Raw genomic sequence first — 95768 nt, 5'->3', positions numbered from 1 at the left:
GAGGCGTTGATGTTGAGCGCCTTATTCTGAGGCCCGCCCCCTCACCCTTTCGGCTTGCCAAATCCGGTGGATTTGGAGCCTCAAGCCCTCTCCCCCTCTCGGGGGCGAGGGGACTTTTTCTACCGTCCACTTCTCTTCAACCGTCATCCTCCGGCTTGACCGGAGGACCCAGGGATCGTGGGGCGCAAAGATTTCAACTGGGTCCTCCGATCTCCGCTGCGCTCCGTCGGAGGATGACGGTCTTTTTTGCCTTTCTCTCATTCAGCTCCCGGAAATGGCGCAGCCATTATCCGGGATCCAGCTTGCAACGGGGCCGCTATCTCTGGACCCCGGATAATCACTTCGCGATTTCCGGGGACTCGTTGGGGGAAGCGCCTCCGCCTCCACGGCCCGCTGGCCGCAGAGGTTGGAAAAGAGAAACACGAGGGTGGTGCGGCGCGTCTGTCGGGACGCCGGTTACCGTGTGTTTGTATGTTTCGCGTCTCGGAAAGACGCGCCGCGCGGTTCTTTTGCGGAGGGCGGGAGTCGCCTCGACCGGCCTCTCCATCCGCTGCCGCCAGAGTCTTAATAGCCAGGGCATTTCAGCCTCAGACTGGCGCCTGGCGGTGCGCCGGGACGCGCACGGACTCGGTCGAGCCATGCCGTATCCTAAGGAACCGCGTTCAACTCCGTCCCTCGGGCGACCGGATCCGAAGCCCCTCGCATGACGGCGAACAGGGACGAGCTTACGCCGTCCCGGAGGCCGGTCTGATATTTTCAAATTCATCCCCTTATTTTGTCATCCCGCACAAGGCAAAGCCGCGATGCGGGGTCTCGGCGAACGTGAGCGCAAGCTTTGCCGAGATCCCGGATCAAGTCCGGGATGACAATGGGGGTGATAGAGAGGGCGCTTTGCCTTCTGTGACGGCCCTTCGAGACGCCGCGCCCTGGGCGCGGCTCCTCAGGGATGGGGTGATGGGACGGGGGAATTGGAACAACGCTTTCGCCTCATCACCCTTAGCCTGAGGAGCCCGGGAGGGCGTCTCGAAGGCGGACTTCAGAGAGCGCAAACTTCCGCTGCAAACTCCGGCGCTTTTCCCTACACGCTCTTGTTCAGGGTGATGGCGGAGGAGTTGTAGTTGGGGGCGTCGGGGCGCGGGGTCTGGCCGGGGGCGTAGCTGGCGGGTGCGGCGCGGGTGCGGGCGACCTCGTCGGCGACGGCGCGGACGATGCCTTCGGTGACCTGGCGCATGGCGAGGCCGGCGATGCGGTTGCGCTCCAGCGATTCATGGAAGGTCTCAGTGGCCTGGGCGAGGGCGGCGCGGCGCTCCTGCGGCGCGGAAGAAACCAGGGACTTGTCCTGCGCGATGCGCGCGGTTTCCTTGCGGTAGATATTGGCGAGCTGCTGTTTTTCCGCCTGCAGGAGCCTTGTGTCCTGCGGGCGGTGGGTTTCAAAGAGGTCCGTCTCCTGATCCAGAAGCTCGGTCAGGCGGCGCGTCATCTTCAGAAGAAGCTCGACGCGTTCGGACGGGTCACGGGCGGCCAGTTCAGCCATTGTTTCCTCCGTCTTCGGCCTGCATGCGCAGGATTTCGGCTTTCAGACTGTCGGCCAGGCCCACGCCGCCGGAGCGGGCGATGACCTTGCCGAATTCTTCCTGAAGCATGCCTTGCCAGGCTTTCTCGCCCGCGCCGCCGCCAAACGGTTCGGGCGCTTCCACGCCGGCGAACATGGCCTGCACCATCTGGCCCATGAAGAAGGACTCGAACTCCTCCGCGATGCGGGCGGCGTCCTCCGGCGAATCCGCCTTGAGGCTGGGGCCGTTGTTCTTCGAGCCCTGAAGGGAGGCGAGGAGGGCGGCGTCGGGACCGGGCGCGTTCATTACATCACCTCGATCTCGGCCTGCAGGGCCCCGGCGGCCTTGATGGCCTGAAGAATGTCGATCATGTCGCGCGGCGTGACGCCCAGCGCGTTGAGGCCGTCCACCAGCTCCTGCAGGGAGACGCCCTCGACCAGCGCCAGATTGGTGCCGCCCTCTTCCTCCACCGTGACATCGGTGCGCGGGACGACAACCGTCTCGCCGGTTTCGGAGAACGGGGCGGGCTGGCTGACCTGCGGGGCCTCGGAGACGGAGATCGTCAGGTTGCCCTGCGCGATGGCGACGGTGGAGACGCGGACATTTTCGCCCATCACGATAACGCCGGAGACCTCGTCCACGATGACCTTGGCGGGCACGTCCGGGGTGACGCGAAGCTGTTCGATTTCGGTGATCAGGGAGACCATGTCGCCGCGATAACCGGCCGGGCGCTGCAGCACGACATAGGAGGGGTTGGCCGCCTTGGCCGCGCCCTGTCCCAGATAGGAATTGATCGCCTTGGCCATGCGCTCGGCGGTGGTGAAGTCCGGATTGCGCAGGGACAGGCGGGTGATGTTCTGACCGGCGAGGTCGTAGCTGACTTCGCGCTCCACCACCGCGCCATTGGCGATGCGGCCGGAGGTGGGGACGCCCTGGCTGACCGCCGCGGCGTCGCCGCCGGCGTCGAAGCCGCCAATGGCGACCGAGCCCTGGCTGACGGCGTAGGCCTCGCCATCGGCGCCCAGAAGCGGGGTGACCAGCAGCGTGCCGCCCTGCAGGCTTTCGGCATCGCCCATGGCCGAAACGGAGACATCGATGCGCGTGCCCTGCGCGGCGAAGGCCGGCAGATTGGCGGTGACCATGACCGCGGCGACATTATCGGTATTGAGCTGCGCGTCGCGCGTATTGACGCCCAGACGCTCCAGCATCGATTCCAGCGATTGCCGGGTGAAGGGGGCGTTGCGCAGGGAATCGCCCGAACCGTCGAGGCCGACCACCAGGCCGTAACCGACCAGCAGGTTGTCGCGGACGCCTTCGACTTCGGCGATATCCTTGATGCGCGAGCCCGCGTGCGCGGGCGCGGCGGCGATGATGGCGATGAGCAGGAGGCTGAGGAAGCGTCGCATCGTTCTGATAGGCCTCGTCGTTAAAGCGTTCAGTGGCGGGAGGCGCCTTTTACGCCCGCCCGCGCGAGACCCCTGCAATCGGCTTGCCAGAGCGTTTACCAAGAATATTCAAGGAATATCAAAGGCTTGACTTTAGGTCTGAGCGGCAAGCCGCGCTGCCCGGCAGGGCTGGCCCGGCAAGAACTGCCGCCTTAAACCCCCATTAACCGTAAGGCTGCGATTCTGTAATCCGCAAATCGGCCCAAGGACCCCGGCCCATGAAAATTGACGGCACCCGCCCGCTGGCGCCCGCAAGCCGCCGCGAGCGCGCAAAATCCGACAAGACAAGTTCGTTCGAGACATCGGGCGAAGCCGGGAAGGCGCGTTCGAGCGGCGGCATGAGCCAGGCTTCGGGCGTGACGTCCGTCGATGCGCTGCTGGCCCTTCAGGGCGACTGGCAGGATGAAAATCCGAAACAGCAGGCGGCGGGGCGCGCGTTCAATCTTCTGGACATACTGGACGAAATAAAGATCGGCCTGCTGGAAGGCGGTATTCCGACCGCCAAGTTGAACCAGTTGATTCGCGCGCTGGGCGAGTCCCGCGAGGCCACAGGCGACGAAAAGCTGGAAGGCCTGCTGGACGAGGTCGAGACCCGCGCCCGCGTCGAGCTGGCCAAGCACGAATCCGCGCTTAGCTAGACCCCTTGAAATTACTGGCTTTGCTGCACATTTGTGCAGTGGCGAAGTTTTTGTGACGCGCGGTACACGCGCGTTGACGCAACCCCTTTCGCGAATATACTCCGCGCCGCCTTTGGGAGGGACGACAATTCAAGAGCAGGGGAGTCCAGGAGTGACCCTCGCAGAAGACCTTTCTGTGAAAGTACCAGAAGATTACCGCCCGTCTGAAGACGAACCGTTCATGAATGAGCGGATGCAGGAGTATTTCCGCCAGAAGCTGCTTTCGTGGCGCGGCGAAATACTTGCTGAAAGTCAGGGCACGATCGCCAATCTGAGAGAAGAAAACATCCCGCTTCCGGACATCGCGGACCGGGCTTCTTCGGAAAGCGACCGGTCTCTGGAGCTTCGCGCCCGGGATCGCCAGCGCAAGCTGGTTTCCAAGATCGACGCGGCGCTGCGCCGTATCGAAATCGGCGAATACGGCTATTGCGAAGACACCGGCGAGCCGATCAGCCTGGGCCGCCTCGAAGCGCGCCCGATCGCCACGCTGTCGCTGGAGGCGCAGGAGCGCCACGAGCGCAGCGAACGCACGCGCCGCGACGAGCGCAACTAGGTTTTCGGGCTGGCGGGAGACGCTGCGAAATAACGCGGCGTCTCCACGCAACTTAACCCAGAGCAATGCAGACTGGACGGCGGCATGGTCTGTGCCTTCAATGGCCGCCCGACAAATGCACCGATTCCGCGCCCATATCCGCGACGTCACGCGCGACGCGCATGAACGTCTGGACAGCCGCATGAGCGCGCTGAACCTTGGCGCGCGCGCGGGCTATGAAACCTTTCTGAGAACCACGGCCGCGGCGCTGTTCCCGCTTGAGCGGGAAATCGGCGCGGGCGCGCCGCTGACCGACTGGCCCCGCCGCCGGCGGTCCGGCTGCCTGGCAAGGGATCTTTCCCGCCTTGGCCTTGCCGCGCCGCCGCCGCTGGATCCGCCGCCGCTGGACGGGAACGCACAGCGGCTGGGCGCGCTCTATGTCATAGAGGGATCCCGGCTGGGCGGAAAAATGATCCTGAAGACGGTTCTGGATAGCGGCGATGACGATATGATCGCCGCCACGAAGTATTTGCGCCATGGGGAGACGGACAGACTCTTCCATAGCTTTCTTGACGCCGCCTCGGAACATTTGACCGGGACGGCGGATATTGAAGACGCCGCGGCTGCGGCCACGGCGGTCTTCGCGCTTTTCGAAGAGTCACTGAACCGGGCGTCGACCGCGGCGCCGGTTTCCCCAATACAGACGGCATTATGAGTTCTGACAAAATAGATTTTATTTCCCCGTCCGAGCCGGTCGACCTGACCAATTGCGACCGGGAGCCGATCCATCTGCTGGGCCGCATCCAGCCCTTCGGCTTCCTGCTGGGCGTCACCTCCGACTGGGTGATCGAGCACGCCTCGGAGAGCGCGGCGCAATTCCTTGGCCAGCCGCTGGACGCGCTGTTCGGCGCGCCGCTGAAGCAGGTCTTCGCCGAAGACGCCATCCACGCCATTCGCGGGCGGCTGCAGCTGCTGGGGACGCGGGACGCGACGGAGCGGATATTCGGGCGTCAGCTTCAGGCGGGCGGCGCGGAATTCGACCTGGCCCTGCATATGTCCGGCGGGCGGGTCATTATCGAGGCGGAGCCCAGCGAAAAGGGCGAGCATGACCCGGCGGCGACGGTCAGCACCATGGTCTCCCGCCTGTCCAGCGCGAAGGACGCCGAAACGCTGGCCCGGATGGGCGCGCGGCATCTGAGGGCGCTGACCGGGTTTGACCGGGTGATGGTCTATCGCTTCTCGCCCGACGGGTCGGGCGAGGTTCTGGCCGAGGCCGCGCGGGGCGATCTGGAATCCTATCTGGGGCTGCATTATCCCGCCTCCGATATCCCGAAACAGGCGCGCGAGCTGTACAAGCGCAACCTGTTGCGCCTGATCGCCGACGTGGACGCGGAGACGTCCCCGTTGCGCAGCGCAAAGGGCGAAGACGAGCCGCTGGACCTGTCATTGAGCGTGCTTCGCAGCGTTTCGCCGATCCATATCGAGTATCTGAAGAATATCGGGGTCGGGGCCTCGATGTCCGTTTCCATCCTGCGGCGGGGCAAGCTGTGGGGGCTGTTCGCCTGTCATCACATGTCGCCCAAGCGGGTGCCGTTCGACGTGCGCACGGCGGCCGAACTGTTCGGTCAGGCTTTCGCCCTGCTGCTGGATGGCCGCGAGCGGGACGAAGCGGAGGCGCATGAGCGCCGCGCCCGCAAGGCGCACGACCGCCTGATGGCGGCCGCGGCCTCCGGCCGCTCATCCGCGGAGAATATCGCCTCGCTGATGGAGGAGGTGGAGGGGATCGTCGATTGCGACGGCATCGCCCTTGAAATCCAGGGACGGCGCCAGACCAGCGGACTGGTCCCCGAGGACAAGCACCTGGAAGGCCTGATTGCCCTTCTTAAACGGGAATCCGACGTCCAGATCATGGCGACAGACCGTGTCTCGGACCTGTATCCGCCGGCGGAGGGGTTTTCGGAGAAGGCGGCGGGCATGCTGGCCATTCCGATTTCGCGCGCGCCACGCGACTTCATCCTGTTTTTCCGGCGCGAAGTCGTGCAGACGGTGAGCTGGGGCGGCGATCCCAACAAGCCTGTGGAATCCGGCCCGCTGGGCGACCGCCTGACGCCGCGCCAGAGTTTCGAGGAATGGAAACAGGTGGTGCGCGGCAAGGGCCAGCCCTGGACCGAGCGAGATATCCGTATTGCCGAATCCCTGCGCGTGTCGCTGCTGGAGGTGATCCTGCGGCTGACCGAGGCGGCGGAGACCGAACGCAAGGAAGCCAACCAGCGGCAGGAAATGCTGATCGCCGAGTTGAACCACCGCGTGCGCAATATCCTCAGCCTGATCCGCGGGCTGATCGCGCAGAGCCGCGCCGGGGCCAAGAGCATGGATGAGCTGGTCGCGGTGATCGGCGGGCGCATCCAGGCGCTGGCCCGCGCGCATGACCAGCTGACACAGGACAACTGGTCGCCGCGCCCGCTCTCCACCCTCATCAAGTCAGAAGCGGAAGCCTATCTCGGCGACAAGGAAGAACGGGTCCGCATCGAAGGGCCGCAAGTGGCCGTCGAGCCGGCCGCGTTCTCGACGCTGGCGCTGGTTGTTCATGAGTTGATGACCAATTCCGCGAAATACGGGGCGTTAAGCGACTCCACGGGCGCGGTGGACGTCAACTGGGAAGTGGACGGCGAAGGCAATCTGGTGATCGGCTGGAAGGAATCCGGCGGCCCGCCCGTCCAGGCGCCCAGCCGCAAAGGGTTTGGCACCACCATTATTGAACGCTCCGTTCCCTTCGACCTGAAGGGCGAGGCGGAAGTGAACTTCGAGCTGACCGGGCTGGAGGCGAAATTCCGCGTTCCCAAATCCCATATCACCAAGGCGAAAGACGGGGAGCTGGAGACCCGCGCGGAGAAGAAGGCCGCGCAAGGCGGCAAGAATGACGGGAAAGGCGAAACCCTGCTGTCCGGAACCGTGCTGTTGCTGGAGGACAATATGGTGATTGCCCTCGACGCGGAGGACATGCTGACCCGGATGGGGGCGCAGAAGGTGGAGGTGGCGGCCTCGGCCAGCGAGGCGCTTCGCCTGATCGAGGCGAACACGCCGGACGCGGCGGTGCTGGACGTCAATCTGGGGGATGAGAACAGCTTCCCCGTGGCCGACAGGCTGAAAGAGCTGGGCGTGCCTTATATCTTCGCCACTGGATATGGCGAGGAATCCCCCGCCCCGGACTTGCACCTCGACCGTCCCTTCGTCCGGAAACCCTATTCCGAGGAAGGCGTGAGAGAGGCGCTGAGCAAGGTCAGCGGAGGGTAGGGTCAGGCCTTGTGCGAGAGCACGTTCAGGGTCTGGCCGAACGGGTCGCGGACATAGAAGCGGCGCACGCCCCAGGGCTCGTCCACGATGTCATAGACGATCTGGTGGCCGGCTTTCTTCGCGCGGGCATGGACGGCGTCCACGTCATCGACCTCGATTGAAAGCGCCGGGACTTCGGTGTCCGAGCCGCCCTGGCTGGCGAAGCTGACTTGCGTCTTCATGGTCTCTCCGGAGGCGAGGGTGATGAGCCAGCCATGGTCCATCACCACGTCCAGTCCGAACAGATCCTCATAAAACGCCTTCGCGTCCTGCGGATTGGCCACTTCAACATTGGCGACGATGCGTTTGACGGTCATTCGCAGTCTCCACAGGTCAGAGAATCAGAACGGGAACAGGACTTCGTAGAGTTCCTGGCCGTAGCGGGGTTTCTGGACTTCGCTCAGGTGACCGCGGCCGCCGTATGAGATGCGGGCCTCGGCAATCTGGGTGTGCTTGATCGTGTTGTCGGAGGTGATGTCTTCGGGCCGCGCGATGCCGGAGACCAGAAGCTCGCGAACCTCGTAATTGATGCGCACTTCCTGACGGCCGGCGATGACCAGATTGCCGTTGGGCAGGATCTGGGTGACGACGGCGGCCACCGTCAGCTCCACCGCCTCGCTGCGGTCGATGTCTCCCGATCCGCCATTGGAGGAGACGGAATTGGTGGAGGCGAGGGTCGAGGGATCGACGCCGTCGGGCAGGAAATCGTCCAGCAAGGTCTCCAGGCCGAAGAAGTTCGGCGCGCCAGCGGTGTTGCTTGAGGTGCGCTGACGGTCGGTGGAGTTCGAGACGCGGGCGGAGTCGGTGATGTTGATGTTCACCGTCAGGATGTCGCCGATCTCGTCTGCGCGCTGATCGTTGAAGAAGGTGCGGGAGCCGGCCTGCCAGAGCGAGTTGGGGGCGTAGGCGGCTTCGCGCTCCTGCGGCATCGGCATGACGACCGGGCGCGGGCCGGCGACCTTTGACGGATTATCGATGGGCGACATGTCCGGGTACTGGCCGATCTGGGAGATGCGGTCGGTGGTGCCGCACGCGGCGAGGGCCAGCGTGGACGCGGCGAGAAGAACGATATTGCGAGTCATGGCCTTAAAAAGCCCCCTGTTCCAGAGACGCGGTGAGATAGGTGTTGTCGCGAACCACCGCCTTGCCGGGACCGGCGGCGACGGCCTCGATCGTGCGGTTCGAGGAAAGATTGACGATGCGGACGACCTCGCCCTTCGCGCCTTCTTCCAGGGCGCGGCCGCGGGCGGTCAGGGTCAGGCCCGGCTTCTGGTAGAAGACGGTGACCAGCGAGCCTTTTTCGACCGCCGCGGGGCGCTTGATATCGTATTCACGCAGCGGTTCGCCCGGGCGCAGGGACCGCTTGGCCTGCATGCCGATCAGGCCCGACGCGTCCAGCACCGCGTCCTGACGCAGGCGGTCGGCGCGGGTGGCGGTCCAGATGATGTCGGATTCGGTGATGATCTGGCCGGAGGACACGGCGCGGGAAAGCGCGGGGACTTCCAGCGACGCAAAAGCCCGGCCGGAGACGCGCTGTACCGGCGCACCGGCATAGGGCTCGATCTCCGCGGCGAAGGCGTTGGTCTGGCCGTTATAGTCAAACCGCAGGATGCGCGTGCCGCCGCGCGCGCCATTGGGCGCGTAGAAGGCGATGTCGCGCTGGGCGAAGGTGATCTCGTAAGTGTCGGCGCCGCCGGCCAGCGAAAGTTCGTCGGCGATCATGGCGCTGATCTCGTCGGCGGTGATCTGGCGGGATTCGCGCTTGACCGCGATGCGCTGCAGTCCGCCGGCATTGGCCCAGTCCAGATCGTGACCGGCGGCGAAGGCCTGCAGCCAGCCAGCTTCCAGATAGATGGTCTCTCCCGGCGCCGGCGCGCGCGCGACGGCGGCCATGGAGACTTCTCCATCGATGCCGAACAGGTCGCCCAGCGTGACGGTGTCCCCGGCGGCGGAGACGTCGCCGGCCAGCGTCACCGGCTGCGCGGCGAGGGCCGGGGCCGAAACGGCGAGGGCGGTTGCGATGAGGGCTGCGCGGATCATGGCGTGTTCCTAATCAGCGGAGATTGGAGGAGGTGGCGAGCATCTCGTCCGAGGCGGTGATCACGCGGGCGTTCATCTCATAGGCGCGCTGCGCCTGGATGAGCGAGGTGATCTCCTGCACCGGGTTCACGTTCGCGGCCTCGATGAAGCCCTGGCGGAGGATGCCCACGCCGTCCTGTCCCGGCGTGCCGATGGTGGCGGCGCCGGACGCGGCGGTTTCCAGGTAGTAGTTGTCGCCCACGGCCTCGAGCCCGGCCTCGTTGAAGAAGGTGACGAGTTCCAGCTGGCCCAGCTGCTGCGGGTCCGGTTCGCCTTCCAGGAAAGCCTGAACCTGACCGACATCATTGATGGCGACGTCGCGCGCCTCGCGCGGGACGGTGATGGCGGGCTGCACGATATAGCCGTCGGCGGTGACCAGCTGGCCCTCCCCGTTCACGGAGAAATTGCCGGCGCGTGTATAGGCGTCGCCGCCATTGGGCAGCTGGATGCGGAAGAAGCCCTTGCCGTTGATGGCGACGTCATAGGGATTGGAGGTCTGGGTCAGATTGCCCTGTTCGGTGATGCGGTAGACCGAGCCGGTCTTCACGCCCAGACCCACCTGAACGCCCGTCGGCACCACCGTGCCGGCGTCCGAGGAATTGGTCCCGGCGCGTTCGATGTTCTGATAGAGCAGATCCTGGAATTCGGCGCGCTGGCGCTTGAACCCGGTCGTGTTCATGTTCGCCAGGTTGTGGGAGATGATCTCCACGTTCAGCTGTTGGGCCTGCATGCCCGTGGCGGCGATACCGAGAGATTTCATGGCCTTGCGAAGCCTCCTTTAAGCGTTCACGTCGCCCAGGCGGCGGATCGCCTGGCGGTGGAGTTCGGACGCGTCCTCGATCATTTTCGAGACGGACTGGTAGGACCGGCTGATCTCCATCAGATTGGTCATTTCAAGAATGGAATTGACGTTGGAGGCTTCGGTGAAGCCCTGACGGACCGAGGGGATCTCCGCCTGTTGGGGGAGGATGCCGTCCGGCGCGCGGAAGCGGCCCTCGCCGGTTTTTTCCAGAACCGAGAGATCCTCGAACCGGGCGACGCCGAGACGGGCGATTTCCACGCCGTCCACCGTCACCGCGCCCTGACGGGTCACGACCGGTTCGGAGCCATAGACGTCCAGGAAGATCGGCGCGCCGCCCTCGTCCAGCACCGCCTTGCCGTCGGCGGTGGAAAGCTGGCCCTGCGCGTCGGTGGTGAAGCGGCCGTCGCGGGTATAGAGCAGGCCGTCTTCATTCTCGACGGTGAAGAAGCCTTCGCCTTCAATCGCGAAATCCAGCGGGCGTTCGGTGCGCTCAAGCGCGCCGTCGCGGAAATCCCGCATCACGCCCCAGTCCTGCACATAGGAAATATCGTCGGCGCCGTCCGTGGTCTCGGCGGCGCGCGGGGCGGTGTCTTCAAGCAGGGGTTGCTCGACCTTGAAGCCGGTCGTGTTGGCGTTGGCGATGTTATTGGCCGCGATGTCCATCGAACGCCGCAGCGTCATCTGCCTCGACAGGCCGATCATCATTGAACTGTCCATGGCCGCCTCCGTCCTTTCTGGAGCCCGCCCCATCACGCTTTTGCGCTTGGGCGCGGCGGAATACCTGCACATCCCTAGCAGGCGGCGTGCCAACTGAATTGTTCAATGAAATCAATGGTAAGGCTGGTTAACGGGGCGGCGGCCCTGCGCAATTCATGCCGATGACCCGGCAAGTTTTGCCTTATGGTTATTATCCATTAACCCCGATCCGATTCAAATGGCGCAAATCACTCGAACCGGGTGAGAGTTTGCAGGGGGCAACCGCCATGAGCGACGACGTCACGGACGGCGAATCCGGCGCTGAAAATGAAGAGGAGGCGCCCAAGAAGGGCGGCCTGAAGAAGAAGCTTCTGCTGTTCGGCCTTCCGGTGGTGATCCTGCTGCTGGGCGGGGCCGGGGCCATGATGCTGCTGGGCGGCGGAGGCGATGAGGGCGAGTCCCACGCCAGCGCCGCGGGCGAGCATGGCGAGGCCGCCGATGACGGCCATGGCGGCGGCGATGCGTCGCACGGCGTGGCGACCGCCGGCGGCGAATATGTCTTCTACGAGCTTCCCGAACTGCTGGTGAATATCAACAGCGAGGACGGGGAGACGAAATATCTCAAGCTGAAACTGGTACTGGAGCTGGAGGACGAGGCGCTGATCGAGACGCTGGATGCGCGCCTGCCGCGCGTGGTCGATCAGTACCAGACCTTCCTGCGCGAATTGCGGGTGGAGGATCTGTCCGGCTCGGCCGGCATGTACCGCCTGCGCCATGAGCTGCTGCGCCGGGTGAACCTGGCCGTGGCGCCGGCGCAGGTGAATAACGTCCTCGTCGACGAAATCCTGTTCCGCTAGCCGATGACTGACGAAACCACCGATCAGGCCGAAGACCAGGCCGCCGAGACGCCGGACGCTGACGCCGGCGCGGAGGGCGGCGATGCGGCCGAGGCGCATTCCGCCGACCAGCTGAACCAGGAACGCATCCTCAATCAGGACGAGATCGACAGCCTGCTGGGCTTTGATCTGGGCGACGAGGACGAGGCAGACCGGTCCGGCATCCGCGCCATCATCAATTCGGCGCTGGTCTCCTATGAACGCCTGCCGATGCTGGAGATCATCTTCGACCGGCTGGTCCGGCTGATGACGACCTCCCTGCGCAATTTCACCTCCGACAATGTCGAGGTGAGCCTGGACAATATATCGTCCGTGCGGTTCGGCGATTATCTGAACTCCATCCCGCTGCCGGCCATTCTGGCGGTGTTCCGGGCCGAGGAGCTGGATAATTACGGCCTGCTGACGGTCGATTCGAATCTCATCTATTCCATCGTCGACGTGCTTCTGGGCGGGCGGCGCGGGTCTTCCGCCATGCGGGTGGAGGGGCGGCCCTACACCACGATCGAGCGCACGCTGGTGCAGCGCATGATCGAGGTCGTGCTGAACGATGCGCGGCAGGCGTTCGAGCCGCTGACCAAGGTGTCATTCAATCTGGACCGGGTGGAGACCAATCCGCGCTTCGCCGCCATCGCGCGGCCGGCCAATGCGGCGATCCTGGTGAAGCTGCGGATCGACATGGAGGACCGCGGCGGGCGTCTGGAGCTGATGCTGCCCTACGCCACGCTGGAGCCGATCCGTAAAATGCTGATCCAGCAGTTCATGGGCGAGAAATTCGGCCGCGATAATATCTGGGAAACCCACCTGGCCAGCGAGCTGTGGAACACCGAGATGGAGGTCGCCGCTGTGCTGGACGAGCAGGAAATCTCGCTTGAGCGGGTGATGAATCTGCAGGTCGGCGAGACGCTGATGCTGAACGCGGGGCCCGACAGCCCGGTGAAGCTGCGCTGCGGGCCGATCGGCCTGACCACGGGCCGCATGGGCCGGATGGGCGGCAATATCGCCATCCGCGCCGAAGCCCCCCTTCAACCCAAGGCCAAGGCGGCGATCCTGTGGAATCAGTAAGCCTGACATTTCTCATCTTTCAGGGCGCGACGGTAATCATCGCGCTGGTCGCCGCCGCGTTCGCGTGGCGGCTGGACCGGCGGCTGACCGCCATGCGCAGCGGTCAGGACGGCATGACGAAGCTGGTTGCCGAGCTGGCCGAGACCACTGTGCGGGCCGAAGGCGCGGTGCGCGAACTCAAACAGGCCGGCGGCGAGGCGGGGGCGGAGCTGGAGGCGCAAATTGCGCGCGCTAAGGAAGCCGCCGAAGAATTGCGCCTGCTGTCGCCGGAGGACCGCCGCCGGACGCAGCGCCGGGAGCCGCGCGCCGAACCCCGTCCCGCCGAAAGCCGCGCACAGGGCTTCGCCGATCTTCTGAAATCCACACGGTAAAATCATGTCAGGTCGCTTTTTCGCCATTGCCGCTCTCAGCCTCACCGGGCTTGCCGCGCTGAACGCGCTGTCCGCGGGAGACGCGCTCTATTCCGTTCTGGCCGCCCCGGCCGAGGCGGCGGAAAGCGCGGAGGACCCGGAAGAGGAGACCGTCGCCGAGGCGGACGTCACCGAAGCCACGGACGGCGAGCCGGACATGGCCGAGGCGGAAGAGGGCGAGGTCATGGAGGCCGCCGCGGGCGCCGCCGCATCCTGCCCGCGCCCCAGCTTTGCCGAAGAGATCGGGGCCAGCCCGGAAGAGTTCCGCGTGCTGTCCTCCCTGCAGGCGCGCCGCCGCGAGATCGACCAGATGGAGTCGGAGGCGGAAACCCGCATCCAGCTTGCCGCCGCCGCCGAACAGCGCGTGGACGAGCGCATCGCCGAGCTGAAAACCGTGCAGGCCGAAGTGCAGGGCCTTCTGGGCCAGTTGGACGAGGCCGAGGAAGAGCGCATGGCCGGGTTGGTGACGATGTATGAGAAGATGAAGTCCAAGGACGCCGCGCGCATCCTGTCCGCGCTGGAGCCGGAGACCGCGCTTCTGGTCGTGGCGCGGATGAAGGATTCCACGCTGGCCAGCGTTCTGGGCGACATGGAAACCGCTGACGCCAAGCGGCTGACCGAGATGATCGCCGAAAACGTCCGGATCAAGCCCTCCGCCACCGCCGCGCTGAACGATACCGCGGGCGAAGGTTAACGCGCGGTCAACCATAACGGCTTTAGTTTCGGCCCTTGCAGGGGCGGCCCCCATCTCCGGGCGGCCGCGCACAGGGGCTCTTGGGAAAACCGCGTGACGGCCAGATCGATCATCTTTGCGCTGACCGCGATCGCGCTGCTGTCCGCGGGCGCGGCGCGCGCCGCCGACCCGGTGTCTTTCGAAACCGTCCGCAGTGACGGCTATGTCCGTATCAAGATGGTGTTCCCCGACAGCCTGGCCGAACAGCCCATCGCCGCCGAGGCGGCGGTGGATAACGAGGTTCTGGTGGCGCGGTTCAACCGCGCGGTGTCCGGCGACCCGGCCCCGATCCTGTCCAATCTGGGGGCCGAGGCGGCGATGGCGCGGCTGGACCCTGACGGCCGGGTGCTGCGCGTGGCGTTGCGCATGCCGGCGCGCGCCCATGTTTCCCGCTCCTACAATGTCATCGCGATCGACCTGCTGCCGCCGGAGGCGGAGGACCCGCCCGATATCGTTTCCCCCCGCGAACAATCCGAGATTGAAGCGGCGGCGCGCGCCGCCGCTGCGCCGCCCCCGCCGCCGCCCGAACCCGACCCGCCGCTGGAGGTGGAGGTCGGCCGCGCCTCCAGCGCGGCGTTCGAGCGCGTGACGCTGCGCTGGCCGGAGCCTGTCTCTTTCCAGACCGAACGGCGGGAGCCGCGCGTGCGCATCGCGTTCGAGCGTGACGCCATCCTGGACCTGGCGCCGATCCGCGCGGACCTGCCCCGCCATCTGGAGGGGCTGACCGAATCCCACGTCAACGGGAAGCTGATCCTGAGCTTTGACCTGGCCGAAGGGGCGGATCTCAGCGTGCGGCAGGACGGCGCGATGGTGACCATCGATCTGACGGGCGGCGATTCAGACCTGAACGCCATCGCGGCGCTGGAAGAAGCGGCGCGGCGCATGAACGCCGAGGACCCGGAAGAGGCGCGGCAGGAACAATATGAGGCGGACCGTCTGGTGCTGGCCGCCGAACCGCGCGAGCCGACCCTGTTCAAGGAAACCGAGGCGGTGGTTCACGCCGCGCCGGAGCGCAACCCGGTTCCGGCCAGCGGCGTGGTGCCGATCCGCGGCGTGGCGCTGGGCGGCGACCTGCTGATGCGGTTCGACTGGGCGGCGCCCGTTCCGGCCGCCGCGTTCCGCCGGGGCGAGGCGATCTGGATCGTGTTCGCGGCGGAGGCGGATCTGGATGCCGGGGAGCTGCTGCGCGGCCATCGCCGGCATATCCTGGATATCGACCAGTTCACGGGCGAGGGCTACACGGCGCTGCGCATCACCGCGCCGCCATCGACCCTGATCGAGGCGCGGACGGAAGAGGGGCGGCAGGGCTGGACCTTTGCCCTGTCCAACCGCATCGAGACGCCGCCGCTGGCGGTGACGCTGCTGCGCGAGGCGACGGGGCGGGGGCCGGGGCGTCTTCTGGCCGCGCTGCCGGACGCCGGGCCGGTGTTCAATATTCCGGACCCGGATGCGGGCGACGAGATCGCCGTGGTGACCGCGCTGCAGCCGCCGCGCGGCCTGATCGCGGGACAGGATTTTCTGGAGCTGACGGCGCTGCCCACCGCGCACGGCCTGGCCTTCGTGCTGCTGGCCGATGACGTGGTGATAACGCCGGAGGCCGAGCGCGTGGCGCTGGAGCGGCCGCGCGGGCTGGCGCTGTCGCCGACCAGCGCGGGGCGCGCCGCGGTGCAGACCGCCACACGGCGGGGAACCGCCGCGCCGGTGTCGCCGGCCTATATCGATTTCGACGGCTGGAAGGCGGACCAGCCCTTTATCGAGGCGGAATCGGCGCTGGAGCGCCGGATCGCGACCGACCCGAATGATGATTCCTACATGGCGATGGCGCGCTTTCTTCTGGCCTATGAGCTGCCGCAGGAGGCGCTGGGGGCGCTGGACCTGGCGCTGTCGCACCGGCCGCAGCTGGAGATCGACTCGCATTTCCTGGCGATGCGCGGCGCGGCGAATTACATGGCCGGGCGCTATGACGAAGCCGGGCGAGACCTGACCGCGCCGGTGCTGGACCGGGATTCGGCGGCGCAGCTCTGGCGCGGCATGCTGGCGCTGGAAGGCGAGGACTGGGACGGCGCGCGGGAATATTTCGAGCGGGGGCGGGAGGCGTTCTATCTGTTCTCCCCCGAATGGCGGGCGCGGTTCCGCGCCGGCTATGCCCGCGCGGCGCTGAAGCTGAACGATCTGGCGACCGCCAAGTCTCAACTGGAGCTGGCCGAGGCGGAAGCCCCGCGCGGACCGCTGGAAAAACATATCGAACTGGCGCGTGCGGGACTGGCCGAGTCGCTGGGCCGGCACGGCGAGGCCGCCGCGACCTATGACCGGCTTTCCATGTCCGGCGACGAAGCGGTGGAGGCGCGCGCGATTCTGGCGCGGGCGCAGATGGATCTGGAAACCGGCAGCGCCAGCCCGGACGAGGCGATCGACCGGCTGGAAGCGTTGCGTTTCCGCTGGCGCGGCGATGACGTGGAGCTGGAAACCAGCCGCACGCTGGGCAAGCTCTATGTCGAAAAGGGCGATTACCAGCGCGGCCTGAGCGTGATGCACGCGGCCATGACCCGGTTCCCGGAAAGCCCGGTGGCGCGGCGCATTTCCGGGGACATGTCGACCATATTCCGCAATCTGTTCCTGGAAGGCGAGGCGGAGCGTCTGGACCCGGTCGAGGCGCTGGCGCTGTACTACGAATTCTCCGAGTTGACCCCGATCGGGGCTGACGGCGACCGCATGATCCGGCGCCTCGCCGAGCGGCTGGTCGCGTTCGACCTGCTGGCGAAGGCCGCCGAACTGCTGCAGCATCAGGTGGATAACCGCCTGCGGGAGCCGGTGGCCCGGGCGCAGGTGGCGGCCGATCTGGCGCTGATCTACCTGATGGACCGGCGGCCGGAGAGCGCGCTGCGCACGCTGCGCTCCACCCGCGTTTCACGCCTGCCGGACGCCCTGACGCAGGAACGCCGGGTAATCGAGGCGCGGGCGCTGGCCGAGCTGGGCGCGGCGGAAAACGCGCTGGAGCTGCTGGAGGGCGACCGCTCGCTGGAGGCCGCGCGCCTGCGGGCCGATATCGCCTGGCAGTCCCGCAACTGGGAAAACGCCGGGAAACGGCTTGAAGAATTCCTCGGCGACGGCCTGGATGACGGATCAACCGTGCCGACCGCGGAACAGGAATCGTCGATCCTGCGCGCCGCCGTCGCCTATTCGCTGGCCGGCGATCAGACCGCGTTGACGCGCCTGTCCGGCCAGTACCGCGACGCGATGGACAAGACCGGATCGGCCAGCGCCTTCCGCGCGGTCACCGGGCGGGTCGAGACGGAAGGACTCGCCCTGGCCGAGATCGCCCAGCGCGTTTCCGACACGTCTGATCTTGAAGCCTTCCTCGACAGCCGCCGCGGCCGCCTGGAAGGCGACGAACCCCGGATGGACTACGCCCCGCCCGCAAACGAACAGGCCGTCGCCGACGCCGGCGGGGCCAGCGGCGGCTAGGACGCCGGTCTGATCGGTTTATAGCCGTAAGCTTCCCTGTAATCGCGCGGGCTGAGCCCATGATAACGATGGAAGGCGCGTGTGAATGCGGAGAAATCCGCATATCCACTGGCAAGGGCGATATCACCGACCTCCCGATTGCTGCATCGCAAGTGTTCTGCAGCCCGTGTCAGACGCATTATCCGCAGTTCTTCAGCCACGCTCATATCCAGCTCTCGAAACGCCCGGTAGAGGTGAGCGCGTGAACATCCAAGTGTGCGCGAGAGGTCGGTAACCGTCAGAGAGGGGTCATGCAGCCTGTCGCTCATGCACTGGCGGGCAGCGGCAACCAGATCCTTGTGGTCGAGTTTCTGCACCTTATCGCGGCGTGCGGGCGCCATCCCCCTGAGTAGCGTAGCCGCCATGGACTTGGCGGCCAGTATCGCAGCATCCGCATCTTCCTGACCCAAGTCGTTGAATTGACGGGAAATTGCCAGAAGGTGATCGTGCAAGATTTGGCCAAGGGACGTCCGAGGCAGTTGCCGAAAACCGCAACGCGGAGTCGGATCGCCACCGAGCAGTCCGGTTGCGTAGGAGCGCGGCAGGGTCAGGTACAGATTAGACAATTGTTCAGCCTGAAATTCTGGGGCGCGGCCTGCGTCAAGAATGTACAGCGTGCCGGTCGATTGAAGTTCCTTCATGTGACCACGCTCGTCCCGAAGACCAAGCCGTCCGGAGTCGAATATTCCCAGCAGCACGTCCTCACCGCCCAAGGCGTTAAACCGCGCCTTGTTTGATGAGCTGATTGTTCGACTTAGGGCGACGCCGGCGGAGACCGACTGAATGCCAATGAGTTCGCCATGGAATTGGCCGGTTACCCGAGCTTCGCCACTAGGTGTCATATCCACGCCGGGAAACATTTCGCGCCAATAGTCGAATTGTTCAGATTGGGGCGCTGAAGACGTGCTGGCCCGGATTAGCGTGACCGGAGGTGGATGAGGCTGCCCCTGCGGCATCGATATTCCATGCGTGTTGAGCTTTTCATCATCACTATCAACACGCCAGCAACGTGGCCACGCCTCTCCCTCCGAAAACTTGGAACATTCTGCACAGAGTTTGAAACAATGCGCCTAACGGCGGCCGTGCCCGACATGCGACCCATCGACCAGTCCAAGACTCCAGATCACTGGAACGCCTTATGAGGTCGCAAATGCTAAATCTATTCAACGCCAGTTTTGAGCAATTTCCAGTCCTTCGGGGATGGCAGGACCGAATAAATAAGCGTCGGGATGACGGCGGACTGGACGCGAAAGATGATGCGGTTGCAGTAGATGAAAACGCCATACTGAACAGTGATCTTTTTGCAGATAATGGCTCTGGCGCGGATCGTGAAAATACATTTGGGGAGCTGGAAATCGCTTCCGTCAACGGCTCATTCGCCGATGTCGGAGAGGTGATTGCGCTCGATTCGGGCGCGCTTTTGACAGTGAACGAGGATGGTACCTTCCATTACGATCCGAACGGGGCGTTCGACGATCTTCTGGAAGGGGAGACAGCGACCGAGACTTTCACTTATCAGGCGCGCAGCACGTCTTCCCCCCTCGCGCTGGACGAGGCAACGGTGACCGTCACCATAAACGGGGTGAACGAGCCGCCGGTGATCACGTCAGGCGCAAGCGCGAGCCTGGCTGAAAATGGAACGGATACCGGCTACACCGCGACCGCTGTCGACGATGCGGGCGGAGTGATTTCTTTTTCCATTACCGGCGGCGCCGATGCGGCGCTGTTCTCCATCGACGCGGCGACTGGCGAATTGATATTCAAAGCCGCCCCGGACTTCGAGAATCCCGGCGATGCGGATGGCGACAACGCTTACGAGTTGGAAGTATCCGCCACCGATGATGGGGGGCTTTCGGATAGCCAGAGCGTAACGGTGAGCGTGACCGGCGTCGATGAGCCTGTGAATTTTACTCCGCCGGCCAATATCGACGCCCCGGAAAATCAGGTCTTCACTATTTTCAAGTTCAACGCCGCAGACCCGGAAGGCGAGGCGATGACCTATTCACTGAGCGGGGCAGACGCGGCGCTGTTCGATCTGGACAGCAATACCGGCACACTCATGTTCAAGGATCGCCAGAATTTCGAGGATCCGGACGACGCCAATAATGATGGCGATTACGAGATTACAATCACCGCGACAGGGGCGGGCGAAACTCTGGACCGCGACATCACGGTCTCGCTGACGGACGAAAACGACTTGCCCTATCTGCCAGATGATCAGGAATTGCCTGCTGCGCCGGTAGAAAATCAGGCCGATTTTGAGCTGGTCACATATGTCGCTATCGATGAAGATGGCGATGATGTCACCTTCTCGCTGGAAGGTGAGGACGCAGAATTTTTCACGATAGATCCCGTGACCGGACGGCTTGCAACGGCTGTCGCCTTCGATCACGAGAATCCGCAGGATGCCGATGGCGACGGATGGTACGACTATCAGGTGATTGCCACGGACTCCCAGGGTGGGGAGATTACTCTAAGCTCCATTACAACCCTTGTGGTGGACGTGAACGAGGCGCCCGCAATCACCTCTGACGCTTTGGCGAGTGTCGCCGAAAACCGGACCGATACCGGCTATGCGGCGACAGTGGCGGATGAGGATGAGGGCGACAGTATCAGCTTCTCCATCACGGGCGGCGCCGATGGCGGATTGTTCAGTATCGACAGCGATACGGGCGAACTGACCTTCGATTCCGCCCCGGATTTCGAGCATCCGGGCGATTCTGACGGCGATAACAGTTACGAGGTCGAGATTACGGCCACAGACAAAGAGGGCCTGACCGATGCCCAGACGGTGACTGTGGAAGTCGTCAATTCAAACGAGGCGCCTGAACTTTCATGGTTCACTGTAACCGACGGCATGCCGGAAGCATTCACGGCAAAAGGCTATGACCTTGTCGATGTGAGGACAGCCGATCCGGATGCCGGCGATACGACAATATTTTCCTTGTCGGGCGACGACGCGAACGCGTTCGAGGTCGATGAATCAACTGGCGAAGTCACGCTGGCCGGGGCGCTGGATTTTGAAAACCCGACGGATGCAGATGGCGATAATGTATACGAATACACAGTTGTCGGGACAGATGAGGGCGGTCTCTCGGATTCCCTGAGTTTTACCCTTACAATTACTGACTCCAATGACGCCCCGTCCGAGGCGCAGGCGCCTGATGTAATTCCATTCGCGCGGAATCAGGCCGATGCCGATTGCGCGCAATTCTATGCGCAGGACGATGACGGGGATTCCTTCACCTATGCGCTGACCGGGCCGGACGCCGCCCTGTTCAATATCGACCCGAACACGGGGGAGGTTACGACGGCGGTCGCGCTGGCGGGCAACCCGGACGATAACGGCGACAACATCTACAGCATCGAATGCGTGGTCACGGACGAACACGGCGCCAGCCGGAATATTGGCGGGGTCAGCCTTGTGCCCGGCCCGGACGCATCGGGCGAACCGGCGGGCGCGTCCACCGCGGGGGCGGACGAGATCGCCGGGCTTCTGGCGGCGGAAGAGGCCGGGCGGCCGGGCGAAGACGCGCTGTACGGAGCCGCGGCGAATGTATCGGCCGGGCTGGCTGAAGGGCTTGATGCGCTTGTATCGGATATTCACGGCGTGTCTGACGGGGCGGACCTTTTATTGATGTGACCGGCCCGCGGGCTGCGGCCGCCATGTTATGTTGGGCGGATGTGGCGTGTTTTGAAATCCAGGCTGAAGCCAGGTCCGACGTCTGCGGCAAGAATAAGCGGTCTGACCGTTCTCTGGATTGCGGCGCTATTCCTTGCCGCCTGCGTATCGCAGGGCGCGCCGCGGGCCTCGGCCGGGGATTGCGTGACGGCGACCGTGTGGTCGAACGGGTGGCACACCAATATCGCGCTGCCGGCGGACGCGATGGAGGCGGATCATCCGCTTCGGTTGCTGTTCCCCGAGGCGGAGCATTTCCTGATCGGCTGGGGCGAGCGTGACTTCTATCTGGACGAGGATCCGGGCTTGTGGACAGGGCTGGACGCGATCATCCCGCCCAGCCCGTCAGTCATGCAGGTCATCGCCGCGGACGAGCCGGTGGAAAACCGGATATGGCGGGGCGAAGAGACCGTGCGCGTGGCATTGTCCCGCGCCGGGCGGGCGCGGCTGGCGCGGGAAATCGGCGAGACGCTGGCGCTGGACGAGACGGGCGCGCCGGTGATCGTTCAGGGCGGGCGCGTGGAGGGGACAAGCCTGTTCCTGGAGGCGCGGCCGGACTTCCATCTTTTCCATATGTGCAACCACTGGACGGCGGCGCGGCTGGCCGGGGCCGGCGTGAAGCTGCGCCCGTCGCTGGCGTTCCACGCGCCCTGGCTGACGGGCGCGCTGAGGCGCAACGCGCCGCAGTCCTGCCCGACTAGCTGAAACTCTGCACCAGGCTGCCGGCGACCAGCCGCCAGCCGTCCACCAGGACGAAGAAGATCAGCTTGAAGGGCAAGGATATGATGATGGGCGGCAGCATCATCATGCCCATCGACATGAGGATGGACGCCACCACCAGGTCGATCACAAGGAACGGGATGAACAGCAGGAAGCCGATCTCGAAGGCGCGGCGCAGCTCCGAAATCATGAAAGCCGGGGCGGCGATCCAGAGCGGCACGGCTTCCGGGCTTTCCGGGTCCGGCTGGTCGGACAGGCTGTAGAAAAGCTGCAGATCGTCGTCGCGCGTCTGTTCCAGCATGAAGGTCTTGATGGGGCCGGAGGCGGCGGTGAAGCCCTCGTTCAGCTCCACCTCCCCGTTCATCAGCGGCTCCACGCCGCGGTCCCAGCTCTGCTGGAAGACCGGCCACATCACGAAAGCGGTGAGGAACAGCGACAGTGAGATGATGACCGCGTTCGGCGGGCTCTGTTGCAGGCCCAGCGCGGTGCGCAGCAGCGACAGCACGACGATGATGCGCACGAAACTGGTGGTCATCACCAGAATGGACGGAGCCAGCGACAGGATGGTCAGCAGGGCGACAAGCTGAATCACCCGGCCGGTGAGGGCGTCGCCTTCGCCAAGGTCGAGGCTGAATTCCTGCGCCTGCGCCGGGGAGACGAGCGCGAAAACCGCCAGCGCCGCGCCCGCGAGGATCAGCAGATTCCTGATGAGACGCGATGCGGTCATGGCGCGGTACCGCCGCTGATGGCGGGCGTGGCGGCCGAGGCGGGGTCAGGCTCCGGCGGGGCGTCGCGGCTTTCGATCAGGGTTTCCCCGGTGGAGCCGAGCAGGATCAGGTGCTCCCGCCCGTCGACGCGAATCAGGGCGGCGCGGCGGCGGGCGTCGATCATCAGGGTTTCGACCAGCCGCATCCGGCCGCCTTTGGCGCCGCCGGCAAGCTGCATGAAATTGAAGCGCCGCGCGGCATAGGCCAGCGCCGCGATCAGGCCCAGCGTGACCAGCAGCCCGCCCGCATAGCGTCCGAAATCCACCAGATCCATGAGATATGTCCCGCCCGAAAAGCCAGCCGTGAATCAGCTGCGGGCCACCTTGCGGGGCGCGCCGTTAATGCGTCGTAAACCATGGGGTTTAAGCTGTGCTTAACCATACAAAGGCAATGTCTGCCCACTGACCCGGAATTTTTTGCTCTCAAGGGAGAGGCGATATGGGCATCGATAATTCGCCGGTTCTCGACCTGCTGAAATCGACTATGGGCTATCTGACTAAGCGTCAGGAGACGCTGGCGGAGAATGTCGCCAACGCCAACACGCCCGGCTACACGCCGCGCGATATCAGCCGTTCCGCCTTCGAAAAGGCGATAGAAAGCGAGTCGCGCCGCGCCGGCCTTATGACCACGGCGTCGGACCGTCATTACGGCGCCCCGTCACAACAGAAGAGTTTCAATCCCGATGTCCTGAGGGCGACCAGCGCGCCGGATTCGGCGACCACGATCAACGGCAATTCCGTGGTGTTGGAAGACCAGATGACCAAGGTGGCCGAGACGCGCATGGAATATGAGGCGGTGGTCGGGCTGTACAACAAGAGCCTGGCGCTGATCCGCTCCGCCGCGCGCTCGCCAGGCCGCGGCTAGCAGAGGGGGACTTAAGCCATGAAAGATATCGCCAACATCATGTCCATCGCCGCGTCCGGCATGAAGGCGCAATCCTCGCGGATGCGCATCATCGCCGAGAACGTGGCCAATGCGGACTCCACCGGCCGCACGCCGGACGACGACCCCTATCGCCGCCAGATGCCGACCTTCGAGTCGGAGCTGGACCGCGCCAGGGGCGTGCGCACCGTGCGGATGAGCGAGATCACGCCGGACATGAGCGATTTCGACATGCGTTACGAGCCGGGTCACCCGGCCGCGGACGCGGACGGCTACGTCAAGACGCCGAACGTCAACACGCTGATCGAGCTGATGGACATGCGCGAGGCGCAGCGCAGCTTCGAGGCGAACATGAATGTCATGGAATCCTCGCGCGCCATGCTGATGCGCACGATCGACCTGCTGCGCCGTTAAGGGAGACTGATCAATGGCCGCCAATCCGCTTGCCGCGATGAACGCCTATGCCGCCGCCGCCGGGGTGCAGCCCATGCAGGGCGCCTCTCAGGCCGCCAGCGCCGCCAAGGCCGGGCCGTCGCAATTCACCGCCCTGATCGAGAACGCGGTGCAGGACGCCACCGACCAGATGGCGAACGCCGAACAATTGAGCATGCAGGCCGCCACCGGACAGGCGGAAATGATCGACGTGGTGACGGCGGTATCCGCCGCGGAAACCACGATGGAAACCATGCTGGCGGTGCGCGACGAGGTGATCCGCGCCTACCAGGAAATCCTGCGGATGCCGATTTAAGACTTGTGGCGAAATCGCCGCATCTTCGCGTTATAGTCGCTCGTGAACAAAAATTCCGTGGAGGCTGACGCGCATGTTCAAGAGTTCTTCCATCCTCGCCCTTGCCGCCGTGCTGCTGGCCGCCTGCGCCAGCGAGCCGGAACCCGCGCCCGCGCCGCCGCCGCCCCCGGAAGAACCCGGACCGGACTCCGGGACGATGGGCGGTATGTGCGGGGGAATCGCCGCGATTTCCTGTCAGGACGAGACCGCCTATTGCGCCTATGGCCCGCAGGATTTCCAGATCGCGGACGCCTCCGGGATCTGCAAGGAGCAGCCCGATATCTGCACGGCCGAGTACAAGCCGGTCTGCGGCTTCGACGGCAAGACTTACGGCAATGCCTGCAACGCCGCGATGGAGGGCGTTTCGGTTCGCAGACAGGGCGTCTGTGAAGGCGACGAGGGCACGACGGCCCGCTAGACGCCGCCTCTAGAGGCCAAGGGTTTCGGCGAGCATCCGCCGCTCTTCCGGCGGCATGGCGTCGAAATCCTTCAACGCGTCCTCGACCATGAATTCCGGCATGCCCTGACCCAGCAGGAAGTTTCTGTAGGCTTCCCGCAGGGCCGGGTCCGCGGGCGCGGCGCCGCCGTCCCCGGAGAGGTCCGGATCGACGCCCCCGGCCGAGCCGCCGCCGGATGCGGCGGGAATTTCCATTGCTTCCAAATAGGCGCGGGCTGCTTCCATCATCGGCGCCATGGCGGGATTGGAATCGATCAGGTCGTCGATCACGGCCTGTTTCACGCCGCCCGTATGTATCTGGAGATCTTCCTCGCCGAGCCACGGGGAAGCCACGGTGAACGCGCCGGAAATCTCGTCCACCACGGGCAGAGAGGCGTTGCCGGGCGCCGGATCGGGCAGGCGGCTCTCGTCGGTCATCACGCCGCTGAAACGGCCGCGCAGGGCCGAGGTGGAATATTCGGTGATCGTGACCTTTCCGTTCAGGCGGTATTTGCGTTGGCTGGACGGGTCTGTATCGGCCGGGCCGCGGGACCGATACCAGCCGCCATCGCCGTCCGAGACCTCGATCATCGCCTTGTCGAGGGTTCCGGTGAATCCGTAATCGATCAACGGCGTTATGAGGGTGACCATTGCGCCTTCCGTCCGGGCGATGGTGGTGAAATTATCAATCACGCCGCTCATGTACCGGTCATAGCCGGCGGCCTCCATGCCGGCGGTCATGCCCATCATCTGACCCGTGATCCCGCCGCGGCCCATCGCGCTCAGCGGCGCGGCGCCATAGCTGCCGGGCGCAAGGTTCAGCTCGATTGTCAGGGTCGGGCCGCATACCTGGTAAACGAAGGGCTCCTCACAGGACTGCGGATCGGCGTCCTTGAATACGCGCATGCCGATCGTGCTGTGCGCGGACATCGCCTGCACGCCGGTTTCAATGTCTTTCCGCGCGGCGAGGGCGATGGGGTCCTCCTCCCGGGCGCCGGGCGTTGGGGAGGGCGATGGAGCCGCGGCGCTGCGCGACCTGGCGTTGCTCTTTCCGGCGGTCTTCACGGGCGCGGGTTTTTCCGGCTTCGGCGTGGTCATGGAGCTTTGCCAGCCCGACATGGTGAGCTTCAGCGTGACAGTCTGCTTCGGCGTCTTCGCGGGGTCTTCATTGATGTTGGAGACCGCGAAATACTGGATTTCGTCCGTCGGCACGCGGAACTGCCAGTGCGCCAGATAGCCGCCATTGGGGCTGGATGCGATAATGGGCTGGGCCACGCGCGCGCCGCCCGCCTGCGCCAGGACCAGCGATTCCAGGTTTTCCAGATTGCTCGACTCCGCCTGGAAAGTGACATCCACGACTTCAGACAGGCTGAAGCCGACGCTTACGCACGCCGCCGTGACCGGCGGCAGGGAGAGCGTGACCTTCGCTGTTGGGCTGGGGTCGCTCAGTTGCGCCTTGTGACATGCGCCCAGCAGGATTTCCGTCCAGCGTTTCCGGGCCTCGGACGCCGGAGTCCGGGTCAAATTCATGCGCCCGGGCGCATAGTCGATCAGGGTGGAAACCGCCGCCGGATAGACGCGGTCCAGTCCGATTTTGAATTCATTTTCCAGATTCTTGTCGAGCCATGCGGTCTCGGCGGCCACGCCGGCTTTCCGGACGTTCCGCTGGAAGAAGGGATGAAGATAGGAATAGTCGCCGGGGCGCTCTTTCGCCGAGGCGCGGCTTCCGGCGCTGCGCGCGGCCTTTTCCTCGGCCAGATACCGCCAGAGGGATGCGGTCAGATAACCCAGATCGTCATCAACGCCCTTGCCCTTTTTCACGCGGTCGGCGAGCGGCCGGGCGTAGGAGCGGCCGCCCCAGCGGCTGACAGGCTGGTTCCGGCTGCCCTCCTTGCCGCGCAGTCGGAACGCCATTTCCTCGCCAATGGCCTGCGCCGTGCCCTCCACGATCCAGTCACCCAGCGTCCAGTTTTCCGAAAACAGCGGATAGGCATTCTGCACGCAGTGAAACAGCTCATGGCCCAGGTGCTCGAAAAGACGCTCGTCGAAGCGGCCATTGCGAATGGCGCGGGAGCTATCGATCCGCATGCGGCATTGCCCTTGCGAATATCCCGCGCGGGCCGGGGGCAGGGCGTCGTCATAATCGAACAGGGCGACGATATAGCCCTGATCGTCATACTGCATGGGGGGCGCGTCGAAGCCCATATCGTCCAGCTTGACGGCGGCCTCGTTCAGATAGGTCTCCATACGGGCGATATGGGGCGCGAACGCATCGGCCTCGGCCCCGCGCGCGAAGGCCAGATCCTCAAGCCAGTTGGAAACCGTGCCGGGCTCGCCCGGCGTCAACTCCACCCTGAAATCATGGGTGGGCCAGTCTTTCGCCGCCGCGCCAAGCGGCATGGCCGCCGCGGTCAGCGCAAGCGTCAGCGTGCGCAACATGATCGTTCCTCCCCCGGATACTCGACCCTACAGGCAAAGAAACGAAATGCGGGCCGGAACTCGGCCACGGAAAATCCGCGGCCGGGCCGAACCCGCATCAGGTCCTATTCCTGCAGATCGGAGGGCAGGACGGGGGTGGCGATGGCGTGGATGAAGGCGTCCCAGCGGGCCGTCTCGTCATCGCCGCCAACGCGGTCGACATACTGGCCGGCCATGACTTCGCCGACGCCGTAATTCACGATATAGCCGCGATAGGTCTCGGTGAAGTCCAGGCTCTGGGCCGCGCGCTCGGGCGAGGTCAGCGTGTAGCGCTGGATGCGGTCCTTGTAGGTTTCCGCGTCGATATCGCCATCGAGATAATCGCGGGCCGTGTCCGCGCGCATCAGGCGCAGGGCCTGCATGTCTTCGCGCAGGGCCGCGTTGGTCTCGGCCAGCGCCGGGTCGATGCCCGCCAGCGGGTAGAGCACGTCGCGCTCGAACGCTTCGCGCTCTTCCGGCGTGAACGCCATGTCGATTCCGTAATTGGCCGTGCCTTCCGCGATCAGGGCGGTGGGCGCGTAGAGCGGGAACATGGTGAACTCGATCCAGCCGCGATCCTCGACCATGCGGGCCTCACGCAGGGAGTTCAGCGTGTGATGGCCCGGATAGCCCTCGTGACAGCCCAGATCGACGGCGCGGTCGATACGCACGGGCAGGTCGGTATTGATCTCGATCAGGCTCTCATGGCCGCCCTGATACCAGTTATAGCCGGACCAGGGCTGGTCGGTGACCAGCTCCATATGGAAGAACTCGTCCTCCGGCAGGGCGACATGGTCCATCGTCCGTGCGCGGCATTCCTCGATGGCCGCGTCCATGACCACCTGCAGGTTCTCGTCCGGGATTTCCAGCCGTTTCTTGAAGTCGTCGACGCGCTTCCACAGCGGATCCTCGCCGGGCAGCAGGTCGCCGATCGCGGCCAGCGCCGCCTCGACCTCTTCCATGTCCGGTTCCGGCGCGACGACGCCGTAGAGGGACTGTGTTTCCTCGTCGAAGGGCACGGTTTCGCCGCGCGCCATGCGGACGCGGGTCTGCATGGCTTCCAGGTGCGCGATCAGGAACGCCTTGCGGTCGTCCGACAATTCGTCTTCGGCGTCCGGCTCGGCCTGCGCGGCGCGCGCCAGCAGGGCGTCGATGTGGTCGGAGACGGCGTCGAGGCCGGCGGCTTCGGCCTCCGCCGCCGTCCGCCATTCCTCCGGGCCGTAATAGGCGTCCACGAAGCCCGGATCATGGGCCTCCAGCGCCAGGCTGACCTTCACATAATCCTCGGCGACCGCGTCCAGCGTAACCGCCTGGGCTTCAGGGGCCTCGCCGGGTGCGGCGGGGTCCGCCGCCTGCTCCGCGCAGGCCCCCAGAAGGGCCAGCGCGGAAAGGGCTGCGTAGCGGATCATTCTTCACCCGCCTGTTTGGCGGCGATCCATTCATCGACCTGCTCTTCCAGAATGGCCAGCGGCAGGGAGCCATTGGCCAGCACGGTCTCGTGATACTCGCGAATGTCGAAGTCATCGCCGAGAGCTTCCTGAGAGCGCTCGCGCAGCTCCTGGAACTTCAACATGCCGATCTTGTAGGCCGTGGCCTGTCCCGGCATCACGATGTAACGCTCGATCGCCTTGACGATGTCGCCTTCCGGGTTCGGCGTGTTTTCCTTCAGCCAGTCGATGGCCTCCTCGCGGGTCCATTCCTTCTCGTGCAGGCCGGTATCGACCACCAGCCGGCCGGCGCGCCACAGCTCCATCGCCAGGCGGCCGAAGTCGGAATAGGGATCCTCATAGAGGCCCATGGTCTTGGGGAACCACTCGCTGTACAGGCCCCAGCCCTCCGTATAGGCGGTCTGGCCGCCATATTTGCGGAACTTGGGAATGCCCTGAAGCTCCTGCGCAATGGCGATCTGCATGTGATGGCCGGGGATGCCCTCGTGATAGGCCAGCGCCTCCATCTGGTAGGTCGGCATATCGCGCGTGTCATAGAGGTTCGCGTAATAGGTGCCGGGGCGGGAGCCGTCCGGCGCGGGGCGTGAATAGAACGCCTTGCCCGCCGACTGCTCACGGAATTCCTCGACCGCTTTCACGATCAGGTCGGCTTCCGGCTTGCGCAGGAACTGCTCGTCCAGACGGCCCCGCATATTGTCGATCAGGGCGCGCGCCTCGGCCAGATAGGCTTCGCGGCCCTCATCGGTGTTGGGGTAGTAGAACTGGTCGTCCGTGCGCATGAATTCGAAGAATTCCTGCAGCGTGCCGTCGAACTCCACTTCCTCCATGATGGCGCGCATTTCGGAATGGATGCGCTCGACCTCGTCCAGACCCAGCTCGTGGATCTCGGACGCGGACATGTCCGTCGTGGTCATCTGTTTCAGGCGATAGTCGTAATAGGCCGCGCCGTCAGGCAGCTTCCATGCGCCGTCCTGCTCGGTCGCCATCTCCTGCTGGCGCTCCAGCTCGGCGATCAGGTTTTCATAGGCCGGTTTGACGGAGTCCAGCATCGCCGCGCGGGCGTCGTCCTTCAGCGCCTGTTTCTCCTCTTCCGGGATGTCCAGCGCGTCGACTTTCTTGGTGAAGTCGGCCCAGAGGGCGGAGGGTTCGCCGTCATCGAACGGCGCGCCGGAAATGACGTTCTTCGCGTCCCGCAGAACGTGCGCATAGACGAATTTCGGCGGCATGATCTCCAGATCCGCGCGGCGCGTGGCGTTATCCACGGCCTGGCTGAGATAGCCGTTCACGCCTTCGAGGCGGGAGACATAGGCCTCCGCATGCGCCTTCTCGGACACGCGGTGCTGGTTGATCAGGAAGGCCGGGATGCCCGACTGCGCGCCATACATCTGGTTGAAGGTGTAGACGTGCTCGCGATACGGCCAGCCGGCCTTCTCGCGGGTCTTGTCATATTCGAACAGCCGCCAGGACAGCTTCGTTTGATCGTCCAGCGCGTCGAAATCGAAGCTGGACTTCATCTCCGCAAGCTGGGCCTGGGAGAGTTCATAGGTTTCTTCCTGGTATTCCGGCGTCAGATTGTCCCACTTGCCGTAATCCTCATCCATGACGCCCAGATAGGTCTTGGCCATGGGCGAGCGTTCGAGGCTCTCATTATAGGTTTCCTCGAACCACGCGTTCAGCTGCTCGGACTCGGTCTCGGCGGCCTGTTCGGCCGTATCGGCCGGGGCCTGCGTCTCCGCGGCGGCTTCGGCCGGAACGGCGGCGTCATTGGCGGCGCTGTCCTGGGCGGCCTGCGGTTCGCCGCAGGCGGCGGCCAGCACAATGGCGGCGGACACGCCCGTCAGAAGTCTCAGTTTCATAAAATCCGTCTCCTGTAAGAATTATCGCGGCCCTCGCGCGCTCATGGCGCGGGACCGTCTCCCCGAATGTGACGCGCACCCTAGCATTTTGAGCGCAGACAAAAATGAACTCGCTGTAATGTGGGCCGGCGGGCGGAGGACTGTCAGTCCGCGCTGAAGCTTAAGCCCGAATTAACCATGACCCGGCAAAACGTGCCTATTGGCCCAGCCGCGCGAGACGCCTTGTCATGGAACCGATTGAAACGCTGGATTTTGCCCGTGACGGGGTGTGGCTGATGCTGTCGATGGCCGCGCCGGTGATGATCGTCGGCCTGGCCGTCGGCCTGACCATCGCGCTGTTCCAGGCGCTGACCCAGATTCAGGAAATGACGCTGGTCTTCGTGCCCAAGATCATCGCCATCTTCATTTCGCTGATCATCTTCCTGCCGCTGATGGGCGCGCTGATGAGCGGCTACATGACCCGTATCTTCGAACGCATCGCGTTGATGTGAGGGGGTAGGGCGTGCTCGCCGAAGCCCTTGTCCAGGTCAGTTTCGCCGCGCTGCTGATCTTCGCGCGGACCGGCGCGATCATCATGCTGATGCCCGGCATTGGCGAAGGGTTCGTGCCGGCGCGCATCCGCCTGGCTTTTGCCTTTCTGTTCGCCATCGCCATGGCCCCGATCCTGTCACGCGTCATGCCAGCCGCCCCGGAAATGGTCGGTCCGCTGGCCATGCTGGTGGGAACGGAAATCATCATCGGGCTGATCATCGGCATCATCACCCGCTTCTTCATGATGGCGCTGGCCGTGGCCGGACAGGTGATCGGCATGCAGACGGGCCTGGCCTTCGCGCAGGCTGTGGACCCGACGCTGGGCCAGCAGGGCGCAATCGCCGGCGCCTTCCTGAACATCACGGCGCTGACCCTGATCTTCGTGACCAATCTCCACCACGTCCTGCTGGCCGCCATCCGCAACAGCTATGAGGTGTTTCCCGCCGGCGCGCTGCCCGCTGCGGGCGATGCGTCGCAATGGGCGCTGAGCACGTTCGCGGAGGTGTTCACGCTGGGCATCCAGATGGCCTCGCCGCTGCTGGTGTTCGGACTGGTCTTCTATCTGGCGCTGGGCGTGCTTTCGCGTCTGATGCCGCAGGCGCAGATTTTCTTCATCGCCCTGCCCAGCAATATCCTGGTCGGGTTCTCGATCTTCGCGCTGGTCATGGGGGCCGCGCTGCTGGCCTGGCTGGACCGGTTCGAGGCCTTCATCATGCAGATGGGGGGCTAGAGCGCCGCCATGGCCGACGATCAGGACAAGAGTCAGAAGACAGAACAGCCCTCGCAACGAAAACTCGACGAGGCGCAGAAGAAAGGCGACTCGCCGCGCAGCCAGGAAATTCCCGGCTGGTTCGTTCTGGCCTCCGGCCTGTTCGTGATCGCGGTGATGTCGCAGACGACGATGGGGGCGGTCAGCGACTGGCTGCGCATGTTCCTGGCGCGGCCGCACGATATTGCGGTCGACGCCGCGGCGCTGCCGGGCCTCGCCGCCGCCGTGGGAGTGCGCATCGCACTGAGCCTTGGCGCGCTGTTCGGGGTGATCATCCTGGCCGCCATCGCCGGCAACATGGTGCAGACCAAGCCGGTCTGGACGTTCGAGAAAGTGAAGCCGAAGCTTTCCAAGCTGTCGCCGGTCGAGGGCGCAAAGCGCCTGTTCGGGCCGCAGGCGCTGGTCAATTTCCTGAAGGGCGTCGCCAAGATGTCGATGGTGGCGGTGGCGGTTTCCATCGCGCTGTGGCCGCGCCGCGACCAGCTTCTGGTCATGCCGCAACTGGATATCGTCGCGGCGCCGGTGATTATCCGCAACGCCGCGATCGCCCTGATGATCGCCGCGCTGATCGTTTATTCGGTGATCGCGGCGGCCGACTATGTCTGGCAGCGCCACTCCTTCATGCAGAAGCAGAAAATGTCCCGGCGGGAGCTGAAGGAGGAGATGAAGAACACCGAGGGCGACCCGCACGTGAAGGCCAAGCTGCGCCAGATAAGGCAGGAGCGCGGCCGCCGCCGGATGCTGGCCGAGGTGCCGGACTCCACCGTCGTGATCGCCAACCCGACCCACTACGCCGTGGCGCTGAAATATGAGCGCGGGGAAACCCCGGCGCCGATCTGCGTGGCCAAGGGCGTCGACGCGCTGGCCCTGCGCATCCGGGAAGTGGCCGAGGAATCGGGGGTGAGCGTGATCGAGGATCCGCCGCTCGCCCGCGCCCTGCACGCCACGGCCGAGCTGGACGAGCCGATCCCCGAGGAACATTTCCAGGCCGTCGCCCAGATCATCGGACAGATCATGGCGCTGGCGAAGAAGCGCGGACGCCGCGCGAACTAGACGAACGTAGTAGAGTAACCGCGAACAGGAATTGATTCGCGCCATGACCGATATCGCCAACGACTCTCCGCCCGCCCGCGCCGACCTTTTCGACCGGCTGTGGGTGCGGCTCGCCTTCTGGGGCTGCGCCGCCATTGCGTTCCTGGCCGCCGCGGTCGCGGTGTTCGCCGCGCCCGCCGCGGGCTGGCACGGCTTCCTTCTGCTGGCCGGGGTCACGGCGGCGGGATTTGCGCTGCTCTATGTCCTGCTGGCGGGCGAGGCCGCGGTGAAGGGGATGGAGCGCGGGACCAATGCGCCGCCGCCCGCCTTCGCCATGGCGGCGTTCGAATCCGCCCGCGATGCGCTGGTGGTCACCGACAAGCGGGGTACGCCGGTGGCGGCGAACCCGGCCTATATCGCGCTGACCCGGGTTTTCCACGCCGATGGAGAGGATGACCGCCCCGCCGGGCTGGACCGGCTGCTGGGCGGCGATCCGGACGCGTCATCGGCGCTGTTCCGCCTGGCCCGCGCCGCGCAGACCGGCCAGCCGGGCGCGGCGGACCTGCCCCCGCTTTCCGGCGCCGGGCGGCCCGTGACGCTGACCTCGCGGCCGCTGGGGCATGGCGAGACGCTGTGGCGGCTGAGCGAGACGCCGGCCCCCGAAAGCGATGAGACGGTCATCGCGCCGTCGGCCCCTTCGGGCGCGGGCGCTTTCGCGGACGCGGTTCCCGCGGGGCTGTTTTCCGCCGCCGCCGACGGGCGTCTGGTCTTCTGCAACGCGGTGCTGAAGGACTGGATCGGCGTTTCCGGCGAGGCGGACGAGCTGAAACTGACCGATTTTCTCAGCGGCGAGGACGCGCGGCAGGTCTTGCAGCGGCGCAAGGGCGCGACGCGGACAGAAGCGGTGATCCGCTCCCGCGGCGGGGTGGAGAGCCCGGCGGTGATCGTGACGGTCTGGCCGGAGGATGGCGGGCCGTCGCGCTCTGTCGTCTATGGCGAGTCGTGGACCGGCGTGCCAACCGCGCCGGCGCCGTCCGAAGCGGTGAGCGAGGCGGGCGAGAGCCAGTCCTTCGACGACATGTTCGCCAGCGCCCCGTTCGGTGTGGTGCGCCTGGACCGGGACGACCCGGCCGCGGCGGTGATCGAGGACGCCAACCCCGCCATTGTCCAGATGACGGGCGGGCAGGCGCAGCCGGGCGAGACGTTCGGGAAGCTGTTCGGGGCGGGGGTGTTCGACACCCTGGCCGCCGAGCGCAACGGCGAGCCGGTGGAGGCGCGCCTGACCGAGACCGAGCGCGACGCCCATGTCTATTTCGCGCAGGACGGGCTGGGCCGCTGGGTGGCCTATATCGTGGACGTGTCTGGCTGGAAGGATCTGGAACGCCAGCTGGTGCAGTCCCAGAAAATGCAGGCCATCGGCCAGCTGGCCGGCGGCGTGGCGCATGATTTCAACAATCTTCTGACCGCCATCCGGGGCAATTGCGACCTGCTGCTGGAGCGTCACCCGGTGGGTGATCCGGCCTATCCGGAGCTGCAGAACATCAACCAGACGGTCAGCCGCGCGGCGGGCCTGGTGCGCAAGCTGCTGGCCTTCTCCCGCAAGCAGACCTTCCGCGCCGAACTGCTGGACATGACGGACCTGCTTTCGGACCTCTCCGTGCTGTTGCGGCAGGTTCTGGAGGAAACGGTCAAGACCGACATCGTGCATGGCCGCGACCTGCCCAAGGTGCGCGCCGACAAGGGACAGATCGAAACCGCGCTGATGAATCTCGCCACAAACGCCCGCGACGCCATGCGCGATCAGGGCGGCGGCACGCTGACCATTCGCACCCAGGCCGCCGAACAGGCCGATATTCCGGACCGGGAGACCGGAACGAAACCTGGCGATTATCTGCTGATCGAGGTCTCGGACACCGGCAGCGGCATGGACGCCGAGACGCGCGAGAAGATTTTCGAGCCCTTCTTTACAACCAAGGAGCCCGGCAAGGGCACGGGTCTGGGCCTGGCCACCGTCTATGGCATCGTGAAGCAGTCCGGCGGCTATCTTTTCGTCGACTCCCGCGAAGGCGAGGGGACGACGTTCCGCATCTTCCTGCCGGCCGCGGAGGCCGAGGTTGAGGAAGTGCAGGCGATGGAGGAACAGGTCGCCCGCACCCGCGCGCCCAAGGCGCCGGCTGATCTGGCCGGCCGCGGCCGCATCCTGCTGGTCGAGGACGAAAACGCGGTGCGCCAGATCGCCGCCAAGACCCTGACCAAGCGCGGTTATGAGGTGATCGAGGCCGAAGACGGTGAGGAGGCGCTGGAGCTGGCCGAACAGTATTCCGGCCAGATCGACCTGATGGTCTCCGATGTCGTGATGCCGGGTCTGGACGGGCCGGGCCTGCTGGAAGCCGCGCGCGAGCATCTGGGCGATGCCCGCGTCATCTTCATCTCGGGATATGCGGAGGAGGAATTCTCCGACGTGCTCTCGCGCGAGCAGGACGTACGCTTCCTGCCCAAACCCTTCACCCTGCCGCAACTGGCGGAAATGGTGAAAACGGTGATGGCGGGGGGCTAGTTGCCCTTATTCCATGCGTCGTAAAATAGCGGTTTATTGCCGAACCGAACCCAATTTGCGCGGCCGTATACATCCTGAGCGGCGCGCGCAATGTATCCCCGATTTGAAACTTAGCTACTGGTGAAAGTTTTCCTTGCCCGGGCGTAGGTCTCGGATATACTTTCCCATATGGCTAAGTTTAGTGACGAACTCGACAGGACGTTTTCGGCCCTTGGCGATCCCACAAGACGCGCGATCGTCAGCCGACTGTGCGAGGGGCCGGCATCTGTTGGCGAATTGTCGGAGCCTTTCGATATCGCACTGCCTACGCTGCTGAAGCATGTGCGCGTTCTTGAAAGGAGCGGCCTCATCAGTTCCGAGAAAGTCGGACGGATCAGGACATGCAGGATCGAGAAGGGCGCATTACACGCCAGCGACGAATGGCTCCGCCAACATATCTCGCTTTGGGAAAAGCGTCTGGACCGTATGGAAGGTCACATAAAACGCATGAAAGAAGGAAATTGAACCTATGGCTGGCGCACTCAACAGTTCAGAGTCGGCCTGGTCTGATTGGCCTCTTGATCGAGAGATTGTTCTGGCGCGGGTGATCGATGCCCCTCGCGACATCGTTTACTCCGCCTGGACAGATCCGGATCAGATACAGGCCTGGTTCGGGCCCGACGGTTTCAGCATCGAGACCAAAGAGATCGACCTCAAACCCGGCGGGGTCTGGCGGTTTGACATGGTGGCTCCGGATGGGACCCGTTACACAAACAAAATGGTCTTTATTCGCATGGAAACTCCAACACTGTTGGAGGTGGAGCATGGTTCGGATCAGGACGACGATCACGGTAAGTTCCGTATGCTTGTAACCTTTGATGAGCAAAGCGATGGCAAGACCGTCATCACGCTCCGTCAAATGCATCCGTCCCGGGAACAACGGCAAAACAAGATCGGCTTCGGCGCCGTCGAATATGGCGGGCAAACTCTTGAAAAGCTTGCGCGCCACATTGCGGCGGTCCCGCGGGGATGAAGGCATGGATTTGGGCCGGGAAACCTAGTTTCCGGCCGGATTATCCTCGACCGGATCGCCGTTCCCGTCGACCAGAATCCGCTCCGGCTCGCCCTTTACGTGGACGCGGAACACCACCGCGCGCATGCCCTCGTCCATCGTGACCGGCGCGTGAATGGCCTCGGGCGGGATGTGATAGGAATCGCCGGCTTCCAGCAGGATGTCCTCCTGCCCGTCCTGCCGGTGCGTCGCCGATCCCTCCAGCACGTAGATGAATTCCTCGCCCGGGTGGTAATGGCGCGGCAGGGTGGCGCCGGGGCCCATCTGGATGTCGGTTATGATCACTTCCAGACCGTCATCGATCACGAGGGGTTCGCGCATGACATTGGTCAGGCCCGGCGGGGTGAGGGCGGTGTTGGCGTTCGCGCCATCCGGATCATGGGCGAAAGCGGCGGCGGGCGTGAAACCCAGCGCGGCGGCGAGCACGATTCGCATCGGAATGTTCCTTTCAGGCCGGTCGAGACCCGCCGATTTTAGCGCACCCGCCCCGCAACGCCACGAAAATCAGGGCTTTGCGTCATGGTAAAATGTTCCCCTTGCGTTCTAAGAACAAAACAGGTACGACTACGGCCATGGAGATTGATTGCCCCGACTCGGGGGCTGTGATCTAAGGGGCGGAACCAATGGCGCAACCAGCATTAAAAGTCGTGAGCGAAAAGAAACAGAACAGCGACAAGGAGCGGGCGCTCGAATCCGCTCTCAGTCAGATCGACCGGCAATTCGGCAAGGGCTCGATGATGAAGCTCGGCCAGCGGGAATCGCTGGATATCGAGGCGATCTCGACCGGCTCTATCGGGCTGGATATCGCGCTAGGCGTCGGCGGTCTGCCGCGCGGACGCATTATCGAGATTTACGGCCCTGAATCCTCGGGCAAGACGACGCTGGCCCTGCACTGCGTAGCCGAGGCTCAGAAAGACGGCGGCGTCGCCGCCTTCGTTGACGCTGAGCACGCGCTGGACCCGGTCTATGCCGCGAAGCTGGGCGTGGACGTGAACGAGCTTCTGGTCGCCCAGCCGGATGCGGGCGAGCAGGCGCTGGAAATCACCGATACGCTGGTGCGCTCGGGCGCGCTGGACGTGCTGGTCATCGACTCGGTGGCCGCCCTGGTGCCGCGCGCCGAGCTGGAAGGCGAGATGGGCGACTCCCTGCCGGGCCTGCAGGCGCGGCTGATGAGTCAGGCGCTGCGCAAGCTGACGGCCTCCATCTCCAAATCCAGGACGACCGTCATCTTCATCAACCAGATCCGCCACAAGATCGGCGTGATGTTCGGCTCGCCCGAAACCACGACCGGCGGCAACGCGCTGAAATTCTATTGCAGCGTGCGTCTGGATATCCGCCGCATCGGCGCGATCAAGAACCGCGACGAGGTGATCGGCAACCAGACCAAGGTGAAGGTGGTCAAGAACAAGGTGGCTCCGCCCTTCCGGGAGGTCGAATTCGACATCCTGTACGGCGAGGGCATCTCCAAGATGGGCGAGCTGATCGATCTGGGCGTCAAGGCCGAGGTCGTGGAGAAATCCGGCTCCTGGTATTCCTACGGGTCCGAGCGCATCGGACAGGGCCGGGAGAACGCCCGTCAGTTCCTTCTGGATAATCCGGACATCGCCGCGCAGATCGATGCGGCGGTCCGCAAGAACGCTGGTCTTATCGTCGACGACATGCTCCTTCCCCCGGAGAGCGACGATGAGGCGGCCGAGGCCGGCTGACGCTCCGCCCCTTCCATGCGTCCCGGCGATTAGAGAGGGCGCTCCGCAGGTCGATCAGCGGAGCGCCCTTTTCTTATGGGCGGAGGGCCTTTATCTCCAAGGGGAAAGCGTAAATCATTGGAGAGTCTTTCGTGACGCCGCTCAAGGATATCCGGTCGGGTTTTCTCGACTTCTTCGGTGACCGGGATCACCGCATCGTTCCGTCCGCGCCTCTGGTGCCGGCCGACGACCCGACCCTGCTGTTCACGAACGCCGGCATGGTGCCGTTCAAGAATTACTTCACCGGCGCCGAGAAGCCGCCGCATCCGCGCGCGACCTCCACGCAGAAATGCGTGCGCGCCGGCGGCAAGCACAATGATCTCGACAATGTCGGCTATACCGCCCGGCACCACACCTTCTTCGAGATGATGGGCAATTTCTCCTTCGGCGATTATTTCAAGGAAGAAGCGATCGAGCTGGCCTGGACGCTGGTTCACAAGGAATTCGGCCTGGAAAAGGACAAGCTGACCGTCACCGTCTTTTCCGAGGACGATGAAGCGGCGGCGCTGTGGAAGAAGATCGCGGGCATTCCTGAGTCCCGGATTATCCCGATTTCGACTTCCGACAATTTCTGGATGATGGGCGATACCGGCCCGTGCGGCCCTTGCTCGGAAATCTTTTACGATCACGGCCCCGATATTCCGGGCGGCCCGCCGGGCACGCCGGAAGAGGACGGCGACCGCTTCATCGAGATCTGGAACCTCGTCTTCATGCAGTACGAGCAACAGGGTCCGGACAAGCGCATCGAATTGCCCAAGCCCTCCATCGACACCGGCATGGGGCTGGAGCGCATGGCCGCGGTGCTGCAGGGCGTCCACGACAATTACGATGTGGACCTGTTCCGCCACCTTATCGGCGCGTCCGAGGACCTGTTCGGCGTGAAGGCCGAAGGCGAGCGACAGGCGAGCCACCGCGTCATCGCCGACCATATGCGCTCGACCAGTTTCCTGATCGCGGACGGCGTTACCCCGTCCAATGAAGGCCGGGGCTATGTGCTGCGCCGGATCATGCGCCGCGCCATGCGTCACGCCCATCATCTGGGCGCGAAGGAGCCGGTGCTATGGAAGCTGACGCAGAATCTGGTCGATGAGATGGGCGAGGCGTTCTCCCAGCTGGAGCGCGCGCAGCCGCTGATCGAGGAAACGCTGCGCAGTGAGGAAGAACGCTTCCAGCGCACGCTGGGCCGCGGCATGTCGATTCTCGAGGATGCGCTGGACGAGCTGCCCGAGGGTGAAAAGCTGCCCGGCGAAACCGCCTTCAAGCTCTATGACACCTACGGTTTCCCGCTCGACCTGACGCAGGACGCGCTGCGTCCGCTGGGCCGCGAGGTCGATACGCAGGGCTTTGAGACGGCGATGGAAAAGCAGAAGGAAACGGCCCGGCAGAGCTGGTCCGGCTCCGGCGACGCCGCGCCCGAGGCCGTCTGGTACGGCGTGCGCGAGGAAGCGGGCGCGACCGAGTTCCTCGGCTACGGGAGCTGTGACGATACCGGCGCGCTGAAAGCGATTGTCGCCGGCGGAGAGCGGGTGAAGAACGCGGCGGCGGGCGACGAGGCCTCGCTGGTGTTCGACCGCACCCCCTTCTATGGCGAGTCCGGCGGCCAGATCGGCGATGCGGGTGAAATCCTGTTCGATAATGGCGCCCGCGCTGAAGTCTATGACACGATCAAGCGCGCGGAAGACCTGCACGTCCATCTGGTCAGGATCGTGGAAGGCGAGGTCGGCGAGGGCGACGCCGCGCGCCTTGTCGTCGATCAGGACCGCCGCAATCGCACCGTCGCGAACCACTCCGCGACCCATCTGGTGCACGCCGCGTTGCGCGACGTGCTGGGCCCGCATGTGACGCAGAAGGGCTCCTATGTCGGCCCCGACCGGCTGCGGTTCGACTTCTCGCACCCGCGCGCTCTGGCCGATGAGGAAATCGACCGGATCGAGGCGCAGGTAAATCAGGTCATTCGCCAGAATGATGCGTCCGAAACCGCGGAAATGGAGCCGGATGCGGCCATCGAGGCCGGCGCGCTGGCCCTGTTCGGCGAGAAATACGGCGACCGGGTGCGCGTCCTGACCATGGGCCGCAATCTGGACGCTGCGGATGCGCCCTATTCGGTGGAGCTGTGCGGCGGCACGCATGTCGCCCGCACCGGCGACATCCAGCTGTTCAAAATCGTCTCCGAAGGCGCGGTCGCCGCGGGCGTGCGCCGGATCGAGGCGTTCACCGGCGAGGCGGCGCGGCAATATATGCTGGAACAGGCGCGCCTGCTGCGGCGCAGCGCCGATGCGCTGAAGATCGCTCCGGCGGACCTGCCCGATCGCGTGACCGCGCTGTCCGACGAGAAGAAAAAGCTGGAGCGCCAGCTCTCCGAAGCGAAGAAGCAACTGGCGCTGGGCGGCGGCGGATCGGCCGCGCCGGGCCCCGAAGACGTGGCCGGCGTGAAGCTGATCGCGCGCGTGGCCGAGGGCGTGGGCGGCAAGGATCTGCGCGGCATGGTGGATGAGGCCAAGTCGCAGTTGGGATCCGGGATTGCTGTGCTGATCGGCGTCAATGAAGGCAAGGCGGCGGTGGCCGTGGGCGTCACCAAAGACCTCACGGACCGCTTCAGCGCCGTTGATCTGGTGAAGGTCGCGGCCGAGGCGGTCGGCGGCAAGGGCGGCGGCGGCCGTCCCGACATGGCGCAGGCCGGCGGGCCGGACGGCGCCAAGGCTGAAGCCGCGCTGGACGCGGTGCGCGGGGCCCTGAAGGAGAAAGAGGCGGCCTAGCGCGCCTCCGCCGCGCCGGAAATTGCCCGGCGCGGCATAGTGCGGCGAAAGGGAGGGACATGGATCACGCACACTGGCTGAAGGACGCGATCGTGTTCCTGGTGGCCGCCGGCGTGATCGTCCCGCTATTCGCACGTTTTCGCGTCAGCGCTGTTCTGGGCTTCCTGATCGCGGGACTGATCATCGGTCCCTTCGGCGCCGGCCGCTTTGTCGAAGCCGCGCCCTGGCTTTCATATTTCACGATCAGCGATCCCGAAGCCGTTGAGCCGCTGGCCGAAATCGGCGTGATTTTCCTGCTCTTTCTGCTTGGGCTTGAGCTTTCTTTCGAAAAACTCTGGGCGATGCGCCGCATGGTTCTGGGCGCGGGCGGATTCCAGACGGCGCTTTCAGCCCTGATCGTGGCCCTAGCGCTGTCGCTGTTCCTGCCCACCGTTGCGGCCATCTCCATCGCGCTGGCCCTGTGCCTGTCATCCACCGCAGTCGTCATGCAGATCCTCGCTGAACAAAGGCGGGCGGGCAGCGAAACCGGGCAGGCCAGCCTGTCCATCCTGCTGTTTCAGGACCTTCTGGTCGCGCCGATCCTCATCGCCGTCGCCGCAATGGCGCGGCCTGAAACCAATATCGCATGGTCGCTCGGGCAGGCCTTGATCGCGGCCGCTATCGTGATCGGCGTGATCGTCGTCGCCGGGCGGTTTGTCTTGCGGCCCCTGCTGCGCGTGCCGGCGCAGGCGGGGCGGCGGGAATTCATGCTGGCGCTGACCTTCGCCATCGCGCTGTTGGCCGCCCTGGCGACGGAGGCGGCGGGTCTGTCGCTGGCTCTGGGGGCGTTCCTGGCCGGGATACTGGTGGGCGAAACCGAATACCGCTTTCACGTCGAAATTGATCTGGAGCCGTTCAAGGGACTGCTGATCGGCCTGTTCTTCGTGTCGGTCGGCATGGGCGTGGACCTGGCGTGGGCCGCGCCGCAGCTGCACTGGATCGGCGCGGGTATCGTTGCGCTTATCCTGGTGAAATTCGCCGCCGCCTTTACCGGGGCGCGGCTTTCCGGCGCGCGATCCGGGGCGGCGGTGGAAAGCGCCCTCTTGCTGGCCCCGGCGGGCGAATTCGGGTTCGTGATTATCGGCGCGGCGGCGGGCGCGGCGTTGCTGCCGCCGGACGCCGCAGCGTTCGTGACGGTCGTGATCGGCGGGTCGATGATCCTTACGCCCGTCCTGCAACGGCTGGCTCCGCTCATCCTGAAGCTTCGCCCGGCGTCCGAAACCGGCGCCGCGAACGCGCCCCGCAGCGCGGAGGACGCGCCGGGGGCGGCGGTCGTGATCGGCGGCTTCGGGCGTGTCGGCCAGTACATAGCGGCGGTCCTGGAGGCCGAAGGCGTGGATTATATCGCCATCGATCAGGACGCCGATCTGGTCCGGGTGCAGAGAAAGCTCGGACGCCCCGTCTATTTCGGCGACGCGTCCCGCCGCGAATTGCTGGAAATCATCGGGGCGGGTCCGGCCCAACTCTATCTGATCAGCGTCAGCAATGAGGAAAAGGCCGAGCGCATGGCGCAAGCCGCGCGGGACGTCAGCCGCGAGGCCGCGGTGGTCGCCCGCGCGCGCAACGTCGCGCACGCAAACCGCCTGCTGCGCGCCGGGGTGGATCAGGTCGTGCCCGAGGCGATGGAGGCGGGCCTGCAGATCGCCGCGCAGGCGCTGGAGCGGCTGGGCGTGGAGCCGGACGCCGTCCAGCACCGGCTGGAAGCGATGCGGGAACAGAACGAGGCCCGGCTTCACCTGCGTTCCGGCGACTCCTGAATAGAAAAAGAGCGGGACCGGACGGTCCCGCTCTTTCCTGATCCGTAGAGAACAGCCGCAGGCTTACGCCTTGCTGAGCGCGTTCTCCAGATTGTCGGCGATCTTGTCGAGATAGCCTTCCGTGGTTTCCCAGCCCTGCTCGTCGCCGACCAGAAGCGCCAGGTCCTTGGTCATGTGACCGGACTCGATCGTCTTCAGCACGGTCATTTCCAGCGTGTCGGCGAATTTCTCGACTTCCGGCGTGTTGTCCTGTTTGGCGCGGTAACGCAGGCCGTTGGTCCAGGCGAAGATCGACGCCGTGGAGTTGGTGGAGGTCGGTTCGCCGCGCTGGTGGGCGCGGTAGTGGCGGGTCACGGTGCCGTGCGCGGCTTCCGCTTCCACGGTCTCGCCGTCCGGCGTCATCAGCACCGACTTCATCAGGCCGAGGCTGCCAAAGCCCTGCGCCACCATGTCGGACTGCACGTCGCCGTCATAGTTCTTACAGGCCCAGATGAAGCCGCCGTTCCATTTCAGCGCCGCAGCGACCATGTCGTCGATCAGGCGATGTTCATAGGTGACGCCGGCCTCTGCGAATTTCTCCTTGAACTCCGCCTCGAACACTTCCTGGAACAGGTCCTTGAAGCGGCCGTCATAGGCCTTGAGGATGGTGTTCTTGGTGGACAGATAGACCGGCATTTCGCGGTCCAGGCCGAAATTCATGCAGGCGCGGGCAAAGTCGCGGATCGACTCGTCGGTGTTGTACATGCCCATCATCACGCCGCCGCCGGGGAAATCATAGACGTCGATTTCCTTGGTCTCGGACCCGTCTTCGGCTTCCCATTTGACGGTGAACTTGCCCTTGCCCGGCACCACGTAATCCTTGGCGCGATACTGGTCGCCAAAGGCGTGGCGGCCGATGACGAACGGCTCGGTCCAGCCCGGAACAAGGCGCGGCACGTTCTTGACCACGATCGGTTCGCGGAACACGACGCCGCCCAGGATGTTGCGGATCGTGCCGTTGGGAGACACCCACATTTTCTTCAGGCCGAATTCCTCGACCCGCGCTTCGTCGGGGGTGATCGTCGCGCACTTGACGCCGACGCCATATTTCTTGATGGCGTGGGCGGCGTCGACGGTGATCTGGTCATCCGTCTCGTCGCGGGACTCGATCGACAGATCGTAATATTTCAGGTCGATATCCAGATAAGGGGTGATCAGTTTTTCCTTGATCATCGCCCAGATAATCCGGGTCATCTCGTCGCCGTCGATATCAACGATCGGGTTCTCAACCTTGATTTTCGCCATCGTGCCGTCCTGTCTGATTTAAGGGCGCGGGATGTCCCGCGAGAAAAGAGTTGGGCGTGAGATAACAGAGCGCGCGCCCGGCGCAAAGCTATGGAGGCTCCAGCGTGCTGAACAAACGCGAAAACGCGCCCGCAATCGTGCTGGCCCGTCCGCAAATGGGAGAGAATATCGGCGCGGCCGCGCGGGTGATGCGCAATTTCGGCCTGAGCGAGATGCGGATCAGCGCGCCGCGCGACGGCTGGCCGAACGAAAAGGCCTGGACGATGTCGGCCGGCGCAACGGATGTTCTGGATTCGGCCCGCGTGACGGAGGAGTTCACAGAGGCGCTGGAGGGGCTGACGCTGGTGTTCGCGGCCACCGCGCGCCGCCGCGACCTGATGAAGCCGGTCGTGACCGCGCGCGAGGCGATGGCGCAGGCGCGCGAGGAAATCGCCTCCGGCGGCCGCGCCGGCGTGGTGTTCGGGGCCGAAGCCTCCGGCCTGATGAACGAGGAAGTCGCGGTTGCGGACGCAATCCTGACCCTGCCCGTGGATCCGGAGTTCTCCTCCCTGAATCTGGCGCAGGCCGTGGCGGTCACCGCCTATGAATGGAAGGCGGGGGATCCGCTGCCCGAAGATTTCGCGATGAATCATGTCCCGGCGGACAAGGCCGCGCTGACCGGCCTGATGTCACATCTGGAGACGGAGCTGGAAGACGCCGGGTTCTTTTTCCCGCCGGAGAAGGCGGAGAAAATGAAGTTGAATTTGCGCTCCACCCTGACGCGGGGGCGGCTGACCGATCAGGAAATTCACACCTTTCGCGGCGCCATCAAGGCGCTGGCCGAAAAGCGCCGCCGCGCGCAGTAAGAAAAAAGGCCCGCATCGCTGCGGGCCTTGTAGTTGGTCACTGTCAGGGACCGTAAACTCTAGTAAGCGCCAACCCCGCCGGAGAGCAGGAAGCCGCCCGTATCCACCGGACAGGCCTTGGCCTTGGTCTCCGTATAGGTCTCTTCGCGGCGGATCGTCAGCAGCTTGCTGCCGGGACCGTATTTGCGAAGCAGCGAACGCTCGAAACAATTTCGCTCCGGGGTCTGCGGGCGGCAGAAAAGCTGGCCGTCCGGGGTGTGATACAGCGCCTCGCCCGGCGCGCAGACAATGGTGGAGGCGCCGTCATAGCCGCCCTCGTCGCCCACCGTGACCTGCAGGTAGGAGCCCGCGGCGCAGCGATACAGCTCGCCTTCATACCCTGCCTGCACATGCTCTTCCGGCCAAAGCTGGGAGGCGGGGTGCGGCGCGCCGCGGTCATCGATGCAAGCCGCGCGGATCGCGACCATCGCCTCGACCAGGCGCGTCTTCTCGATCAGCTCTTCTTCCTCGATACAGATATTCAGCGCGCCCATGGACGGGGCCGGGGCCGGGGCGAAATAGCCGCCTCCGCCGCCGACGATCACCTGACCGCCAGCGCCGGCGGAGCCGCTTGCGCTGGCGTTCGCCGCCGCGCTGGCCGAGGCTTCGACATTCACATTGACGTTCGTGCGGTTCACGAAAACGCCGCCGTGATTGACGTTCACCTTGGTGCCGCCGATCTTGATCTTCGGCGCGCCGATCTTGATGTCCGGCGTGCGCACATTGTGCCCGCCATTATGCCCGCAGGAATGGCAGGGCGGCGGCGGGGGCGGCGGTTTGGGGCAGCCCTTGGTGCAGCCGGCCTCGGCCGCGCCCGCCATCAGCAGGGTCGACGCGCCCGCCAGAATTATGTGTCGCCATGATACGCTCATAGCCCAGCTCCCATGTGGTTCGCCTGACAGGAAGCAAGGAGGGCGCCGGTTTCCCTCCCGAGGCGAACAGAGCGCTATTTTTAAGGATTTGGGCGGACTGGCACGGCGCATGCTGTGGAGCGGTTCAACTGAAATTACGCCACTCGGGATTTTCAAAATGCGCCACGCCAATACACGCGCGCTCGCCAATTACTGGGAAACCATCCGCCGCGGCCGCATTGCGCCATTGCGCACCGATGTGTCGCCGGGGGACCTTTCCAGCCTGCTGAGCCATCTCTTCATTTTACAGCGGGTTGATAGCGATCATGCGCTTTTCCGGCTGGCCGGAACGGGGCTGTGCGAGCTGTACCGGCGTGAATTCCGCGATCATAATTTCCTGTCCATGTGGAATGGCGCCGACCGCGCCCATATGAAGGCGATGCTGGCCGCGGCCTCCCAGAACCCGGCCCCGACCGGCGCGCTGGCCGAGGCGGAAACCATTGACGGCATGAAGGTGGAGGCGGAAATCCTGCTGGCGCCGCTGATGTCGCCGGCCTCGCGCCTGGACCGTTTCCTGGGCCTGTTCCAGCCGCTGGCCCCGACCGAAAGCCTGCGCGGGCGTCCCCTTGTGAACCAGCGCCTGATGACGGTGTATCCGCCCAGCGCGCGCGTGGCGGTCCACAAACCGGCCCCGGCCGCATCCCATATGCCGCCCATGCCGCAACAGAATGGCGGCCGCCCGCATCTGCGTCTGGTGGCGGATAACGAAACCAGCCAGCCCGCTTAAAAAGTTCTTAAAACGATGCCGCTAGTCTCCAAGCTCCCGTCATGGGAGCGAGGAGACCCATGTCTGATGCCCTTCGTCTGGACAAGCGAAAAGCCCGCGTGGCCGCGCGCGGCGCCGCCGATGCGCGGCGCTGGCAGCGCGTGGAAATCCCGCTGAAAGCGCGTTTTCTGGCCCCGGACGGCACCGAACATTCCGCCACGCTGGAGGATATTTCCCCCGGCGGCGCGCGCTTCACGGCCGCATGGCTGCTGGAAAAGGGCGCGCGGGTCGTCGTCAATGTCGAAGGGCTGGGCCGGCTGGAGGGCGTGGTGGCGCGTGAAACCCCGGACGGGTTTGCGGTGCGGCTCAGCGCCGGTCCGCGCAAACGCGAACGTCTGGCCGACGAACTGACCTGGCGGCTGAACAGGGAGCGCATGGAAATCGGCGATGACCGCAGCGCGCCGCGCCTGCCGCGCCGGGGCCGCGCCCGCATCGGGCTGGAGGGCGGTCAGGAAATTCTCGCCGAGCTGATTGACGTGTCCACAACCGGGATGGCGTTCCAAAGCGAGACGCGCCCGCCGGTGGATGCGAAAGTTTCACTGGGCCGGCTTTCCGGCGTCGTGGCCCGGCATCTGCCGGACGGGTTCGCCATCAAGCTGGACCCGCCGGAGGCCCGGACCCGCGACGCTGGCCCGGAGGCGGCCTAGCCGTCCACCCGGCGCAGCTCCGCGCCGAAACGCCGGGCGTTTTCCACGTAATGATCGGCGGAGGCTTTCAGCATTTCCGCGGTTTCATCATCCAGCGTGCGGATGACTTTCGCCGGCGCGCCGACCACCAGGGAATTATCGGGAATTTCCTTGTTCTCGGTCAGCAGGGCGTGCGCCCCGATAATGCAATTCTTCCCGATCTTCACATTATTCAGCAGGGTCGCCCCGATCCCGATCAGGGAATAATCGCCCACGGTGCAGCCATGCAGCATGGCCTGGTGGCCGATGGTGACGCCTTTGCCGATGGTCAGCGGGAAACCCATGTCCGTGTGCATGACCGTCCCGTCCTGAACATTGGAGTCCTCGCCAATCACGATGGGCTCGTTATCGCCGCGCAAGACGGCGTTGAACCAGACGCTGGCATTGCGTTTCAGGATGATCTTCCCGATCAGCGCGGCGTCCGGCGCGACCCAGGCTGAACCGTCCCCGGGCAACTGCGGCTGATCGTCTCCAAGGGCATAAAGCGGCATATCGGCAACGCCTCCATTTAATCGCGCATGAAACTTTTACGTCTCTGGCGGTCAGACTTTTTTCATTGGTTAAACTCACACTAACAGTGCGATTCGGAAATTCGAGTCGCCACCGCGCGCCGGCTTGGCCGGCGATAGCTCGAGGGCATGATCTTGACGCCTTGCTTGCGTCAATGGGGCCTTCAAACCCCGCCCGGAAAGCGGCCCCGCCGCTTACCAGCCCTTCTTTCACTCTGCTTCCAAATCCCTGCGACGCGCCTGGCCGGCGCGACGCTTAACCCTGACCATAGGAGATGACCTGATGGCCAAACGTTCCGTAAAACGGCGCATGAACCAGGGCGAATTCAACACCGACCACTATCGGGATGAAGAATCGAAAGTTCGCGCGCTGTTTCCGGATCACGTCCGTTATGACCCGGATCAGGCCGACAGGATCGCCGAGAAGAACAGGGATCAGCGCTACACCAAGAACATAAAACCCCGGTCCGAGGGGCAGGGGGAGCTGATCAAGGCGATCGAGACCCGTAACCTTGTGATGGCGCTGGGGCCCGCAGGCACCGGCAAGACCTATCTGGCCGTCGCCAAGGCGGTGGAAGCGCTGGAAAAAGGGGAGGTGGGCCGCATCGTCCTCTCCCGTCCGGCGGTCGAGGCCGGGGAATCCATCGGTTATCTGCCCGGCGCGCTGGAAGACAAGCTGGCCCCGTATCTGCGCCCGCTATACGACGCGCTCTCCGACCGCCTGTCGCCGAAGAAGCTCAAGCAGCTGATGAGCGAGGGGATGATCGAAATCGCGCCGGTCGGCTATATGCGCGGCCGCACGCTGAACAACGCCTTCGTGGTCATCGACGAGGCGCAGAACTGCACCTTCGGCCAGTTGAAGATGCTGCTGACGCGGCTGGGCTGGCACTCCACCATGGTGGTCACGGGCGATCCGCAGCAGAGCGACCTGCTGCCGGAAATGTCCGGTCTTGGCGATATCGCCGACCGTCTCAGCGCGCTTGAGGACGTCTCCGTCATCCGGCTGGGCCAGGAAGACATCGTCCGCCACCCGCTGGTCGCCTGCATGCTGGACGTTTTGTAGAGAAAAGGGATCGGGCGGGCCGTTATTTATGGTCCGCCCGTTTTCCTTTTTGGCGCTCCGGCGGTGTCCAGGCTTTCCAACAGGCTCTGGAGTTCTCGTGACCTGCGCCGCGGGGGCAGGGGAGAACCCGGGCGCATTCTGTAGATTTTCCGTTCCACCAGAAGCATGACTACGATATCGGCGTCCCGGATCGCCATGTGCGCTTCGGGTGACGCCAGCGCATCGATGTGGATGAAAGCGGTGTCGCGGAAATAGGGCGGCAGCAACCTCTCCAGCGCGGTTCCGAAACTGTCGTGAATGACCACCAGTTTCTGGTTCACGACCGGCGCCCCGGCCTGGCCTGAGGCGCGCCAAACATGCACCAGTTCGGCCATATCGGCGGCCATGTCCGTGGTCTCCAGAGTCACGCCTTCCCGCACCGCGGAATGGGTCTCTCGCTCGAACGACCGCCACAAGCCGGCAATCCTGTCCAGATCCTGCTGGTCAGTCCGAACGTCCGTTGGCTGGATGGCGCTGGAATCCCAAAGGCCGGGGGCGATGGCGTCCATGATCGCCTCCGCGGCCACCGCGGCGCCGTAGCCGTTCCAGTGCGTGTCCCTTTTGAAATAGACCAATGGCTCCGGGCCGTTCTGGCGCCGGGCTTCCCGCATTGGCGACCACAGATCAACAAACCCGGGGCCGTCGGCAAGCGCCGCGCGAAGCGCGTCGATATTCCGGTCGCCCCCGGCGCGGGAGGCCCGATAGCGCCGCGGCAAATATTCGGGATAGATGGTCGCCTTGTTAGGCGCGAAGGCAAAATAGAAATCGATCTCAGTGGGCGCGGCGCTGGCGATGGACAGCATGGCCGAGCGGGTTTCCTGCGCATCCGACAGGGGCCGCCGCTCGATATCCAGAGCGGGTTGGTAATAGAGCCAGTCTTCACGGCCCACGACGACCCGGTCGGAAGGCGTATCGCGCAACACCTCGTAATCAATGGCGGCGTCCAGCGAACGCCAGAAAGCGCGCGCCGTGATCCGGTCCGCAAGCGCTTCGCCCAGATCCGCGTAGAATCCCGCATCGAAAAGCCTGTCTGCGCGGACATCGGGATATGGGACCGGCCGACGGTTCAGGTCGCCCGTATCGGCGGGAAACAATACGCCCAGTCCCAGCAGCGCCAGGGCGAGCACAAGGAACAGAACCAGGAAGGATCGATAGAAGCGGCGCATGGGCTAGAACTGGAAGTAGATGAAAGCGGAAAACGCGCCTGTAATGACCCACAGAAGCGCCAGTGGAACGCCCCCGAGCATCAGCGCCCCGGCACAGGCGTCGGCCCATCGGGTGCGGCTCTCCAGCAACCTGCGCCCGTTGAAGCTGCGCGGAAGGAAGAAGACAAGCGCCGCAAGCGCCAGTATCAGCACGTTCTTCGTGGTGAGGGCGTCGGAGACTGCAAAAGCGGTGGCCCCGAATTCGAACGCGAACAGGGTGCGGTACATGCCAAGCGCCTGATCGAACCCGTCTGCCCGGAAAATGACCCAGCCCATCATCACAAGGAACAGCGTCAAGGCCCGCCGCCATGGGGAGGGGGCGACATCGCGCCAGCCGAGCAAACGCTCAAGCACCAGCAAGGCCCCGTGATAGACGCCCCATATCAGGAAGGTCCAGGCCGCGCCGTGCCAGAGGCCGGTCAGCAGGAAGACGATCCAGAGATTCAGATAGGTGCGTCCGGCCCCCGCGCGGTTTCCACCAAGCGGAATATAGACATAGTCCCGGAACCAGTTGGTCAGGGTCATGTGCCAGCGCCGCCAGAAATTGGTGACGGTGAGGGCGGAATAAGGCCGATCGAAATTTTCCGGGAACCGGAAGCCGAAAATGCGGCCCAGCCCGATCGCCATGTCCGAATATGCGGAGAAGTCGAAATAGATCTGCAGGGTGTAGGCAACCACGCCCAGCCAGGCGGCCGGAGTGCTCAGATCGTGCGCGGGCGTATCGAAGACGGCCTGGGCGATCTGCCCCAAGCTGTCGGCGATGACGACTTTCTTGAACAGGCCAAGACCGAAGCGCTGCGCGCCTTCCACGAAATCGTCCCAGCGCGTGATGCGCTGACGCAGCGCTTCCGCGACAAGGTGGTATCGGACGATTGGCCCGGCCACCAATTGCGGAAACATCGCCACATAGACCGCGAAATCCAGCGGGTTGCGAAGGGCGCGCGCTTCCTTTCGGGCAATGTCCAGAACATAGGACATCGACTGGAAGGTGTAGAAAGAAATCCCGATGGGCAGGATGATCTCGGTCCAGGGGCGCGGCTCCAGCCCGACGAGACCGCCGAAACCATTGAGCTGGTCAACGGCGAAATTGGCGTATTTGAACCATCCCAGAATCGCCAGATTGCTGAGGACGGACAGGATGACGCCGGCAACCAGAAGGGACCGCCGGTCCCGGTGCGCGCCGCGATCAACCAGCAGGCCAAAGAAGTAATTCAGCCCGATAGAGGCAAGCAGGATAAAGACGAGACCGCCGCCGCCCCACGTATAGAACAGCAGGCTGGCGGCCAGCAGGGTATAATTCCGCGCCGGCCGCGGGGTCAGAAAATAGGCGGCGATGGCCGCAGGCAGAAAGAAAAACAGGAATTCGATCGAGGAAAAAACCACGCCGCCCCGCGCGCTGGAGAAACGATACGCCCGGCCCACTTATGGCATGGCGTATCGCAGGCTCAATCAATCTTTTCCCGGGGGCCTCGTTCCGCTCTTGTCCGGCGCCCGCTCCTTGCCGACCGGATCGAACAGCCAGTCCGGGCCCAGGACGCGGAGGATCTCCACCAGCTCGTCAGGCGTGAAGGAGTAGAGAGACTCTTCTGTCACGTTGCGCACCTCGGAGTCACTGGCCTGGAGATCCAGACCCAGCGTCTCGCGTACCCAGTCGATATCCTCTTTATGCTTGGCGACTTGGTCGTCCATGAAGTCATCAGGAAGCCCGAATTTCGGGCCCGCGATGTCCTGGAGCGGTTTGAAAAGTTGAGGATGGAGCCCGAAACGGTGGTCGTGACGCCAGAATTCCTCGTTCATGGAAGACAGGAGTTTGACGCCTGTGAGGGATAGAGACTCGTTCAGCCGGTAGATGCGCAAAGACTCGCGCGTCGCTTCGCTAAGGCCGATGGCCGCGAAAAAGTCCTCGACGACATCTCCATTAACTAGCTTGTCACGCGCAAAAGTGCGGACATGCAAATTCTTAGATCCGAAACAATCCAGCCAGGGTTCTATGGCTTCCCGGTAAGGCAAGACATTGACGCGCCCGAAAATCTCGAAAATTTTCGAAAAAGGTTGCCCGCCCTTGATCCTTTGCTGGGCCATGCTGGCGATCGCGCTGCGGGGCGGTCGCAGATAGACGATGACGTCGATCTGGTCGAAACGTTTGCTGAACCAGGCTTTCAAGGCTTGGACTTCGGACGCGGCGAGGCGGCTTATCGCTTCGCCGGAAAGGATGACATTGCCGTTCCGATGTTTCTCCAGGAAGGCTTCGAAACGGGCTATGTCTTTCTCGAATTTCCGGTCGATCTCCACGGGATCCTTGACCCCCTGGGCTTTCATGCTCCGGATATGGTGCTTCTTTTCCTTGAAAAGATACTGGATCAGATAGGTGTGGTTGGACGCGTCATCATAATAGTGGAACCCGGCATCGGCGAGCGCGCCGGCATTCCTCTGCAGGGTGCGCTGGATCGAGGTGGACCCCGTCTTGTTCATGCCGATGTGAAGATAAAGATGCGACATGAATCGGTCGGGTCCTGAACTGGCCGTATCGAGCAAACAACGGACGAAAAAAATCCGCGCCGCCTTTTAGCAAGGGCGGCGCGGATTGCGATAGTCGGCCAGACAGACCGGTTTTACAACACGAAGTCGGCCTCCACCGGCGCGTCTCCGAACACCAGAATGGCAAAATCGGCGTTGCCGTCGCCGTCCGTGTCGCCCTGCACCAGCGCGCGGCCGCCCTGGTCGATGACGCGCAGTTCGCCCGCCGTGCCGGAAAATCCGCCGGTGATGAAGGTGAAGGCCTGGTCGTCGGCCGCAACCGTGTCGGCGTCCACGCCGCTCAGATCGATGGTGTCGATGCCGCTTTCAAAGTCACGGATGATGTCGCGGGTGGCGCCGGTCGCGCCGGAGTCGAGGGCTGACTGATACAGGAATGTATCCGCCCCGGCGCCGCCGAACAGGATGTCGCGGCCCCCGCCGCCAGCGATCAGGTCATCCCCGTCGCCGCCCTGCAGCTTGTCCGCGCCAGCTTCGCCATAGAGCCTGTCCGCGCCGGTGAAGCCGCGGAGCGTATCGTCGGCCGTGCCGCCGAACAGGGTGTCGCTGCCGTCCGCGCCCAGCAGCATATCGCTGCCGGAACCGCCAAAGAGCTGGTCATCGCCCGGGCCGCCATTGATCGTGTCGTTGCCGACTTCGCCATAGAGCGTGTCATTGTCGAACCCGCCAATGATGAAATCCGCGCCGCTGCCGCCGCGGATCAGATCGTCATTGCCATTGCCATAGAGCTTGTCGTCCCCGGCGCCGCCATAAATGAAATCGCTGCCGCCTTCGCCAAACATCCGGTCGTTGCCGTCGCCGCCCTGCAAACGGTCGCTGCCGCCGCCGCCCTTGATGTTGTCCGACCCCAGATTGCCATAGAGCGTATCTGCGCCCACGCCGCCGCGGATTACGTCGTTGCCGGAACCGCCTTCAATCCGGTTGGCGTTGTCGTCGCCGAACAGGGAGTCGCCAAAAGCCGAGCCCGTAATATTTTCGACGGAGACAAGACTGTCGCCTTCGGCGTGCCCCCCGATACCGGTTCCCGCATTCAGATTGACGGTGACCGCGCTGCCGGAGCCGGAATAGTCCGCGGTGTCTGTTCCTTCGCCGCCGTCCAGGATATCTGCGCCGTTGCCGCCACGCAGGATATCGCCGTCGCCGCCGCCGAACAGCATATCGTCCCCGGCATCGCCGTTGAGCGTGTCCATGCCGCCCAGACCGTAAAGACGGTCAGCGCCCGTTCCGCCATAAAGAAAATCATTGCTCGTTGCGCCATAGAGCGTGTCATCGCCGCCCATGCCGTAAATATTATCGAAGGAGGACGGACCCGCCATCACGTCGATGTCGCTGCCTTGTCCAAGCGGCGGAGGGGCGGCGTTGCCGCCGGCGAAGATGACGTTGTTATTGTCGTCGCCGATGATGAAGTCGGCAAATTGCGAGCCGACGATATTTTCGATCCCGGCATAGGTGTCGCCGGCCGCGTCGCCGGCCGTTCCGCCGGTGGTGAGGTTCAGATCGACCGAGTTCTCCGCATTGGCGTAGCTGACAGTATCAACGCCGTCGCCGCCGTTCAGCGCATCCGCGCCCGCGCCGCCATAGAGCGTGTCATTATCCGCGCCGCCGAACAGGGAATCATTGCCGGTCCCGCCAAACAGAACGTCATCGCCTTCAAGGCCATAGAGCGTATCGCTGCCGCCATTGCCGTACAGCGTATTGTCGGCGCTGTTGCCGCTGATGACATCGTCGCCCGATCCGCCCTCGGCATTCTCGATCAGGGAGCGGGAATCGCCTTCATATTGCAGCGCGTTGAAGACATGGGCGCGGGCATGGGTGTCCATGCTCTGATCGCCATACATGTTGGTATGGGCGCGCTGCGCATTGCCGTCCGTATCCAGATCGCTCCAGCCGCCCGGGGCCAGGTCGATCGACAGGTTCGTCGCATAGTTTGAGAAGTCGTAGGTATCGACGCCGTCGCCGTCCCAGATGGTCCGGAAGATGACATTCTGCACCGGCGCGCCAACGCCAACGCCATCGACCAGCATTTCGCCGGTTGTGGTGGAGAAGGTATAGACGGTGTCGCCGGAATTGGTGTCGAAATTCGCGCCATAGTGATGCTGCAGCGCCGCGATGTCGTACATCATCAGCGTCTGCGCGAAATGGCCGGACTCGTTCGTGTAGTAATTATAGCTGCCAAGATCATGCCCGACATAGGAGCGGTAGGTCATGATCGAGAATTCCATGGAATCCCGGTCCGCCGTCATCGCGCCATAGCCGCCGGTTTCGTGACCATGCTTCAGGCCGGAATTGTGCCCCAGCTCATGAATGAAGGTGTGATAGGCGAAAGAACCCAGATCCGGCGTGTTGTATGAAGTCTTGTTGAACCAGGAATCGCCGGCTTTTTCGTCGGACCACGGATAATAGCCCCAAGCCGTATTGGGGTGGTCGCTTTCCGCCAGACGGTAGTCGGCGTGCACGGTGTCGGTCTCGGTGATTTCGGTAAAGCTCAGCGCCGAAATCGCCTCGTACATCTCGAAAATCTCGCGCGAGGCGGCGATCTGGCCGGCATTCAGCGTCTCGAACGTGCCGGGCTCTTCTCCCGGGCCGTACCCGCCGGTCGGCGACAGATAGTTGGAAGCCGAAGTCGGGAACGAATAGGTCAGCTCCGTGGTGTCCCAGGACTGCACCAGCAGCGCATCGATATTCTGGTCGCCGGACGCCACAGGGGGCGTCGATCCGGATTCGTTTTCACCATGAACATGCTCGGGATGTTCCGGGAACGGGAAGGGGCCTTCCAGGCCGTTTCCGCTCGCTCGCGCCGCCGGGGCCGCGTCGAAAGCGACGAGGGGAATCACCCCCTCGGACGAGATCGAGTCGACATAAAACAGATTGGACGCGCTGGACGATCCCCCCGTCAGCGACAGGTCCATATAGCTGATAAGCATGTGATGAGTCTCCAAGGAGGATGGCCGCATGTCGGCCACCTGCGCGCGGATATATAAACGACAACGTGAGTTACAGCGAGCAGAAATACGACCGTATTTTAATAAAACCCATAAAAAATGAGGCCGGTCGCGAAACCGGCCTCATTCATACAATTGCAGCGCCTTCCTAAAGCGCGAAGTCGGCCTCCACCGGCGCTTCGCCGAAGATGCGGATGGCGAAATCGGCGCTGCCGTCGCCGTCGGTATCGGCCTGGACCAGCCAGCGGCCGCCTTGGTCGATCACGCGCAGTTCGCCGGCCGTGCCGGAAAACCCGCCGGTGATGAAGGTGAAGGCCTGGTCGCCGCCTGTGCCGCTATCGGCATCGATCAGGCTGAGGTCGATCTGGTCCACGCCGCTCTCGAAGTCGCGGATGATGTCGCGCTGGCTGCCGGACGTGCCGGAGTCCGTGACGCTGAAATAGTAAAAAGTATCAGCGTCGGCGCCGCCGAACAGCAGGTCGCGGCCGTCGCCGCCGGTCAGCTCGTCGTTGCCCGCGCCGCCTTCCAGCTTGTCGCCGCCGCCATGGCCGTAGAGCGAGTCGTTGCCGCTGTCGCCGCGCACGACGTCGTCATCGGCGCCGCCCAGCAGGGCATCGTCGCCGGAGCCGCCGAACAGCATGTCCTCGCCGGCTTCGCCGACGACAAAGTCGGAATCCTCGCCGCCGCTCAGGACGTCATTGCCGGCGCCCCCGGCCAGCGTATCGCTGCCGCGGCCGCCGGAAAGAAGGTCCGCGCCGGCGTCGCCATACATGACGTCGTTATTGCCGTTGCCGTACATCTTGTCCGCGCCGGAGCCGCCGAACAGCGTGTCGGAGCCGCCTTCGCCAAACAGCCGGTCATTGCCCGTGCCTCCGAAGATATTATCGAAGCCGCCGCCGCCCTTGATATTGTCCGCGCCGCCGCCGCCATAGAGGTCGTCATGGCCGACGAAGCCGCGGATCACGTCATCGCCGTCCGCGCCGGAAAGCATGTTGTTTGCGTCATCGCCAAACAGCGAATCCGAGCTTGCCGAGCCGATGATGTTCTCGATGCTGAACAGGCTGTCGCCCTCCGCATCGCCGCCAGAGCCGGTGCCGGAGGCCAGGTTGACCGTCACGCCGGCGTCCGAGCCCGTGTACTGGACCGTATCTTCGCCGTCACCGCCTTCCAGCGTATCGGCGCCGGCCCCGCCCTCCAGCGTGTCGTCGCCGTTGAGGCCGGAGAGCGCATTATCCTCGCTATCCCCGATCAGGAGATCGTCGAGATTACCGCCTCCCAGCGCTTCGATGCTCTGAATGACGCCAGTGTTGCCAAACCCGTCCTCGAAGATCATTTCCTGCGAAAGATCGACGTGAACGCCCGTTGAGGCGAAAATGAACTCTGGCCCGGAAACGCCCTCAAAGTGAGTCGCGCCGTCAAAATAACCGACCGTGTCGTATCCATCCCCGCCATGAACAATGGAGGGCGCGGAGCCGAGTTGGAAGGAATCATTTCCTCCGCCGCCATAGAGGACGTCGCCGCCGGCCGAGCCCAGCAATATGTTATCGCCGGAATCACCGATGAATGTATCGGCGTAGACGGTGCCGGCGCCCAGAGCTTCGATACCGGACATTGATTCCTGATTGCCGAACCCGTCGTTCTGAATAAATCCGGTCTCCAGGTTGGCTTGCACGCCCTGCGTGGCGGAAAGACTCAGAAAGGAAACGCGGTCGTATCCTTCGCCGCCCTCGAATGAATCGATGCCCGAGTCGCCTCGCAAATAGTCGTCGCCCGCGCCGCCGATCAGGATATCGTCGCCCGAGCGCCCGTTCAGGTAATCGTCTCCGTCGCCGCCGCTGATGAAGTCGTTGCCAGTTCGACCGTCGAGATAATCCCCGCCGGTAAAGCCGTAAATCAACTCGTTCGCGCTTGTACCGGAGAAGTAATCGTCGCCCGTAGTACCGTTATAGGTGGCGTCTGGCGTCAGGCGGAGGAGAAGCGGGGCGCCGGATTCTTGGTGCAGATCCACTTCGCCGACAGTGATCGTAATTGTGCTGTCGGCCGCGCCGTCGCCATTCGTGTCGATCTGCAGAAGCGTCTGACCGCCGACCTTCTCATACCGCACTTCTCCCGATGTCCCGGAAAAAGCGGTCTCGCCGATAAAGGCCAGATCGATGGAGTCGTTGGTTTCGATGTCCGACAGGTCGATACGATCCCCGAAATCCAGGTTGTTGATGGTATCACCGCTAACGCCGATCTCGGCGAGCGTGTCGAAATCGTAAGTGTCGAAGCCAGAGCCGGCGTTCAGATTGTCCGCGCCAAGGCCGCCATGGAGGATATCGGACCCCAGCCCACCGGAAAGCGCGTCATTACCGCTTCCGCCGAACAAAGAGTCTGCATCGTTGCCGCCGGAGAGCGTGTCGCCGCCGCCCCGGCCATAGACGAGATCGTTCCCGCCATTCGCGGTCAGCGAATTGTTCGCGCTATTGCCGAACAGCGTGTCGTTGCCGGAACTGGTTACAAGCGCTTCGACATTGGAAACCGTCAGGAACCCGAAACCGATCGCCTGTTGCGTGCCGATCGCCAGATCGATGGTCAGGTCTGCGGTGATCGTGGGGTCGGAGTAGTAGAGTGTATCAAAACCGCCGCCGCCATCGACCGTGTCATCACCGGCTTCGGCCCCGAAAATATCGCGGTTTGACGCGGCGTAAAGGCGGTCATCGCCGCCGCTGCCATACAGCGTGTCATCGCCCGCGCCCCCGGCCAGATAAAGAAAGAACGGACTCGCCGCCCTGGCGTCCAGAACGTCGTCGCCATCGCCTCCGGCGACCAGTGCGCCCAACGTCGTGGCCGTGGTCAGGGTGTCGTTCCCGTCACCGCCGCGAATATTGGAGACATTGTCGCCGCCATGGATCGTGTCATCGAAGTCGCTGCCGAATACGTGCAGCACGGACTCCATATTGACGATGGTTGCGCCGAGCGCGGCTTCCAGCGCGTCAAAAGGATTGGTTGTCAGGTCAACTGTAATGCCGCTTACGGCTGAACCGAACGTCGCGGTCAGGCCGTCATTGCCGGTCCCTCCATCGACGCTGTCGCCCATCCCTACGGTCAGACCATCGTCGCCGCCGCCGCCAAAAATCGTGTCCGCCGCGCCGTCGTCGGCCTCGCTGACCAGAAACGTTACGCCGTCAATCACCTTCGTGCCCTCGGCGCCGATCAGCCTGTCATTGCCGCTGCCGCCATAGATCACATCCGAACCTGCGCCGCCAAAGACCGAGTCCCCGCCATCACCCCCGAACAGCGTGTCGTCGCCTACGCCGCCATAAAGCCTGTCAGAGCCCGTTTCCCCGAACAGCGTGTCGCCGCCGGTCAGGCCGTGGATCGCGTCGCTGCCATCGCCCCCGTAAATCGTGTCATTGCCGCTGCCGCCTTCAAGCAAATCGGAATCGCTCGTGCCATTGATTAAAGCCATGAAATGTCCCCCACTAATCGGTATTTGAATACGACAGTAGTCATTCGCCTTGAAAGGTAAAGCCGGTGGTTAATATTTTTTAATTTACAATCAAAACATGGCTCGCTTGGACAGATAACGTTTGTCTTTCAGTAGGTTAGAATGAAAACGGGCGCCACGACAGTTCGTCGTGGCGCCCGTTAAAGGCTTGATATTCGGCAGTTCTGTTACAGGACGAAGTCCGCTTCGACCGGCGCTTCGCCGAAGATGCGGATGGCGAAATCGGCGCTGCCGTCGCCGTCGGTATCGGCCTGGACCAGCCAGCGGCCGCCCTGGTCGATCACCCGCATTTCACCGGCGGTGCTTGAGAACGCCCCGGTGATGAAGGTGAAGGCCTGGTCGCCGCCCGTGCCGCTGTCGGCGTCGATGCCGCTCAGGTCGATCTGGTCGACGCCGCTCTCGAAGTCGCGGATGATGTCGCGCTGGCTGCCCGACGTGCCGGAGTCGCTCAGCGCCGTATAGACGAAGGTGTCCGAGCCGGTGCCGCCGAACAGCAGGTCGCGGCCGTCGCCGCCGGTCAGCTCGTCGTTGCCCGCGCCGCCTTCCAGCTTGTCGCCGCCGCCATGGCCGTAGAGCGAGTCGTTGCCGCTGTCGCCGCGCACGACGTCGTCATCGGCGCCGCCCAGCAGGGCATCGTCGCCGGAGCCGCCGAACAGCATGTCCTCGCCGGCTTCGCCGACGACAAAGTCGGAATCCTCGCCGCCGCTCAGGACGTCATTGCCGGTGCCGCCGATCAGGGAGTCGCTGCCGCGGCCGCCGGCCAGCAGGTCCGCGCCGGCGTCGCCATACATGACGTCGTTATTGCCGTTGCCGTACATCTTGTCCGCGCCGGAGCCGCCGAACAGCGTGTCGGAGCCGCCTTCGCCGAACAGACGGTCATTGCCGCCCTGTCCGTAGATCGTATCGAAGCCGCCGCCGCCCTTGACGTTATCGTTGCCGCCGCCGCCGCTAAGATCGTCATGGCCGACAAAGCCGCGGATCACATCGTTGCCCGCGCCGCCCAGGAGGGTGTTGTTCTGATCGTTGCCGAACAGCGAATCGTCATGATCGGAACCGGCGACAATTTCGATGTCGGTCAGCGTATCGCCATCCGCGTCGCCGCCCGAGCCGGTGCCGGAGGCAAGATTGACCGTCACGCCGGTCGAAGACGCGGTGTAGAGCACCCAGTCTTCGCCTTCGCCGCCATCCAGCGTGTCCGCGCCGGCGCTGCCATAGATGATGTCGTCGCCCCGGCCTGTGCGGAGCCAGTTGTCAGACGCATCGCCGAACAGAATGTCGTCGCCGTCGCCGGTAAAGACGTTCTCGATCCCGCCGGAAGAGGTCACGGCCACGCCGTCGATCGTGCCGGCGCCCGCACCCAGATTAATCATGGTGTTGGAGGTGACGGCCGCCGCGTTCAGCGTATCGGTGCCGCCGTTGGAGTCGCCAAACACGGTGGAGTGACCGTCAACGCCGGCATAGTCGGAGAATTCCTCCGTGAAGACATAGAGGTCGTCATTGTCCGGCGTGCCGCCATAGAATTCCAGTTGCGCGAATTCCAGCGTGCCCGTGAGGCTGCTCCAGCGGTCAGAGATTGTAACCGTCCAGGTTCCGGCGCTGTCCTCGCCGCGGAAGGCGTTGGAGGTGAACAGGAAGCTGTCGGTCGCGGAATCGCCCGGCACGTGGTCGAACGCCACGATGCTGGTGGTGCCGGAGGGCGAGGTGAGGGTGATGTAGTAATCGCCCATATAGCCGCCCGGGATGTCCACGCGCAGGCCCACCATCTCCAGGTCGACATCGTCGGTCGCCGTGAAATCGAAGGTGAAGCCGGTCGGGTTATTGTCCGGGATGGACTGGCTGCCGGACCATGTGTCGGCCACCAGGTTCTCCCAGTTGGCGCTGGTCTGCTGGTCCGTCCAGGTCTCGGCCAGGCGCACCGCCGCATGGGCGTCGACCAGGCCGAAGCCGTAATCGTTGGAGAAGTGCAGCCCGCCGCCATTCCAGTTGTCGGCGCCGTTCCAGCCCCACTCGAACAGCTCGAACCCTTCCGGGGAGTCGCCGATATCGGCGCCGGTGTGGTTGGAGGAATAGGCCAGAATGTTCTGAACGTCGCGCCAGCCCAGATCCGGATTGGCTTCCAGCATCAGCGCCACAAGGCCGCTGACCAGAGGCGTCGCGGAGGACGTGCCGCCGAAGCCGCCCGTATAGTCGCCGGATTCATAGCCGTCGGAGCCTTCGCGGTCCGTTGTCCAGATACCCGACCCGGCCGTGCTGTTGCTGTGACCGGCAATCAGAACCGAGGAGCCCGGGTTGGAGTAGTAGGAAACGCCGCCATCATGGCTCGCCGCGGCGACCGCGATGGTTTCCGGCATGCTGATCCAGTTGGAGGAGTTGGCGCTGTCGCCGGCCTCACGCGAATTGCCCGCCGCCACATTGACGACCGTGCCCAGACCGCCGCGGCCATTATCCACCGCATCGGCAACGCCGGCGAAGAAATTGGTCCAGAACGTATCCGCGCTCAGCAGGTTGGCCGCGAACGGCGTGGTGAAGCCCCAGCTGTGGTTGGTGATGTCGAAATTATCCATTTCGGCCATCGAGCCATAGAACTCGGCATTGGTGTCGATATCGGTGCCTTCGGACAGGATATCCACGCCCGCGATGGTGGCGTCGAACGCCACGCCAACCGTGCCCGCTCCGTCATTCTCGGCCGCGATCACGCCCGCGACGGCCGTGCCGTGCGCGGAATCCGCGGAGACCGGATAGGGGTCATGCGTATTGCCGCCGATTTCGATATGCATGCTGGCGTCGTAGTTTCCGTCGAGGTCGGAGTGGGTGTAGGAGACGCCGTCATCCCAGATGCCCACCGTCACGCCTTCGCCCGAATAGTCGTCCCAGACTTCCAGCACGTTCAGATCCACGCCCGCCGTGCCGCCGCTCTGGCCGGTATTTTCCAGATGCCACTGATTGCCGAACAGCGTGTCAGACGGCGTGTACAGGGTGTCGCGCCCGTAATTGTCGTCAGAGACTGAGGGAACAAACTCCCCGATTTCCGGAAGATGGGCGCCTTTGCCCGCTGAAACCGCGCCGCGGCCATGGGCCATAACGGCCGAAGAGGCGCTGGCGCCGGCGTCAACTTTTTCTTCGGAAGGGTTGTAGCCAGTCTGGCCGCCGCTGACCGGAACGCTCAGCGCGGAAATGCTGTTATTGTCCGAGGACGCGCCCAGCAAATCCGCCGGCGCGTCAAAACTCAGATCATTGTCCAGCCAGGCGTAATCTTCGTAGGCCAGAACCCCATCGAACGTATTGGACATGGTTTATCCCCATCAAGAACTCATGGGGCTCGCCCTCGGTCGTCAGCGGACCTGGCCGCCGGCAACGCTCGCAGGGATCCCTCCTCCGGGATCTGGCCCCTACCGGGCGCAGTTAACCTAATCGCAAGACAGCATGCAAATGAGAATCACTGTTAGCGCCTTCCGAGCGGGCCAAGCTGCTGATTTCTAGAGCAGGAAATCACTGTTGCTCATGTCCAGCGGCGCATCGACCAGAATTTCCAGATCCGCTTCCCGGTCGCCGTCCAGATCGCCCCGGACCAGCCAGATATCGCCGTTGCTGGTGGCAAAATAGGTCAACTGCCCGGCGGTTCCGGTAAAGGCGCCGACTATCGTGAACGCATCGTCGGCGGCCGTGGAGGGGTCGGCGTCGATGGCGGTCAGGTCGATACGGTCGCCGGTATTCCCCCGGAAACCCTGGATCAGGTCGCGCTGGGTGGAAACGCCCGTGGAGTCGGATGCGTCCAGATAGACAAAACGGTCCGCCCCGTTGCCGCCGATCAGGATGTCGCGGCTTTCGCCCCCGGTCAGGGTGTCCGCGCCATCGCCGCCGCTCAGGCGGTCGCGCGCGTCGCCGCCGCTCAGCGCGTCATTGCCGTCGCGGCCGATCAGCACGTCTTCGCCGGCCCCGCCCTTGATGGTGTCATCCCCGGCTTCTCCGTCCAGCAGGTTGTTGCCGCTGACATCGCTGAGGAAATCATCGCCTTCGCCGCCGCGGAACAGGTCCGTTCCGCCGCCGCCATACATGAAGTCGTCGCCATTGCCGCCGCGCAGCGTATCGTTGCCGTTCTGGCCGAACAGCTGATCCGCCCCGTCCAGGCCGTTCAGGCGGTCATCGCCGTCCAGACCGTTCAGACGGTCATTGCCGGGACCGCCTCTCAGCCCGTCATCGCCATCGGTGCCATTGATCACTGTATCCGGATCGCCCGGATCCGGGTCGCCTTCGCCTTCGGTGTTCTGCGCCATGGCGACGGCGGCCTGCGCGTCGATAAAGCCGTAGCCGGTGGCCGGGTCATAGCCGGCGTCGAAGCCCGGCGTGTCCGGATCGTCCATGTCCAGCGCCGTATTTTCTAGGATCTGGCGGATCTGTTCGGGCGAAAGGTCCGGATTGGCCTCCAGCATCAGCGCGGCCACCGCGGCGGCATGGGGCGCGGCGGCGGAGGTGCCAAAAAAGTTCGGGAAATTGTCGGCGTCGGCGCTGCTGTCGCTGCCGAAGAAGGTCGTATTGCCGCCGTCTGGCGCGACGAAGGCCGGTTGTTCGCGATATTCCGGGGAGGGGAGGCGGTTGCCGTTCTGGTCAAACAGGATCGGAACCCCGCCCTTGGAGGAAAAGCCGTTCACCGAAGCCGGGTCGATGCCAAATTCCGGCGTGTTGAAATAGGCGGCCGCGCCCACGCCGATCGAGCCTTCGGCGATGGAATGCCCGAACGAGGTGGGGTTTTCGTTTTCGCCATTATCCTCGGTCAGGTTGCCGTCGCCGAAATGGACAAACTTGATCAGGCCGGCGTCCGGCCCCTGATCGTTCCATTTCTCGATGACGACCGCGACTTCCAGCAGATTGCCGCCCGTATTTTCATAGGAAAGAACCTCGACCGGGTCCGCGCCGGTGCTGTTGCTGGTGCCGGAATCCAGCACCTCGCCCGTACGCGCATTGATCAGCCAGATATCGTAATCGCTGGCCGAGCCGGGGGAGGCGGCCGAGGTGGAGGCGTAGGGCTGGTCCCACTGGAAGGAAATGCGGAATTCCTCGCCCGCCTGAAGGATATAGTTCTGCGTCAGGTCGACGCCCGCGCCGGGGTCGAAATCGTGGAACGTGCTGTTGGCGTTGTCGGTAAATTGCGGGTTGATCGTGATCGTGTCGGGATCAACGCGAACGCCCCGATAGGCCGCCTCGTAAGATGCGTTGCCGTTATTCCCGGCGGAGGAAAAATACACCGCGCCTTCGGCCACAACCGCGTCGATCGCCTGGGCGATAATGCCGTCGGCGAACATGGGCTCGGCGAAATAGATGACGTCATCGACGATCACGTCCGCCCCGGCGTCCGCCAGCTCGATAATGCCTTGCGCGAAATTGGCCTGGCCCAGGAAAGCGGTGTGGAACAGCAGGTCCGATCCGGGCGCGACATCATGGATAAGCTGGGCCATGCCCCGGCCTTCGTCGCTGCCGGGGAAATTGCCGGACGTGCTGGGCAGGTCTTCCAGTATCTGCACGCCGGCGGGCAGATCACCGCTGTTCCGGTCGGCCGGATAGCCGTTCAGATTGTTGAAGCTGTCGGACAGCACCCCGATGGCCACGCCGTCGCCGTCCAGGTTGAACTGGGCGCGGGCGTCGTCGGAATTCATCGCCTCGTCGCCCTGGCTGGTGGTCTGGCCGACATTGGCGATGGCGATGCTGGCGGTGGCCAGGGTCAGGCCGTCCATGCCCTCCATTTCGGCCAGCGCGGAAATCGGCATAAGGCCCGACACCATCCGGCCATAGGCCGCGCCATGCTCCAGCCCCAGCGCCGTCAGGTCGGCCAGCAGGCTGTCGGTCATGCCGATATCGGCGATGACGTCGATCACCACATACTCGCCATGCAGGGCAAGCCCCGAAAACGACCCGCCCAGGGACGATATCGCGGCCGCCTCCCCATATTGCTCCACCGCGTCATTATAGGCGGCGGCCAGCTCCTGCAGATTGCTGTCGAGGTCCGATTTGGCGGGGGTGACGTCAGACATGGCGTGCTCGCTCTGGCAAATTGCTTTTCCGGTATTAGACTTCTTACGCGTGACCGATGTCGATATTGCGGCGCCGTTCGCAGGCCCGGAATTCTGGCAGTTTCACAATAATTTGACCTAGCGCGCCGCCGCCGCGTTTCTAGCCGCCGCTGCCGATCTCGCCGTCCAGCCACCGCGCCGCCTCCGCCGGCGTTGCCCCGTCCAGGTCCACACGCTTGTTGGCCTGCCGCATCTGTTCGGGACTGATGGCGTTCAGCAGCGGACGCAGCGCCGTGATCAGTGCGGGATTGTCCGCCGCTTCGGGGGACAGCAGCAGGACCGCGTCATAGGGCGGCAATGCCTGACGCGGGTCGTCCAGAATGACCAGGTCGAACGCGGCCACCCGCCCGTCCGTGGTATAGGCGGTGATGGCGTCAACGGCGCCGTCGCGCACCGCCCCATACATGAAGGTGGAGTCCATGGACCGGGTGCGCGCGTTCTCCAGCCCGTAAAGCTGTTGTGTCCGGGGCCATTCCGGGCGGGCGAAGAATTCCGGATCGGCCCCGATCTGCGGCCGTCCGAGGCCCAGCGCGCCAATCGTGGACGCGTCCAGCGCAGCGGCGGTGTCTTGAGTGACCGCAAAGCCGTAGGCGTTCTCGAAACCCAGACCGCCCAGCTGCAGGACGCCGTATTCGTCCAGCAGGAAACCGGCCGTGCGGACCGCCATCCGGTCCCGCGGTATCGGGGTCTCCTGCTTCAGGATATTGGCCCACAGCGTGCCGGTATAATCGACATAGACATCGATATCGCTCTGGGCGAGGGCGTCGAACGCGACCGTGGAGCCCAGATTGCCCCGCACATCGGTCCGCGCGCCGGCGTTTTCCAGCCGCAACGCGATCAATTCGGACAGAATATACTGCTCGGTGAACGACTTTGCCCCGATCACGATGCGGGAATCGGTCAATCCGGGCGCGTTATTGCGCGCTTTTTCTACGGTTTTGCCGCTGGTTCGAGGCGATATCGCTGCGTCAAACCGCACGAAAGCGGGCAAAAGCGCCACCAGAATCAAGGCGATAAACGCCGCCGATGCGGCGATGGCGCGGCGCGGTTTGCGCATGGATACGCCGGTTTCCACCAGTCTCAGCAACTGATCCAGCACAATGGCGAGGCCGGCAGAGAACACGCAGCCGAACAAAACCGTGTCCCAGCTGCGCGTTTGCAGGCCGGAAAAGATGTAATCGCCAAGGCTGGGCGCGCCCACGGGCGTCGAAAGCGTCGCCGCGCCGACCACCCAGACCGTCGCCGTGCGCACCCCGGCCAGGATCGTGGGCGCGGCCAGGGGCAGTTCCACGCGGAAAAGCGCCTGATACGGTGTCATTCCGACCGCCCGCGCGGCCTCTTTCACCGCCGGATCGACCCCTTCCAGACCCACGATCGCGTTCCGAAGCATGGGCAGCATTGAGTAAAACATCAGCGCCAGGAAGGCCGGTGCGAACCCGATCCGGCCCAGAAGCGGCACCATCAGGGCCAGGAACGCCAGCGCCGGGATCGTCTGCACCACCGATGCGAACCCCAAAGCCGGCCCGCGCAGCAGCGAAGATCGCGCACACGCCACGCCCAGCGGCAGGGATATCACCGCGCCGGCGCATAACGCGGCCGCGGTCAGCAACATATGCGCGCCCAGAAGGTCGGGCAGCCGCGCCCATTCGTCGGCCAGATTCATCATCGCGGCCGTCCCGCATGGCTTTTTGCTAATGAGGCGGCAAGGCTCGGGCGGCTTTCCGGGCCTAGAATGACGGTTTTGGGGAGGGATTCATGGATGCTTTGAGCCGGGCGCGCGCCCATCCCTGGCTGGCCCAGCCGGATATTCAGGCCGCGATTGCCTGGTATGCGGGCACGCTGGGCTTCGACCGGACGCAGGATTACGGTGATTTCGGCATCGCCGCGCGGGGCGATATCGGTCTGAATTTCTGGCTCTGCGACAGCCGCCACATCGCGGAAAACACCTCCTGTTACATCACCGTGCGTGATGTCGGGGCGCTGGACGCGCTGTTTTCGGAGTTCAAATCGCGCGGAGACGCCTTCACGCCCGGCCGCATCAGCCCGGTTCCGCAGGACTTCGATTACGGAATGCGGGAATTCTATGTCTGGGACCCGGCGGGAAATCTGCTGCGTTTCGGGGCTGCGCTGGAACAAGACTAGCCCTCCTTCAGCGCGGCAAAGGCGCGGATTTCACGCTGCGGCGCATCCAGAAGGCCCGCCACATAGGCGTCGGCCGGGGCGTTCAGGATCGTGGACGGGGGCGCGTCCTGCACGATCCGGCCGTGTTTCATCACGATAATCCGGTCGGCCATCAGCACCGCTTCGGTCATGTCGTGCGTGACCAGGATGGCGGTGAGCCCCAGATCCTTCTGAACCTGTTTGAAATCCCGCCGCAATTCGTCGCGGGTGAGGGGGTCCAGCGCCCCGAAAGCCTCATCCATCAGGATCAGTTGCGGCTCCGCGGCCAGCGCCCGGGCGATGCCCACGCGCTGTTGCTGGCCGCCGGACAGCTCGGAGGGCAGGGTGCCGCGCATTCTCTTCGCGTCCAGCCGCATCATGTCCAGCAGCGTATCGACGCGTTCGGAGAGTCTTTCCGCCGGCCAGCCCAGCAATTGCGGGGTGATCCCGATATTCTCCGCGACGCTCAAATGCGGAAAAAGGCCTATTTCCTGAAACACATAGCCGATGCGGCGGCGCAGCTCCGGCCCGGAATGGCTGGCGATATCCTCGCCGAACAGGTCGATTTCGCCCGCGTCCGGCTCGATCAGCCGGTTGATCATCTTCAGCGTCGTGGTCTTCCCGCACCCCGACTCACCGATCAGCGCCAGGGTCTCGCCCGCCCCGGCGGCAAAACTGATGCAATCGACCGCCGTCTGGCCGCCATACCGCTTCACGACATCGGTAAATGAAAGGACCGGCACGGGTTTTCCGGACTGGTTAGAAGACAGGCCGAGTAAGAGCCCCGCGCCCGCGAAGGTCAAGCACAGCTGATTTTACAGAATAAAGTCGCTCTCCAGCGGCTCATCCCCGAACAAGCGGATATCGAAATCCGCATTCGCATCACCATCCACATCGCCCTGCACCAGATAACCCGTGTCCAGCGTCTCGACGCGCAGCTCCATATCGCTGCCCGAAAAGCTGCCCGTGATGAAGGTGAATGCGTCGGCGGAGCGCGGCGGATAGTTGGACAGGTTTATGATGTCGACGCCGCTTTCGAAGTCGCGGATTATATCCCGGTTCGCCTGGCCCGCCGGCGAGTCGCCGATATGGCGGAAATAGAATGTGTCGGAACCGATGCCGCCGAACAGGAAGTCCTGGCCGGGGCCGCCATCCAGAAAATCGTCGCCGTCTCCGCCTTTCAGCTTGTCGTTTCCGCCGTCGCCATCCAGCGAGTCATTATCGGCGTGTCCGCGTAAAATATCGTCTCCGACCTGGCCGTTGATGTCGTCTTCGCCTGACAGGCCAAGCAGGACATCATTGGCTCCGCCGCCGTTCAGGCGGTCATCGCCGGGCCCGCCATTCAGGGTGTCGTTGGCGTCTCCGCCGCTGAGATAGTCGTCGCCAAATCCGCCGGAGAGAAAATCCAGGCCCGCATCGCCCCGGATGGAATCGTTTGCGGCGTTGCCGTAGAGCACGTCATTTCCGTTGCCCCCGGAAAGCTGGTCATTGCCGCCCTGACCGTGGATTTCGTCCTTGCCGTTCTGGCCCTCCAGGTCGTCATGGCGCGCGCCGCCCCGGATCAGGTCGTTGCCGTCGCCGCCCCAGATACGGTCCAGCCCGGCATCGCCGTAGAGACGGTCCGGACCGTCGCCGCCCCGCAGCCAGTCGTTTCCCAATCCGCCGAACAGAAAATCGACGCCCGCACCACCAAAGATATCGTCTTGGCCGGAGTTACCGTAAATCCGGTCATTGCCCGTGTAGCCGTATATCGAGTCGTTCTCGATCGAACCGACGATCGTGTCGTGCCTGGGCGAACCTTCGATCAAAGCCATCAGCCTGTCCCGCGTCTAATCCGTTACGCGATAAGCCTATTATACTGAATAGCGCCATTCACATGAAGCTGGGCCGATGAGAAGGCGTCTAGAGGATAAAGTCGACTTCCAACGGCTCATCCCCGAAGACCAGGATGGAGAAGTCAGCGTTTCCGTCGCCGTCTATCTCGCCCTGAACAAGGTAGCGGTCGCCCTGATCGATGACGCGCAACTGTCCGGCTTCGGTGAATCCGCCTGTCACGAATTCGAACGCCTGGTCGCGGCTCCGGGCTGTGTCCGCGTCGATGGCGGACAGGTCTATCTGATCAATACTCTGGAAATCCCGGATGATGTCGCGGCTGCCGCCGCCGATCCCCGATTCCGCAATATCCTCCAGCACAAACGTATCGCCGCCGGCGCCGCCGAACAGGAAATCCTGTCCGAGGCCGCCGGCCAGCACGTCATCGCCGCTTCCGCCCTGAAGCTTGTCCTGGCCGGTTCCGCCATCAATCAGGTCACTGCCCGTATGGCCTTTGAGCACGTCATCGTCGGCGCCGCCCAGCAAGCTGTCATCCCCTGAGCCCGCCAAAATGGTGTCAGCGCCATCATTTCCATAAAGGGTATCGATCCCGTCACCGCCATTCAGCACGTCATTGCCGTCATCGCCGATCAAACGGTCATCGCCGCGGCCGCCTGCCAGAAGGTCCGAGCCTGTGCCGCCGAACATGACGTCCCGGTTGCCGTTGCCGAACAGCTTGTCGGCGCCCGTGCCGCCGGCGATGTAATCTTCGCCGCCCTGGCCGAATATCCGGTCGTCCTCGCCGCCGCCATACAGGTCGTCGCTGCCCGCGCCGCCCTTGATGTTGTCGGCCCCGGCCAGGCCGCCTTCGCCCTCGCCATAGATGACGTCCTGGCCGCCGCGCCCGCGCAACGTGTCCGCGCCGCCTGCGCCGCCCAGCAGGTTGGCGTTGTTATCGCCGAAGAGCGCGTCATCGAAATTCGAGCCGATGACATTTTCGATCCCGGTCAGGGTGTCGCCTTCGGCTTCTCCGCCGATCCCTGCTCCGGCGGCCAGGTTGACCGTGACCGACTGGGTTGGCGCGCGGAGGTCCGGCTCGCCGGCGGAGAAGCTTGGACCGGACGCCAGGTAGGAGGCGGTGTCGACGCCGTCGCCGCCATCAATGACGTCCGCGCCGGGGCCGCCGACGAGAACGTCGTTTTCGGTTCCGCCAAACAGCTCATCGTTGCCGCCCTGGCCGAAGAGAAAGTCCTCGCCAGCGCCGGCGGTCAGCGTGTCGTCGCCTTCATTGCCATACAGGCCGTCGCCCGCTGAACCGCCAAACAGGGCGTCATTGTCCGCGCCGCCGAACAGCGTGTCTTGGAACTGGCCGCCGTAGAGTGTGTCCTCGCCAGAACCGCCATAGATCAAGTCTTCTTCGTGGCCGCCATGGAGCGTGTCATTCTCGGCGCCGCCATAGAGTTCATCGTCCTCCAGGCCGCCATAGACGAGATCATTTCCGTCGCCGCCCAAAACAAGGTCCGAGGCTTCGTCACCGTGGATCGTGTCAGCGCCGCTGTCGCCCAGTAGGGTATCTTCACCCATTCCGCCGAACAGCAGGTCGTCGCCGCTTTGGCCTTCGAGCAGGTCTCTGCCGCTTTGTCCGTAGAGCGTGTCATTGTCGGCGCCGCCATAGAGCGTGTCCGAGCCGGCTTCGCCCTCCAGCATGTCATTGCCCGAACCGCCAAACAGGGTGTCGAGGAAACTGCCGCCATACATCGAGTCTGCACCGGCGCCGCCGTACAGCATGTCCGCCTCGCCGCCAGCGCGAAGGACATCCGCGCCCGCGCCACCCCTCAGAGTGTCGGCGCCGGATCCGCCTTCAAGCACGTCGCCGCCGTCACCGCCAAACAACTCGTCCTGGCCGCCGCCGCCTTGCAGCGTGTCGCTTCCGGTTTCGCCATAAAGCGTGTCAGCGCCGCTGCCGCCATAGAGCGCGTCCGAGCCATCAGCGCCCGAAACCCTGTCATCGCCGCCGCCGCCGGACAGGCTGTTATCCGCTGCGTTCCCGTCGATAACGTCCGAATCCGGAGACCCGATGACGTTTTCAATGCTGGCCAGGACATCAGTTCCATCGTTGGTCGTCGCCGCGGAGCCAAGGGCGAGGCTGACAAACAGGTCAGAGGGATTGAATTCGGAATAGTCGACCGTATCGATACCGGCGCCGCCATTGATGATGTCGTCGCCGCCTTCATCAACGATCAGGTCATTGCCGCCGCCGCCCAGAAGCGTGCTGTCGACCGCGCCATTGTAGAGTGTGTCGTCGCCCGCGCCGCCGGAGAGAAGGTCGCCATCGGCTGTCTCGCCGGAGAAGGCGCTGTGAAGCACGTCGTCGCCACTGCCGCCGAACAACGAATCGGCGCCGATGCCGCCAAAGATTTCATCATTGCCCTGGCCGCCGAACAGCGAGTCGATGCCGCTGCCGCCATACAACTCGTCCGCGCCGCCATAGCCGCGTACAAGGTCATCCCCATCTCTGCCGGCAAGCAGGTTTGCGGCGCCGGTCCCAAATACCCGGTCATCGTTATACGAGCCAAAAACGCTTTCGATTGAGAGCAGGTTATCGCCGTCAGCATCACCGCCTGATGCGAAGCCTGTCTCGAGATTGATGGTGATGCCCGCGCTCGAGAACTCGTAGTCGATCAGATCCACGCCCGCGCCGCCCCTGAGGCTGTCTGCGCCAGCCCCGCCGATCAGCGTGTCATCGCCGTCGCCGCCGCTGAGCGTGTCATCCCCGTCGCCCCCGGTCAGTTCGTCGTTGCCGTCGCCGCCGAAGAGCGCGTCGGAACCGGCCCCGCCGTAAAGGTCGTCAAACCCGCCGAGACCATTGAGGAAGTCGTCGCCTTCGCGTCCGTACAACCTGTTGGAGGAGCCGGGACCAGAATCTGAACCCGTTATGCTGTCATCGAAATCGGAGCCGAAGACCCACTCGATGTCGATCAGCGTGTCGCCTTCAGCCGTCCCGCCGCTGCCTTCTCCCGAGTCCAGGTCGACCGTAACGCCGGCAGTCGAGTTCCAGTAGAGCGCAGCGTCATTGCCACCAAAGCCGCCATTCAGCGTATCGCCGCCTGCTCCGCCTATGAGGGTATCTGACCCGATTCCTCCGTCTAATTTGTCTTCTCCATCGCCTCCGTACAAATAATCAACGCCCGTCCCGCCAAAGAGATAATCCCTGGCATCGCCCCCACTCAGCAAATCGTTTCCGTGACCGCCGAAAAGGGAATCGATGCCTGTGCCGCCGAAAATACGATCCGTGCCCTCAAGGCCATAGAGATAGTCACTTCCTCCATTACCGTAGATCGTGTCAGAGCCTGTATCGCCAACCAGTATATCACTGCCGCCAGTTCCATTAATAATGGCCATGCTTGCCCCCGTGCATATATACGTTTTCTAAATTTAAACATTGCAAAAGATTTTCGTAAACCCGATACAATATAATTGTTATTGTGTATTGTATGCATAGTTATAAAATATTTGAATTTAACAGATAAGTTAAACCTGCTTCCTAATTCTGAACATTGAGCGCGATTTAAGTCAGCAAGCGCTCTGTAATTTGCGCAGGGCGTTTGCTGAATGAGGGCGTCAAAGCTTGTAGCGCCGTTCTAGAGTATAAGATCCGCTTCCGCTGGCTCATTATCGAAGACCGCAATCGAGAAGTCTGATGCGCCGTCGCCGTCCACATCGGCCTGGACCAGTGACTTCCCGCCCTGGTCGACAACCCGCAACTCTCCGGCTGTGTTGGAGAAATCGCCGGTGATGAAGGTGAAGAACTGATCGCCCGAGGTTCCAGTGTCGTCATCAATGGCGGCCAGGTTGATGAAGTCCAAACCGCTTTCGAAACCAGCGATCAGATCGCGCACGGCGCCTGTGGAATCAGATGTGGTTTTATAGACGAACTCGTCCGCGCCGCGGCTGCCGAACAGCCTGTCTCCGCCGTCGCCCGTAAGTAGCGCCATTTGCCCATGCCAGACGGCGCTCCTGCTTGATGTCCAAGTATAACCCGGGCGCGACCCTGTGGAGACGGCAGCCAGCGTGTCACAGCTGTTCGCGCCTGAAGGTCAGGCGTCCAGTGGCCCTGAAGGGCGGGCGTCAGAGGAAAAAGTCGCTTTCCACCGGGGTGTCGCCGAAGACGATGATGGCGAAATCTACGCCGCCGTCGCCGTCTATGTCGGCCTGGATGAGAGAGCGGCCGCCCTGATCGACCACGCGCAGCTGCCCGGCGGCGGTGAATCCCCCGGTTATAAAGGTGAAAGCCTGATTGCCGCCGGTAGTCGAATCCGCGTCGATGGTGGCGAGATTGATCGTGTCCAGGCCGCTTTCAAAGTCGCGGATGATGTCGCGATTGGCGCCTGTGGCGCCGGTATCGGTCTCGAAGCGGTAGAAGAAAGTGTCGGAGCCGGTCCCGCCAAACAGCAGGTCCCGTCCGGAGCCGCCAAAGATGGAGTCGTTGCCGGAGCCGCCCTGAATCTTGTCGATGCCGGATCCGCCGTAAATGATGTCGTTTCCGGTCATGCCTTTCAGGACATCATCGCCGGCGTCGCCGCTCATATAGTCGTTGCCGTCAACGCCCAGCAGGGTGTCGCCGGCCGTGCCGCCGAACATGTCGTCCGAGCCGGGGCCGCCATTGATCGTGTCGGCCATGTTGCCGCCGAAAAGGCTGTCATTTCCGAACCCGCCAATGATGTAATCCAGGCCGTTATCGCCGCTGAGACGGTCGTCGTTCCCGTTTCCGAAAAGCCGGTCGTCGCCGTCACCGCCGAACACATTGTCCGCGCCGCCTTCGCCGAACACCCGGTCCGCGTCATCGCCGCCATTGATGAGATCGTCGCCGCCGCCGCCCTTGATATTATCCTCGCCCGAAGCGCCGGAAATCATGTCGCTGCCGCCATTGCCGCGTAGAATGTCGCTGCCCGCCTGACCGTAGAGGGAATTGGCGTTGTCATCGCCAAAGAGCGAGTCGTCGAAATTGGACCCGCGGACGTTCTCGACGCCGTCGAATGTGTCGCCCTCGGCTTCGCCGCCAAGGCCCACGCCCGCCATCAGATTGACCGTGACGCCGGTTCCGGCGTTCGCGAAATTGGCCAGGTCGGTGCCCGCGCCGCCAAAATAGGCGTCCGCGCCGGCCAGGCCGATAAAGCGGTCGTCGCCGTCGCCGCCGAACATGGAATCGTCGCCGGCGCCGCCATTGAGATAATCCGACCCGGTATCGCCATACAGGGCGTCGATGTCGTTACCGCCAAAGACCGTGTCATCGCCATTGCCGCCGAAGACCGTGTCCTCGCCGTCGCCCGCGGCGATGCTGTCGGCCCCGGATCCGCCGGAAATGAAGTCATTGCCCGTGCCGCCGTTGACGGTGTCGTCGCCATCGCCGGCATAGATGAGGTCGGCGTTATTGCCGCCGAACAGGTCATCCACGCCGGTTCCGCCGAACAGGGTGTCCTGACCATTGCCGCCGAAGATCAGGTCATTGCCGCCAAGGCCGGAGAGGACGTCATCGCCGCTGTCGCCGTTGATCGTGTCGTCGCCCGACCCGCCTTCCAGATTATCGGGTCCATCGGTTCCGGGAATGAGCGCCATGACAGTCTCCACAGTTTATGCATTATAGTTTGCAACTATAATGCATAAATAAGTGAAGTAAATCGAATGTTGGTGTTGTTTTTGTGACTGTGCGTTCAGATGCGCAAACAGTCTGACGATATCATCTGGCCGCCAGGCTGTTGTGAGCGGCCAAATGATTATAGCGCAATTCTAGAACACAAAATCGGTGCTTATCGGCTCATCGCCGAAGACCGCAATCGAGAAGTCGGATGCGCCGTCGCCATCTACATCGGCCTGGATCAGTGACTTCCCGCCCTGGTCGACCACCCGCAACTCCCCGGCAGTGTTGGAGAAACCGCCTGTAATGAGGGTAAAGCTCTGGTCGCCCGCGGTTCCGGTGTCGGCGTCGATGCCGACCAGATTGATGAAGTCCGAACCGCTTTCGAAGCCGGCGATCAGATCGCGCGCGGCGTCCGTGGAATCGGATGTGGTTTTATAGACGAACTCGTCCGCGCCGCTGCCGCCGAACAACTTGTCTTCGCCGCCATCGCCCAGTATCCGGTCATCGCCGTCGCCGCCCTTCAGCTTGTCGTCGCCGGCGTGGCCGCGGACATAATCATTGCCCGCTTCGCCTTTTAGAACGTCTGAGCCTTCAGCGCCCAGGACAGCGTCCTCGCCGGCCCCGCCGAACACCGTGTCGTTTCCGGTATCGCCGTTCAGATAGTCGTCGTCCGCGCCGCCTTTCAGCACGTCGCTTCCCGCGCCGCCATAGACGATTTCCTCGCCCGGGCCGCCGATGACCCGGTCGCCGCCTTCATTGCCGTTCATGACGTCATCTCCCAAGCCGCCGAACAGCTTGTCGGCGCCGTCGCCGCCATTGAGCGTATCCAGCCCGTCGCCGCCGAACAGCAGGTCATCGCCGGCGTCGCCATAGAGGCCGTCGCCGTCCGCGCCGCCTTTCAGCGTGTCGGCGAAAGAGCCCCCATAAAGCATGTCCTCGCCGATATTGCCTTTCAGCGTGTCGCTGCTGGAATTGCCGTAGAGCGCGTCAGCGCCGTCACCGCCATTCAGGATGTCATTATTGAAACCGCCTTGCAGGTGGTCGTCGCCATTGCTGCCGTTCAGTACGTCTTCGCCGTCGCCGCCGAATAGCGTGTCGTCGCCGAATCCGCCAACCAGTACGTCGTCGCCGTTATCGCCATGCAGCATGTCGGCATTGCCATTGCCGAACAGGCGGTCATTGGCGGCGCCGCCGCGCATAAAGTCTGCGCCGCCCCCGCCGAACATGCGGTCGTCATCATTGCCGCCTACAAGATCATCGGCGCGCGCGCCGCCTTTCAGGTTATCCACGCCATCGCCGCCAACAAGATAATCAAGGCCCGCGCCGCCACGGATGGTGTCGTTGCCACCTTCGCCGTAGAGGGCATCGCTGCCGTCCAGTCCCAAGAGCTGATCGCTGCCTGTGCCGCCCTCCATGTAATCGTCGCCCGTGCCGCCGTTCAGGACATCCGAGCCGGCCTGGCCGTCCAGTATGTCATCGCCCGAGTTGCCAATCACTGTGTCATTGCCGCCGCCGGCATAGATGCTGTCCGCGCCGCCATTGCCGGTCAGCGTGTTGTCATGGTTCATCGTGGCAAGGATGAGATTATCGTTGTTATCGCCCGTGGCGTCGGCCGGGGTGTCCTCCAGATTTATGTTTTCTATCCCGGTCAACGTATCGCGCGTTTCACCATTGAAAGTCAGCAGGCCGTTGGCGAGGTCGACGTGATGATCGCTGGTGTAAGCGGCGCTGGAATCAAGAACGAGGGTGTCGGTCCCCGCGCCGCCGTCGATGGAATCGCTCTCATCAGAGAAGGTGCCCGCGACCTTTTCAATGCGGTCATCACCGGCGCCGCCGATGATCGTGTCGCTGCCGCGGTCAGTCAGGATGGTGTCCTCACCTTCGCCGCCTGCGATGTAGTCATTGCCCAGGCCGCCCTCGATTATGTCGCCGCCGCCATTGCCCAGCAGCTTGTTGTTGCCGCTGTCGCCGCGGATGGTCTCACCGCCCTGGCTGCCTTCGACATTTTCGAAATTCAGCAGGGTTTCGGTATTGCCGCCGCTGACATTGACGACGGCCTGACCCGCGGCGAGATCGATTTCGACAGTACTGCCGAAGAAGTCGCCACTGTAATCGATCCAGTCATTATTTCCTGCGCCGCCGTCATGCATGTCGAAATTGATCGCATCGGTGTCGATGACACGGTCATTGCCATTGCCGCCCTCGACCGTATCTGCGCCGTCGCCGGCATCGATCTTGTCATCGCCGCCCCAGCCCAGAATTTCGTTTGTGCCGCTATCACCGGTCAGCACGTCGCCATAGGAGGCCGAGCCTTGCAGGTTTTCGATGCCGGCTAGCGTGTCCGCTCCGTCGGCGCCGGAGGCAACGCCGGTCTCAAGATTGGCGACCACCATGCCCGTGGCGTTGAAATAGCTGACAATGTCGGTCCCGCCGCCGCCATAGACCAGATCGTCACCGTCATTCGGGCGGAGAATGTCATCGCCGTCGCCGCCGAAAAGCTCGTCGCCGCCATCGGATCCGAACAGGCCGTCATTGCCGTCATCGCCGAACAGCGTGTCCGAATTGATCAGGCCGTCGCCGTCGAACGTCATGGCGCCGTATAAGCTGTCATTATTGTCGTCGCCGTCGAGCGTATCGTCGCCGTCGCCACCGACAATATAGTCGCCGCCGCTATTGTCTGAGGTGGTGAGCGTGCCGCCTTCGATTTGGTCATCGCCATCGCCGCCGAAGAGGGAGTCATTTCCCCCTGCGCCCTCGATCAGGTCGCTGCCGGCCAGACCGTAAATCGTGTCTGGCCCGGCGCCGCCTTCCAGGCTGTCATCGCCGGACGTGCCTGTGAGAAGCTCGACCGGGGCAGGGGAGTCCTCATTCGCGCCGGCTGTCGCGGCGCCGGTGTTTTCGTCCTGATTTTGCCCGCCCAACCCGGGTTCTGTTTTGTTATAAAAATGAATATCGGCGATATTAATATTATCAATCAAAGGCATTAATCATGGCTCCCATTCATCCAATACATCTATCGAGGATGGCGGGACGCCTAACATGTGTTAAAAAACAAGTTCAACCACATGTATATTGAAATTATTTGTTGCTGGCGCGATTGCACATGGAAAATACAACCGTCCGGCGGGCCGCCGCCCACCGGACGGAAGAACGATCATGAGGTCGAGGAGTTGCTATAGCAGGAAATCCGCCTCGACCGGCTGGTCTCCGAAGATGAGGACGGCAAAGTCCGCGCCGCCGTCGCCATCGACGTCCCCCTGCAGGACAAAGCGGTCGCCATTGTCCATGACGCGGAGTTCGCCCGCCGTTCCGGAAAAGCCGCCGGTGATGAAGGTGAAGGCCTGATCCCCGCCGGTCAGGATATCGGCGTCGATTGATGTCAGGTCGAACAGGTCCACGCCGGATTCAAAGTCGCGGACGATGTCCCGGTCCGCGCCGGTCAGGCCGGTTTCCGAAATATCGCGCAGGATGAAGACATCCGCCCCGGACTGGCCGAACAGAACGTCGCGCCCTTCTCCGCCGGCGAGGCTGTCATCGCCAACGCCGCCGATCAGAAGGTCGTTGCCGGCCTGACCGTCGAGGAAATCGCCATTGCCATTCCCGTAGAGCTTGTCGTTCCCCTCGCCGCCATAAAGGGCGTCCGCGCCGCCTTCCCCGAAGAGACGGTCGCCGCCTTCGCCGCCGGTAAGCGTATCGGCCCCGGCACCGCCTTTCAGATTGTCCGCGCCGTCTTCGCCGTAAAGGATATCCTGACCGCCATCGCCGCGCAGAAGGTCCTCTCCCTCGCCGCCAAGGATAATGTCGTCGCCATCATTGCCGAACAGGCGGTTGGCGACCTCATTGCCGGTGAGCGTGTCATTGCCGTTGCCGCCGCGCGCATTTTCGATGGTGACGGCGTTGGCGATGGTGAAACCGCCATGCACGCCGAAGGCGTAAGACATCCAGCCGCCGCCGCCTTCCTCATATTCCAGCGTGGCGTCGCGCAGGTCGATATTGGCGTCGCGGTCGCCATTATAGACGATCTGGTCCTCGCCGCCCGCGTCCCAGATGCTCTCATAGAAGGTGCCGGCTTCGTTGACGTCCTTCAGGACATAGACATCGTCGCCGGTATTGGTGTCTTCATTGACGCCGTACTTGTCCTGAATGGCGGCGATGTCGAAGGCCATCAGGCCGCCGAGCCAGCCGAACGGATCACTGGTGTCGGCCTGGCCATAGGGTGAGGTCTGCCAGCCATCCTCATAGGACATCATGGTGTAGACACCCTGGTTCAGGTTGAAGTCGCCCAGCGTGTAGTCCGCCACCGCGCCTTCGGTCTCGACGCCGCTGAGCACCCCCGAACGGCCGCCGCTGTCATGCGGGTGGGCGAGGCCGTGGCCGTGGCCCAGCTCATGGATCAGCGTGACGAAGGTGAAGCCGCCCTGGGCGAGGCCTTCCTCGTTCCAGCGCTCGTCGCCGGAGTTGAATTCCGCCTGGCCTTCATTCTGTTCGTCCGGCGGGCTCATGCGGCCCAGAAGGCTGACGCCCGGGCCGGGCGTGCCGGAATAGGTGATCAGGGTGAAGTCGGCCTCGTTGCGGTTATCGACCTCGATATAGACGATGTCGGCCACGCTTTCGAACTGGTCGAAGGCAACCTCCAGGGCTTCCTGTTCCCATTCATCCCAGCCGGAGGCCACGATGTTTTCCGTCAGGCCGGGATTGGTCGGATCTTCGCTGACAAAGACATCGCCTTGCTTGGCGAGGTAATAGGTGACGACCGTCTTGCCCTCGATGCCATAGGGATTCCAGGCATAGCCGGTAAAGGGTTCGCCATTGTCCCGCGGGCCCTGGTCGCCGTCCGGATTGCGGGAGGATCCGTCGATCTGCGTGCCCCAGTCGATGGCGTGCAGGGGCTGATCCGGCGAATAATAGGGCTGGTAGCTGAACTCGTCCCCGGTTTCCACGAACAGCTCGTAATCGCCGACGAAATCGCCCGTCTCGCCGTTTTCCATCAGCTCGTCATAGGCGCGGGCATTGATGTAGAATGTGCCGGTATAGTCCGCGGTGAAAGAGAGCAGGGCGTCCAGCCCGGAGGGCGTGTTCGGCCCGCCGCCATCGGCGATGACGATCAGGTTTCCGCTCTCGTCATAGATTTCCAGATAGGCGTCGGGGAGGGGAACCAGGTTCTCCCCGCCGATGTGAGCGAACATCCCGATCTCGTAAATCTCCCCCTCGGTCAGTTCCACGGAGAAGAAGTCCTGATCGCCGATCGTGTCTATGGCGGAAAAGACGTGCGGGCCGTCGACCGTAATGGACACCGTGGTGGAGATGTCGTCGGCGATGGTGTCGGTGGTGATCAGAAGGGGCTGAACCGCATCGGTTTTCATGTCGCCCACGCCATCGGCGGGAAAGGCGGTCTTGAAGGTCTGGCCGCTTGAGACTGTTCCGCCTCCAGCGGTGATCACGGCGTAGTCGAATTGAAGAAGTCCGTTCTGCGGTTGCGTCAGCATTATGCGCCTCGCTTTCAGATAATACCCCATCGCTTCCGGAAACGACCTGTTTCCGGACTTGCGAATACTGTTTTTGTGCTAGCCGTCTCCCCGGCTTAAGGTCTGGCAACGCGCCTTTGCGGGGTTGGTTCCGCAAATTCTTAATAAATTTTAATATGTTTACTTAGGTAAAGACTCCGGCCGCGCGGCCGGAGTCTTTGATGCGGTCAAATGGGCAAGGCCCTAAAGCACGAAGTCGCTTTCCACCGGCGCTTCGCCGAAGACCAGGATGGCGAAATCGGCGTTGCCGTCTCCGTCAACTTCGCCCTGGACCAGCCAGCGGCCGCCCTGATCGATGACGCGGATCTGGCCCGCGGCGGTGAAGCCGCCGGTGATGAAGGTAAAGGCCTGATCGCCGCCGGTGATGGCGTCCGCGTCGATGGCGGAGAGGTCGATTGTATCCACACCGCTTTCGAAGTCGCGGATGATGTCGCGGTCGGCGCCGGCTGTTCCAGAATCGGCAACCGCGTCGAAAAGGAAATTATCGCTGCCGGTTCCGCCGAACAGAAGGTCGCGGCCCGCGCCGCCTTTCAGCGCATCGCTGCCGGCGCCGCCTTTCAGCTTGTCGACGCCTTCACCCCCGCTCAGGAGGTCATTGCCGGAGAAGCCTTTCAGAATGTCGGAGCCGGAAACGCCATAGAGGCGATCATTCCCGTCAACGCCGAGAAGCGTGTCATCGCCGGTGCCGCCATTGAGCAGGTCCGATCCGGGTCCGCCATTCAGAACATCGGCTTGCGCGCCGCCGGCCAGGGTGTCGTCTCCATAGCCGCCCGCGAGCAGGTCCTGACCGTCAAGACCGTAGAGCGTATCATCGTTGCCGTTGCCGAAGAGACGGTCATTACCGGACCCGCCGAAAATGAGATCTCCGCCGCCTTCACCGAATATACGGTCGGCGCCTGACTCTCCGTTCAGGTAATCAACGCCGCCGCCGCCCTTGATATTGTCGGCTCCGCTGCCGCCGGCGACATAGTCAGAACCGCCATAGCTGCGCAGCACGTCATCGCCCGCGCCGCCATAAAGAGAATTATGAGCGTCCGTTCCGAAGAGAGAATCGGCAAAGTCCGATCCTCGCGCGCTCTCCATATCGGCGTAGGTGTCGCCCTCGGCGTCGCCGCCGATGCCGTCGCCGGAATTCAGGTTCACCGTGACGCCGCTGGCGGAATCTTCGTAATTCGCAATGTCTTCATCGCCGCCCCCGACGAGATGGTCCGCCCCTTCGCCGCCTATCAGGGAGTCGAACCCGGCGCCGCCATAAAGGACATCCTGCCCGCCGCCGCCGAACAGGTTATCGTCTTCGCCGCCGCCAAAGAGGGTGTCATTTTCGCCCTGGCCGAGCAGGAAATCATTTCCGGCGCCGCCAAAGATCGTATCCGACCCGGTTTCGCCACGGATATCATCCAGGCCTGCATTGCCGTGCAGAAGATCGCTGCCGTCCCGGCCATAGAGCGTATCATTGCCATCGCCGCCATACAGGGTGTTGCTGGAATTGTCGCCATCGAGGAGGTCATCGAAGGCGGAGCCTGTCACATTCTCGATTCCGGTCAGCATGTCGCCTTCCGCATTGCCGCCCGACCCGGTACCGGAGACGAGGGCGACCGTAACGCCGGCGTTTGAGGCAGAATAATTGGCGTTATCCTGGCCTGCGCCGCCAAACAGATCATCAGATCCGGCGCCGCCATGGAAGCTGTCGTCGCCGTTGCCGCCAAACAGCGCGTCTTGTCCGCTCAGTCCATGCAAGGCGTCCTCGCCGTCCAGGCCATAGATCGAGTCCGCGCCGGATCCGCCATAAAGCTGGTCCGCGCCGGACGTGCCCGTAACGACGTTTGACGGCGCAACAATCTGTATATCCAGCGACCCGGGGGATGTTTCCTCCAGATCAAATTCGCCGTTGCTGATCGTCAGCGTGAGATTGCCCGAACCGTCGCCGTTCTGATCGAGGATGAGCCGGGTCTCGCCGCCGGACTTTTCGTAGCGGATTTCGTTCTCGGTTCCCGTGAAGGCGGCGGTCCCGATGAAGACCGGGCTATAGTACGGGTCAAAGACAATATGGTCTTCGGCGCTGAAATCGGTGATTTCATCGTCGCGCATTTCATCCGGGTCGAACATGAAGAACGTGTCGGCGCCGGCCCCTCCGGTGAGCAGGTCAGGGGAGTCGAAACCGCGGATCCAGTCATCGCCCGCTCCGCCGATGACTGTGTCGCTGCCATCGCCCGAGAATATCTCAAGATCCATGGTTGAGGCAGACGCATCGATAAAGTCGCTATAGCGCGATGCATCGATTTCCAGCACTTCGATATTGGTGAAACTGGTCTGCGAGCCGCCGTACAGGTCATAGGTGATCGTGTCGTCGGTCACTGTAACGTCGCCGCTGGACCCGTAATCGAAAATCAGCGTGTCGGTTCCCGCGCCGCCGTCGATCGTGTCCATGCCGCGGTCGTTATAGATCCGGTCGTCGCCCGCGCCGGCATTGATCGAATCATCGCCGTCGCCACCATAGATCAGGTCGTCGCCGCCGGCCGTAATGATGGTGTCGTTGCCATCATCGCCATCGATTTCGAAATCAATATTACCGGCCGCGCTCGCATCGTAAGTGTCATCTTCGTCGGAGGATTCTTCGAAGATAATCTTTTCGATGCCGGAAAGCGCGTCCGTGTAGGACGTGTTGTTGTTCTGGACGATCGCGGTGGTCGATATGTCGATATCTATCGCGAGGCTGTCGTCTGTCGGCATCCAGTAAAGGATGTCGTAGCCGGTTCCCCCGTCCAGGGTATTGGCGCTTTCATCATCATACAGGACATCGTCGCCGGCGCCGCCATAGAGAAGGTCTTCCTCGAAAAGGTCATCCGAAAAACCGGTGTCCAGGTCGTCATCCCCGTCGCCGCCATAGAGGATGTCCTCGCCCCCTTCACCGTCCAGATTATCGTTACCTACGCCGCCATAGATGATGTCGTCGCCGGTCCAGCCATCGATGTTGTCATTGCCGCCATTGCCATACAGCGTATCGTTGCCGCCATTGCCATCGATATAGTCGTCGTCTTCGGTGCCCTCGATGGTTTCGCCGCTGCTTCCGCCGTAGAAATTGGCCATGAAAAACTCCCCGTGCCTGAATCAATATTCAGGGGCGGACTAACAAACGCATGTGCGCGTGACCACCATTCCGGGAAAATATTTTTTTAACCCGCCGGGGATGCAAGCCTCGGTCCAGAGACCGCACTTTTTAAGATAGCGCGGACTTGAACCGAAGCTCGCTGTTTTGAACGCGACTGGCGCCTATAATATGAAATCGCTTTCTACTGGCGCGGCGCCGAAGACAAGGATGGCGAAATCGGCGTTGCCGTCTCCATCCACCTCGCCCTGGACCAGCCAGCGGCCGCCCTGATCGATCACCCGCACCTGTCCCGCGGCGGTAAAGCCGCCCGTGATGAAGTCGAAGGCCTGATCACCGCCGCTTAACGTGTCAGCGTCGATGGCGGAGAGATCGATTGAGTCGAGGCCGCTTTCGAAGTCGCGGATGATGTCGCGGTCTGCGCCGCTGGTTCCTGAGTCGGCGATATCGAGCAAGGCAAAAGCATCGGCTCCGGTTCCGCCGAAAAGCATGTCCCGGTCTTCGCCGCCTATCAGGATGTCGCTTCCATTGCCCCCCTGAAGCTTGTCATTGCCGGTTTGCCCATAGATTGTATCGGTGCCGGAATGGCCTCTCAGGACATCGCTGCCCGTCCCGCCATAAAGAAGATCAGAACCATTGGCCCCCAGAAGCGTATCGTCGTCAGATCCGCCGAATACAGTATCGTTCCCCGGGCCGCCGTTCAGCGTATCCCCGCCAGCATCTCCGTAAACCCGGTCGTCGCCAAAACCGCCTGACAGCAAATCATCATTCGCGCCGCCGAACAGCACGTCGTTATTGCCATTTCCGAACAGCTTGTCCGCCCCGGCGCCACCATAAAGCGCGTCGCCGCCGCCCTCGCCGAACAGGCGGTCTTCGCCGGCCCCGCCATAGAGATTATCCGTTGCGCCGCCGCCCTTCAGATTGTCGCCGCCGTTGCCGCCATACAGATTGTCTTGCCCCGCATTACCACGAAGCGCGTCATCACCGTCATCGCCGTCGAGGACATTATTCTCTGCATCGCCGTATAGCGCATCGTTCTGCGTCGAGCCGATCAGGTTCTCGATCTCTGTTAGCGTGTCGCCTTCAGCGTCGCCGCCGATTCCGGTTCCGGCCGCTAGATTGACCGTCACGCCCGCCGAGAGGACGGAGTAATCCGCTGTGTCGACGCCATTGCCGCCGTCCAGCACATCCGCGCCGGAGCCGCCGCTAAGAGTGTCGTTGCCAGCGCCGCCCGAGACCATATCGGCGCCGCCACCGCTAATAATCAGGTCATCGCCGCCATTGCCGTTGAGCGTGTTATCGTAATCACCGGTTGCAAGAATGAAGTTGTCATTGCCATCGCCGATGACGCCGGCGGCGTTGCCCTCAAGAACGACGTCTTCGATGCTGATGAGCGTCGCCCGGGCGTCACCATTATAGGTCAACAATCCGGCCGCGAGATCGACAACGTGGCCGCTTGTAAAGTCCACAAAAAGATCCAGGACGAGTGAGTCGCTGCCTGCGCCACCGTCGATATAGTCGTTTTCAGTCTCGTATGTCTCGGAGACTATCTCGATCCGGTCGCTGCTATCGCCGCCAAAAATCTGGTCATTGCCGCGGCCGGTCTGAAGCGTGTCGCCCCCATCGCCGCCAAACAGCAGGTCGTCGCCACTTTCACCCGAGATCAGATCATCGCCCGCCAGGCCGTAAATTGTGTCGGTGCCTGCGCCGCCCGTAAGCGTGTCGTCGCCCGACGTGCCAACAATCAGACCGGCGGGCGCGATTTGCGCAATGTCGAGAGAGCCGGGGGTTGTTTCTTTAAAATCAAATTCGCCGTTTAGAAGTTTCATTGTGTAGTTGGCCGCTCCATCGTCGTTGGTGTCCGTTTGAATCAGTGTTTGCCCGCCAGATTTTTCGTAGCAGATTTCGTTTTCCGCGCCGCTGAAAACGGGTGTGATGACGTCTAAGCCCTGAAAAACCAGATGATCCTGGGCGCTGAAATCGGTGATTTCATCATCATCGATCTCGCTGGTTCGCTTGAATATAAACCGGTCAGACCGGGCGCCGCCCGTCATGGTGTCGGAATGCGCGGCCCCTATGACGACGTCGTCGCCTGACCCGCCGGTGATTGTGTCATCGCCGACTCCGCCACGAATGGTCAGCCCCCCCGTGTAAGCCGAGGCGTAGGATCCGCCGTAATATCTCGCCATGCCCGTATTTCCCGATTCCTTGAAGTTTCCTGCTGAACTAACAGGCGTACTCTTGAATGGCCACCGGGGGGCGGCGGCGAGAAATCAGCGCCTGTATTATTCAGGGAAAGGCCTGTTTTACGGCTTGACATTAATGAGCGCTGCGCTGGTCAATCCAGCGGTCATTGGAAGACGCTTGTTTACTTATTCAAATCAAGGGCGAAGCCCGATTTTTGACGCAAAGAAAAATCTGACGGTCGGCAGGCGAATAACAGACCGGTTCATTATTCGTGGAGAAAAGGCATTATTATTCCGTGACGCGTTGTCGCGCCTAAAGCCGCCAATGAGGCTTCAGTTCGGACGCCGCGCCTCTTAGTCCCCCCGCGAGTTCGTCACCTCGTAGCTGGCGCTGTTGCCGACGGCGGTGGCGCTGGAGGAGAGGAGGGCGCCGGAATAGGCGGAGGCTGTGGAGCGGGAGACGACCTTGCCGTCATTGACCTGGCGGCTGGAGCCGTTGATCGCCGCGCCTTCGCAGTCCGAGCAGGCATAGGCGGAGGCGGCGTTGCCGAACGCGGTGGTGGTGACAAGGCCGGTGGAGCCCGTCCCGCCGTCGAACGATCCCACCGCGCGCACGCGGCCCGAATTGGTCTGGTCGATATCGGCGCCGATGCTGGAGCCGATATTGGAGACGGTGGTGGAGTTGCCCACGCCCGACGCGCTGACCGAGGCGACATCGTTGAAGCCGATCAGGGAAACCTCTGAGCGGGCGTTCACGTCCGCCTGGTTGTCCTGACGCGCGTTCAGGCCGGCATAGCGATAGTCGTTTTCGACCGCGATATTGTTGCCGGCGGCCTGGCTGGCGGCGATGGTCTCATTGGCGACATCGGCGTCGATGAAGGCCTTGCCGCGCACCGCGCCGGTATTGGTCTGTTCGGCGTCCAGCAGCACGCGGGTCGTGTCCTCGCCCGCGGAGATGGAGTTGCCGACCGCCAGGCCCGTCGCGGAACTGACCCAGGGGGCCGCGCCGTCGCCGACGATCCGGCCGACGGCCACGCTTTCCGCGCCGCTGGACTGGATGATCGTGCCTTCGCCCGTCGTTCCGTAGCCGGGCAGCAGACCGGCGTTATTGGCCGCGCTCTGCGCCGCGGCGATGGCGCTGTCCGCGCCGCCGCGCACCGTGGTGGTGGCGCGGGAGGTCACTTCGGAGCCCTGCGTCACGTCCTGGCGGAGCAGGACGCCGGCGTCGGCCGTATCGGTGGTGACCGTCGCCGTGTTCGCCATGGCGGCGGAGGTGGAGAGCGCGATGCCCGCGCCGTTCACGTCCGTCTGCGCGTCGGCGCTGGCGCGACCGCCGAATTGCTGGTCGCTGGTGACGCCGACATCGACGTCGCGCGAATGCACCGAGAGCGTGTTGCCGAGCGCGTTAGCGTTGGAGGTGGCGGCGTCGGCGATTTCCGCCTCGGTCCGCGATTCCACGACAATGTCCGCGTTCAGGTCGACCTGCTCATTAATGATCTCGCTGTCGGGTTCGACAACTTCGAGCGACTGCGCGTTACTCGTACCGGCCGCGCAGATAAGTACGAACGCCTGCATCGCGGCTGTCGTGCCAGCGAGACGGATCTTCGCGGGTATAGGCATTGTTGCTCTCCAGAGTATCGGTGTAAGCGACGGTGTAGTTGCCGGACGCGCCATAGGTGGACAGCGGGTCGTCATAGGAACAGACCTGCGGACCGGCGACGCCGTAGAGATTGGCGGACATTTCAAGCACGGCGCGTTCGATGACCGAGCGCACGGCCAGCTGGATCGGCTCCAGCGCCTTGCCGCCCGCGCCGATGTCGAACACGTTATTGTTGAAGAAGGCGAACACGCCGGCCGAAATTTCGCGGCCGATGATCTGCTTCTGGTAGGAGATGACATCCACCACTTCCAGCGACTGGGTGTCCACCAGGCGCAGGTCCAGCCCGACATTCATCACGAAGACGCGGCGGGTGAAGCTGCCCTTCGGGTCGGTGGCGTCCACGTCGCCGCCAAAGGCGTCGATGCCGGACGAATGGATATTGTAGTTCAGCTCCGTGATGCCGCCGACCAGATAGAAGTCGGAGCCCGGCACCTGGCCGGCATGGATCTTCCGGAAGCCTTCGGCCCCGTCGGAGATCAGCTTGTTATTGGCGTATTTCAGCTCCAGCTCCGACACGGACGTGTCGTAGCGTTCGACCAGGCGCGCGCCGGACTTGGCGAAGGCGGAGATGGCCATCAGGGACGCGCCCTGTGTCACCTTGGCGCCGCCTTCCAGCTCCACCTTGCCGGTATAGTCGACGATGCGGCCGACCGCGACGCGGGGCGAGGCGATGCCGCTGGACCGCGCATACTGGCCGAGGCAGACAAGGCCCGCCGTGTAGGGCGTCGGATTGGTGGTGACCGGCGCGTTGCCGATCGGGGTCTTGTAAAGGCCGTTCGGTCCCGCCGTCTGGGCGCAGGCGGCCAGCGCCGCGGAGGCGGCGAGGGCGCCCACGCGCTTGGCGCGGCGGACCAGGGAGGATTTCAGAGACTTAGTCATTGAGGTTGATCTCCCCGTTCAGGACTTCGCCGCTGGCGTTTGCCACGACATCCCCGTTATTGATCTGCGTCGAATCGATGATCACGGTGTTCCAGTTGCCTTGCGTCACCACGTTCAGCTGGTTGCCGATGGCGGTGGCGGACCCCACGCCGACAGAGCGCGCCCGGCCGCCCAGTTCACGGGGCAGATTGGTCGCTTCTTCCGCGGTCAGGATGCGTCCGTCCACGATGACCCGGTTGCCGCTGGCGTCGCGGGTGCCGGGCGAGTCCACGCGGTTCTCTTCGCCGACATAGCCGCCATAGGGCGCGTTCCACTCGCCAGCGGTGTCGCTGAAGGTCTGCGCCTGAGCCGGCGCGGCGATCAGCGCCGCGGCGGAGGCGAGGTAGGTGAGGGATCGGTTGGTCATCTTTGCGTTTCCATTTGCGCAAGCTTTCGGTGAAGGCGAGTGCAACGCCCGTGCCACGCGAATCCGCATCCCTTCGGCCGCCCGGAAGGTTCGCTTTTATGGGGAATCTCAGGGAATGGAGGTCGCGCCAGCGGGGATTTGCCCCATATTGGCTCTATGACTGAACCGATGTCCCGAATTGACCCGCCCGCCCGTCAGCCTGTCTTCAATCGCTTTCCCGCCGTGCTGGTCTGGCTCGCCGCGGCCATTGCCGCGGTGACCGCGGGGCAGCTGTTCGGGCCGCCGCAAGCCGAAGACTGGCTGTTGCGCGCGGGCGCGATTGTCACCGGCGCCCAGCCGCCGCGCCCGCTGGGAGAGGCGGCCCCCTATATTCTCCATGTCTTCCTGCATGGCGGCGTGCTCCACCTCCTGATGAACCTGGCGGCGCTGGCCGCCTTTGGTCCGCCCGTGGCCGAATCGTTCGGGCGAGGCCTGCGGGGGACAACCGGTTTTCTCGTATTCTTCTTTATATGCGCGGCTGGCGGCGCGGCGGGGCAGGTGATCGCGGCCGGCGGCGAGCCGGGAATCGCGGTCGGCGCGTCCAGCGCGCTGTCAGGCGTTCTGGCGGCGGCCGGTTATGCGCGGGGCGGCTGGGGCGGCGCGGCGCGTATGGCCGCGCCATGGCTGCTTATTAATATTGTGCTGGCTGTCAGCGCCGCGGCATTCCCGATTCCCGTCGCCTGGGCGGCCCATATTGGCGGTTTGATTGCCGGGCTGTTGCTTTTCCCGCCTCTGCTCATGATTTTCGGTGCCCGCTCAAGGGCGGGCCGGGACGTCTCCAGCCCGGGACTGGACTGACGCTGACGCCCCACGAAACCGGCCGCGCGCATAATCGGGCGGCGCGGCGCAACATTCGGAAATATATAGGGGCATCACGTCCGGGCGTTTTTACTTTTGAATATTCCTGCGCACTTGCGGCGCGCTTCTGAAGCTGCAATAAGGTGGGCCGGAGCGTCGTGCGAGGGGGGACGTTCCGCTTGTGATAAACTTTTAACGACACCAGTCGAAATCATATTGCGCGAACCCCTCTCAACCCTTAGGGTGTGGCGCACATTAGGTTTCGTAAGTGATGCGGGAGCAGACAAACAATGGCACTTATTCCTGGCACAACCGGCATTGACCGGATTCAAGGCACCTCCAACCCGGACGTCATCTATGGCGGCTCCGGCCCGGACGAGATTTTTGGCAATGGCGGCTCTGACCTGATCTACGGTCAGTCCGGCGCTGACAACATCTATGGCGGCGACGGCAACGACTCCATCTATGGCGGCGCTGCTGGCGACCTGCTGTGGGGCGAAGCCGGCTCCGATTTCATCGCCGGCATGGCTGGCCGTGACTACATCAATGGCGGCGCGGGTTCCGACACGCTGTATGGCGGCGCGGGCGCCGACATCATCTTTGGCGGCGGCGGCGCTGACTTCATCTATGGCGGCGCGGCCTCTGACCGCCTGCTGGGTGACGGCGGCAACGACATCTTCGCCTTTGTTGGCGGCGACGGCGCGGACATCGTGTTCGGCGGCGACGGCGTGGACACGGCGAACTTCTCGCTGTCCGCGACGGGCGGCTACGTCTTCGTGATCAACGCTAATGGCTCCGCGACGGCGACCCCGACGGTCGGCGGCCGTATCGCGTTCTTCGACGTTGAAGTCTTCGTTGGCTCCACGGCCAGCGACTTCTTCTTCGGCAACACCGGCGATGACATCTTCTACGGTGTTTCCGGCTCCGACGTCATCTATGGCGGCCTGGGCAACGATCTGCTGGTCGGCGCCACCGGCAACGACTCGATCAACGGCAATGGCGGCAATGACCTGCTTTACGGTCTGTCCGGCTCTGACCTGATCTATGGCGGCGGCGGTAACGACACCGTCTTTGGCGGCACCGGCGGCGACATCGTTTACGGCAATGGCGGCAACGACGTTCTGTATGGCGGCTCCGGCAATGATGCGCTGATCGGCAACACCGGCAACGACACCATCTACGGTGGTTCTGGCGCTGACAGCATCTTCGGTGACAACCTGGCGCCGGGCGTTGCGGGTAACGACACCCTGTTCGGCGGCTCCGGCGGTGACTTCATCTCCGGCGGCGCTGGCTCCGACGTCATCTATGGCGGTCTGGGCGCTGACCTGCTGACCGGCGGCGATGACGCCGACACCTTCGTCTACACCTCCGCGGCCGAATCCAATGGCCCGGTTCTGGTGTCCGCTGACCTGATCAGCGCGTTCGACCAGGACGAAGACACGGTCGACATCTCCGCGATCGACGCTGACGACAACACGACTGGCGATCAGGCCTTCACCGTCGTGACGGCCTTCACCGGCACGGCCGGCGAGCTGGTCATCTCTGTCACCGGCGCGTCCACTTGGACGATCTTTGGCGACACGAATGGCGACGGCATTGCCGACCTGACGATCGGCGGCTCGGGTGAGATCATCACCGCCAACGAAATCGTCCTGTAATACAGCGACGATCTCACGATCTTGGGACGGGCCCCTCCGGTTGGAGGGGCCCGTTTCTTTTTCGGCTTCAGTTTTCTGATTTTTTCTGTCGATTTTTTTCCGCGGCTGGTCCAAGCCGTGACACGCGCCAGCGCCGTTCCCGGCGGAGGCGTTCGATTCAACCCGTTCAATGCCACGGCGTTCAGTGATGCTGGTTAGCCACCGGAAGAAATTCATTTTCCTGAAGACCGGCAAGACCGCCGGTACAAGCGTCGAGCTTTATTTCGAACCCTGGTGTGTCCCGGAAGGCGTGGAAGCGGACAAGGCGCTCCGCCCGGCTCTGGAGACGGAGGCCGGCATTGTCGGCCCCCGGCGCATGAAACCCGATCCCGGGGAAAAGTATTTCAGTCACGCCCCCGCCCAGCGGGTCAAGGGCTGGGTCGGCGATGATATCTGGGACGCTTATCTGAAGTTCTCGATCGTTCGAAACCCTTTCGACAAGGTTGTTTCCTGGTTTCACTTCCATATGCCGCCGGAAGAAAAGGAACGTCTTTCAAAACTGGATTTCGCGGAAACCAGACGGGTATTCCGCGACTGGCTGATCATTGCGCCGCAGGTGCCGCGCGACCGTCATTTCTGCACGATAGGCGGGACGTTCTGCCTTGATCACGTCATGCGCTATGAGCGGCTGGGCGAGGACCTGGAGGCGATGTGCGGGCGGCTGGATATTCCGTTCGATCCCAATCGCCTGCCGCATCGCAAAAAGGGCTATCGTGACGGCTTTCCCGCATGGAAGGCCTATTACGAGGACGAGACCATCGCGGTGATCAGGAATATCTATGCGTGGGAGCTGGAAACCTTCGGTTACGGGTTCGACCAGGCTGATTGACGCCGCGCGGGGCGCTCACTAACACACTGGCATACAGCGCGGGCCGGGGGCGTCCGCCGGGGGGATGTTGGAACAGCATGCTGGTTAGCCACCGAAAGCAATTCATTTTCATAAAAAGCGCGAAAACCGCGGGAACCAGCGTCGAGGAGTATTTCGAGCGCTGGTGCCTGCCTGAAGGCGCGTATCAGCCCTCACAGGGCCGCCCCGCCGAAATCACGGCGCAGGGCGTAATCGGGGCGCGGCACAAGCGGTATCACGCCACCTCCGGCGGCTTTACCAGCCACCTGTCGGCGGAAGGCATCCGCGAGAAGGTGGGTCCGGAAATCTGGAACCGGTATTTCAAGTTCACCTGTATCCGCAATCCCTATGACAAGGTGGTTTCCTGGTTCCACATGCGCATGCCCAAGGACGACCGCGACCGGCTTGGGGAACGGGACTTCGCGGAAACGCGCGAGATGTTCAGGAACTGGCTGATTATTTTCCCCTCCACGCCCAATGATGAAATGTACACATCAATCCGCGGCGAGATCATTATTGACGGAGTGATCCGTTATGAGCGCCTGCTGGAGGACATAGAGGCGGTCTGCAAGCGGGTGGACACGCCGTTCGAGCCGGCCTTGATGCCGCAGCGCAAGGTGGGCAAGCGCGACGGTTTTCCCGGCTATCGAGAATACTACACCCCGGAAACCAAGCAGATCATTCGTGATCGCTTTGCTTGGGAGTTTGAGCATTTCCATTATGATCCCGACGATGTCTGAGGCGAATTGATGCTGGTCAGTCACGAAAAGAAATTCGTCTATATCAATACGTCCCGGGTGACCGGCTGGGAGGCCGAGATCTATTTCGAGCCTTATTGTGTCCGCCCGGGCGCGTTCGAGCCGGCAATCGAGCGTGAATCCGAGCGCACCAAGCACGGCATTGTCAGCAGCCGCACACTGGAAGCGCGCAAGCGGCCGGATCCGGACGACACGATCGGCCCGATCAGCCGGCCGGACCGGCTGTACAAGCTGGTGGGTCCCGCGCGCTGGCCGAAATATCTGAAATTCAGCGTCGTGCGAAATCCGTTCGACCTGACGGTCGCCTGGTTCCACGCATGGATGCCGGACTATGAACGCGAGCGCCTGCAGGGGCTGGATTTCAGCGCCACGCGGAAGGTGTTCCGTGACTGGCTGGTCGTTTCACCGCATTTGCCGGAAATGCGGCGGGTTCTGACCTTGAATGGCGACATGTTCCTGGACGAAATCATCCGCTTCGAGGCCTTGGAAGAGGGCGTGGAGCGCGTCTGCGCGAAGCTGGACCTGCCTTTCGAGCCGGAGCGGCTGAAAGGCCCGTATCGTCAGAAAGAGGCGTTCGCCCCCTGGGCGGATTATTATGAGGACGAGACCCGGGACGTCGTGCGCGATGAGCTGGGGTGGATGTTCCGCGCCTTCGACTACGATTCGGATTCGTAATCGGGTCCGATAACCTCACGATAGATCGGGGCCAGGTGCTGCTCATAGCGCCGCCATGACCCGATGCTCTTGGTCGAGATAGGCTGACGCACCTGTGCGAAGCTGGCCGTGGAGACAATCCGGTCGCTTTTGTGGAAGTCGCGGACCGAGTCCTCATACTCCAGATTGCAATGGCTGAGGATTTTCGGGATCCATTCGTCCGGATTGCGCGCCAGATCCTCGTAATTGACGCGCAGAATCTGGCTCTGCGGGGCGATTTCGGCGAAGTGGTCGCGCAGATTCGCGATCCAGTTCAGGCGATCCTGAATGTTCGCGAAGTCGTAGGAGAAGGTCTGGGACACCGCGAACAGCACCTTGTAGATCGCCCACAGGGCGTCGGCGCGGTTGCGCGTCATCCAGATGATGCGCGCATTGGGCATGGCGGACAGGATGAATCCCATCTGCCAGGGGGTGGTGGTGGTCGAATCGACGAATTTGCCGGTCGGCCCGAACCGCTCCGCGCCCAGCGTGGCATAGGTTGCGCCGATCTTTTTCCACGCATCGGGCCCCAGCATCCGCTTCAGCGCCGCGTCGGTATTGCCCGGCGATTCGCTGGCCGCGTTCTGCGCGGGATAGCTGGCGACGGTCATGAAGGGCAGCTCCGCCCCGCCGACCACGCCGCTATGGGCGTTGAGAATGGTCTCCACCAGCGTCGTCCCGGCGCGCGGCGCGCCAACCACGAAGATCGGCCGGTCGGTGTCGTGGCCCTCCGCATTGGCGATCATTTCCGGCGGGCAGGCGTTCTTGAGCCCCTGCAGGACGGACGCCATGCGCGTGCGGTTATACTGGTGATGCTCATGCATCAGGTGCGAGCCTTCGCTGATGAGGCTGAAGGCCGAATCGTAATCGCCCAGATGCTCCATGGCGTAGCCAAGGCCGTATTTCACGGGCGCGCGCAAAGGGGCCTTTTCCTCGGTGAGCTGCGCCTCCGCCCGGCGCATATGGTCGATATCCGGGTCGCCCTCCGTGGCCTTTTTCATCCGCATCATGACGGCCCAGGCCACGGACTGGCGTGGATCCATAAGGGCGGCTTCGCGATACCGCTCGATCGCCAGCTCGTCATTCTGCAGGCGGGCATTGATGTAGGCGGAGGCATAGACAACCCGGACATTGCCGGGATCATCCTCGTACAGAGCCTCGATTTCGGCGCGCGCCGGCTCGAACTGTCCTGATTCATGAAGGAAGCGGGCCAGGCTGAGGCGCGATGCGGTGTCCCTGCGGCCGGTTTCGACCATGCGTTTCTGCGCTTCCGCGGCCGTCCACATATCCTGCAGGCTGGCGGCGAGCTGCGCCGCGGCGCCCCAGCGTTGGCCCAGCGGCGGGTTTTCCTGCGCCAGCTGGCGCAGGAGCATGACCGCCAGGCCATTGCGTTTCTGTTTGGCCGCATCCCGCGCCCGGATCAGCAATTCGCTTGAGTCAGCCATGTCCCACCCCGTTTTCAGACCGCGCGGACAATAGTTAGTCCGCCTGTCAGAGTCACCGATTTGCGCAGCGCAAATTGAATCTTGGCGCAATGCGCTGCACTCTCTGCATAACAACAGGGAGGCACAGCCATGACAGCGGCATCGATTCTCAAGGACAAGGGCGGAGAGGTTTTCACCATTTCCCAGGAAGCCAGCCTGGCGGAGGCGGCGCAGCTTCTGGACGAGAAGAGGATTGGCGCGGTGATTATCGTCGGCGAAAGCGGCGGCCCGGTCGGCGTATTTTCCGAACGCGACCTGGCGCGGCAGATCGCGCGCGCCGGCGCGGAGGCCCTGAATGTGCGGGTTGGGGAGTGCATGACGCGGGATGTCGTCTTCTGCGGCCCTGGGGATTCCGTGGACGGCATGATGGGAATGATGACCGACCGCCGGATTCGTCATCTGCCCGTAGTCGAGAACGGAAAACTGATCGGCGTGATCTCGATTGGCGATGTTGTGAAGCGGAAAATCGCCGAAGCCGAGGCCGAAGCCCGCGCGATGAAGGACTATATCGCGACCGGCTGATCGCGATTCTTCGCTAGAAAACCGTGTCGACCCGGCGTTCGCCGTCGACAATTAGGCCTTTGAGCACGGGCGGACGCCCCGCCTGCTGTGAAAGAATCACCTGAAAGCCGTTTTCACGCAGCTCCGTTTCCAGCGCCAGGGCGGTTTCGGCGTCCGCGTAATAGCGCCGGGGCAGATCGAAACGGGCG

General features: G+C 63.5%; 76 protein-coding genes (1 of these 76 running past the window's edge). 36 read left to right on the top strand and 40 right to left on the bottom strand.

What is annotated here, in order from left to right; translation table 11 throughout:
• Positions 1 to 1078: 1078 nt before the first annotated feature.
• Genes L338_RS05410 through L338_RS05400 form a run of 3 tightly spaced genes read right to left on the bottom strand, consistent with a single transcriptional unit; the run spans position 1079 to position 2959 of the window.
• A complete protein-coding gene (locus L338_RS05410) occupies positions 1079 to 1534 on the bottom strand; it encodes a hypothetical protein (protein WP_022697352.1) in 456 nt (151 codons plus the stop codon).
• On the bottom strand, positions 1527 to 1859 hold the full coding sequence (locus tag L338_RS05405; protein WP_022697351.1) for a rod-binding protein: 333 nt from the start codon (positions 1857 to 1859) through the stop codon (positions 1527 to 1529). Before L338_RS05405 ends, L338_RS05410 begins: the two co-directional genes overlap by 8 nt.
• Complete coding sequence (locus L338_RS05400; RefSeq protein WP_022697350.1) at positions 1859 to 2959, bottom strand: flagellar basal body P-ring protein FlgI; 1101 nt, start codon at positions 2957 to 2959, stop codon at positions 1859 to 1861. Before L338_RS05400 ends, L338_RS05405 begins: the two co-directional genes overlap by 1 nt.
• 257 nt (positions 2960 to 3216) lie before the next feature.
• Between L338_RS05400 and L338_RS05395 the strand changes: the two genes are divergently transcribed.
• From L338_RS05395 to L338_RS05380, 4 genes are all read left to right on the top strand, one after another.
• Entirely contained in the window at positions 3217 to 3636 is a 420-nt protein-coding gene (locus L338_RS05395) for a flagellar assembly protein FliX (RefSeq protein ID WP_022697349.1), read from the top strand.
• Positions 3637 to 3856: 220 nt separating this feature from the next.
• Positions 3857 to 4228 carry an RNA polymerase-binding protein DksA gene (gene dksA / locus L338_RS05390; protein ID WP_022697348.1) on the top strand — a complete coding sequence of 124 codons (372 nt, stop codon included), beginning with the start codon at positions 3857 to 3859 and terminating at the stop codon, positions 4226 to 4228.
• Positions 4229 to 4343: 115 nt separating this feature from the next.
• Positions 4344 to 4922 (top strand): biliverdin-producing heme oxygenase, encoded by a 579-nt coding sequence (locus L338_RS05385; protein WP_022697347.1) that lies wholly within the window; start codon positions 4344 to 4346, stop codon positions 4920 to 4922.
• On the top strand, positions 4919 to 7501 hold the full coding sequence (locus tag L338_RS05380) for an HWE histidine kinase domain-containing protein (protein WP_022697346.1): 2583 nt from the start codon (positions 4919 to 4921) through the stop codon (positions 7499 to 7501). Before L338_RS05385 ends, L338_RS05380 begins: the two co-directional genes overlap by 4 nt.
• Positions 7502 to 7503: 2 nt before the next feature.
• Here L338_RS05380 and L338_RS05375 read toward each other — a convergent pair whose 3' ends face one another.
• Genes L338_RS05375 through flgF form a run of 5 tightly spaced genes read right to left on the bottom strand, consistent with a single transcriptional unit; the run spans position 7504 to position 11138 of the window.
• Positions 7504 to 7857, bottom strand: coding sequence for a VOC family protein (locus L338_RS05375; RefSeq protein WP_022697345.1), 354 nt, complete (start codon positions 7855 to 7857; stop codon positions 7504 to 7506).
• Between the two features lie 24 nt (positions 7858 to 7881).
• Entirely contained in the window at positions 7882 to 8622 is a 741-nt protein-coding gene (gene flgH, locus L338_RS05370; RefSeq protein ID WP_022697344.1) for a flagellar basal body L-ring protein FlgH, read from the bottom strand.
• 4 nt (positions 8623 to 8626) lie between these two features.
• Complete coding sequence (gene flgA, locus L338_RS05365; RefSeq protein ID WP_022697343.1) at positions 8627 to 9580, bottom strand: flagellar basal body P-ring formation chaperone FlgA; 954 nt, start codon at positions 9578 to 9580, stop codon at positions 8627 to 8629.
• 13 nt (positions 9581 to 9593) lie between these two features.
• Positions 9594 to 10379, bottom strand: coding sequence for a flagellar basal-body rod protein FlgG (gene flgG / locus L338_RS05360; RefSeq protein ID WP_022697342.1), 786 nt, complete (start codon positions 10377 to 10379; stop codon positions 9594 to 9596).
• Between the two features lie 18 nt (positions 10380 to 10397).
• Positions 10398 to 11138 carry a flagellar basal-body rod protein FlgF gene (gene flgF, locus L338_RS05355; protein WP_022697341.1) on the bottom strand — a complete coding sequence of 247 codons (741 nt, stop codon included), beginning with the start codon at positions 11136 to 11138 and terminating at the stop codon, positions 10398 to 10400.
• Positions 11139 to 11404: 266 nt separating this feature from the next.
• On the opposite strand from flgF, the gene L338_RS05350 reads away from it, so the two are divergent.
• The 5 genes from L338_RS05350 (at position 11405) to L338_RS05330 (ending at position 17683) form a co-directional block, all read left to right on the top strand.
• Positions 11405 to 11974, top strand: a complete 570-nt coding sequence (locus L338_RS05350) for a flagellar basal body-associated FliL family protein (RefSeq protein ID WP_022697340.1) — start codon at positions 11405 to 11407, stop codon at positions 11972 to 11974.
• Positions 11975 to 11977: 3 nt separating this feature from the next.
• A complete protein-coding gene (fliM, locus tag L338_RS05345; protein WP_022697339.1) occupies positions 11978 to 13075 on the top strand; it encodes a flagellar motor switch protein FliM in 1098 nt (365 codons plus the stop codon).
• Positions 13063 to 13446 (top strand): DUF6468 domain-containing protein, encoded by a 384-nt coding sequence (locus tag L338_RS16420; RefSeq protein WP_022697338.1) that lies wholly within the window; start codon positions 13063 to 13065, stop codon positions 13444 to 13446. Before fliM ends, L338_RS16420 begins: the two co-directional genes overlap by 13 nt.
• 4 nt (positions 13447 to 13450) lie before the next feature.
• Positions 13451 to 14179, top strand: coding sequence for a MotE family protein (locus tag L338_RS16415; RefSeq protein ID WP_022697337.1), 729 nt, complete (start codon positions 13451 to 13453; stop codon positions 14177 to 14179).
• A 93-nt stretch (positions 14180 to 14272) separates the two neighbouring features.
• Positions 14273 to 17683: a tetratricopeptide repeat protein gene (locus L338_RS05330; protein ID WP_022697336.1), complete on the top strand. Its 3411-nt coding sequence runs from the start codon at positions 14273 to 14275 to the stop codon at positions 17681 to 17683.
• Here the strand turns inward: L338_RS05330 and L338_RS05325 are convergent.
• Positions 17680 to 18582 (bottom strand): helix-turn-helix domain-containing protein, encoded by a 903-nt coding sequence (locus L338_RS05325; RefSeq protein WP_022697335.1) that lies wholly within the window; start codon positions 18580 to 18582, stop codon positions 17680 to 17682. The genes L338_RS05330 and L338_RS05325 overlap by 4 nt on opposite strands.
• Positions 18583 to 19148: 566 nt before the next feature.
• Between L338_RS05325 and L338_RS05320 the strand changes: the two genes are divergently transcribed.
• Positions 19149 to 21365 carry a cadherin repeat domain-containing protein gene (locus L338_RS05320; RefSeq protein WP_338390201.1) on the top strand — a complete coding sequence of 739 codons (2217 nt, stop codon included), beginning with the start codon at positions 19149 to 19151 and terminating at the stop codon, positions 21363 to 21365.
• A gap of 183 nt (positions 21366 to 21548) precedes the next feature.
• The gene (locus L338_RS05315) at positions 21549 to 22106 is read left to right on the top strand and encodes a DUF2459 domain-containing protein (protein WP_022697333.1); all 558 of its coding nucleotides are present in this window, start codon (positions 21549 to 21551) and stop codon (positions 22104 to 22106) included.
• Here L338_RS05315 and fliP read toward each other — a convergent pair.
• Complete coding sequence (gene fliP, locus L338_RS05310) at positions 22099 to 22848, bottom strand: flagellar type III secretion system pore protein FliP (RefSeq protein WP_022697332.1); 750 nt, start codon at positions 22846 to 22848, stop codon at positions 22099 to 22101. The two genes, L338_RS05315 and fliP, sit on opposite strands and share 8 nt — an antisense overlap.
• The gene (locus L338_RS05305; protein WP_022697331.1) at positions 22845 to 23162 is read right to left on the bottom strand and encodes a FliO/MopB family protein; all 318 of its coding nucleotides are present in this window, start codon (positions 23160 to 23162) and stop codon (positions 22845 to 22847) included. Before L338_RS05305 ends, fliP begins: the two co-directional genes overlap by 4 nt.
• A gap of 164 nt (positions 23163 to 23326) precedes the next feature.
• Between L338_RS05305 and flgB the strand changes: the two genes are divergently transcribed.
• The 4 genes from flgB to L338_RS05285 all read left to right on the top strand — a co-directional run bounded on the left by flgB (position 23327) and on the right by L338_RS05285 (position 24975).
• Positions 23327 to 23752: a flagellar basal body rod protein FlgB gene (gene flgB, locus L338_RS05300; protein ID WP_022697330.1), complete on the top strand. Its 426-nt coding sequence runs from the start codon at positions 23327 to 23329 to the stop codon at positions 23750 to 23752.
• 18 nt (positions 23753 to 23770) lie between these two features.
• Positions 23771 to 24184 (top strand): flagellar basal body rod protein FlgC, encoded by a 414-nt coding sequence (gene flgC, locus L338_RS05295; RefSeq protein WP_022697329.1) that lies wholly within the window; start codon positions 23771 to 23773, stop codon positions 24182 to 24184.
• A gap of 13 nt (positions 24185 to 24197) precedes the next feature.
• Entirely contained in the window at positions 24198 to 24518 is a 321-nt protein-coding gene (fliE, locus tag L338_RS05290) for a flagellar hook-basal body complex protein FliE (protein WP_022697328.1), read from the top strand.
• Positions 24519 to 24591: 73 nt separating this feature from the next.
• Positions 24592 to 24975, top strand: a complete 384-nt coding sequence (locus L338_RS05285; RefSeq protein WP_022697327.1) for a Kazal-type serine protease inhibitor family protein — start codon at positions 24592 to 24594, stop codon at positions 24973 to 24975.
• Positions 24976 to 24984: 9 nt separating this feature from the next.
• Here L338_RS05285 and L338_RS05280 read toward each other — a convergent pair whose 3' ends face one another.
• The 3 genes from L338_RS05280 to L338_RS05270 all read right to left on the bottom strand — a co-directional run bounded on the left by L338_RS05280 (position 24985) and on the right by L338_RS05270 (position 30754).
• Positions 24985 to 27432, bottom strand: coding sequence for a hypothetical protein (locus L338_RS05280; RefSeq protein ID WP_022697326.1), 2448 nt, complete (start codon positions 27430 to 27432; stop codon positions 24985 to 24987).
• A 104-nt stretch (positions 27433 to 27536) separates the two neighbouring features.
• Positions 27537 to 28859 carry a hypothetical protein gene (locus L338_RS05275; RefSeq protein WP_022697325.1) on the bottom strand — a complete coding sequence of 441 codons (1323 nt, stop codon included), beginning with the start codon at positions 28857 to 28859 and terminating at the stop codon, positions 27537 to 27539.
• Positions 28856 to 30754, bottom strand: a complete 1899-nt coding sequence (locus L338_RS05270; RefSeq protein WP_022697324.1) for a DUF885 domain-containing protein — start codon at positions 30752 to 30754, stop codon at positions 28856 to 28858. The genes L338_RS05275 and L338_RS05270 overlap by 4 nt, the downstream gene beginning before the upstream one ends.
• Positions 30755 to 30981: 227 nt before the next feature.
• On the opposite strand from L338_RS05270, the gene fliQ reads away from it, so the two are divergent.
• From fliQ to L338_RS05240, 6 genes are all read left to right on the top strand, one after another.
• A complete protein-coding gene (fliQ, locus tag L338_RS05265; RefSeq protein WP_022697323.1) occupies positions 30982 to 31245 on the top strand; it encodes a flagellar biosynthesis protein FliQ in 264 nt (87 codons plus the stop codon).
• An 11-nt stretch (positions 31246 to 31256) separates the two neighbouring features.
• Complete coding sequence (gene fliR, locus L338_RS05260; RefSeq protein WP_022697322.1) at positions 31257 to 32015, top strand: flagellar biosynthetic protein FliR; 759 nt, start codon at positions 31257 to 31259, stop codon at positions 32013 to 32015.
• Between the two features lie 9 nt (positions 32016 to 32024).
• Positions 32025 to 33107: a flagellar biosynthesis protein FlhB gene (gene flhB, locus L338_RS05255; RefSeq protein ID WP_022697321.1), complete on the top strand. Its 1083-nt coding sequence runs from the start codon at positions 32025 to 32027 to the stop codon at positions 33105 to 33107.
• A 43-nt stretch (positions 33108 to 33150) separates the two neighbouring features.
• The gene (locus tag L338_RS05250) at positions 33151 to 35643 is read left to right on the top strand and encodes an ATP-binding protein (RefSeq protein ID WP_022697320.1); all 2493 of its coding nucleotides are present in this window, start codon (positions 33151 to 33153) and stop codon (positions 35641 to 35643) included.
• A gap of 168 nt (positions 35644 to 35811) precedes the next feature.
• Positions 35812 to 36147 carry an ArsR/SmtB family transcription factor gene (locus L338_RS05245; protein WP_022697319.1) on the top strand — a complete coding sequence of 112 codons (336 nt, stop codon included), beginning with the start codon at positions 35812 to 35814 and terminating at the stop codon, positions 36145 to 36147.
• Between the two features lie 4 nt (positions 36148 to 36151).
• Complete coding sequence (locus L338_RS05240) at positions 36152 to 36655, top strand: SRPBCC family protein (RefSeq protein ID WP_022697318.1); 504 nt, start codon at positions 36152 to 36154, stop codon at positions 36653 to 36655.
• A gap of 24 nt (positions 36656 to 36679) precedes the next feature.
• Here L338_RS05240 and L338_RS05235 read toward each other — a convergent pair whose 3' ends face one another.
• Positions 36680 to 37129: a cupin domain-containing protein gene (locus L338_RS05235; protein ID WP_022697317.1), complete on the bottom strand. Its 450-nt coding sequence runs from the start codon at positions 37127 to 37129 to the stop codon at positions 36680 to 36682.
• A 188-nt stretch (positions 37130 to 37317) separates the two neighbouring features.
• Between L338_RS05235 and recA the strand changes: the two genes are divergently transcribed.
• From recA to L338_RS05220, 3 genes are all read left to right on the top strand, one after another.
• Positions 37318 to 38400 (top strand): recombinase RecA, encoded by a 1083-nt coding sequence (recA, locus tag L338_RS05230; RefSeq protein WP_027068289.1) that lies wholly within the window; start codon positions 37318 to 37320, stop codon positions 38398 to 38400.
• A 131-nt stretch (positions 38401 to 38531) separates the two neighbouring features.
• Positions 38532 to 41195 carry an alanine--tRNA ligase gene (gene alaS / locus L338_RS05225; protein ID WP_022697315.1) on the top strand — a complete coding sequence of 888 codons (2664 nt, stop codon included), beginning with the start codon at positions 38532 to 38534 and terminating at the stop codon, positions 41193 to 41195.
• A gap of 59 nt (positions 41196 to 41254) precedes the next feature.
• Positions 41255 to 42991: a cation:proton antiporter domain-containing protein gene (locus L338_RS05220; RefSeq protein ID WP_022697314.1), complete on the top strand. Its 1737-nt coding sequence runs from the start codon at positions 41255 to 41257 to the stop codon at positions 42989 to 42991.
• A 63-nt stretch (positions 42992 to 43054) separates the two neighbouring features.
• Here the strand turns inward: L338_RS05220 and L338_RS05215 are convergent, their stop codons facing one another.
• Positions 43055 to 44275 carry an NADP-dependent isocitrate dehydrogenase gene (locus tag L338_RS05215; protein ID WP_022697313.1) on the bottom strand — a complete coding sequence of 407 codons (1221 nt, stop codon included), beginning with the start codon at positions 44273 to 44275 and terminating at the stop codon, positions 43055 to 43057.
• Positions 44276 to 44379: 104 nt separating this feature from the next.
• Here L338_RS05215 and L338_RS05210 point away from each other — a divergent pair, with 104 nt between their 5' ends.
• A complete protein-coding gene (locus L338_RS05210; RefSeq protein ID WP_027068288.1) occupies positions 44380 to 45120 on the top strand; it encodes an RNA methyltransferase in 741 nt (246 codons plus the stop codon).
• A 59-nt stretch (positions 45121 to 45179) separates the two neighbouring features.
• Here L338_RS05210 and L338_RS05205 read toward each other — a convergent pair whose 3' ends face one another.
• Complete coding sequence (locus tag L338_RS05205) at positions 45180 to 46031, bottom strand: hypothetical protein (protein ID WP_022697312.1); 852 nt, start codon at positions 46029 to 46031, stop codon at positions 45180 to 45182.
• A gap of 157 nt (positions 46032 to 46188) precedes the next feature.
• Here L338_RS05205 and L338_RS05200 point away from each other — a divergent pair, with 157 nt between their 5' ends.
• A complete protein-coding gene (locus L338_RS05200; protein WP_022697311.1) occupies positions 46189 to 46797 on the top strand; it encodes a PAS domain-containing protein in 609 nt (202 codons plus the stop codon).
• A gap of 59 nt (positions 46798 to 46856) precedes the next feature.
• On the top strand, positions 46857 to 47483 hold the full coding sequence (locus tag L338_RS05195; protein WP_022697310.1) for a PilZ domain-containing protein: 627 nt from the start codon (positions 46857 to 46859) through the stop codon (positions 47481 to 47483).
• On the opposite strand, the gene L338_RS05190 is transcribed toward L338_RS05195, so the two are convergent.
• The gene (locus L338_RS05190) at positions 47480 to 48013 is read right to left on the bottom strand and encodes a gamma carbonic anhydrase family protein (protein WP_022697309.1); all 534 of its coding nucleotides are present in this window, start codon (positions 48011 to 48013) and stop codon (positions 47480 to 47482) included. The two genes, L338_RS05195 and L338_RS05190, sit on opposite strands and share 4 nt — an antisense overlap.
• A gap of 301 nt (positions 48014 to 48314) precedes the next feature.
• Here L338_RS05190 and L338_RS05185 point away from each other — a divergent pair, with 301 nt between their 5' ends.
• On the top strand, positions 48315 to 49094 hold the full coding sequence (locus L338_RS05185) for a PhoH family protein (RefSeq protein WP_022697308.1): 780 nt from the start codon (positions 48315 to 48317) through the stop codon (positions 49092 to 49094).
• Between the two features lie 26 nt (positions 49095 to 49120).
• Here the strand turns inward: L338_RS05185 and L338_RS05180 are convergent, their stop codons facing one another.
• From L338_RS05180 to L338_RS05145, 8 genes are all read right to left on the bottom strand, one after another.
• Positions 49121 to 50299, bottom strand: a complete 1179-nt coding sequence (locus tag L338_RS05180) for an alginate O-acetyltransferase AlgX-related protein (protein WP_022697307.1) — start codon at positions 50297 to 50299, stop codon at positions 49121 to 49123.
• 3 nt (positions 50300 to 50302) lie between these two features.
• Positions 50303 to 51721: an MBOAT family O-acyltransferase gene (locus L338_RS05175; RefSeq protein WP_027068287.1), complete on the bottom strand. Its 1419-nt coding sequence runs from the start codon at positions 51719 to 51721 to the stop codon at positions 50303 to 50305.
• Positions 51722 to 51787: 66 nt separating this feature from the next.
• Entirely contained in the window at positions 51788 to 52837 is a 1050-nt protein-coding gene (locus L338_RS05170) for a hypothetical protein (protein WP_022697305.1), read from the bottom strand.
• A 113-nt stretch (positions 52838 to 52950) separates the two neighbouring features.
• A complete protein-coding gene (locus tag L338_RS16410) occupies positions 52951 to 55797 on the bottom strand; it encodes a M10 family metallopeptidase C-terminal domain-containing protein (RefSeq protein WP_022697304.1) in 2847 nt (948 codons plus the stop codon).
• A gap of 166 nt (positions 55798 to 55963) precedes the next feature.
• The gene (locus L338_RS05160; RefSeq protein WP_022697303.1) at positions 55964 to 59266 is read right to left on the bottom strand and encodes a calcium-binding protein; all 3303 of its coding nucleotides are present in this window, start codon (positions 59264 to 59266) and stop codon (positions 55964 to 55966) included.
• Positions 59267 to 59472: 206 nt separating this feature from the next.
• On the bottom strand, positions 59473 to 62595 hold the full coding sequence (locus L338_RS05155; RefSeq protein WP_022697302.1) for a S8 family serine peptidase: 3123 nt from the start codon (positions 62593 to 62595) through the stop codon (positions 59473 to 59475).
• Positions 62596 to 62781: 186 nt separating this feature from the next.
• Complete coding sequence (locus L338_RS16405; RefSeq protein ID WP_022697301.1) at positions 62782 to 65331, bottom strand: S8 family serine peptidase; 2550 nt, start codon at positions 65329 to 65331, stop codon at positions 62782 to 62784.
• A 139-nt stretch (positions 65332 to 65470) separates the two neighbouring features.
• Complete coding sequence (locus tag L338_RS05145; RefSeq protein ID WP_022697300.1) at positions 65471 to 67036, bottom strand: ABC transporter permease/substrate-binding protein; 1566 nt, start codon at positions 67034 to 67036, stop codon at positions 65471 to 65473.
• Positions 67037 to 67125: 89 nt separating this feature from the next.
• On the opposite strand from L338_RS05145, the gene L338_RS05140 reads away from it, so the two are divergent.
• Complete coding sequence (locus L338_RS05140; RefSeq protein WP_022697299.1) at positions 67126 to 67512, top strand: bleomycin resistance protein; 387 nt, start codon at positions 67126 to 67128, stop codon at positions 67510 to 67512.
• On the opposite strand, the gene L338_RS05135 is transcribed toward L338_RS05140, so the two are convergent.
• From L338_RS05135 to L338_RS16385, 9 genes are all read right to left on the bottom strand, one after another.
• Complete coding sequence (locus L338_RS05135; RefSeq protein ID WP_022697298.1) at positions 67509 to 68273, bottom strand: ATP-binding cassette domain-containing protein; 765 nt, start codon at positions 68271 to 68273, stop codon at positions 67509 to 67511. The genes L338_RS05140 and L338_RS05135 overlap by 4 nt on opposite strands.
• A 72-nt stretch (positions 68274 to 68345) precedes the next feature.
• On the bottom strand, positions 68346 to 69344 hold the full coding sequence (locus L338_RS05130; protein WP_022697297.1) for a calcium-binding protein: 999 nt from the start codon (positions 69342 to 69344) through the stop codon (positions 68346 to 68348).
• A gap of 88 nt (positions 69345 to 69432) precedes the next feature.
• Positions 69433 to 72744, bottom strand: coding sequence for a calcium-binding protein (locus L338_RS18095; protein WP_022697296.1), 3312 nt, complete (start codon positions 72742 to 72744; stop codon positions 69433 to 69435).
• 239 nt (positions 72745 to 72983) lie between these two features.
• On the bottom strand, positions 72984 to 73337 hold the full coding sequence (locus tag L338_RS05120) for a M10 family metallopeptidase C-terminal domain-containing protein (protein WP_022697295.1): 354 nt from the start codon (positions 73335 to 73337) through the stop codon (positions 72984 to 72986).
• Between the two features lie 133 nt (positions 73338 to 73470).
• The gene (locus L338_RS05115) at positions 73471 to 74958 is read right to left on the bottom strand and encodes a calcium-binding protein (protein WP_022697294.1); all 1488 of its coding nucleotides are present in this window, start codon (positions 74956 to 74958) and stop codon (positions 73471 to 73473) included.
• A 171-nt stretch (positions 74959 to 75129) separates the two neighbouring features.
• Positions 75130 to 77901: a calcium-binding protein gene (locus L338_RS16395; RefSeq protein ID WP_161624598.1), complete on the bottom strand. Its 2772-nt coding sequence runs from the start codon at positions 77899 to 77901 to the stop codon at positions 75130 to 75132.
• Positions 77902 to 78153: 252 nt separating this feature from the next.
• A complete protein-coding gene (locus L338_RS16390; protein ID WP_022697292.1) occupies positions 78154 to 80466 on the bottom strand; it encodes a M10 family metallopeptidase C-terminal domain-containing protein in 2313 nt (770 codons plus the stop codon).
• Positions 80467 to 80688: 222 nt separating this feature from the next.
• A complete protein-coding gene (locus L338_RS05100; protein ID WP_022697291.1) occupies positions 80689 to 83592 on the bottom strand; it encodes a calcium-binding protein in 2904 nt (967 codons plus the stop codon).
• A gap of 183 nt (positions 83593 to 83775) precedes the next feature.
• Entirely contained in the window at positions 83776 to 85800 is a 2025-nt protein-coding gene (locus L338_RS16385) for a calcium-binding protein (protein WP_022697290.1), read from the bottom strand.
• Here L338_RS16385 and L338_RS17305 point away from each other — a divergent pair.
• Positions 85799 to 86155, top strand: a complete 357-nt coding sequence (locus L338_RS17305) for a hypothetical protein (RefSeq protein WP_152485822.1) — start codon at positions 85799 to 85801, stop codon at positions 86153 to 86155. The genes L338_RS16385 and L338_RS17305 overlap by 2 nt on opposite strands.
• On the opposite strand, the gene hfaD is transcribed toward L338_RS17305, so the two are convergent.
• From hfaD to hfaA, 3 genes are read right to left on the bottom strand one after another with little or no spacing between them, the layout of a single operon-like run.
• Positions 86152 to 87417 carry a holdfast anchor protein HfaD gene (gene hfaD, locus L338_RS05090; RefSeq protein WP_152485821.1) on the bottom strand — a complete coding sequence of 422 codons (1266 nt, stop codon included), beginning with the start codon at positions 87415 to 87417 and terminating at the stop codon, positions 86152 to 86154. The two genes, L338_RS17305 and hfaD, sit on opposite strands and share 4 nt — an antisense overlap.
• A complete protein-coding gene (gene hfaB, locus L338_RS05085; protein WP_022697288.1) occupies positions 87332 to 88336 on the bottom strand; it encodes a holdfast anchoring protein HfaB in 1005 nt (334 codons plus the stop codon). Before hfaB ends, hfaD begins: the two co-directional genes overlap by 86 nt.
• Positions 88329 to 88742: a holdfast anchoring protein HfaA gene (gene hfaA / locus L338_RS05080; protein ID WP_022697287.1), complete on the bottom strand. Its 414-nt coding sequence runs from the start codon at positions 88740 to 88742 to the stop codon at positions 88329 to 88331. The genes hfaB and hfaA overlap by 8 nt, the downstream gene beginning before the upstream one ends.
• A gap of 168 nt (positions 88743 to 88910) precedes the next feature.
• Between hfaA and L338_RS05075 the strand changes: the two genes are divergently transcribed.
• The 5 genes from L338_RS05075 (at position 88911) to L338_RS05055 (ending at position 93556) form a co-directional block, all read left to right on the top strand.
• Positions 88911 to 89579 (top strand): rhomboid family intramembrane serine protease, encoded by a 669-nt coding sequence (locus L338_RS05075; RefSeq protein WP_022697286.1) that lies wholly within the window; start codon positions 88911 to 88913, stop codon positions 89577 to 89579.
• A 290-nt stretch (positions 89580 to 89869) separates the two neighbouring features.
• Positions 89870 to 91237 (top strand): calcium-binding protein, encoded by a 1368-nt coding sequence (locus tag L338_RS05070; protein ID WP_022697285.1) that lies wholly within the window; start codon positions 89870 to 89872, stop codon positions 91235 to 91237.
• A gap of 187 nt (positions 91238 to 91424) precedes the next feature.
• Positions 91425 to 92105: a sulfotransferase family 2 domain-containing protein gene (locus tag L338_RS05065; protein WP_022697284.1), complete on the top strand. Its 681-nt coding sequence runs from the start codon at positions 91425 to 91427 to the stop codon at positions 92103 to 92105.
• Positions 92106 to 92182: 77 nt separating this feature from the next.
• A complete protein-coding gene (locus tag L338_RS05060; RefSeq protein WP_022697283.1) occupies positions 92183 to 92863 on the top strand; it encodes a sulfotransferase family 2 domain-containing protein in 681 nt (226 codons plus the stop codon).
• A 9-nt stretch (positions 92864 to 92872) separates the two neighbouring features.
• Positions 92873 to 93556, top strand: coding sequence for a hypothetical protein (locus L338_RS05055; protein ID WP_022697282.1), 684 nt, complete (start codon positions 92873 to 92875; stop codon positions 93554 to 93556).
• On the opposite strand, the gene L338_RS05050 is transcribed toward L338_RS05055, so the two are convergent.
• Positions 93538 to 95019: a tetratricopeptide repeat-containing sulfotransferase family protein gene (locus tag L338_RS05050; protein ID WP_022697281.1), complete on the bottom strand. Its 1482-nt coding sequence runs from the start codon at positions 95017 to 95019 to the stop codon at positions 93538 to 93540. The two genes, L338_RS05055 and L338_RS05050, sit on opposite strands and share 19 nt — an antisense overlap.
• A gap of 129 nt (positions 95020 to 95148) precedes the next feature.
• Here L338_RS05050 and L338_RS05045 point away from each other — a divergent pair, with 129 nt between their 5' ends.
• Positions 95149 to 95580 (top strand): CBS domain-containing protein, encoded by a 432-nt coding sequence (locus L338_RS05045; RefSeq protein ID WP_022697280.1) that lies wholly within the window; start codon positions 95149 to 95151, stop codon positions 95578 to 95580.
• 13 nt (positions 95581 to 95593) lie between these two features.
• Here the strand turns inward: L338_RS05045 and L338_RS16380 are convergent, their stop codons facing one another.
• Positions 95594 to 95768, bottom strand: the final stretch of a protein-coding gene (locus L338_RS16380; protein ID WP_022697279.1) for a GDYXXLXY domain-containing protein. 401 nt of this gene lie beyond the right edge of the window; 175 of the gene's 576 nt are visible here — the last part of the coding sequence; the start codon falls outside the window, past its right edge; it ends in the stop codon at positions 95594 to 95596.

Source organism: Euryhalocaulis caribicus (assembly GCF_000412185.1).
Taxonomy (GTDB): Bacteria; Pseudomonadota; Alphaproteobacteria; order Caulobacterales; family Maricaulaceae; genus Euryhalocaulis; species Euryhalocaulis caribicus.
This window is presented reverse-complemented; position numbering and strand designations above follow the sequence as displayed.

Excerpts from the sequence above, each read along its gene's own strand:
- L338_RS05410 (WP_022697352.1), bottom strand. The coding sequence starts at position 1,534 with ATGGCTGAACTGGCCGCCCGTGACCCGTCCGAACGCGTCGAGCTTCTT.
- L338_RS05405 (WP_022697351.1), bottom strand. The coding sequence starts at position 1,859 with ATGAACGCGCCCGGTCCCGACGCCGCCCTCCTCGCCTCCCTTCAGGGC.
- L338_RS05400 (WP_022697350.1), bottom strand. The coding sequence starts at position 2,959 with ATGCGACGCTTCCTCAGCCTCCTGCTCATCGCCATCATCGCCGCCGCG.
- L338_RS05395 (WP_022697349.1), top strand. The coding sequence starts at position 3,217 with ATGAAAATTGACGGCACCCGCCCGCTGGCGCCCGCAAGCCGCCGCGAG.
- dksA (WP_022697348.1), top strand. The coding sequence starts at position 3,857 with ATGAATGAGCGGATGCAGGAGTATTTCCGCCAGAAGCTGCTTTCGTGG.
- L338_RS05385 (WP_022697347.1), top strand. The coding sequence starts at position 4,344 with ATGCACCGATTCCGCGCCCATATCCGCGACGTCACGCGCGACGCGCAT.
- L338_RS05380 (WP_022697346.1), top strand. The coding sequence starts at position 4,919 with ATGAGTTCTGACAAAATAGATTTTATTTCCCCGTCCGAGCCGGTCGAC.
- L338_RS05375 (WP_022697345.1), bottom strand. The coding sequence starts at position 7,857 with ATGACCGTCAAACGCATCGTCGCCAATGTTGAAGTGGCCAATCCGCAG.
- flgH (WP_022697344.1), bottom strand. The coding sequence starts at position 8,622 with ATGACTCGCAATATCGTTCTTCTCGCCGCGTCCACGCTGGCCCTCGCC.
- flgA (WP_022697343.1), bottom strand. The coding sequence starts at position 9,580 with ATGATCCGCGCAGCCCTCATCGCAACCGCCCTCGCCGTTTCGGCCCCG.
- flgG (WP_022697342.1), bottom strand. The coding sequence starts at position 10,379 with ATGAAATCTCTCGGTATCGCCGCCACGGGCATGCAGGCCCAACAGCTG.
- flgF (WP_022697341.1), bottom strand. The coding sequence starts at position 11,138 with ATGGACAGTTCAATGATGATCGGCCTGTCGAGGCAGATGACGCTGCGG.
- L338_RS05350 (WP_022697340.1), top strand. The coding sequence starts at position 11,405 with ATGAGCGACGACGTCACGGACGGCGAATCCGGCGCTGAAAATGAAGAG.
- fliM (WP_022697339.1), top strand. The coding sequence starts at position 11,978 with ATGACTGACGAAACCACCGATCAGGCCGAAGACCAGGCCGCCGAGACG.
- L338_RS16415 (WP_022697337.1), top strand. The coding sequence starts at position 13,451 with ATGTCAGGTCGCTTTTTCGCCATTGCCGCTCTCAGCCTCACCGGGCTT.
- L338_RS05325 (WP_022697335.1), bottom strand. The coding sequence starts at position 18,582 with ATGTTTCCCGGCGTGGATATGACACCTAGTGGCGAAGCTCGGGTAACC.
- fliP (WP_022697332.1), bottom strand. The coding sequence starts at position 22,848 with ATGACCGCATCGCGTCTCATCAGGAATCTGCTGATCCTCGCGGGCGCG.
- L338_RS05305 (WP_022697331.1), bottom strand. The coding sequence starts at position 23,162 with ATGGATCTGGTGGATTTCGGACGCTATGCGGGCGGGCTGCTGGTCACG.
- flgB (WP_022697330.1), top strand. The coding sequence starts at position 23,327 with ATGGGCATCGATAATTCGCCGGTTCTCGACCTGCTGAAATCGACTATG.
- flgC (WP_022697329.1), top strand. The coding sequence starts at position 23,771 with ATGAAAGATATCGCCAACATCATGTCCATCGCCGCGTCCGGCATGAAG.
- fliE (WP_022697328.1), top strand. The coding sequence starts at position 24,198 with ATGGCCGCCAATCCGCTTGCCGCGATGAACGCCTATGCCGCCGCCGCC.
- L338_RS05285 (WP_022697327.1), top strand. The coding sequence starts at position 24,592 with ATGTTCAAGAGTTCTTCCATCCTCGCCCTTGCCGCCGTGCTGCTGGCC.
- L338_RS05280 (WP_022697326.1), bottom strand. The coding sequence starts at position 27,432 with ATGTTGCGCACGCTGACGCTTGCGCTGACCGCGGCGGCCATGCCGCTT.
- L338_RS05275 (WP_022697325.1), bottom strand. The coding sequence starts at position 28,859 with ATGATCCGCTACGCAGCCCTTTCCGCGCTGGCCCTTCTGGGGGCCTGC.
- L338_RS05270 (WP_022697324.1), bottom strand. The coding sequence starts at position 30,754 with ATGAAACTGAGACTTCTGACGGGCGTGTCCGCCGCCATTGTGCTGGCC.
- fliQ (WP_022697323.1), top strand. The coding sequence starts at position 30,982 with ATGGAACCGATTGAAACGCTGGATTTTGCCCGTGACGGGGTGTGGCTG.
- flhB (WP_022697321.1), top strand. The coding sequence starts at position 32,025 with ATGGCCGACGATCAGGACAAGAGTCAGAAGACAGAACAGCCCTCGCAA.
- L338_RS05250 (WP_022697320.1), top strand. The coding sequence starts at position 33,151 with ATGACCGATATCGCCAACGACTCTCCGCCCGCCCGCGCCGACCTTTTC.
- L338_RS05245 (WP_022697319.1), top strand. The coding sequence starts at position 35,812 with ATGGCTAAGTTTAGTGACGAACTCGACAGGACGTTTTCGGCCCTTGGC.
- L338_RS05240 (WP_022697318.1), top strand. The coding sequence starts at position 36,152 with ATGGCTGGCGCACTCAACAGTTCAGAGTCGGCCTGGTCTGATTGGCCT.
- L338_RS05235 (WP_022697317.1), bottom strand. The coding sequence starts at position 37,129 with ATGCGAATCGTGCTCGCCGCCGCGCTGGGTTTCACGCCCGCCGCCGCT.
- recA (WP_027068289.1), top strand. The coding sequence starts at position 37,318 with ATGGCGCAACCAGCATTAAAAGTCGTGAGCGAAAAGAAACAGAACAGC.
- L338_RS05220 (WP_022697314.1), top strand. The coding sequence starts at position 41,255 with ATGGATCACGCACACTGGCTGAAGGACGCGATCGTGTTCCTGGTGGCC.
- L338_RS05215 (WP_022697313.1), bottom strand. The coding sequence starts at position 44,275 with ATGGCGAAAATCAAGGTTGAGAACCCGATCGTTGATATCGACGGCGAC.
- L338_RS05205 (WP_022697312.1), bottom strand. The coding sequence starts at position 46,031 with ATGAGCGTATCATGGCGACACATAATTCTGGCGGGCGCGTCGACCCTG.
- L338_RS05200 (WP_022697311.1), top strand. The coding sequence starts at position 46,189 with ATGCGCCACGCCAATACACGCGCGCTCGCCAATTACTGGGAAACCATC.
- L338_RS05195 (WP_022697310.1), top strand. The coding sequence starts at position 46,857 with ATGTCTGATGCCCTTCGTCTGGACAAGCGAAAAGCCCGCGTGGCCGCG.
- L338_RS05190 (WP_022697309.1), bottom strand. The coding sequence starts at position 48,013 with ATGCCGCTTTATGCCCTTGGAGACGATCAGCCGCAGTTGCCCGGGGAC.
- L338_RS05185 (WP_022697308.1), top strand. The coding sequence starts at position 48,315 with ATGGCCAAACGTTCCGTAAAACGGCGCATGAACCAGGGCGAATTCAAC.
- L338_RS05180 (WP_022697307.1), bottom strand. The coding sequence starts at position 50,299 with ATGCGCCGCTTCTATCGATCCTTCCTGGTTCTGTTCCTTGTGCTCGCC.
- L338_RS05170 (WP_022697305.1), bottom strand. The coding sequence starts at position 52,837 with ATGTCGCATCTTTATCTTCACATCGGCATGAACAAGACGGGGTCCACC.
- L338_RS16410 (WP_022697304.1), bottom strand. The coding sequence starts at position 55,797 with ATGCTTATCAGCTATATGGACCTGTCGCTGACGGGGGGATCGTCCAGC.
- L338_RS05160 (WP_022697303.1), bottom strand. The coding sequence starts at position 59,266 with ATGGCTTTAATCAATGGCACGAGCGATTCCGATTTGCTTGAAGGCGGC.
- L338_RS05155 (WP_022697302.1), bottom strand. The coding sequence starts at position 62,595 with ATGTCCAATACGTTCGATGGGGTTCTGGCCTACGAAGATTACGCCTGG.
- L338_RS16405 (WP_022697301.1), bottom strand. The coding sequence starts at position 65,331 with ATGTCTGACGTCACCCCCGCCAAATCGGACCTCGACAGCAATCTGCAG.
- L338_RS05145 (WP_022697300.1), bottom strand. The coding sequence starts at position 67,036 with ATGATGAATCTGGCCGACGAATGGGCGCGGCTGCCCGACCTTCTGGGC.
- L338_RS05140 (WP_022697299.1), top strand. The coding sequence starts at position 67,126 with ATGGATGCTTTGAGCCGGGCGCGCGCCCATCCCTGGCTGGCCCAGCCG.
- L338_RS05130 (WP_022697297.1), bottom strand. The coding sequence starts at position 69,344 with ATGGCTTTGATCGAAGGTTCGCCCAGGCACGACACGATCGTCGGTTCG.
- L338_RS18095 (WP_022697296.1), bottom strand. The coding sequence starts at position 72,744 with ATGGCCATTATTAATGGAACTGGCGGCAGTGATATACTGGTTGGCGAT.
- L338_RS05120 (WP_022697295.1), bottom strand. The coding sequence starts at position 73,337 with ATGGCGCTACTTACGGGCGACGGCGGAGACAGGCTGTTCGGCAGCCGC.
- L338_RS05115 (WP_022697294.1), bottom strand. The coding sequence starts at position 74,958 with ATGGCGCTCATTCCCGGAACCGATGGACCCGATAATCTGGAAGGCGGG.
- L338_RS16390 (WP_022697292.1), bottom strand. The coding sequence starts at position 80,466 with ATGCTGACGCAACCGCAGAACGGACTTCTTCAATTCGACTACGCCGTG.
- L338_RS05100 (WP_022697291.1), bottom strand. The coding sequence starts at position 83,592 with ATGGCCAATTTCTACGGCGGAAGCAGCGGCGAAACCATCGAGGGCACC.
- L338_RS17305 (WP_152485822.1), top strand. The coding sequence starts at position 85,799 with ATGCCCGTATTTCCCGATTCCTTGAAGTTTCCTGCTGAACTAACAGGC.
- L338_RS16385 (WP_022697290.1), bottom strand. The coding sequence starts at position 85,800 with ATGGCGAGATATTACGGCGGATCCTACGCCTCGGCTTACACGGGGGGG.
- hfaD (WP_152485821.1), bottom strand. The coding sequence starts at position 87,417 with ATGCCTATACCCGCGAAGATCCGTCTCGCTGGCACGACAGCCGCGATG.
- hfaB (WP_022697288.1), bottom strand. The coding sequence starts at position 88,336 with ATGACTAAGTCTCTGAAATCCTCCCTGGTCCGCCGCGCCAAGCGCGTG.
- hfaA (WP_022697287.1), bottom strand. The coding sequence starts at position 88,742 with ATGACCAACCGATCCCTCACCTACCTCGCCTCCGCCGCGGCGCTGATC.
- L338_RS05075 (WP_022697286.1), top strand. The coding sequence starts at position 88,911 with ATGTCCCGAATTGACCCGCCCGCCCGTCAGCCTGTCTTCAATCGCTTT.
- L338_RS05070 (WP_022697285.1), top strand. The coding sequence starts at position 89,870 with ATGGCACTTATTCCTGGCACAACCGGCATTGACCGGATTCAAGGCACC.
- L338_RS05065 (WP_022697284.1), top strand. The coding sequence starts at position 91,425 with ATGCTGGTTAGCCACCGGAAGAAATTCATTTTCCTGAAGACCGGCAAG.
- L338_RS05060 (WP_022697283.1), top strand. The coding sequence starts at position 92,183 with ATGCTGGTTAGCCACCGAAAGCAATTCATTTTCATAAAAAGCGCGAAA.
- L338_RS05055 (WP_022697282.1), top strand. The coding sequence starts at position 92,873 with ATGCTGGTCAGTCACGAAAAGAAATTCGTCTATATCAATACGTCCCGG.
- L338_RS05050 (WP_022697281.1), bottom strand. The coding sequence starts at position 95,019 with ATGGCTGACTCAAGCGAATTGCTGATCCGGGCGCGGGATGCGGCCAAA.
- L338_RS05045 (WP_022697280.1), top strand. The coding sequence starts at position 95,149 with ATGACAGCGGCATCGATTCTCAAGGACAAGGGCGGAGAGGTTTTCACC.